Source organism: Streptomonospora salina (assembly GCF_014204715.1).
Classification (GTDB): Bacteria; Actinomycetota; Actinomycetes; order Streptosporangiales; family Streptosporangiaceae; genus Streptomonospora; species Streptomonospora salina.
The window spans coordinates 3,378,640-3,493,982 of sequence record NZ_JACHLY010000001.1; the positions used below are offsets into that span (position 1 = coordinate 3,378,640).

Here is a 115,343-nt window from a genome sequence, read left to right on the forward strand (position 1 = left end):
CGGTCACCCGACCGCCGTAGGAATCCCCGGCTTTTAGGCCGGGGAGCGGAAGCCAATGGACGGATCTGTACACGCGCATGCGCACCACCGAACCGCTGGAGGCCTACGCTCCGCTGCGGGCGGAACTGGAGCGGCAGTGGTCCCAGGCCGAATCCGAGCCGGTCGACAGCGAACCCCGGATCGCCGCCGAGGCCCTGCTCACGCTGGTCGACAACGACGACCGCCGCTGCGGCTGCTGCTCGGCAGCATGGTCTACGACCTCGCCTTCGACGTCTCCCGGCAGCGTATGGACACCTGGGCGCGGTGGGAGGAGGTGAGCCGGGCCGCCGAGCATCCGGTGCCCGCGCCCTCGGCGTAGGGTGCGGCCGCACCCGCGCCGCACCCGCGCCGCTGCCGGGCGGCCGGGCGCGGCGCGGGTGCCTCAGCCCTGGTCGCCGCGCAGGTAGGAGGCCGCGTCCCGGGCCCGTGCGAGCAGGTCCGCGGGGTCCTCGCCGGCGACGTTGACGTGGCCGATCTTGCGGCCGGGGCGGACCTGCTTGCCGTAGAAGTGGACCTTGGCCTCGGGGTCCTTGGCCATGACGTGGATGTAGCGCTCGTAGACGGCGGGGTCCTCGCCGCCGAGCACGTTGGCCATCACCGTGTAGGGCGCGGTGCTGCGCGGGGATCCCAGCGGCAGGTCCAGCACCGCGCGCAGGTGCTGCTCGAACTGCGAGGTGCGGGCGCCGTCCATGGTCCAGTGCCCGGAGTTGTGCGGGCGCATCGCGAGTTCGTTGACGACGACTCCGCGGTCGGTCTCGAACAGCTCCACGGCGAGGACGCCGGCCACGTTCAGCGCGTGGGCGAGGTCGATCGCCAGTTGCTGGGCGGCGGTGGCCTTCTCGTCGTCCAGGCCGGGGGCCGGGGCGATCACCTCGCGGCAGATGCCGTCGCGCTGGACGGTCTCGACCACCGGGTAGACGGCCAGCTGGCCGTAGGGCGAGCGCGCGACCTGCACCGCCAGCTCGCGGCGGAAGGAGACCCGCTCTTCGGCGAGCAGCTGCACACCGTTCTCCGCGGCGCGCTCCAGCACCTCCCGGGCCTGGGCGCTGTCGGCGGCGACCCACACGCCCTTGCCGTCGTAGCCGCCGCGGGCGGCCTTGAGGACCACGGGCCACCCGGTCTCACCCGCGAACGCCTCGATCTGGCCGAGGGCGGTCACCATCCGCCAGCGCGGGCACGGCACGCCCAGCTCTTCGGCGCGTGTGCGCATGCGCAGCTTGTCCTGGGCGTGCTCCAGGGCTGCGCGGCTCGGGCGCACGCGGGCGCCCGCCTCCTCGATCTCCCGCAGGACGGGTTCGGGCACGTGCTCGTGGTCGAAGGTGAGCACGTCGCAGGACTTGGCGAAGGCCAGCAGGTCGTCCCGGCCCCGGTCGTCACCGAGGTGGACGTCGCCGCAGACGCGCGCCGCGCTGTCGGAGGGCGAACCCGCCAGGACCCGGAAGTCCACGCCCAGGGCGATGCCCGCCTGGTGGGTCATGCGGGCCAGCTGCCCGCCGCCGACCATCCCCACGCGGGGGACGGGCCGATGATGCTCGCTCACAGTTCCTCAACTCGTCGACGACTTCTACGCTGGTCCGCGGTCGGGGGAGTAGGCTGGAGCGGCCCCCGGGGCGGCTCCCCCCGGGAGTCTAGTGACCACCTGGGCAAAGGAGTGGATCCCCCTGTGCGATCGGTGCTCGTGACGCCGGAGCGGCTCCCGCGGCTGTTCCGTGAGCTGGCCAAGTTCGGCACGGTCGGAGGGGCGGCCTACGTGGTCCAGCTGGCCGCGACCAACCTGTTCTGGCTCGCTCTCGACGCCCCGCCGCTGGCGGGCCAGGCCCTCGGCGTGCTGATCGCCACCGTCGTGGCCTTCCTCGGCAACCGCTTCTGGACCTTCGGCCACCGCGCCCGCACCGGCCTGGCCCGCGAGTACGTCCTGTTCTTCGTGTTCAACGCGATCGGCCTGGGCATCCAGCTGGCCTGCTTGGGGATCTCGGTCTACGCGCTGGGCTTCGACGGCCCCCTGGCGCGCAACATCGCCGGCAACGTCGTCGGCGTGGGTGCGGGATCGGTATTCCGGTTCGTGTCCTACAAGCTGTGGGTGTTCCCGCCGCGGCCCGAGGAGCGTCCCGCCGGGGCGCCGGACGCTGCCGGAACTGCCGCATCCGCGCGCCGGGCCGAGCCCTCCTGAGGCGGCCGGCGCGGCGGTAAATTCCCGGTACGGGGCCGGCAAAGAATGCGCCAACGCCAGAAAATTGTCGCCGTATGTCCGCTATGCGGTCGGTGTGTTTTCGATCGACCCGGGTCTTTACGGCGCGCATCATAGGGAAATACGTGCCGCCGCTTTACGATCGGTCGTATGACCTGCGTTTTGCTGGCCGAGGACGATACGTCGATTTCCGAGCCCCTTGCCCGCGCACTCCGCCGCGAAGGGTACTCCGTCGACGTGACAGTCAACGGCAATGAGACTCTGGAACGCGCCCGCGCCGGCGACGTCGATCTGATGGTCCTCGATCTCGGCTTGCCCGAAATGGACGGGTTGGAGGTGGCTCGCCGGCTGCGCACCGAAGGCCACGGCACACCGATCCTCATCCTCACGGCGCGCGCCGACGAGGTCGACACCGTGGTGGGGCTCGACGCGGGAGCCGACGACTACGTCACCAAGCCGTTCCGCCTGGCCGAACTGCTGGCCCGCGTCCGGGCGCTGCTGCGCAGGGGCGGTGCCGAGGTGCCCGTGGTGCACGGCGTGCGCATCGACAACGAATCCCGGCGCGCCTGGATCGGCGACCGCGAACTGCAGCTCACCACCAAAGAGTTCGACCTTCTGCGCATTCTCGTGCGCGACGCCGGAAAAGTCGTCACCCGCGAGCACATCATGCGCGAAGTGTGGGACACCAATTGGTGGGGCTCCACGAAAACACTGGACATGCATATATCGTGGCTCCGCCGCAAGCTCGGGGACGACGCGAATCAGCCGTCGTACATCACCACGGTGCGGGGTGTCGGCTTCCGGTTCGAACGCGATTAGCCGGACCCGTCCCGCCGTCGGGGACGGGAGCCGGTCCCCGGACCGAGCAGTGGGGGTGTGACATGCGCAGGCGGATGCTGTTCTCCACGCTGGTGGTGACCGTGATCGCGGTCCTGCTGCTGGGGCTGCCGCTGGGCGCGCTGACCTACAGCACCATCCACTCCCAGGCCAGGCGCCAGGTCGAGCAAGAGGCCCAGGTCATCGCGGCCGAAATCGAAGCCGAGCTCGCCGATTCCGACCGGGTCGACCTCGATCGGCTCACCGAGGTGCACCCCGAACGCCACATCGAGATCAGGCTGCAGACCGGGGAGGTCTTCAGCGCCGGAGGCTGGGGGGTCGACCCCCGCGCGGACGACTCCCCGCCGAGCGTGCACGCCACCGCGTCCTCGGGCGGGGGCACCGCCGTCACCGTCTGGCGCGACACCGCCCGGGTGCGGGAGAACATCCTCAACGCCTGGCTGGGCATCGGATCGCTGTCGCTTCTGGCCGTCGGCGTCGCCGTCGGGCTGGCGATGCTGCAGGCCCGCCGGCTGACCCTGCCCCTGGTGGACCTCGCCGCCACCGCCGAGCGCCTGGGCTCGGGCATCGTCACTCCGTGGGGCCACCGTTACGGGATCTCCGAGGCCGACCGGGTCGCCGAGGTCCTCGACCGCAGCGCCGAGCGCATCGCCAGCCTCATCGCCACCGAGCGCCACTTCGCCACCGACGCCTCCCACCAGCTGCGCACCCCGCTGACGGCGCTGTCGATGCGGCTGGAAGAGATCATCGCCGAGGCCGACAGCCCCGACGTCGTCCGCGACGAGGGCGAGGCGGCCCTGGCCCAGACCGAGCGACTCGTCGACACCGTCGAGAACCTGCTGGGGCGGGCACGCAAAAGCCAGCAGCCCCAGGCGGAGGCCATCGACATCGACAACGCCCTCGGGCGGTTCGTTTCGGAGTGGGGGCCCATCCTGCGCAAGGAGGGCCGCGACGTCCTGCGGGCGGGCGATCGCGGGCTGTCGGCCTCGATCCCCAACACCGACCTCACCCAGATCATGGCCACCCTGGTGGACAACGCGCGCCGCCACGGCGCGGGCACGGTGACGATCCGCACGGTCGGCGAGGGCGGGTCGGTGCGTATCGAGGTCGGCGACGAGGGCCCGGGCGTGCCCGAAGATATCGCCGGACGGATCTTCGAACGCGAGGTGACCGGCGGAAACGGCACCGGGCTGGGCCTGGCGCTGGCCCGCCACATCGCGGAGTCGCAGGGCGCCCGCGTCGAGCTGATCCAGTCGCGGCCCACCACGTTCGCACTGTTCCTGCCCCCGGCCGGCGGCACGCTGGCCGAGTCGGGGCCGAGCCCGGCGTGAGCCGACGCCCTCCGGTGCGCACGCAGCCGCCGGAGCGCCGCGAGGCCGGACCGGTCCGGGGAGGGGCGAGCGGGGAGGCGGGCCGCGACCGGCCCGCCTCCGGCGCCCGCGGGCGGATCACTCCTGCAGGTTCGCGGCCTCGGCGCCGATCGTGGTGGAGTCGCCGTGACCGGTGAGCACCGCGGTCTCGGGAGCCAGCGGCAGCAGGCGCGTGCGGATCGAGTCGACGATGGTGGGGTAGTCGGAGAACGACCGCCCCGTCGCGCCCGGGCCGCCCCGGAACAGGGTGTCGCCGGTGAAGACGGTGCCGATCCCCGGCGCGTGCAGGCACACCGCGCCCGGACTGTGGCCCGGGGTGTGCAGCACCTCCAGCTCGACGTCGCCGGCCTGGAGCCACTCGCCGTGCAGTAGCTGCGCGTCGGGTTCGCGGCCGGGGTAGACCATCTCCCACAGTTCCGCGTCGTCGGGATGCAGCAGGATCGGCGCGTCGCCGAAGTCGGCGAGTTCGGCCGCGGCGTTGATGTGGTCGTTGTGGGCGTGCGTGCACACGACCGCCATGAGCTCGCGCTCGCCCAGAGCCCGGGCGATCCGCTCGGCGTCGTGTGCCGCGTCGATCACGATCGCCGCGCTCTCGTTGCCGACGATCCAGACGTTGTTGTCGACCTCCCATTCGCCGCCGTCGAGGCGGAATGTGCCGGAGGTGACGACGTGGTCGACGGGCCCCTGTGCCTCGGCCATTCAGTCGGCCTCCGCATCGCGCGGGTGCTGCTGCCGGTGCATCACTGTCGGCGCCTCCTTGCCTGCTGCGGTGTCGTGCGGCGGCCGACCGGAGCCGCCGCGCCCCCGGGGCGTGCGGCCGACCGTGCCGGTGAGCCCACCGTAGCGGGCGCGCGCCCGCCCGCAGAAGTCCCGCCGCGCGCCGCGGGCGCCGCTTCACGGGCACACGCCGTGCCGTCCGGCTCCGCCGGGGCCGCCGCAGCCGTAGGATCGCTCACGTCGTGCGGGGCAGCAGGCCGCCGCAGCGCTTCGCGCCCCGGGCGCGGAGGTGTCGCCGATCAGCGAATGGAGTGCACACGTGAGCGAGGACGCCCCTGCCGTCGGCATCGTGATGGGCAGCGATTCCGACTGGCCGGTCATGGAGGAGGCGGCCAAGGCGCTGGAGGTGTTCGGCATCGGTTACGAGGCCGACGTCGTCTCCGCCCACCGCATGCCCAACCGGATGATCTCCTACGGTTCCGAGGCGGCCGAGCGCGGCCTCAAGGCGGTCATCGCCGGCGCCGGAGGCGCCGCCCACCTGCCGGGCATGCTGGCGGCCGTCACGCCGCTGCCCGTGATCGGCGTGCCCGTGCCGTTGCGCCACCTGGACGGGATGGACTCGCTGCTGTCGATCGTGCAGATGCCCGCGGGGGTGCCGGTGGCGACGGTCGCGGTCGGCGCCGCCCGCAACGCCGGGCTGCTGGCGGTGCGCATGCTCGCCGCCCACGACCCCGACTTGCGCGCGCGCATGAGCGAGTTCCAGGACGAGTTGTGCAGCCAGGCCGAGGAGAAGGGCGCGCGGCTGCGCCGCCAGGTCGCGGCCGGTACGGCCTCGACCGGCTTCGGCGCCGGGGACTGATCCGGGCGGTCAGTCCCTGCCCCAGCGTGCCCACACGTCGGCGGGGATCCGGTCGACGATGTCGGTCAGCGCTTCCAGGCGCGCCTCTGCGGGGCCGGGGCCGCCGCCGTCGCTGGTGCAGATGAGTACGTCGCGGTCCATCACCAGGTCGGTGAACCCGTAGTGGCGCAGGTCCGCGCGCACGGGTTCGGACAGCAGCTCCGTGGCGAAGCGGGCCTCCGGGCTTTCGGCGTAGACGCCGTCGCCGTCGCCGGTGCTCCCGCCGGGGTCGCGGATGTAGATGTAGGGCACCGGGGCCGGGAGCGCCACGGCGCAGACCTCGATCCGCTGCCACGGGGCGCCGGGCGCGCCGTGGTGGACGTAGTCGAAGATGCGGAACGGCCGTCCGCGGTGGCGGCCGGTCAGCTCGTGGCGCACCCGGCCCAGCGGGCCGGGCGGCAGGGCAGTGCGCGGCCAGCCCCGGATGGCGGCCTGGTGGCGCTCGGCGTAGTTCCACCCGTGGGTGTCGGCGAGCTCTCGGCGCGCCTCGGCGCGCGCCGGGTCGATCGGCGGCGGGTCGGTGCCGGCGGCGGTGCCGTTCTGAGCGTCCGGGCGGTCTCCGGCCGGGCCGCGGAGGAAGCGCGGGCGTCGCATGGTCGCTCCTTACCCGGCTCGCCGCCGGGCCAACCGGCCGCGGTCAGCGCTACACACGGCAATTCGCCCGAATTCGGGTGTTAGGCGGCGAATCCCGGTGGAAGCCGCGTCATGCCCGGAGGCGCGGGGGTGGGCGTTCATCCCAGCAGCCGCGGCCACTCGATCGCCGGGCACCGGTCCATCACCATGGTGCGCCCGGCCGCGCCGACCCGTTCGGCGGCGTCCGCGTCGACCACACCCAGCTGGAACCACACCGTGGAGATGTCGGGGCGTCCCAGAGCCTCGTCGGCGACCGCACCGGCGTCGGAGGACCGGCGGAAGACGTCGGCGACATCGACCTCGAAGGGGACGTCGGAGAGCGACGCGTATCCCTGCTCGCCGTGCACCGTGGCGGCGGAGGGGTGCACGGGCACGATCCGCTTTCCGCGCTCCTGCAGGAAGCGGGCAACGCTGTAGGCCGGCCGCTGCGGGTTGTCGCCGAGACCGACGATCGCCCACACCCGGGCCTCGTGCAGCACGCGGCGGATCGCGTCCTCGTCGGCGACTGCGCTCATCGTCATCCCCCCATGATGCCTTGCTCTGTCCGGCCGCCCGGTCAGGGCCGGCCCAGCGCCCGGTAGGTCCATCCGCAGTCGCGCCAGTGCTGCGGGTCCAGCGCGTTGCGGCCGTCCACGATCCGCGGCTGGGCCGCCACCTTGGCCAGCTCGTCGGGGTCGGCGTCGCGGAACTCCGCCCACTCCGTCAGCAGCAGTACGACCTCGGCGTCGCGCACGGCCTCCAGCATCGTGTGCGCGTAGCGCAAGTCGGGGAACTCCTGCTTGGCGCGGTCCAGCGCCTCGGGGTCGTACACGGTCACGACACCGCCCAGCTCGGCGATCGCGGTGGCCACGTGCAGCGCCGGCGAATCGCGGATGTCGTCGGAGTTGGGTTTGAACGCCGCGCCGAGCACGCCCACGGTGCGCCCGGCGAAGCTGCCGCCGATGAGCCCGCGGGCGATGTCGACGGTGCGCGCCCGCCGCCGCTGGTTGATGGCGTCCACCTCGCGCAGAAAGGACAGCGCCGGCTCCACGCCCAGCTCGTCGGCGCGGGCCATGAAGGCCCGGATGTCCTTGGGCAGGCACCCGCCGCCGAACCCGAGTCCGGGTCCCAGGAACTTGCCGCCGATGCGGTCGTCGTGGCTCAGCGCCTCCGCCAGCTTCATGACGTCGGCTCCGGCGGCCTCGGACACTTCGGCCATGGCGTTGATGAAGGAGATCTTGGTGGCGAGGAACGCGTTGGCCGACACCTTGACCAGCTCGGCCGTCGGCAGGTCGGTGACCAGGAAGGGGATGCCCTGCTCGATCTGCGGTGCGCACAGCTCGCGCATGGCGGACTCGACGGCGGGGGAGTCGGTGCCGATGACGATGCGGTTGGGCCGCAGCGTGTCCTCCACGCCGAACCCCTCCCGCAGGAACTCCGGGCTCCATCCCAGGTGCACCTCCGCACCCGGGGGTGCGCACTCCGCGATGCGCTTCGTCAGCCGCCCGGCGGTCCCCACCGGCACCGTCGACTTGCCGATGATGATCGCCGGGCCCGTCAGCCGGGCGGCCAGGGAGTCGACGGCGGCTTCGACGAACGAGAGGTCGGCGGCGTCGGAATCGTCGCGCTGCGGGGTGCCCACGCACAGGAAGTGGACGTCGGCGAAGGCGGCGGCTTCGTCGTAGTCGGAGGTGAAGCGCAGCCGGCCGTTGGCGAGGTTGCGCTGGAGGACCTCCTCCAGGCCCGGTTCGTAGAACGGCGCCCGTCCGGCGGAGAGGCTGTCGATCTTGGACCGGTCGAGATCCAGGCCCAGCACTTCGAAACCGAGCTCGGCCATGCAGGCGGCATGCGTGGCACCCAGGTAGCCGGTGCCGATGACGGAGATCCTGCTGCGCGATTCTGCGACCAATGGTCCGTCCTTCCAAGCTGAGCTGGCGTCGCTGCCGTCCGCGCCGACGCGGTTTCGCCCTGCGGCGTTGGCATGCTACCGCCGGGCCGAGCAGGGGTCGGCGCCGGTGCCGGAGCTCCTGCGGGGCTCGCGGAGCCGCACAGCGGACCCCCGCGGCCCCGGAGCCGCCGCGCGCCGCGGGTTCTGCCTGTGCCGCCCGCCGGGGACGCTCCGCGTCACCCGCCTTCCCCGAGGTGTTTCCGGGATCGTGCCCGGTGCAACGTCGATCCGCGCGTCGGCTGCCGCGGACGGCCGCGGACGGCCGCGGACGGAAGCGGCCGCCGCGGGCCGGTGCTGCCGGACCCCCGGGAACGCGATGGTGCTGCGCCGGTACGGCGATCGTCGAACGGCCGCTCGGCCGCAAGATTACCCGTGGGCGAACGATGCGGGCGCCGCCGCCGGCAGCGGCGGCGCGGCAGCGCTCAGCCGCGGTCCTGCCACCGCGGCGACGGGGAACCGCGCGGATCGCCGGCGTCCGGGCGGTGCGGATCGTTCCAGCCCGACGGTCCCGCGGCGGGCGGCGGTCCGGGCTGCTGCGGCTGCCGGTCGCGCGGATCGGACACGTGGTAGCGCGGCGGCATCCCGTCGGCGTCTGGGCTCATCGTCTGCGTGGTCCCGGTGCCCTCCGGCGGGGCGCTGTCGCCGCCGGAGCGTGCCGCTGTCGTGCTGGAGCCGTCGTAAGGATCGTCGTCGAACTCGTCCCCGTCCCGGCTGCGCCAGCGCGAGGGCGGCAGGGCGGAGACGACGAGGGCCGCGCCCACCACGGCGAACACCGGTCCCCAGGGGAACCACGGCTGCTCACCGGGCCAATCGACCGTAAGCAGGTCGGCCACCGCCGGCACCGGCCGGGGCAGGTCCGCGGTCTCGGCGAAGCCCGCTGCGCCGAGGACCAGTCCGGGCACCAGCGCCGCCAGCGGCGACAGGCGCGACCCCGTCAGCAGGCCCAGCAGCAGCCCCACCGTGGCCAGCACGGAGACCGGCACCAGCCACGACGGCCCCGGTACGACGGCGGCCAGGTCGTGGTTGAGGAGACCGGCCTCGGCGCTCCAGTGCGGCGCCCAGGCGAGTCCGACCGCCAGAACCGGGACGGCCAGGATTCCGGCGAGCAGGCCCAGGAAATGGCGCAGGCCGTTGGACATGGGGGACTCCTCAGGCGGGGACGCGCGCGGACACCACACGCTAGCCCCGACTCCCCGCCCGGTGCCAGAGGGACTGCGGGTCCGGCCCCATCCGGTACGCACCGGATACGGGCGGGATGCCGACTCGTGTCGTGCCGAGCGGTCAGTCCCGCCCGCGCTGGAACTCCAGCGTGTCGCTCTCGGGCGCGCGCGAAGACGAATTCCAGCGCGGCCGGCCTATGCGCCGGCGCCGCATCGGCGTCGTCGTCGACTCCGGATCGCCTTCCGGCGCTTCGCCGAGCCCGCCGCGTCCGTGGAGTGTGTCAGGGCCGGCGCCCGTCGGGCCGTCCGGTCGGGCGGGCTCGGGACCGTGCCCGCCGCGCGGCCCGGGCACGCCGTCGGCCGGAAGCGGGCCCGGGTCGCCGGGCCGGGGCGCGTTGCGGGCGCGCCACCGCGACGGGACCAGTCCCGAGACGAACAGCAGGGTGCCCAGCGGCAGCGCCAGCAGCAGGCCGGGGCCCAGCGGGTGCAGGACCGAGTCGTCGGGGATCCAGCCGGGCAGCGCCGCGTCCACCGTCCCCGCGGCCATGACCGGCCACAGCGCGTAGCCCAGCAGCAACCCCCCGCTGAACAGCGCCGCCAGTGGCGAGACGCGGGCGCCGGCGAGGAACCCGCAGGCGACGCCGACGAACATCAGCACGCCCACCGCGGTCAGCCCCAGCGGTGCGAAGCCCGCGCCGCCGACCGCGGCGGAGACACGCTGGGCGGACCAGCCCAGGGCGGCCCACAGGGCCGGGGCGATGGCCGCACCGGTCAGCAGACCGATCACGTGGCGCAGCATCGTGCCTCCTCAGCAGAGCGCCGTACCTCCCGGTTCGGCGTCGGGAACCCCCACGCTATCCGGTGCCGCAGCGCCCTCGGCTGCGGCCCGAACGCCGCCGCTGCGGGGCTTTCACCCTTCGCAGACCTTCTCCCGGGCGGTGGCGGGCCCGGAGCCGGTCCCGCCGCCGGACCGCTGGGACGACGTGGACGCGGCCTGCTGCGTCTCGGCCTGTTCCGGCTCGGGCGGCTGCACCTCGCGGTAGTTGAACCCGATCACGACCTGGATCCGCTCGCCGAGCTCCTCGTCCTTCTCCAGGGACGAGCCCGGGACCGCCTCGGCCACCACGGCGGCCTCCTCCTTGTTGCCCGGGCCGTAGCGCAGCACGGTCTCGGGCACCTCGGTGCTGGACCAGTTGCGCGCGGCCGAAGGCACCCGGAAGCCGGCGTCGCCGAAGGCCCGGTCGGCTTCGGCGCCGAGCCCGGTGATACCGGTACCGTTGAACACTTGCAGGTGGATGTCCCCGGGGTCGGGAGACGTGCCGGACCTCCCCGCGGACGCCGACGCGTCCCCGCCGTCGCCGCCGCCGAGCGGCTTGTCGGCGTTGATCCGGGCGAACATGTCCGAGGCCTGCCGGCGGTCCCAGGTCACCGCGACGTCGCCGTGCGGAGTCCAGAAATCGGTCCGCTCGACGGGCACCGTGGTGAAGGTGACGTCGCCCAGCCCGATGCCGCGCAGCTGGCCGGTCAACGCGTTGATGGCGCCGGTGTCCAGGCTCTCGTCCACGGTGACCGAGTTCAGCGCCCGGTCGACGAAGTCGCCGAAGCGCTGCGGGTTCGACAGGGTGTCGGTGCTCGCCGCGGTCTCCAGCATGGCCGACAGGACCTGCTGCTGGCGGTCGATCCGGTCGAGGTCGCCGCCGGCGGTGGCGCGGGTGCGGGCGAAGGCCAGCGCCTCCGTACCGTCGACCCGGTGCGTGCCCGCCGCCATGTCCAGGTGGGCTTTCTCGTCTTCGATGGGCGCGGGCAAGCAGACCTCGATACCGCCGAGGCCGTCGACCATGTCCACGAACCCGGTGAAGTCGACTTCGATGTAGTGGTCGATGCGCACACGGGTGGCCGACTCGACGGTGCGCACCGCCAGAGACGGCCCGCCCAGCGAGTAGGCGGCGTTGATCTTGTTCTCGCCGCGTCCGGGGATGTCGACCCAGGAGTCGCGCGGAATACCCACGACGGTGACGTGGTCGCGGTCGTCGTCGAGGTGCACGAGCATCATGGTGTCCGAGCGCTTGCCCTCGGCCCGTCCCACGCCCAGCTCGTTCTGCCGGTCCCGCTCCATGCCCTCGCGTGTGTCCGAACCGATGACCAGGAAGTTCAGTGCCCCCTGGGCGCCCTCCTCGGGGCGGTCGCCGTCGGCCAGCCCGCCGAAGACGTCGAAGCGGTCGAGCTGCCCGGATACCCAGCCGGTGAGCGACCACGCGGTGCCCGACGCCAGCAGGACCAGAACCGACAGCGCCCCGGCCGTCAGCAGCGCCGCGCGTTTTCGCCGGACGGGGCCGCTGGGAGGGGTGAAGCCGCGCCGGGGATCGGGAGGTGTGGGAGCGGAACGCATGCGGGCAAACCCGCCGTCGCGTCCGGCTCGCTCTCCGCTGCGCCGGTCCTCGCCCGGGCGGTCGCTCACAGCACCCTCCGTCCGCTCGCCGCTGGAAGGCCTGCGCGGGCGCAACGGGGCCGGCGGCGCGGCGGGGAGCGGCCACTGCGCACCGTCTCCCGCCGCTCCGCGGGCGCTTTCACCGCCTGCCCCCGGTCGCGTGCAGGTCCACCGGCCCTCACGTTCGTTCCTCTAGGTTGTCACCGAATCCACCGATGGGTCGCCCGCTGTCACCTCTCGGCGTGTTGCCCCCTTCCGGATGAACGGGGCCCGATGCCGCGTCTTTTCGCCCCCGGTAGGACGCGCGCGGCGGGCGCACGGTTCGGTCCGCGATGCGCACCGCGGGTTCGGGGGCGGGCGCGGTCGCGCGCGGCGAGGCGCGGCCCGCAGGGGTGTCCCGGGTCGCCCTGGCCGGGCGCCGCCGGGCAGTGCAGTACCGTATCGACTGCGAAGCCGCGACCCGGCCTCGCGCTCCCTGCCGCCCGACCGTTGGAATCGCCCGTGACCTGGCCGGCCGTATCCGTCGTCATGCCCGTGCTCAACGAGGAGCGCCACCTGGCGTCCGCTGTTAGCCACGTCCTCGCCCAGGACTACCCGGGCGAGCTCGAGATCGTGCTGGCGGTGGGCCCCTCCACCGACCGCACCCGCGAGGTCGCCGCCGAGATCGCCGCCGCGGACGGGCGGGTGAAGGTCGTGGACAACCCCACCGGCCGCACGCCGGCGGGTCTCAACGCAGCGATCGACGCGTCCTCCCACGGAATCGTCGCGCGCATCGACGGGCACTCGATGATGCCCTCCGACTACCTCGCCGTGGCCGTAGGCACCATCGGGGAGACCGGTGCCGACAACGTCGGCGGCATCATGGCCGCCGAGGGCGAGACCCCGTGGGAGAAGGCGGTGGCCGCCGCCATGACCTCCCGGGTCGGAGTCGGCAACGCCCGCTTCCACACCGGCGGCTCGGGCGGCCCCGCCGACACCGTGTACCTGGGCGTCTTCCGCCGCTCGGCTCTGGAGCGCGTGGGCGGCTACGACGTGGCGTTCCTGCGCGCCCAGGACTGGGAGATGAACCACCGCATCCGCACCACCGGAGGCACGGTCTGGTTCGAGCCGCGGATGCGGGTCTCCTACCGGCCCCGGCCCGGCGTGCGCGCGCTGGCCAAGCAGTACTTCAACTACGGGCGCTGGCGCCGCGTGGTGTCCCGACAGCACAAGGGCACCATCAACCTGCGCTACCTGGCGGCGCCGACCGCCGTCTGCGCGATCGCGCTGGGGCTGGCGGGCGGCTTCGCGTTCTGGCCCGCCTGGCTCGTGCCCGGCAGCTACGCCGCGGCGATCACCGCCGCCTCGCTCCCGCTCGGCCGAGGGCTTTCCGCCAAGGCGCGCCTGAGCATCCCGGCCGCGCTGGCCACCATGCACATGGCCTGGGGGGTGGGCTTCCTCACCAGCCCGCCCGGCCTCGGCGCCGACTCCCGCGTCGCCCGCGCGAACCGTGAGCAGCACGCCTGAGCACGGGCCGCGCGCTTCTCGGCCGGCGGAGCGGCGCGAGCGCGCGCAGCCGTCCCGGTGAGCACGGGTCGGCGGCGTTCCGCCGTCACCGCTTCTGCCGCCTGGCCTTCAACGCGGCCGCCACGCCCGGGACGTCGTCGACGACGACCGCGTCCACGCCCGCGTCGGCGAACCGGGCGGCGTCGACGGGGCCGGGGCACCAGGTGACCACGTCCAGGCCCGCGCGGTGGGCGACACCGACCGTGTAGGCGACGTCGCGGCGGCCGGGACGCTCGGGCTCGCCGGTGAGGCCGAAGGACCGGGCGTCGACCGCCACCAGGCCGCAACCGAGCCCCGCCGCCCCCGCCACAGCCTGGTCCACGGGATTGCGCACGAACGGCATCCACGCCAGCGGAATCTCCGGAGCCCCCTCCCGCACCGCCAGCAGAACGGCAGGATCGAATGAGCAGACGAACACGTGCTCGCGGCCGGCGGCGGCGCGGCGGCGCTCGGCCTCGCGGCGCAGCGCGGGCAGCAGCAGCCCGGCGGTGCGCCGCCGCGGCGGGTCGACCGCGTCCTCCATCACCGACTTGACGTCGACGTCCACCCCCGCGCACACGGGGATGGCCGCGAACGCCTCGTCCAGCCGCAGCAGCCCCGCATCGCGGCACTCCCGCGCCGGGAGGTCGGCGATCGTCCGGCCGTCCGGCAGCGCCTCGTCGTGGTGGACCACCAGCGCGTCGTCGGCGGTGCGCCGTACGTCGATCTCGACCCACTGCGCACCGGAGCCGACCGCGGCCAGGTACGACTCCGCGGAGTTCTCCCGGTAGTCCGACGCCGACGAGCGCCCCGCGCCGCGGTGCCCGATGACCTCGGGCGCGCTGAACACCGTCACCCGCGGGCCTCCTGGTGCCGCTCCCCGTCCCGGGGCGGGCCGGCGACCGGGCCGCCGCGCACCCGCATCAGGGTCTCGGCGATCTCGACGTCGCCGGGATTGGTGACTTTGATGTTGGACTCGTCGCCGGGCACGATGCGCACCTGCGCGTCGGGCAGGTAGTCCAGCACCACGCCGCAGTCGTCGGTGGCCGCCAGCCCGGGGGCGGCCAGCGCCCGGCGGTAGGCCTCGCGCACCACTCCCAGCCGGAACCCCTGCGGGGTCTGCATGCGGCGCAGCGAGGCCCGGGGCGGGACGTTGCGCAGCACCTCGGCGCCGCCGGAGTCCGGAGCGATCTCCACGACCGTGTCGCCGGCGGGCACGGCCACGCCTACCGCGTCGGCCTCGGCCAGCGCGCCCACGCACCGGCCGATGACCTCCGGGGTCACCAGCGGGCGGGCGGCGTCGTGCAGGAGGACCAGGTCGTCGTCGCCGCGGTGCTCCAGCGCGCGCAGCGCCGCCGCCGACGTCGCGGTGCGGTCCGCCCCGCCCGGCAGGACGGCCGAGACGCGGTCCGGACACGTCCGGTCGGCGATCTCCCGGGCCTCGTCCAGGTGCTCGGGCACCATCAGCACGATGACGTCGTCGACCTCGGGTGCGGCGCAGAATGCGGCCAGGGCGTGCTCCAGAACGGGGCGCCCGGCCAGCGGCAGCAGCTGCTTGGGGGAGCCCCCGCCCATGCGGGCGCCGACGCCGCCGGCCAGCACCGCCGCCGTGACGTGGGCGCGCGCGCCCGCCTGGGGACGCGTGCCCGCCTGGGGACGCGCGGGCGTGGCGGAGTCCTGCGGCATCGTCGTCCTTTCCCGCTGCGGTCGCGGCCGGTTGCGGGCTCGCCCGCCGAGCCTTCGGCCGCACCAGCCGAGATTAGCCGACCCCCGCGGTGCCGCCGGGGCCGTGCGGCCCGCACCGCCCGGTGCGCCGGGCACCCGCCGGTAGGCTGGGCTGCCGCCGCACCGCCGGATCCGGCGGTGCGGGCGGCGCCGGGCGCACGGGCGGCGCACAGCGGAGCGGGAGGGAGGCGCCGGTGGCGTCGCGGTTGCTGGCCCTCTGGCACAGCCGGCGGATCGTCGGCCTGCTCGTGCGGCGGGACCTGAAGGTCCGGTACCAGGGGTCCGTTCTGGGCTACGCCTGGTCGATGCTGGAGCCCCTGGCGATGGCGGGGATCTACTTCTTCGTCTTCGGCCTCGTCTTCGACACCGACCGCGGCGTTCCCGGCGGCGGCGACGCGCCCGGCGGCTACCTGCTGTTCCTGATCTCGGGGCTGCTGCCGTGGCTGTGGTTCTCCCAGTCGCTGAACCGGGCGCCCAACGCGATCCTCAGCCACAGCAGGCTGATCACCACGCTGCGCGTCCCCCGGGAGGTCTTCCCGGTGCAGGAGGCCGCCGCCAAGTTCGTCGACTACCTGCTGACCTGGCCGGTGCTGCTGGCCTTCGTCGCCGTGCTGGGCGGGCGCACCAGCGCCCAGGGGCTCATGGTGTGGCTGCCGCTGGCGGTCACCGCGCAGCTGGTGCTCACCGTGGGGACGACCCTGCTGCTGGCGACGGTGAACGTGCTCGTGCGCGACGTCGAACGGATCGTGCGCATCCTCAACCGGGTGCTGTTCTACGCATCGGCCATCATCATCCCCTCGGGGCTGGTGCTGGATTCCGGCCGCTTCCCCGCCTGGTTCACGACACTGTTCCAGCTCAACCCGCTGTTGGGGATCTTCAAGATGCATCACGCCGTCTGGTACCCGGCCGACGCCCCCGGGGCCCTGGCCCTGACGGCGAGCGTCGCGGGACCGGTCCTGGTCCTGGCCGCCGGCTGTGCGACGTTCCGGCGCCTGGAGGCGCCGGTACTGAAGGAGCTGTGATGGGCGATCCCGTCATCGAGGCCGAGGGCCTCGGCATCCGGTTCCGCGCCGACCGCGGGCGCCGGCGCAGCCTGCGCGACCTGGTGCTCGGCGTCCGGCGCGCCCCGGGCACCGACGGCTTCTGGCCGGTGCGCGACGTCTCCTTCCGGATCCGCCGGGGCGAGTGCGTGGGCATCGTCGGCAAGAACGGGACCGGGAAGTCCACGCTGCTCAAGCTGATCGCCGGCGTGCTCATCCCCGACGAAGGCAGGGCCGGGGCCCGCGGCCGGGTCGCTCCGCTGCTGGAGCTGCGGGCGGGGTTCAACGGGCGGCTCACCGGCCGCGAGAACATCTACCTGGTCGGTTCCCTGCACGGGATGGCCCGACGGGAGATCGACGCCCGCTTCGACGCGATCGTGGACTTCGCCGGCCTGCGCGAAAGCGACATCGACACGCCGGTGCGGCACTACTCCAGCGGAATGAAGGTCCGGCTCGGTTTCGCGCTGGTCGCCCAGTTGGACCACCCGGTGCTGTTGGTCGACGAGGTGCTGGCCGTGGGCGACCGGGAGTTCCGGGAGAAGTGCTACCGCACCATCGAGCGGATGCTGGCTCAGGACCGGACGATGGTGCTGGTCTCGCACAGCGAGGACGACCTGCGGCGCTTTTGCACCCGCGGGCTGTACCTCAAGGACGGCGGTCTGGCGCTGGACGCCGGGATCGACGCCGTGCTGGAGGCCTACCGCCGCGACCGCGCCGCCGAAGAACCGGAGGCACCGGAGAGCGGCGCGCCGGACACGGCCCGGGAAGGCACGTGAAGGGCCGCCGGGCTCATCCGGGGCCGACGGGGGACCGTGGTCCCGCACGGGCTGCGGTGGCGGGGCAGCGGCCCGCCACCGGCGCGGCTGCCGGGAAACAGCAGGCGACGCGCAGCCCCGGCCCCCGCCCTCCGGGCTTAGGGGACTTTTCGCTCTTCCTGCGCGTTCGGTGCGCCGATGGTTGCGATGTGCGCCCCTGCGGGTAGACGGTGTTTCCGAGGCTGCGGGAGAGGGGCACTGCCGTGTCAGACGTCGACGCTCACGCCGGCCGCGGAGGCGGCGGGCGCCCCGGCGCTCCCGGCGGCCGGCCGCGCCGGGGCCGGATCAGCCCGTCGGCCATGACGCGGACCGGGCTCGTGCTGGCCGTCGCGGCCGCCGTGTGGTTCACCGACGGGAGCCTGCGCGGCGCCGTGGTCGGGTCGCTCCTGCTGGGCGCCGTCATCACCACCGACCTCCTCGCCGTCCGGCTGCGCGGCGGGCGCCGCGACCGCCTGGACCTGTGGCTGGCGCTGGTGCTGGGGCGGCTGCGCGAGTACATCGTCTACGCCGGGCTCGCCGTCGGCGGCACGGCCGCCGGCGTGCCCGACGCGTGGGCCTGGGCGGCGGGCGCGCTCATCGCCCTCGCGCTTCGCGACTCCGTGGCGGCCGCCCGCGGCGCCGACGTCGGCCGTCCCGAGTGGACGCCGGAGTCCGGCCTGCCGCGGCCCATCGAGGCGGTCGACCCCAGTCGGCCCCCGGACGACGGGGCACCCGGCGACGCCTCGCTCACCGCCGAGCTCCTCGGCGACCCCGATCCCCCGTCCGCAACGGGGGGTGACGGCCGCAACGAGAGCACCGGCGGTGCCTTCTCCGGCATCCGCACCGTTCCCAAAGGCGCCCCATGGCCGGGCTGGTCCGCGGCCCGCGCCGAAACCCCGGGTGCGCCGCCCGGCCCCGGCCGCGGCGCCGACGGCTCCGCGGCCCCGCCGGGGACCGGCGCTACCGGCGGTGACGGGCCACTCGCCGGCGGTTCCGGCACCGCCGGCCGCCCCGGGGCCCGTCCGCGGGCTGCCCTTCTCGCGCGGGTCGCCGCCTTCCCCCAAGCCGCGCGCTTCGGCACGGTGGCCCTGACGATAACGATTTGGGACACCCGGGTGACGTTCATCGCACTGATCGTCGGGTGTGCCTTCGCTGCCACCGCCGAACTCACCGGCGGCCCCGACGACACCGCGAGGTGAGCCGATGGGTGCTTCCCCACCGCCCGGCACCGGCATGGATCTGCGCTATCTCCGCGGCGACGGGCACCTGAGCACGGCCCTGGGCCGGCTCGCCGCCGGCGGGTTCCCCCCGCTGCTGCCCACCCTGGCCGGGGCCCTGGTTGCGGGTGTGCTGATGGCGACGGGCCTCAACCACCTCACAGGCATTACCCTGTTCGCACCGGTGGCCGCACTGCTGCTGTCCGGCGTCGCCTCTGGGCACCCGCACGACGGCCGGTTCGACCGGCTGGTCCCGCCCCTGCTGCGTGCGACGGAGTACCTTTATCTCCTGGCGCTGGGCTACGGGTCCGGTGTCCCCGGGCCACTGGTGTTCGTACTCGTGGCCGCGGTCGCCCTGCACCACGCCGACTCCGTGCACCGCACCCGCACCGGTCTGCGCCCGCCCGCTTGGCTCATGCGGGCGATGCTCGGGTGGGACGGGCGGATGGTGGTTCTGGCCGCAGGCGGGGCACTGGGCTGGCTCCCGTTCACCTACGGTGTACTGACGGGTTACCTTGCGGTGCTGCTCGTGTGGGAGTCCACGACGAGCTGGCTCGCGGCGCCGATCGCGGAAGCACAGGCTCCGCGCAACGAATCGGGAGGCGTGGACGCCTCCACGATGTAAGGAGGAACACGCCTACATGCTCGGTATGGTTCTTGCCGCAGGAGCGGGCCGCCGACTGCGCCCCTACACCGACACCCTGCCCAAGGCCCTGGTGCCGGTCGATGGTGAGACCACCATCATGGACATTTCGTTGCGCAACCTCGCCGCAGCGGGCCTGACCGACGTGGTCGTGGTCGTGGGCTACCGCGCCGAGGCCGTCGAGCAGCGCAAGCGGGAGATGGAGCGCCGGCACGGCGTCGCGATCACCCTCGCTTACAACGACAAGGCCGAGGAGTGGAACAACGCCTACTCCTTGTGGACTGCGCGCGAGCACTTCTCCGAAGGCGTCCTCCTCGTCAACGGCGACACCGTCCACCCGGTGAGCGTGGAAAAGACGCTACTGGCCGCACGCGGACCGGAACTGCTCCTCGCGGTGGACAGCGCTAAAACTCTGGCCGACGAGGAGATGAAGGTGACCCTGGACGGGTCCGGCCACCTCAGCCGCATCACCAAGCTCATGGACCCCGCCGACGCCGCCGGCGAGTACATCGGCGCCACCCTCATCGAGGGCTCGCTGTCGGACCGCCTCGCCGACGCGCTCCGGGCGACCTGGGAGCGCGACCCGCAGCTCTACTACGAGGACGGCTTCCAGGAGCTGGTCGACCGCGGCGGCAAGGTCGGCGTCGCTCCGATCGGCGAGGTCGACTGGGTCGAGGTCGACGACCACGACGACCTGAACCGCGCCAGGGAGATCGCATGCCGCTACTAGCCCGCATGATCAACGCCCCGCTGGCGATCGACGTCCGACAGGGCGCCATCGCTTCGCTGGGCTCTCTGCTGGCCGACCGCCGCATCGCCAACGAGGGCCGCATCGCCGTGGCCGTGGGGCCCGGCCAGGGCGCCCAGATCGCCGCCGAGCTCGATCTGCCCAACTGCGAGGTCTTCAAGGTCGACGGCGGAAGCGTCGACGTGGGCACCGAGCTGGGCAAGAAGCTGCGCTCGGGGGCCTACGAGGCCGTGGCCGGCATCGGCGGCGGCAAGACCGTCGACGTCACCAAGTACGCCGCGTCCATGGCCGGAATCCCCATGGTCGCCGTGGCCACGAACCTCTCCCACGACGGCATCGCCTCGCCGGTCAGCTCGCTGGAGCACGAGAGCGGCAAGGGCTCCTACGGGGTCACCATGCCGGTCGCGGTGGTGGTCGACGTCGACTACGTGCGCGCCGCGCCCCAGCGCCTGGTGCGTTCGGGCGTCGGCGACGTGGTGAGCAACCTGTCGGCCATCGCCGACTGGGAGCTGGCCGGCCGGGAGCAGGGCGAGCCGGTCGACGGAATGGCCGTCACCTTCGCCCGCACCGCGGCCGAGGCGATCGTCAACCGCAGCGACACCGTCGATTCCCAGGAGTTTCTGACCGCCCTCGCCGAGGCGCTGGTGCTGTCCGGCATGGCGATGTCGGTGGCGGGCTCCAGCCGCCCGGCCAGCGGCGCCTGCCACGAGCTGCTGCATGCGATCGACCAGCTTTACCCGGGGACCAGCAACCACGGTGAGCTCGCCGGTATCGGCGCCCTCTACGCCTACTTCCTGCGCAGCCGGTACCAGGGGTTCGGCGAGGCGCGCATGTACGAGATCCGGGCCTGCATCCGGCGGCACGGCCTTCCCGCCCTGCCCGCCGACGTCGGTCTGGACGAAGAGCAGTTCGCGCGAGCGGTGGCCCACGCCCCCGCCACCCGGCCGGGACGCTACACCGTGCTGGAGCACCTGGCCCTTTCGGACGACGACATCAGGCGGAGTGTGGCGGAATATGTCCAAGCCATCGATCGCTGAGATCCGCTCGGGCGGGCAGCCCGAGGGAATCAAGCAGCGGCTGAACGAGGAGCACTGGGCCGGTCGGCTCTACATGCGCGACCTGTCGCCCTACTTCAGCACGGTCTTCGTGCGGTTGGGTGTGCCGCCCAACCCCATCACCTACATGATGATGGGCTCGGGCGTGCTGGCGGGCGTCGTCCTGGCGCTGGGCGGCTTCTGGGCCGCCGTGGCGGCGGTCGTCCTGGTGCAGTTGTACCTGCTGCTGGACTGCGTCGACGGCGAGGTCGCCCGGTTCACCGGGCGCACCAGCGTCGCCGGGATCTTCCTCGACCGGATCGGCCACTACCTGGCCGAGGTCGCCCTGATCATCGGGCTCGGCGTGCGCGCCCAGGGCGGGCTCGACGCCGGCGGATGGGTGGTCGCCGGCATGGCCGCCGCACTCGGCGCCGCCCTGATCAAGGCGGAGACCGACAACGTGGTGGTGGCCCGCGCCAAGGCCGGACTCTCGGAGAAGATCGCCGACGAGCAGCTCCAGCCCCGCTCGCCGCGGCTGGGCACGGCCCGCAAAGCCGCTTCGGCGCTGCGGTTCCACCGGGTCATCCAGGCCGTCGAGCTGTCGCTGCTGGTGCTGGGCGCCTCCGTGATCGACCTGGTGCGCGGCGACCTGATGGCGACCCGGGCACTCGTTGCGGTGTGCGTCGCCGTCGCCGCCGTGCAGACGATCCTGCACATGGTCAGCGTGCTGGCGTCGCGGCGCCTGGAGTAGCCCGCGCCGCCCCCGGGGTGCCCCGGCGCCGCACCGCGCCGCCGGACACCCCGGAACCCTCGGAGCGGCGGCCCGGGGACGCGCTGCTTTATCATTCCGTTAGCCGTGATGTGCAACGGTCACCTTCTATCCACCATGCGTCCACGTTTACGAACGGTTCCCATGACCAGTCCAGGCGTGCCCAGCGAAACCGGCCCCGCGGCCTCCGAGCCGTTCGCCTCCGCGCCGCAGCGCAGCGCGGACGGCGCGGAGGCGCCGTCCCGTAGCGTCGGCGGTGAGGATTCGGCCGGGCACGGAGGTGAGGTGCGCTTGAAGACCTCCTGCGTCATCCTGACGATGGGGACGCGACCGGCCGAGCTGCGTCGCGCGGTCACGAGCGTCCTGGAGCAGGAAGGCGCCGACCTGGAGCTGATCGTGGTCAGCAACGGCGCCGAGCTGCCCCCGCTGCCCGACGGCGTCATCACGGTCATGCTGGACGAGAACATCGGCATCCCCAAGGGGCGCAACGCGGGGGTCGCGGCGGCCAGCGGCGACATCGTCCTGTTCCTCGACGACGACGGCTGGTACCGCTCGCGCGACCTCGTCCGCCACGTCAGCCGCCGCTTCGAATCCGACCCCGGGCTGGGCATCGTCACGTTCCGCATCGTCGACCCCGACGGCGGCCCCGACCAGCGCCGCTACGTCCCGCGCCTGCGGGTCGGCGATCCGCTGCGCTCCAGCCGCGTCACCACGTTCCTGGGCGGCGCGGCCGCCGTGCGCAGAACCGCGTTCGACGAGGCCGGCGGGCTTCCGGACGGGTTCTTCTACGCCCACGAAGAGAGCGACCTGGCCTGGCGCGTGCTGGACGCCGGTTACGACATCGAGTACGACGCCGAGGCGGTGATGTACCACCCCTCGACCCACCCCAGCCGGCACGAAGACTTCTACCGGCTCAACGCGCGCAACCGGGTCTGGCTGGTGCGGCGCAACCTGCCGTGGCCGCTGGCGCTGGCCCATCTGGGCGTGTGGATCTCCATCACCGTGGCGCGGGAGCGCTCGCTGCCGGAGTTGCGCGCGTGGTTCCGCGGGTTCCGCGAAGGCTGGCGCGGCGATTGCGGCCCGCGCAGCCCCATGCGGTGGTCGACGGCCTGGCGCATGATGCGCATCGGCCGCCCGCCCGTCGTCTGAGAGACGGCCGGGCGTGCAGGCACCCACCGTGGCCGAGGGTGCACCCGGCGGCCGCCGGGGCCGCGGGCGGGGCCGGGGCTATAGCGCGGCATCCGCTTGGCGGGTGGGCGGCGGCACCGCGGCCGTTCAACGGCCCGTACGGGCCGTGCGTGCGGAATCGCCTTCGCGGGCGTCGCGGATCGGGGCCGACGGCTGCATCGGCAGTCGCGGACGCCCCTGGACACCGGCCCACTCCTCCAGTTGGCGCACGAACGGGTCGGCCTGCAGCGGCCAGTGGAACGCGGCGCGGGCGATGGCGTGCCCGGTGGCGGAGTAGCGGTCGCGCAGTGCGGAGTCCGAGCGCAGCTGCAGCACGGCGTCGGCCGCCGCCGCGGCGTCGCCGAAGGGCACGACGGTGCCGCAGTCGCCTTCCGCGCTGTCGTTGACCAGCGCGACCGCCGCGGGGTTGGGGGTACTGACCACCGGCAGGCCGTGCGCCATGTACTCGACCACCTTGGTGGGCAGGGAGCTGCGGTAGTTCGGGGTGTCCTGCAGCAGGCACACGCCCGCCAGCGCGCCGGAGATCATGCGCAGGGCCTGGTCGTTGGGTACGAAGCCGTACCACTCCACGGCCTCCTCGCGGTGGGCGTCGCGCAGCATCGGGCGGATACCGGGGTCGGCCGCGCCGATGATCTCGACCCGCACCCCGTGCGGGCGCAGTGTGCGGCCCATCTCCACCAGTTCGGCGGCGCCGCGCGCGGCCGAGAGGTGTCCCAGGTAGACGACCCGGTCGGTTCCGGGGCCGCGCTCGGGTCGCTCGGGCACGTACGTGGTGTTGGGCACGACGGGGTGGTCGCGGGCGAAGCGGTCGCGGTAGCCCTCTTCGGCGAGCAGCAGGTGCATACGCTGTTCGGCGCGCCGTTCGAGCCCGCGTACGACCGGGGCCAGCGGGCGCCGCAGCGGACGCGGCAGCCACGGCTTGGTCAGCAGCGCCGCCGCGGCGTCTTCGTGGACGTCCCACACCGTGGGCGGGCGGGTGCGCGGCAGCGCGAGCAGGAGCTCGGGGTCGTGGAAGAGCAGGACGTCGGCCTGCGGAGCCAGGCGGGCCAGCGCGGTGCGGGCGGCGCGCAGCGAGGCCGTGCGGCGCCGGCCGGACGCGCGCGGAACGTTCACCGGGGCCAGTTCCTGCCACGGCGTGACGCCGCAGTCGGCGAAGGGAGCCATGTAGGTGACGCGGTGCCCGGCGTCGAGCAGCGCGCGGATCTGGCGGTGCAGGATGCGCGCGTCCTCGGGATGATGCACCACGGTTGCCACGAGAACGTGCATGTGCGAGTTCACCACTTCCGAACGCCGAATCCCGGCGCTGTCCGGTCGGAGCCGTTCCGCTCTGCCTGTGACGCTACCGAGCGAAGGGAACAGCAGGTGAATGCCGGGGTTACGCCGGGACGTTGACCGGGTGAAGGCCTGTGGGCTCCGGAACCGGGCCCGGGCCGGCGGCGGTCTTAGAGGACCACCATCCCCTCGCGTTCGATCGGCGCGGTGATGTGGCCGTCCTCGTGCATCGTGCCCGAGGGCAGGCGCCGCAGTACGCCGCGGGTGTCCAGGAGCAGCCGGGCGTTCTCGGTCAGCAGCTTGGGCGTGTAGGCGCTGTGGTCGGTGAGCAGGACGGTGAGGTCGGCCTCGGCCATGGCCTGCTCCAGATCGGTGGCGCGGGGGAGCGGGGCGCCGTTGAGGCGCCACTCTTCGACGTGCGGGTCGTGGTAGGTCAACGTGGCGCCCTTCTCGGCGAGCTTGCGGGCGACGGGACTGGCCGGGGACTCGCGCTGGTCGGCGATGTCGGCCTTGTAGGTCACCCCGAGCAGCAGCACCCGCGAGCGGGAGAGCGCCAGGCCGGCGTCGTTGAGCAGCTCCAGGGAGCGCTGCAGCACGTAGCTGGGCATGCGGGCGTTGATCTCCTGGGCCAGCTCCACGAACCGGAACGGGTACCCCAGGGTCTTGACCTTGTAGGACAGGTAGTTCGGGTCGATCGGGATGCAGTGGCCGCCCACGCCGGGACCGGGGTAGAAGGCCTGGAACCCGAAGGGCTTGGTGGCGGCGCAGGAGATGGCGTCCCACAGGTCCACGCCCAGCTCCTGGCAGAAGATCGCCATCTCGTTGACCAGGGCGATGTTGACGTGGCGGTAGGTGTTCTCCAGCAGCTTGGCCATCTCGGCCTCGCGGGTGCCGCGCGCCTGGACCACGGTCTCGACGAAGCGGCCGTAGAAGGCGGCGGCGCTCTCGCCGCACCGCTCGGTCATGCCGCCGACGACCTTGGGGGTGTTGGCGACCCCGAAGGTGGCGTTGCCGGGGTCGATGCGCTCGGGCGAGAAGGCGAGGTGGAAGTCGGAGCCGGCGACCAGCCCGGACTCCTCCAGCAGCGGCCGGAGTACCTCGTAGGTCGTGCCCGGGTAGGTGGTCGACTCCAGGACCACCAGGGTTCCGGGCGCGAGGTGCCCGGCGATGGACCGGCCGGCGGCGGTCACGGCGCCGAGGTCGGGGCCGCCTTCGGCGGACAAGGGCGTGGGGACGCAGATGACGACGGTGCGGGCGCCCGCCACCACCGACGGGTCGGTGGTGGCCGTGAAGCCGTGCTCGAGCATCGCGGCGATGTCGGCGGCGCCGAGGTCGTCGATGTGGGAGCGTCCCTCGTTGAGGCCCGCTGCCACCGCCGGGCTGGCGTCCAGGCCGGCGACGGTGAGCCCGGCGGACGCGGCCTGGTGCGCCAGCGGCAGGCCCACGTAGCCCAGACCGACGACGACCAGGTCCGATGTTGGGGTTGCGACGTCCACTGGGGTCACCCTCGCCTTCGTTTCGTGGTGGGAGTACCGAAGTACGGTTCACCGCCGCTACTCCGTGTCCGTGCACAGGGACGTGCGAGTGCGGCGACCCGTTGGCACGATTCCGGAGACGGCCGAAACCGGTCATCTCCGCGAATCTCCTGCGGATTCTCCGAGTCGGTGTCTGGCGCGTGCCGAACGTCGTTGCGGTATCCAGTCGGCTGCACAGGGCGAACGCGGTCGCCTCTCCTCGTGGCCGACTCTAGAGCAGCACGCCGCGCCCAACAGGCCGAAACCCACAGTCGTGGGGAGGAATTTACGAGCCCGCTACCCAGGATTTCTTTATTGTCCTTATCGGGGCTATCGGGGCTATCGGGGCTATCGGGGCTATCGGGGCTATCGGGGCTATCGGGGCTATCGGGGCTATCGGGGCTATCGGGGCTATCGGGGCTAATGGTGCTTGGGAGTACGAAAAACCTGGGAATTTCATGATCGTCGGGATGGGCGCCGGGGCGCACACCGGAATGCGCGTCGGCGCGGGCTCTGCGCGGCGCGGTCAGGCCCGCAGGGACGCGTAGGCCTCGATGTAGCGGTGCGCCGCCGCCCGCCACGTGCGGTCGCGGCCCACGCGCTCGCCCGCCGCCCGGCCGTAGGCGCGGCGCGTGTCCGCGTCGGCGGCCAGCTTCTCCAGGCAGTCGGCCAGCTCGCGCGGGCTGTCGGGGCGGACCAGCTCGCCCGTGGCGCCCGGCTGCACGATCTCGCGCAGCGCCGCCAGATCGGAGGCCACCACCGGTAGTCCGCCGGCCATCGCCTCCACGGGCTTCAGGGGCGTCACCAGGCGGCTGACCCGCTCGTCGCGCCGCGGCACGGCGAACACGTCCAGCGCGGCGTGATGGCGGCGGACGTCCCCGGCCGGCACCCGGCCGGGGAAGGCGGCAGCCGACCCCAGTCCCGCCGCCGCGGCGCGCTCACGCAGGGCCCCCAGTTCCGGGCCGTCGCCCACGATCAGCGCATAGGCGTCGACTCCGCGGCGGCGCAGCTCGGCGACGGCGTCGATCAGCGTGTCGAGGCCCTCGTAGCCGTAGCAGCTGGTCGTCGTGCCCACCACGAACGCTTCAGGCCCCGCGCCCAGCTCACGGCGCAGGCCCGCGCCGTCGGGCAGCGGTTCCAGGAACGACTCGTCGACCGCGTTGGGCACGGTGATCACCCGGTCGGCGTCGACGCCGCGGCCCGCGATCTCGGCGCGCATGGTCTCGCCCAGCGTGACGACCAGGTCGGCGGCCCGCATGCACGCGGTCTCGCGGGCGCGTTCGACGGTGTAGAACGCGTCGCCGGTGCTGCGCGAGGGATCGCGCGAGAGCCAGGACTCCTCCAGGAACCCCCGCACCTCGTAGACCACCGGCAGCGACAGCCGCCGCCCGAGCTCCAGCGCGAGCCGGGCGTTGACGTGGTTGCTGGCCGCGTGCAGCACGCCCGGGTCCAGCCGCCGCGCCAGCGGCAGCCCCAGCCGCAGCCCGGCCCGCAGCTCCGCGGCCTCGCCGTCCGGAGCCAGCCACGGCAGCAGCCGGTGGTAGTCGACGCCGTCGACCTCCACCCGGGGGCGTGTATCCGGGATCCCCTTGGTCAGCGGATAGCCCGCCCGGGTCACCACATGGGGTTCGAGCCCGGCGGCCAGCTGTCCCTGGGAGATGCGGTGGGTCCGCTGGGTGTAGCCGGCGTTGGTGTGCGGCAGGGCGTTGGTGACCAGGTGCAGGACGCGGTGGTCGGCCCCGGGCGATTCCCGACCGTTCATCGTGTCGTGGTGCGGCGTTCTCCCCCGCAGAGCTACCGTTGAGTCGGGCCACCGGCCCGGAGGGGCTTCGCCGACCTCGCGACCCGTCGTCAGGGCACGACGGTGCTCCAGCGCACTGCGCCGCCGGCCTCGGGGAAGGCCCCCGAGGAGCTCCTCGGCGGCACCGGGCTGCTCGACGGCCAAGGCGAACGCGGTCAGACGGGCGAGGCGACGGGGGGAGGCTCCATGGGCGGCCCCGCGGACCGTGTCGAGCGAATCCGCCCGGTGGCCGGCGTCCCACAGGGCATAAGCCCGGCCGAGCGCGCCGCTGCGCCGGAGTACGGTTCGGACACCGGCGCGCGCGGGCCCCGGCAGCAGCCGCAGTCCCAGCAGCGGCAGTCGGGCGGGCTCACGCCTGAGGTGCCGCCAGGTCAGGCTCGCGGTGAAGGTGGCCGCTTTCAAGAAATTGCGCACGGTGGAGTATCCAACCACGTCGACGTGATCCGCCGGTGACGCCTGGGCGTCCGACGAGGACGAGTCCGGAGATCCGAAACGAAGGGAACACGATGTCGTCAGCACCGGCCGCCCGTTCCGGCAGCGACCGAGCCGACCGTCCCGCCGAAGGCGCGGAGGCTCCCGGGCATGCGGCCGAGGCGGTGCGCTCCGCGCCCGCCGACCGGCCGGGCTCCGCCGAGATCGTGCATATCGTCGGCGCGCGGCCGAACTTCGTCAAGGCCGCGCCGGTGGTGGCGGCCCTGGAGGCCCGCGGGCTGCGCCAGTCGGTCGTGCACACCGGCCAGCACTACGACGACCGCATGTCGGCGGTCTTCTTCCGCGAGCTGGGACTGCCCCGGCCCGACGTCGACCTCGGTGTGGGCTCGGGCTCGCACGCCGAGCAGACCGCCGCGCTGATGACCGGCCTGGAGCGGGAGTTCATCGAGCGTTCACCGGGACTCGTCGTGGTCTACGGCGACGTGAACTCCACGCTGGCCGCCGGGATGGTCGCCGCCAAGCTCCACATCCCGGTCGCCCACGTCGAAGCCGGGCTGCGCTCCTTCGACTGGTCGATGCCCGAAGAGGTCAACCGCCGCCTCACCGACCAGCTCGCCGACGTGTGCTTCGCCACCAGCCCCGAAGCCGTCGGCCACCTCGCCGCCGAGGGGGTCGCGGTGGACCGCGTGCATCTGGTCGGGAACCCGATGATCGACACGCTGCTGGCGCGCCTCGACCGCTTCGACACCGCCGCCCTGCGCGAGCGCCTGGACCTTCCCGGCTCCTACGTCGCCGCGACCCTGCACCGGCCCGCCAACGTCGACGACCCCGAAACGGTCGCGCGCCTGGTCGCCCGCCTGCACGAGGTCGCCGACCAGATCGACGTCGTGATGCCCGTGCACCCCCGGGGCCGGGCGTCCCTCGACGCCGCCGGCCTGGCCGAGCACCCGCGTATGCACCTGCTGGAACCGCTGGGCTACATCGACTTCGTGGCGCTGGTGCGCGGCGCCACCGCCGTGGTCACCGACTCCGGCGGAGTCCAGGAGGAGACCACGATGCTGGGTGTCCCCTGCCTGACCCTGCGGCCCAACACCGAACGCCCCATCACCATCACCCACGGCAGCAACCGGCTCGTCACCGACTCCGAACTCCCCGGCCTGGTCTCCAAGATCCTGGCCGGAGCGGGCACCGACACCGCGGCCCTGGCCGCCGTCCCCCCGATGTGGGACGGCGGCGCCGGCGAGCGCATCGCCACCGTCCTCGCCGACTGGACGTCCGGCGTGCCGGCGCCGGGACCCCGCCGCAGCGCCTGACCCCGTGCCCGACCGGATCCCGATCCCAAGGCAGGAAGTATCCCGTGAAACGGCGTGAACTGAGCCACACCGAACAGCTGAGGCAGGCCCTGTCCGAGCGGGAAGCCCAGCTCCAGGAGGCCAAGGCGCGACTGGCGGCGCTGGAAGGCTCCACCTCGCTGCAGGTGGGCCGCGCCCTGACCGCCGCGGCCAAACGGCCCGGGCGCGGCCTCGTGCAGCTGCCCCGCGAAATGTTCCGGCTCTGGCGCAAAGCCGGCCGGACCGGGCCCGCGACCGGTCGGGGCACCAAAGCCCAACCGGTGCGCTCCTTCGACGCCGAGCGCGAGGAGGCCCGGCTGCTCTCCGGAGGCGTGGGCGTGCGCGACAGCCGGCTCGTCGTCGCCGGCGTCCTCGCCCCCGAGATCCGCGCGGCACTGGCCCCCTACGTCCGGGTCGTGCCGCTGCGGCCCCAGGACGCGCAAGCGGCCTTCGAGTCCGTCGACGTCGACATCGTGTGCGTGTCCGCCTCGGCCGCGGCGCCCGGATCGCTGTGGGCCCACGCCGGCGACCCCGCCGTCGGAGACCGCACCCGGGTGCTCAACTGGGTGATCGACTCCGCGCAGGCGCGCGGCGTGCCCACCGTCCTGATCGCCGACGCCCCGGCACCGCCCGGGCTGGCGGCCCTGGACTTCGACCACGTCCACCGCGGCGATGCCGGCGTCCCCCTGCACTTGTTCAACCCCGTGGCCGCCGAACCCGAGCGCGCCTCCGAACCGGCCTACGTCCCCTCGCCCGCACCGGCGGGGGTCGTCGCCGACCGGCTGGTCGAGCGGCTGTCCGAGGACGGCATGCGCCGACTCGCCGGCGTCCGCGAGGACGCGCAGGAGCTGCCCGCCCGGCTGCGGGCCTGCTCCGGCGTCGTCGTCGGCGACACCGCCCTGGCCGATCGGGCCCTGGCCTGCGGCGCCCGGGCGCTGCTGCTGGGCGACACCGCACGCGGCGCGGACGAGGGGGCCGGCGAGCGCGACACGACCCTGCGCAGCGTCGCCACCGACGTCCGGGCCCTGCGCTCCGGCGCCGCGACGGACGAACTGGCCCGGCTGCGCGCAGCCGGGCCGCTCACCTCCGAGGAGCTGCGCCTGGTCCTGCGCTCGGTGTTCCTCACCGACGCGACCCCGGTACGCCTCGCCGAGATCTTCGGCCGCCTCGGATTCGCGCCCGGCTCGGGCAGCCCCTCGCTGCCGCTGAAGAACCGCCGGACCGCGCTGCTGGCCCTGCCCGGCGACGACGCCGAAAGCCTCGCCCTGGCCGGTGATGCGCTGCAGCAGTCCCACCCGCCCTTCGAGGTCGTGGTCCCCGACAGCGCGGCGGGACTGGCCGGGATCGAGCGGCTGCACGCACACGGCGTCCCCGTGCGCACGGTCCCCGGGGCCGCACCCGTCGGCGCCCCGCAGCCCGAGGACTGGGCGCGCCTCGCCCGCGCCGCCGACGTGCCGTGGACGGCGCTGTGGGACGGCCCCCGCGGGGAGCACTTCCTCGCCGACCTGCTGTGCGCCGCGGAGTGCTCCGACGCCGACGCGGTGGGTCCGGCCGTCGCCGGACCCCAGCCGCAGCCGCCCGGGGACGCGGCCGATGCGGTCGGCCACGCGGCGGCCGAGCAGGAGTATGTTTTCGTGAGTTCCGTCGCTCCGGAGCTGGCCCGCCGCGAGCTCGTCTGCCGCGCACTGCACCCGGGCGTGTGGAACAGGCACGGCGCGCGGCTGCTGGCTCTGGCACCCGTGCTCGGACCCGGCGCGTCCCGGTCCGAGCCGGAGGCCCGGACCACGCCCGGCGCCGGCTGATGCCCCGGACCGCCCCCGAGCCCACCGCAGTCAGCACGATCCGAACGTGCCGGACGCCGGCCGCCCTCCGCGACGGCCGTGCGGGCCGGACCGGCGTCCGTGCGAGCACGGCCCCCAGGATCGCAACGAAGGGAAGTACGTGACCAACCATCCTCGCGAACGCGATCCCGCGAGCGGCGGCGACGACCGGGGCTCCCGGGCCGGCGGCGCCGCCGGCCCGGGGAACGGGCCCGCCCGCGGCCTGCGCGCACTCGTCTACGGCGATGTCGACCTGAACATCATCGACGGATCGGCGATCTGGGCGCAGTCCATGACCCAGGGCCTGGCCGCCGCCGGGTGCGAGGCAACGCTGCTGCTCAAGGCGCCGGTGACCACCGACCGGCTGGTCGCGCCGCTGGCGGAGGTGCCGGGCGTGACCGTCCGCCGGCCGCACGAGGAAGGCCTGGTGCCCGAGGCGGGACGGCGCGGCCTGACACCGGACCAGGCCGTCGAGCTGATCACCCGGCTGGACGCCGAACACGGCTACGACCTCGTCGTCGTCCGCGGCAGCCGGCTCGCCGTCGCCGCCGCTCAGAACGAGCAGCTGGACGGGCGGCTGTGGACCTACCTCACCGACGTGCCGCAGAGCGTCGCCGGGATGACCGCCACCGCCGTCTCGGAGATCTCCGACATCGCCGTGGCGTCGCGGCTGCTGCTGTGCCAGACCGAGGAGCTGCGCGGGTTCCTGGAGTCCTCCGTGCCCGCCGCCTGCGGCAAGAGCGTCCTGTTCCCGCCGGTGGTGGTCACGCCGGACGACGCTCACGGCACGGGCGAACCCCACCAGCCGCTCAAGCTCGTCTACACCGGCAAGTTCGCACCTCGCTGGAACACGCTGGAGATGACGGAGCTGCCCGCCGCCCTGGCTCGCCGCGGCGTGCCCGCCGAGCTGCACATGATCGGCGACAAGGTGCACCGCGACTCGCCGGAGTGGGCGCGCTCCATGAGCCGGGCCCTGGAGTCCACCGATGGGCTGACCTGGCACGGCGGCAAGCCGCGGGCGGAAGCGCTGGCGATTTCGGCCCAGTGCGACGTCGGCCTGTCCTGGCGGTCGCCGGAGATGGACGCCAGCCTGGAGCTGTCCACCAAGGTCCTGGAGCTCGGGGCGCTGGGGCTGCCCGTCGTCGTCAACCGCACCCCGATGCACGAACGGCTGCTGGGCGCCGACTACCCGCTGTTCGCCGGTGAGGACGCCGACTCGGTCGCCGACGCGCTGACCCTGGCCGCCGACCCGGACCTGTACCGCGAAGCGGCCGAACGCTGCCGCACCGCCGCCGCGGACTTCAGCCTGGACCGCGCCGCCGAGCGGTTGCGCAGCTACCTGGACCTGGTCTTTCCGCAGGCGCCGGCGGGAACCGACCCGCAGCGGCCGGTCAAGGTGGTCATCGCCGGCCACGACCTGAAGTTCTTCACCCGGCTGTCGGAGTTCCTGACGTCGCTGCCCGGTCTGGAGGTGCGCGTGGACCAGTGGGAGTCGCTGCGCAACCACGACCAGTACCGCAGCAGGGAGCTGGCCGCCTGGGCCGATGTCGTCATCTGCGAGTGGTGCGGCCCCAACGCGCTGTTCTACGCCGAGCACAAGAGGGCCGGCCAGCGGCTGGTGGTGCGCCTGCACCGCTTCGAGCTCTACGCGGAGTGGCCGCGCAAGCTCGACATCGACAAGGTCGACGCGGTCGTGTGCGTCAGCCCGTACTACGCGTCCCTGACGCGCGAGCTCGCCGGATGGCCCGCCGACAAGGTCGTCGTGCTGCCCAACTGGGTCGACGTCGACCAGCTCGACCGGCCCAAGCTGCCCGGAGCGGAGTTCACCCTCGGCATGGTCGGGATCGCGCCGTCGCGCAAGCGGTTGGACCGCGGTATCGAGGTGCTGGGCGAGCTGCGCCGGCGCGACCCCCGCTTCACGCTCGCGGTCAAGACCAAGCAGCCCTGGGACTACTGGTGGGTGTGGAACCGGCCGGAAGAGCGCGAGTACTACGAGCGCACCTACCGCACCGTCCAGCGCGACCCGCTGCTGGCCGAGGGGGTGGTCTTCGACCCGTTCGGCCCCGACGTAGCCACGTGGCTGCGCCGGGTCGGGTTCATGCTTTCCACCAGCGACGACGAGAGCTTCCACTTGGCCCCGGCCGAATGCGCGGCCTCGGGGGGCGTTCCCGCGGTGCTGACCTGGCCGGGAGCCGACACCATCTACTCCGGTCGATGGCTGCACGACAGCCCGGCGGAGATGGCCGAGGCCATCCACGGCGTCGTCTCCGAGGGCCGCTTCGACGCCGCGCGCATGGCGGCCAGAGCCGAGATCACCGGGAACTACTCGCTGGACCGTGTCTGCGGCATGTGGACCGACCTGGTCGTGCACGGCAAGGTTCCCGCGGTGCAGGATCCCGTGGGAGCCGCGGCCGCCTGAGGAGCGGCCCGGAGCCGGGGGCATCCGGACCGCGGGGGAGCTCAGCGGGGGCGTTCGGGAGCGGGCCGGCGTCGAGGCCGGTACCGCCGCCTCGCCGATCGCGGCCGGGCGGCCCTCGGCACGGACGATCGAAGCCGCCCGGGCGCATCGAAGCCGCCCGGGCGCCCGTGCCTGTGTCGACTGCGATGACGCGGGACCGCGTCCGGGAAGCCGCGGTCGCCGATGAAGCTCATGGGGCGGCGGGTCGGTTCTCCGATGGGCGGCCCTCTGCGGGGCGCCCATCGCCGGCGCCCCGCAGAGCACACCGCCTAACTGCACTGCTGCTTGGATTCCTCCGCTGTGGTTCCGTCGACGCCGCCGGGCGAGGAGCCGCCACCGCTGCCCGCGGTGCTGGTGAAACCGTCCCAGTCCTGGGCGAGGACCAGCTGCACGGTGTCGCCGAGGCTGGTGTTCTCCACGACGGTGGCGTTGACGGCTTCGTCGGCGAGGGCCTGGGCGTGGGCCTTCTTGCCGGACCCGTAGTAGATCGTGGTCTGGGCGGGGATCTGCACCGGGTTGCCGGTGTTGGCGACCTGGAAGCCTTCCGTGGTCAGCCACTGGCCCACCTGCTCGGCCAGCCCCGGAGTGCCCTCGCCGTTGAGCACCTCCACGGAGACGTCGCCGGGTGCGACCTGCTCCTGCTGCTCCTCGTCGCCGTCGCCGTCGCCGCCGCCCCCGTCGCCGCCGTCGTCGTCGCCGGTGAGGCTCTGGTCCTTGGCGATGGCCTCGAACAGCTGCGAGGCCTGCGGCTGGGTGAGAGCCAGGCGGTTCTCGTTCTCGGGAGCCTGGCCGTTGGGGGTGGTGACGAAGTTGATGTTGCCGAGGTCGACTTCGCGCATCGCGATGGCGATGTCGGACATGACATCCAGCGTCAGCTCGTCGTCGGTGGTCATGGTCTCGGTGACCGAGCTGAGGAAGCCGGTGATGTTGCTCGGGCGGTTGAGGATCTCGCCCTGCATGACCTGGTTGAGCATCGCGCCGAGGAACTCCTGCTGGCGCTTGATGCGGCTGACGTCGCTGCCGTCGCCCTGCCCGTAGCGCGAGCGCATGTAGCCCAGCGACTCCTCGCCGTCGAGCGTCTGCTCGCCGGCGTCCAGGTGCAGCTTGGCGTCCTCGTCGTCGATGGGATCGGGGATGCACATCCGCACGCCGCCGATGGAGTCGACGATGCCTTTGAACCCGGTGAAGTCGACGCTGACGAAGTGGTCGATGCGGATGCCGGTGACGGACTCGACGGCCTTCCACTGGCACTGCACGCCGCCGAGGGACAGCGGCGAGTTGATCATGCCGCGCTGGGCGGCCATGCCGGCGGTGTCGCCCTGGCCCTCGCACGCGGGCAGGTCGACGATCAGGTCGCGGGGCAGGTTGACCAGCGTCGCGCGGCCGTTGTTGGGAGAGATGTGCGCGACGATCAGGGTGTCGGGGCGCTGTCCCTCGGCCTCGCCGTAGTCCGCGTTCTCACCGGTGCGGACGTCCGAGCCGATCACCATGATGTTCATCGCGCCCTCGACCCTGTTCGGCCGGTCGCCGAAGGAGTCGGTGTCGATGTTCTGCTGTTCGATGTTGCCGTAGATGTCGTAGTAGGCGGCGTAGGCGGTGAGGCTGGTGCCGATCACCGCCGCGGTCGTCAGAACCGCGATCCAGCCGCCCACGGACAGGCTCTTGCGCGCTGTGCGGCCCTTCGCCGAACCTCGCGATGAGCGTTTTCCGGGCATTTCGCACCAATGAGGGGAGGGGTCAGGTCAACGGCCTGCGGGGGTCGGCGTGAGCGGGGGTGCCGGGCCGCGCACCGGCTGTCGCCGTGGCGCGCTCCATGTCCAGCCGCTGTTGCAGGCTAGCCGAATCGCCGCCGGGCAGGAGCACGAGCGCGATCCCGCCCGCGAGGGGGCCCAGCAGCACGTCCAGGCGCGATCCCAGGGCAGCGGGGGAGTCCGGTGCAGAGGTGATGATAGCCACGCGGTCGGCGGCTGTCAGCCCCCACTCCTCCAGCTTCCGGCGACCGGACGCGGCCAGCTCGGTCCCGGTGCAGGTGACGGCCGTGATTGCGCCCCCCAGCAGGTCGGTGCCGCCGGCCGCCTCGGGCGGGACCTCGAACGCCGCAGCGTCGGGGGCCGCGGGATCGGCGTCGAAGCGGTCGCCGTAGCCGCGCACCTCGACGCCGTAGTCCACGGCCGCCGGAGGGCACGCGTCCAGAGGGGCGCCCAGCGGGTGCAGCGACGTGCCCACGACCTCCCGCGCCGGCGAATCCAGCGCGGCCGGCAGGCGCTCGGCGTCGGCCACCGCGATGTCGCACTCGGGAACCCGGCCCGGGGCGCCGGCCACGGCGGTCGTTCCGGTGGTGAAGCAGGCCAGCAGCCACACCAGGCTCTGCCAGTGCAGCGGCAGCGCCAGACCGACCCGGTCGCCCGGCTCGGCGCCGAGGCCGTCGACGAGCATGTTCGCCGTCTTGGACACCCAGTTGTCGACGGTGGCGAACGACAGTTCCACCCGGCCGCCGGTGGCCTCGTCGTAGGCGGTGACGAACGGGCGTGCGGGATCTGCCGCCACGGCGGAGCGCCATAGCTGCAGAGCGGTTTCTGCGGTTTCCGCGCCCACGGGGGGTCCTTTCCACGTCGCCGTCAGGGGAGTCGGCGCCCGGTGCCGCCGGAGAGCGATCGCGGGAGCGGCCCTGCGCCGAGCCACATGTTACTCGCGGGGAACCCGAGGGTGGCCCTACCCCTCGCGCCCGGGCCGTGCGCCCGGGCCCCTCCGTGCCCGCCGGCCGGGTGCGCGGAGTCCCGCACGCCGCCGGGTGCTGCGCGCGGGACGAAGGCCCGGGTGATACGCCTGCGGCGCCGAAGCTGAGAAGGTGCCTTCATGGGATCGACTTCCGCACGCCTGTTCGCGCGCGCCACCGCGGCGCCGGCAGTCGTCCTGGCGGCCTGGCTCGTCGTGGCGTTTCCGCTGCTCGTGGCGGGAGTACTGACGCCGCTCACCGGCGCGCTGCTGGGGATCCCGGCCGTGGCGGCGGGAGCGGTGCTGGTTCTCGGGCCGGTGCCCGCGCTCGCCGGGGCCGCCTCCGGCGGCGCCCGGCTGCCGTGGTGGCCGCTGGTGCTCACGGCGGCGGTCGCCGCCGCCTTCGCCGCCGTGCAGCTGGGCTACCACTCCGAGATCCTGGTCGTGCGCCGCGACCCCGCCTCCTATGCGCAGTTCACCGCCTGGATCGCCCAGAACGGCCACCTTCCGATCCCTCAGCAGCGCGGTCTCATCGCCGGCGACGACCCCTCCCTGGTCTACGGCAGTCTGGCCTACTACGAGGTCGGCGACGTCGTCTGGCCGCAGTTCCTCGCCGGGGCGCCGCTGGTCTACACCGTGGGCCACTGGCTGGGCGGACTCACCGGCATGCTGCTGGTGCCCCCGGTCGTCGGCGGCCTGGGCGTGTTCACGTTCGGCGGACTGGCCGCACGCCTCGTCGGCCCCCGCTGGGCTCCGGCCGCAGCGCTGCTGCTGGCGGTGTGCCAGACCCAGCAGTGGATCAGCCGCTCCACCTACAGCGAACCCGTCGCCCAAGTGCTGCTGCTGGGCGCCCTCGTACTGGCCTTCGACGCCCTGACACGCAGGACGGCGCTCGGCGGCGGCTGGACCCGGTGGCACACGCTGGCGGCCGCCGCCGGCCTGGTCTTCGGGTTGGGACTGGTGGTGCGCATCACCGCATTGCGCGACCTCCTTCCGCTGGTGGCCTTCGCGGGTCTGCTCCTGGTGGCCCGGCGCGGCCAGGCGCTGCCGCTCGCCGGCGGCCTCGCGGTCGGCGCCGGCTACGGGGCCGTAGCCGGATACGGCCTTTCGCGCCCCTACCTGGAGCACCTCTCGGATTCGCTCGTGCCGCTGCTGTGGATCAGCGCGGCCGTCCTCGCCGGCGTCGCGGCGGCCGTGGCGCTGCTGTGGCGGCGCGGCCTGCCGCGCGGCGACCGCCCCCGCTGGCTCCCCGCCGCCGCCGCGTGGGCCGTGGTCGCCGTACTGGCCCTGATCGCGCTGCGTCCCCTGATCTACACCGACACCGGACACGGCGACCAGGCCACCGCCGACTACATCGGCCAGGTGCAGCGGATCGAGGGCCTGGCCGTGCAACCCGACCGGACCTACTACGAGATGAGCCTGTACTGGGCGGGTTGGTACGTGGGGCTGAGCACCGTGCTGCTGGCGACCGTCGGCGCGGCGCTGATCGTGCACCGGATCATGCGCCACCGCGAGCCGCAGTGGCTGCTGCCGGCGATGGTGCTGTCGTGGACCGTGGTCACCACGCTGCTGCGCCCCGCCATCACCCCCGACCACCCGTGGGCCAGCAGGCGGCTGATCGTCCTGGTACTGCCGGCGTTCATCCTCTTCGCGGTGTGGTTCGTCGCCTGGCTGGCGCGCCGGCTCGACACCGGGCCCGGAGCGCTCCGGGCCGAGCTGCGCCGGGCCGCGGCGGCGACCGCGGCGGTCGCGGGCGTGGCGGCGATGCTGGTGCCCACGGCGCTCACCGCCGCGGGGGTGATGACCTACCGATCCGACGTCGGCAGCGTCCAGGCGACGCGACAGCTCTGCCGGGCGCTCCCCGACGACGCCAGCGTGATCGTGGTCGACGGCCTCTACGGCGGCTACCTGCAGCTCCTGCGGGGCATGTGCGGCGTGCCCGCAGCCGGCCTCGCATCATCGGAACCCGAACCCGACGTCGAGCGCATCGTCGGCGAGATCCGCCGACGCGGCCGCACTCCCGTCCTTGCGGCGTCCGAGCCGCGCCACATCCTGCCGTACGTGCCGCCGGGAACCGGCATCCGGCATCCGTTCGACGTCGACGCCGAGCGAGACGCCAGCACGCTGATGGAGCCGCCGGCCGGCGCGTGGGGATTCGACGGCGACGTGTGGGTCGCCGCCGTACCCCGGCAGTAGCGCTCGACCGCGGAGCTATCCTTGACCCCACCGTGAGTGAGATGCCCCAGAACGAAGAAGACGGCGCGCCCGAGCCGACGCCCGACGTGACCATCGTGCTGCCCTGCTACAACGAGCAGGAGCACGTGATCAAGGAAGTCGAGCGCGTCTGCGCGGCGATGGACGCCTCGGACCGCTCCTACGAGGTGCTCGCCGTCGACGACGCGTCGACCGACGACACCCTCGCGCTGCTGCGTGAAGCCGAGCCGCTGTTCGAGCACGTGCGGGTGGTGGCATTCGGGCACAACGGGGGCGCGGGCACCGTGCGCCGCCTCGGTACGCAGCGCGCCCGCGGGCGCATCGTCGTGTGGACCGACGCCGACATGACCTACCCCAACGAGCGCATCCCCGAGCTCGTGGACATGCTCGCGGCCGACCCCGGAATCGACCAGGTGGTGGGCGCCCGCAACCAGGAGTCCGGCAGCCACCGGCTGCTGCGGGTCCCTATGAAGTGGCTGATCCGCAAGATCGCCGAGCGGCTCACCAACACGCCCATCCCCGACCTCAACTCGGGGCTGCGGGCGTTCCGCCGCGACGTTTCGCTGCCCTACCTGCGCCTGCTGCCGCCGGGGTTCTCCTGCGTCACCACGCTCACGCTGGCGTTCCTGTCCAACCAGCACCCCATCCGCTACGTCCCGATCGACTACGCCAAACGGTCGGGCACCTCCAAGTTCCACTTCGTCCGCGACGCCTACCGCTACCTCCTGCAGGTACTGCGGATGGTCATGTACTTCAATCCGCTCAAGGTCCTGATGCCGCTCGCGCTGTGGCTGCTGGGCATCGGTGCGGCCAAGTTCGTCTTCGACCAGGTCCGCGAGCCGCTCTACCTCCCCAACAACACGGTCATGCTGCTGACCAGCGGGCTCATCGTGGCGGCGCTGGCCCTGCTGGCCGACCTGATCGTGCGCTCGCGCGACGGTTCCTGAGACGCCCGTGCGCATCAGCCTGGTCGGCCCCGCCCACCCCTACAAGGGCGGCGGTGCGCGCCACACCACCGAACTGGCCCACCGGTTGGCCGCGCGCGGGCACGAGACGGTCGTCGAGACGTGGCGGGCCCAGTATCCGGCGCTGCTGTATCCCGGCCGCCAGACCGTGCCCGCGCCCGAGGGCGAACCGTTCCCCGCCACCCGGCGCGACCTCGCCTGGAACCGGCCCTGGGGATGGTGGCGCGCCGGCCGCCGCATGGGCGCGGCCGCCGACCTGGTCGTGGTCACCGTGCTGATCCCCGCCCAGGCCGTGCCCTACCTGGGCGTCCTCGCCGGTGTCGGCGGGCGGGCGCGCACGCTGGCGCTGTGCCACAACGTGCTGCCGCACGAGCGCCGACCGGCCGATACCGCCCTGATGCGCACCCTGCTGCGGCGCGTGGGCGGGGTGCTGGCGCACTCGCCCGAACAGGCCCGCGCGGCCTGCGGGCTCGCCGGCGAGGACGTTCCCGTGCGCTGGGCCCCGCTGCCGCCGCACCTGCCCCGCGCCCGGGACGCGGACCGCGCCGGCGAGGGGGGCGCCTCCGGCGACGGCGGTGGGGAGAGCGGCCCGAACGGCGGCCGATCCGGCGGCCTGCGGCGCAACCTGCTGTTCTTCGGCCTCGTCCGGCACTACAAGGGCGTCGACGTCCTGCTGCGCGCCTTCGCCCGGAGCGCGCCCCCCGACGTCGGCCTCACCGTCGCCGGCGAGTTCTGGGGCACGGCCCCGGAGCTGCGCGGTCTCGCGGCCGAGCTGGGGATCGCCGACCGCGTGGACTTCCGCGAGGGCTACGTGCCCGCCGACGAGCTGCCCGCTCTGTTCGCCGGAGCCGACGCGCTGGTGCTGCCCTACCGGTCGGCGACGGCCACCCAGAACGTGCACCTGGCCCACGAGCACGGGCTGCCGGTGATCGCCACGCGCGCGGGCGCGCTGGCCGATGCGGTGGCCGACGGGAAGGACGGGCTGCTGTGCGCCCCGGACGATCCCGCCGACCTCGCCGACGCGCTGCGCCGGTTCTACGCGCCCGGTGCGGCCGAGCGCCTGCGGGCCGCCGTGCGCCCGGCCGACCCCGGCCCGCTATGGGACGGCTACATCGACGCGCTGCTCGGCGAGCGGGACTGAGCCCGGCCGCGGGACCGCAGCCGGTGCCGAGCGCGGCCGCTGGGGGCGTCGCGCGCGCCGGTCGCACCGCGTCGGCTCGTGTACCGCGCGGACCCCGCCGGACGTGCGCCCCCGGCGGATCCCGCGCGGGCGATCGCGCGGTCGACGGCGTCGTCGGGCCGCGCCGCTCCGGGGGACTGATCTAGTGTGTTGCCCATGACGTTCGACGGGTTCGACACGCAGGCCATCCACGCCGGGCAGGAGGCCGACGCCGAAACCGGCGCGGTCGCGGTCCCCATCTACCAGACGAGCACCTACGCCCAGGACGGCGTCGGCGGTCTGCGCAGCGGCTACGAGTACTCTCGCACCGCCAACCCCACCCGCGGTGCGCTGGAGGAATGCCTGGCGGCGCTGGAGTCGGGCATCCGGGGTCTGGCGTTCGCCTCGGGCATGGCCGCCGAGGACACCCTGATGCGCACGATCGCCGGGCCCGGCGACCATGTGATCATCCCCGCCGACGCGTACGGCGGCACGTTCCGGCTGTTCTCCACGGTGCTGGAGCGCTGGGGCGTGGAGTGGGAGGCGGTGCCCCAGTCGGACACCGAGGCCGTGCGCCGCGCCGTACGCCCCGAGACGGTGGCGATCTGGGCGGAGACGCCCACCAACCCGCTGCTGACCATCACCGACATCGAAGCGCTGGCCGGGGTGGCCCGCGACGGCGGCGCACTGCTCGTCGTCGACAACACGTTCGCCTCGCCCTACCTGCAGCGTCCGCTCACGCTCGGCGCCGACGTGGTCGTGCACTCCACCACCAAGTACCTGGGCGGCCACTCCGACGTCGTCGGCGGCGCGCTCGTGGTATCCGACCCCGACCTGGGCCACCGGTTGGCCTTCCACCAGAACACGATGGGCGCGATCGCCGGCCCCTTCGACGCGTGGCTGACCCTGCGCGGCATCAAGACGCTGGGTGTGCGCATGGACCGGCACTGCGCCAACGCCGAGCGTGTGGTCGACGAGCTGGGCCGCCACCCGGGCGTGACCGAGGTCTACTACCCGGGCCTGCCCGACCACGCCGGCCACGGGGTCGCGAAGCGGCAGATGCGGGCGTTCGGCGGGATGGTGTCCTTCCGCGTGCGCGGCGGCGAGGACGCCGCGCTGAAGGTGTGCGACCGCGCGCGGGTGTTCACCCTGGGCGAGTCGCTGGGCGGTGTCGAGTCCCTCATCGAGCACCCGGGGCGGATGACCCACGCCTCGGCGGCCGGTTCGCCGCTGGAGGTTCCGGCCGACCTCGTCCGCCTGTCGGTCGGCATCGAGTCCGCCGACGACCTGGTCGCCGACCTGACCGGCGCCCTGGAGCGGTAGGCGGGAGGCGGCGGAGCGGGCGGTCGGCCGCGCGCCCGGTACGCGGAACGTTTCGGGCACGCGGCGTCGAGCGGCAGACCGGCGGTCCGCCGGCCGGGTCGCTAGACCGCGCCGACGGGCGCGTAGGCGGCCAGCCGGGCGTCGAGCCCGTCGCCGTAGTCGCGGAACGACCGGAACCGGGGGTGCTCGGGGGTGCCCGCGCACGTTCCGGCGAGCACGCCGCCGACGGCGGCGGCGACCTCGGCGGGGGGCGGAAGCAGCCCTGCGGGCAGGTACCGGGTGGCCTCCAGCGGGGTCCAGCCCTCGGCGTCCATGGGGCCGTAGCGCCAGCCGCTCTCCTCGTCCCAGACGAAGCGCAGCCGGCCGCCCGCGGGTGCGCGGACGATGACGGTGGCGTCGCGGGGGTCCATCGGGTCGTTCCAATGGTCGAGTACGGAGACGCCGCCGTCGGCCAGCCGCCGGGCGACGGCGTCGACATAGGGCTGGGGGAGCCTGACCCACGCAGGGGAGTACGGGGCGGGCAGAAGGCCGTTGTCGGTCACGGCGCGGTCCTATCTAACTGAGGTGCTGCGGAACGGGTGCGTGCGGGCCCCGCTGCGCCGTGATCCGCGCAGCGGTTCGTTGGTGGAAAGCTACGGGTTCGACCGGTTCCGCGAGTGGATTGGCCCGGGCGTGTCGCACGGGTCGCACCTCTGCGACGAGGACCGCAGACGCCACCGGAGCGGGCCGGTGGCGCGCCGGGGCGAACGCGACCGCGCGCCCGGGGCGGCCGGGCACGCGGCGCTCCGCCGGAGCGGACTGCGGGTTCAGCTGTCGTGGAGGTCAGACCAGGGCGTCCCGTCGGCCGAGGGCGGAGCCGCCCTCTTCGCTGTCTCCGCCCTCGGATTCCGCCTGGGAGCCGTCCGCGTCGTCGGCGGCCGAGCGGTTACGCACGAAGCGGAGTCCGGTGAGGGTGCGGCCGGCGCCCGTGAAGGTGCGGCCGCCGCCGCGGCCGTTGCGCAGGGCGCGGTAGTGCCCGCGGTCGCTGCGCTTGATGCCGATGGTCGCTGCGACCAGCATCCCGAGTAGCACGCTGAAGAAGGCGACCAGCAGCAGTACGACCGTCCCGATTGCCAGGGGCAACATGTTTCCCCTCCTCTCGTCCTGCGCGGGCGCCCGTCCAGCGTCCGCGCCCTCCGGGCGGGTGGCTCCGGAGAGGAATGAACCCAATCCGGCGGACTGACCGGTCAATCGTTCTGGCTTAGACTTCTTCGTCTCCTGTTCGGCTTCATTGGATTCATTCCTACAAGTACAACGATGCGTTTCATCAGATGGTGAGTCAAGGCTTTTGGGTAGACTCATTGGCACCAATCGGTCGATCGGCGGGAGAGGCAGTCCATGGAGCCCCGGCACATCGAGATCGCGCACGAGCTCATGGAGGAGATCGATCAGGGGCGCTATGTCCCCGGCCAACCCCTGCCCACCGAGGACCGGCTGATCGAGACCTACCGCACCTCGCGCAACACCGTCCGGCGGGCGCTGCACGAGCTGGCCAGCCGCGGCCGCATCGACACCAAGCAGGGCAGCGGGAGCCGGGTGCGCGACTACCGCCCCACCGTCCACCTGGCATCGCCGCTGCAGGGCCACTCCGACGACGAGCGCTACGCCAACTACCTCGACCGCATGCGCCGCGAGCACGGTGTCGATCCGCGCGAGGACCTGAAGGTCGGACGGGAACCCGCCACCGGGACACTCGCCCACCTGCTGGACCTCGACCCCGCCGAGGACCGGGGCTTCGCCGTCATCCGCCGCTGCGACCGCTACGTCGGCACGCGGCTGTGGGAGCGCCAGGAGTCCTACTACCCCGACTTCATCGCCGAGGGCACCGACCTGGACCGCCCGGCCAACGTCCCCGAGGGGACCAAAAAGCTGCTGGCCGAACTCGGCTATCCGCAGACCGGCTCATGGGACGTCATCGGCGCCAAGATGCCCTCGCTCAAGGAGTCCTCCCGGTTCGCGCTCGGCCCCGGCGTTCCGCTGCTCGTCCACGAACGGGTGGCCTACTCCGACACGACACCGATCCGGTTCACCCGGACCTACCTGCCGGCCGACCGCCACCAACTGCTCTACGCCGAGGGGGCGATCGAGCCGGATCTGCTGCACACAGCCACCGACGTCAACGTCTACGACCGCTGACCGGCAGGCCGCCCGGCCCGGTCCGCCCGGTTCCGCGAACGAGGGGAGGCACGAACACCGACCGCTAACCGCACAGCCGGCGCCTCAGGTCCGCGCAGTGATGACCGCATCCGGCCGCCCGGGCCCGACGACCAGCGCCCGGGCACCGGTAAGGCAACAGTGCGGGCAAAGGTCGGTCATGCCCTACCGGAAGGGGGTATACCTCCAGGCGATTGCGACCCTTTCGGGAGAGGTGTATCGGTGAAAGAGGAATCCCCCGGTTTCCATTATCCGGCCAGCCGGGAGCGGGTCCGCGACGCCGCCGGCGGGCACGACGCCTTCGACCGGTTCGTCGTGGACTCCGGTCGGCGGCCGAGTAAGGAACTCCAGGTCGAGCGGACGGACCAGGCGCCGCCCTCCGTCGCTTCCCGGCTGGGCACCTCCGCCGCACTCGTCAGGCGGGCCGTGCGTGCCGTCGACGGGCGCACCGTCGCGCTCGAAACCTCCTACTACCCCGGCGACCTGGCGTCCGGCACGGAGCTGGAAGGCCCTGACGACATCGCCGTCGGCACCATCCACGTGCTCGCCGCGAACGGCCACCCCCAGACCGGCTACCGCGACGAGGTCGCGGCCCACGCCGCCTCCGCCGACGACGCGGCAGCGCTGGGCGTCGAGGCCGGAACGCCCGCGGTGCGCACCCTGCGCACCGCGTGGTCCCACCGGCGCGTGCTGCGGGTGACCGACACGGTGACACCGGTGGGATCCGGGATGGTGCTGTGCTTCGAGACCGGCGCGCCCGCCCCCGAGGCGACCGGGGAATGACCCGCCGGCGCCGCGCGGCCTCACGCCGCGCGGCGCCGGCGGGTGAGGAAGTCGCGGACCACGTAGCCGCCGAGGCGGTCGGTGTCGGGGCGGACGACGCGGCCGCCGTTGCGGCGTGCCACCTCGTCCACGAACCGCTCCAGGCGCGGGTCGTCGGCCAGGAGGAACACGTTGAGGCCGGCGCCGCGGCGGGTCATGCGGTCGACCTCGGCCAACGTCGCCGCGGTGGTCTCCGACGACGGCGGCCAGGCGAAATCCGCCGAGCCGTCGCGGCGCAGGTGCGCGGTGGGTTCGCCGTCGGTCACCACCAGCACGATCGGCTCGAAGTCGGCGTGGCGGTCCAGGTGCCGCCCCGCCAGCAGTAGGGCGTGCTGGAGGTTGGTGCCCTGCACCGGCTCCCAGCTCAGCTCGGCCAGCCCTTCGGGCGGCAACTCGCGCGCGTAGTCGCTGAACCCGACGATCTGCACGGCATCCTGCGGGAACCGGGTGGTCACCAGTGCGTGCAGCGCCATCGCGGTCTGCTTCGCGGTGCCCCACAGGTCGCGCAGCGCCATCGAGTAGGACAGGTCGACCAGCAGGCACACCGCGGCCGCGTCGCGGCGCTCGGTCTCGGCGACCTCGAAGTCGTCGGGCCGCATCCGGACCCGGCCCCCGGGTTCGGCGCCGCTCCGGGCGATCGCGTTCTGCAGGGTGCGCACCACATCCAGCGGCTCCTCGTCGCCGAACACCCACGGGCGCGTGGCCCCGGTCGCTTCGCCGGAGTGCCCGGCGGCGTCGTCGGAGTGCCCGCCGGGGCGGGGACTGTTCGCGGGGTCGGCGAACACCTCGCGCAGCGCGGTCTCGCCGAGCCGGCGCACCGCCTTGGGCGTCAGCCGCAGCCGGTTGCGCGCCCCCTCGACATAGCCCTGCTCGCGCAGTTCGCGCTCGACCGCGCGCAGCCGCTCCAGGTCGTCGACCGCCCGGCGGCCCAGTGCCCGCCGCACCGCGTCCTCGTCGACGTCGTCCACCCCGGCCCCGGCGTAGTGCTGGTTCAGCGAGGTGTCGAGATCGGCGAGGTCGGCCAGCTCCTGCAACGCGGTGGTGGCGTCGCCCATGCCGAGCCCCTGCTCGCCTTCCATCCGTTCGCCGCCGCTCCAGCCGAGGTCGGGGCGGCGGGCGCGCAACGCGCCGGAGAGCCGGTCCAAAGCCCGGCTCATTCCCGACTGCGCGTCGGCCTCGTCCATCAGCCCCTGCAGCTGCGACCGCTGCTCAGGCGTCAGCGAGTCCATCATGCGCCGGGCCGCGGCGGCGCGCCGCGCCAGGGAGTCGACGAGTTCCTCCAGGTTCCGCGGCCGGGGCTCTTCCGGGAACATGTCGCCGTAGGAGTCCATGAAGCGGTCGAAGCCGGCCTGGGTGTGCTCGCCGCGCTCGTCGGCGTCCAGCATGTCGTTGAGGGCGTCGACCATCTCCCGTACCCGCCGCATGTCGTCGGGCGTACTGTCGGCCAGCGCCTCCTTCATCCCCTGGAAGCGGGTGTCGAGCACTTCGCGGCGCAGCAGGTCGCGCAGCTCCGCGAAGCTGTCCGCGGCCGCCTGCGAGCGCCACCGGTAGTCCGACAGCCGCCGCACCGCCGACGAGGTGTCGTCGGGAAGGGAATCCAGTTCGGCCTCGCGGATCCGCGCTTCGTCGGAGGGATCGGGGAACAGTTCGGCGCGCTCCTGGCCCAGGGCGCGGTCCAGCAGGGCGCGCGCCTGCTCCAGCGTTCCGTCCAGGCGCCCGCGCGAGCGGAGCTGCTCACGGCGCCGCCGGACCTCGCCCAGCAGGTCGTCGAGTCCGCGCGCGCTCTGGGTGCCGCGCCGCAGCAGGTCGCGCAGCGCCCGCTTCGGGTCGGTGCCGGCCATGACGTCGCGGCCCATCTCGTCGACCGCGGAACGCACGTCGTACGGCGGGGCCAGGGGGTCGGGTCCGTCGTCGTATTCGCCGTAGCGGAAGCGGTTCACGGTCGGTCTCCCCTACTCCGGCGGAGGTGCGGCGGTGTGTCCGGGTCAGGTCCGGTAGACGGTGCGGTCGTCCACGGTGTCTTTGGACAGCCGCCGGTTCAGGTACAGCCCTTCCAGCGCGAACTCCACGGCCGCGGCGGCGAAGCCAGGGGTCTCGCCGGTGTCCTCGTCGGGGGACAGGCGGGCGATCAACTCGGCCAGGCCGGGCAGCGGGCCCAGGCCGCGCAGCAGCGCGGCGCCGCTGACCAGCTCCCCGGACTCCACCGTGCCGCCGTCGGCGAACAGGTCGGTGAGCGCCGTCAGGTCGGCGCCGCCCAGCGTCCGGCGGAACGACTCGGCGGTGGCCCGGCGCAGCAGGTGCGCCAGCACCTCGCGTTCGCGGCCCTCCTCGCCGACTTCGAACTCGACCTTGCCCTGCAGCGTGTCGACGATCGGCGCGAGGTCGCAGACGCGGGCGACCGGGCGGTCTTCGCCGGTGAGCGCGCCGCGCCGCTGCGCCGAAGCGGCGACGGTCTCGACGCCGGCGACCGCGAAGCGCGCCGAGACGCCCGAGCGGTCGTCCACCGACGAGGACGCGCGCACCAGGCGGGTGAACCGCGCCACGGTCTCGACCAGGTGCCGGGGCACGACGACGTCGGAGACGAGGTCGGCCTCCTGGTGCACCAAGCCGACCTCGTCGTCCAGCTCGTGCGGGTAGTGGGTGCGGATCTCGGCGCCGAACCGGTCCTTGAGCGGAGTGATGATGCGGCCCCGGTTCGTGTAGTCCTCGGGGTTGGCGCTGGCGACCAGCAGCACGTCCAGCGGCAGGCGCAGTGCGTACCCGCGGATCTGGATGTCGCGCTCCTCCAGCACGTTCAGCAGCGCCACCTGGATGCGCGCGGCCAGATCGGGCAGCTCGTTGATGCAGAAAAGCCCGCGGTTGGTGCGCGGGACGAGCCCGTAGTGCACGGTCTCGGGGTCGCCGAGGCTGCGGCCCTCGGCGAGCTTGACCGGGTCGACGTCGCCGACGAGGTCGCCCACGGCGGTGTCGGGAGTGGCCAGCTTCTCGCCGTAGCGGCCGTCGCGGTGCCACCACGCCACCGGCAGGTCGTCGCCGGCCTCGGCGGCCAGTGTCCGGCACCGTGAGCACACCGGTTCGTAGGGATGGTCGTTGACGGGGCAGCCCGGCACGACCGGCGTCCATTCGTCCAGCAGCAGGGGCAGGGTGCGGATCAGCCGGGTCTTTCCCTGGCCGCGCTCGCCCAGCAGGACCAGGTCGTGGCCGGCGAGCAGGGCGCGCTCCACCTGCGGCAGCACCGTGGCGCCGAAGCCCACGATGCCGGGGAAGCGTTCCCGTCCGGCCCGCATGCGCGCCAGGAGGTTGTCGCGCACCTCGTGCTTGACCGGGCGGTGCACGTGCCCGGAAGCCCGCAGGGCGCCGAGCGTGGTAGGGGCGGTGTGGCCGTTGGTCGAGGCAGACACGGTGCCGAGTCTATGCGCGCGTGCCGATTCCGCCAGTGGTCCGGGCCCTGCCGTGCGGCTCGGTCGGCTCTGCGGCCGGATGTGGTGAAATACGCCGGGCGCCGAACGGGTTTGACCGCGTGTGGCTGGGAGTATGGTCCGGTTGGAGACGTCGGGTCCGATGAGCGAGGTGGCGGTCGATGGCCAGGTTCGGTGACGCGTTGGCGACGGGCGCCGACCTTGTGAGCGCCGCCGAGCGGGCGGTGCTGGAGGCGACGCGTTCGCTCGACGCCCCTGCCGACCTCGTCTGCTTCTTCGTGTGCGGCGCCGACCCCGACGAGGTGACCCTGGCGGGTCGGCGTGTCATGGAGCTGGCCGGCGACGCGGTCACCCTCGGATGCAGCGCCACGGGTGTGGTCGGGGCCGGCCGGGGCATGGAGGAGCAGGGCGGGGTGAGCGTGTGGGCGGCGCAGTTGCCCGATGTGACGCTGGCGCCCTTCCGGCTCGACGTCATCCCCGAGGGCGACCACTTGGCCGTCGTGGGCATGCACGAGCCCGACTCCCACGACCGCGCCGCGCTTCTGCTGGTCAACCCCTACGAGTTCCCGGCGCAGTCGTTCGTGGAGCGCTCGACCGACGCGTTGAGCGGGCTGCCGATCGTGGGCGGGCTCGCCGACGGCATGCGCGGCCAGGATTCGGTGCGGCTGTTCTGCGGCGGCGAGGTCGTCGACGCGGGCGCGGTCGGGCTGATGCTGGGCGGCGCCGGTGTCGTTGGCACCATGGTCAGCCAGGGGTGCCGACCGGTCGGCCGCGCCATGGTCGTCACGAAGGCCGAGGGCAACGTCATCCTGGAGCTGGCCGGGGATTCCGCCTACGAGCGGCTGGAGAACCTGGTCAACTCGCTTCCGCCGGAAGAGCAGGAGCTGGCGGCCAACGGCCTGCACATCGGTATCGCCATGGACGAGTACGCCGACAGCCATGAGCACGGCGACTTCCTGGTGCGGTCGGTGGTGGGCGCCGACCCGGAGGAGGGCTCGCTCACCATCGGCGACATGGTCGAGGTCGGGCAGACGGTGCGTTTCCAGGTCCGCGACTACGACAGCGCCACCGCCGATCTGGTCGACCGCTTGCAGGTGTTCGACGAGGAGACCGGCGGGCGCAGCTCGGCCGCGCTGCTGTTCTCGTGCAACAGCCGCGGTACGGCGATGTTCTCGACCTCCGACCACGACGTCCGGGCGGTGCAGCAGAACCTCGGTGTCCAGAGCGTGGGCGGTTTCTTCGCCGCCGGCGAGATCGGCCCGGTCGCGGGGCGCAACCATGTGCACAGCCTGACCGCCTGCCTGCTGGCTTTCGAGAACTGACGCGGCCCGGTGCGCCCGGCGCACCCGTCCCGATCGGGGGATCTTCATCCTGCCCTGTTCCGGTGCGCCCGGCGCGTCGCGATTGCCGCTTTTCGTGTTTTCCCTCTTACTGAGAGTGACTCAGTGAGGGGGCAAGATGTCGGTTTCCTGGGGACAGGCCGCGTGTGCCGCAGTGTCGGGTGTTCTGCTGTCCGTTCCGCCGCTGGCTCTGGGGCATGCGCATCCCGCGGCGGCGGAGGCGCCCGCCGGGCCGCCGGGCACGGGGTGGATCGAGCGGGATCCGTCGGCCGCCGACCGGGTCGGCGCCGAGCTGACCGGCGACGGCGACCTCCGGCTGCCCGTGCCGGAGGCGCCCGCTTCCGCCCAGCGCACCACCGGGCCCCCGGGCACCTCGGCCACCTTCCCCGCCTACGCCCTGGAGGAGTCCGCGCACGCCGTCGACGTGTGGGTGGACCTCGCCGGCACCGCTGAAGGGATGGTCGTCGAGGCGCGCGGTGTACGCGTCGACGGCATGTGGACCGAGTGGCGCACGCGACGGCCCGAGATCACCCGGGACGAGGGCGGGGAGCAGGCGGAAGGGGAAACCGAGGGGCAGGCGCTCGGCCGAATCGGGCTGCCCGGCCCCGTGGCGCGGCTGCAGGTGCGCCTTGCGGTCAGCGGCGCGCAGCGGGACGGTTCCGCCGGTTCCGAGCAGCGCCCGGATCCCTCGGCCGTGGTCTCCGACGTGCGGCTGCGTCCGGTGGGGGCCGACGACGCGGACGCCGCCGGCGGAGAGCCGGAGGGGGAGGGGGCGGAAGGCGGCGGGTCCGCGTCGGGCGCGTCGGACGAGGACGGGCCGGACGAGGCGCCCGGCGGGGGCGGCTCCGGTGACGGCGCCGCCGAAGAGCAGGACGACGAGGGCGGCGCCGACGGCGGCGGGGCGGACGAGGAACCGGGGGAGGACGCCGGTTCCGGGACCTCCGGCGACGCCGACCAGGACGAGGGCGGCGACGGTCAGGACGCCGAACACGCGCTGCCGGAGCGGCCCCGCCCCTACTCCGCGCGGGTGTTCGCGACGCGTATCGGCCAGGTCGGCCAGCTGACCGCCAACGGGCACCGCATCGGCGAGAGCGAGCATTTCGTCGCCCTGCCGTCGCGCCGCGGCCTGTCGGAGCGCGGCGCCGGGGACTACACGGTGCGGGTGTGTACCGAACCCGACGGCGGGGACGGCGGCCGCTGCGCCTACGCGCCGGTCTGGGACGTGGGCCCGTGGAACATCACCGACGACTACTGGAACCCCGACCGCCAGGACTGGACGGATCTCCCGCGCGGCCTGCCGCAGGCCCAGGCCGCGAAGCAGGACGGCTACAACGGCGGCCTCGACGGCTTCGGCCGGCGCGTACGCAACCCCGCCGGGATCGACCTCGCCGACGGCACGTTCCGCGAAGGGCTGGAGCTGCCCACCAACGCCTGGGTCGACGTCGACTACCTGTGGACCGCCGAGTACGCCCACCGCGGGGAGATCTCGGGTACCGCCGTCCGGGAGACGGTGCCGGTGCGGTCGGGTCCGGGCACCTCCTACCCCGAGCGCGGACTCGCCTCAGCGGGGGCATCGGTCGACGTGGTCTGCCACGTGCAGGGAACGGAGGCCACCGGGCCGCAGGGGCGCAGTGGCATGTGGTTCCGGATCTCCGAGCGCGACCACGTCCCCGCCGCCCACGTCCGCGGCGGCGACGGCGCACCGGCCTGCCCGGACGCCGATGCCGGCTGACGGCGGCGCCGCCGGGTGCCCGGGGGTTCGGCCTCCGGCACCCGGTACCGGGCGGGGTGACCGGCCGGTCAGCCGCGGACGACGACCGTTCCGCCGGCGCGATCGTGCACGGACCGCGCGTGCTCGGAGTCGGCCAGTCCGGCCAGGCAGTCGATCACCGTGAACAGGTGGCCCAGGCACGGCAGGGTCTGCGGGAGCCCGAACACGGCCGCGCGGCCCGCCGACTGCCCCTGGCGCAGGGGCCCGCCGTCGGCGCGGACGACCCGGATACCCAGCGTCGCCTTGCCCAGCGTGCGGCCGCCGGCGGCGTTGCACAGCCAGTCGTGCAGGAATACGACGGGTCCGGCGCCGAACACGAACAGGAAGGCCCACGCTTCGAAATAGGGGTCGGCGATGTCCTGCCGACCGGTGGAGACCTCGGCCAGCGCCGAGATCAGGACGAACGCCACGACGACGACCACGCTGATCACCGTGTAGTCGACGACGCGCGCGGTGAAGCGCCGGCCGAACGAGGCCGCCGGCCGCTGTCGGCCGCCCTGCGGCGCAGGACCGTAGTGGGCGGGAGCGCCGTACGGGCCGTGCGGGCCGTAGGGCCCCGCCGGAGGGCCGTGCGGCCCGTGCGGAACGCTGTTCCAGGAATACGGGGAAGAGGCCACCGGCACATAGTGCCACCGCAGGCGGCTGGTCGACCACCGGGCTGCGGCGTCGGACGCCCGGCCCTCGCCGGGCCCGGCCCGCGCGCCGGAGCGGCGGATCACGGACGCAGCACGGCGCGGATCCGCGCACGTCCGGTCGCCCCCGACGCGGCCGAGGGGCGGCCGGCCGGGGCCGCCCCTACTCGTGCGTTTCGCGCGCTCAGGTGATCCGTCAGGGGGACTCGGAGCCGTAGGGGACGGCGTCGATGATCTCGACGGAGGCGCTGCGGCCGTTGGGCAGCGTGTACGAGACGGATTCGCCGATCTTCTGGCCGTTGATGGCGCTGCCCAGCGGCGACTTCGGCGAGTACACGTCGATCGGCGCGCCGCTCTCCTCCCGGGAGGCGAGGAGGAAGGTGACCTCTTCGTCGTCGCCTTCGAACTTGATGGTGACCGTCATGCCGGGAGCCACGGTGCCGGCCTTCTGGGGCGCACCGCCGACGCGCGCGTTGCGGAGGATCTCCTGGAGCTGGATGATGCGGGCCTCGATCTTGCCCTGCTCTTCCTTGGCGGCGTGGTAGCCGCCGTTCTCCTTGAGGTCGCCCTCTTCGCGAGCGGCTTCGATCTTGTCGGCGATCTCGATACGACCAGTGCCCGTCAGGTGCTCCAGCTCCGTGTTGAGCCGGTCATACGCCTCCTGCGTCAGCCAGGTGACGTTGTCATCGCGGGTCTCGGTCACGGGAACTCCCTTGGTGCTACTAGTGACTGCGGCCGTATCGGCCGTAGATGAACTTACGAGATTATCACCGCGCCATTCGGACGACAGGGTGATAAACGCTGGTCCGCGCGGCGTGGCTGGAGGAGCGGCGTGGTCGGAGGCGGCGGGTAGCCGTAGGGCGGCGCGCCCCGACTACCTTGTGGGACTCTGTTCCCTGCACGAGCCCACTTCTACCGCGGAAGCCTCACGAATCGTGTCAACAGTCGCGGTGACATCGCGGATTCCCGACTCGACGTCGACGCTTTTCTGTCCCACTACCACGTGCTTGTCGTCGCGCGCGGTGATCACGCATTCCGCCGGGCCGTCGCTGTTGACCTGGAAACTCACACTGGCCTCGGCGGGCTCGGTCTGCCAGGCCACCACCTGGACCGAGGCCCCGGCGGATCCGCCGTAGCTCATTAGGGCGTATCCCCACCCGATGGTGAAGACCACGGCCGCGAGCAGCCCCACCACGAAGAAGACAGGCGTGTTGCCCAGACGGCGCCGCGTCCACGAGGCGGCGGACTCTTCGGCGCCGGACGCGGGCTCGGGCTCGCCGGCGGAGCCGGCAGGGCGGTCGGGCATACGGGAATCTCCGAACGTGGGGTCTACGTTGTCTAAGATAGCCCCGTCCCGGGTCGCCCCCGTCCCACCCCTGCCTTGCGGGTCCGCAAGGCCGGCGGCGCGGGACGATCCCGCGGGCGGACGCCTTTCCCGCCCGTACATTCGTCTCACGCGACTACCCAAGGGGACCGTTCCGTTGTCCGAGCGTTTGCGGCTGATGGCCGTTCATGCCCATCCCGATGACGAGTCCAGCAAAGGCGCGGCCAGCATGGCCCGCTATGTGCACGAGGGCGCCGAAGTGCTCGTCGTCACGCTGACCGGCGGTGAGGCCGGATCCATCCTGAACCCGGCGATGGACCGCCCCGAAATCCGCGACGACATCGCCGAGGTGCGCCGGAAGGAGATGGCCGAGGCCCGCGAGATCCTCGGCGTCCACCAGGAGTTCTCCGGTTTCGTCGACTCCGGCCTTCCCGAAGGCGACCCGCCTCCGCCGCTGCCCGACGGCTGCTTCGCTGTGCAGCCGCTGGAGACCGCCGCCGAGCCGCTCGTGCGCTCGATGCGGTCGTTCCGCCCGCACGTGGTCACCACCTACGACGAGCAGGGCGGATACCCCCACCCCGACCACATCATGACCAACAAGGTGTCGGTCGAGGCCTTCGACGCCGCGGGCGACCCCGAGCGCTACCCCGGTACCGGCGACCCGTGGCAGCCGCTCAAGCTCTACTACCACGTGTCCTTCCCCCGGGCGCGGTTCGAGCGGGTGGCCGAACTCCTCGACGCGCGCGGCCTGGAGAACCCCCTCACCGAGTGGCTGGAGCGGATGCGCAAGCGCGAATTCCCCGAGTGGGACATCACCACCCAGGTCGAGTGCGACGAGTTCTTCGAGACCCGCGACCGGGCGCTGATCGCCCACGCCACCCAGATCGACCCCAACGGCTTCTGGTTCGCGGTGCCGATGGACGTCCAGCGCGAGGCCTGGCCGTATGAGGATTACCACCTCGCGCGCTCGCTGGTGGACACCGACGTCCCCGAGGACGACCTCTTCGTGGGCGTGCGCGAGACGGTGCGAGTATGAGCGGCATGAACGCCCTTCTTACGCTCGCCGGCGAGGGACCCGCCGCCGAGACCGTCACGCCCGGCGTGCTCGGGTTCATCGCCATCGCCTCCATCGGCGTCGCGCTGTACTTCCTGATGAAGTCCATGCGCGAGCGCCTCGACGGCATCCAGGTCGAGCGCGACGACACCGGCGACGCCCGCGCGGATTCCGACTCCGCGGAGGCCGCCGACGAGGGCTCCGACTCCGCCGCCGACACGACGGGCACCGCCTCCCCGTCGTCGTAGGCGTCTGCGCCGCCTCCGCCGACCGCCCTGCGGCGAGGGCTGGGGCGGCGCTCAGCCGGTCGGGCAACGCGACCGCAGGGTCGCGACTCCGTCGCCGGTGAGGTCGTCGCAGTAGGCGGAGCGCCCGGCCATCGCCATGGTCAGCGCCAGCGTGCCGCCGCGCACCACGGGACCGGAGCCGACGGCGAACGGGCCGTCGTCGGCCTCCAGACGCAGCCCTGCGGCCGCTTTGCGGCTGTCGACGGTGAAATCGCGCACGGCGAAGAACCGTGCGACCTCGGTCACCGCGTCGCTCTCCGGGGTCGTCTCCAAGCCCAGCGGGTGCCGGATGTCCTGGCCGTGGACCACGACCTCGCCCAGCCACGCAGCCGTGTCGCGCGTGGGTGCCACCGTGCTGCGGATCACATCGCGGAAGCGGTCGAGCGTATCGGCGGGCGTGGCACCCCGGTACTCCTCCAGCCGTCGGCGATTGTGCACGTCGGGGTCGAACCGCGCGCCGGCGATGCTGCGCAGCCAGCGCAGCCTGCCCACGCTCGCGGTCGCCGTCAGGTGGGCCACGACCTCTTCCACGGTCCATCGCCCGCACAGCGACGGCGCGGCCCATTGCTCAGCGCGCAGACCGGAGAGGTCGTCGGCCAGTCTCGCGCGCTCCGCGTGGACGGACTCCCACAGCCGCTCGCGCCCAGTCTCCGCCATGACGCCATCCAAGCAGAACCCGGGAGGCGGCGCCGGCACCGCCGCGCCGCTTCCGCGGTGGCGTCCGCGGCGGATGCGTGGGCAGAGTGGGGGTATGCCGAACCGTCTCGCCGAAGCGACAAGTCCCTACCTGCTCCAGCACGCGGGCAACCCCGTCGACTGGCACCCCTGGGGTGAAGAGGCGTTCGCCGAGGCCCGGCGCCGACAGGTGCCCATCCTGCTCTCCGTGGGGTACTCCGCCTGCCACTGGTGCCACGTCATGGCCCACGAATCCTTCGAAGACCCCACCACCGCGCAGATGATGAACGCCGGGTTCGTCAACATCAAGGTCGACCGCGAGGAGCGCCCCGATGTCGACGCGGTCCACATGGAGGCGACCCAGGCCATGACCGGCCAGGGCGGCTGGCCGATGACCGTGTTCCTCACGCCCGACGGCGCCCCCTTCTACTGCGGCACCTACTTCCCCCGGGAGCAGTTCCAGCGCCTGCTCATGGGCGTGCAGCGCGCGTGGTCGGACGAGCACGAAGGCGTGGTGGAGCAGGGGCGGCGCGTCGTCGAGGCGCTGAGCGGCCCCCGCTCGGTGGGCCGCGGCGACGCCCCCGGTCCCGAGGTACTCGACGAAGCGGTCGAGGCGCTCGCCCGCGACTACGACGACGCCAACGGCGGTTTCAGCGGCGCCCCCAAGTTCCCGCCGTCCATGGTGCTGTCGTTCCTGCTGGCCCACCACGCGCGCACCGGCGCCGAGCGCAGCCGCGCCATGGCCGAGCACACCGCCGAGGCGATGGCCCGCGGCGGCATGTACGACCAGCTCGGCGGCGGGTTCGCCCGCTACTCCGTCGACGCCGGCTGGGTCGTGCCCCACTTCGAGAAGATGCTCTACGACAACGCGCTGCTGCTGCGGGCCTACACCCGCCTGTGGCGCACGACCGGCGACGCGCTGGCGCGCCGGGTGGCGCTGGAGACCGCCGACTGGATGGTCGCCGACCTGCGCACCGCTGAGGGCGGCTTCGCTTCGGCGCTGGACGCCGACACCGAGGGCGAGGAAGGGCGCTACTACGTGTGGACGCCCGCCGAGCTGCGCAACGCCCTCGGCGATGAGGACGGCGCCTGGGCCGCCGACCTGTTCGGCGTCACCGAGGAGGGCACGTTCGAGCACGGGTACTCCGTGCTGCAGTTGCGCGCGGACTCCGCCGATCCCGACCGCTACGAGCGGGTGCGCGCCGCGCTGCTGGACGCGCGCGCCAAGCGGGTGCGGCCCGACCGCGACGACAAGATCGTGGCCGCCTGGAACGGGCTGGCGATCGCCGGGCTGGCCGAGGCCGGAGCGCTGTTCGACCGGCCCGACCTGGTGGAGCGCGCCCGGGAGGCGGCCGACCTGATCGCGCGCGTGCACGTCGCCGGCGGCCGGCTGGTGCGCACCTCGCGCGACGGCAAGGCCGGGGCGAGCGCGGGCGTGCTGGAGGACTACGCCGACACCGCCGAAGGCCTGCTCGCGCTGCACGCGGTCACCGGTGAACCCGAGCGGGTGGAACTGGCCGGCCGGCTGCTCGACACTGTTCTGGAGCACTTCGGCGACGACGAAGGCGGCTTCTACGACACCGCCGACGACAGCGAGGCCCTGTTCAACCGCCCGCAGGACCCCACCGACGCGTCGACGCCCTCGGGCCGGTTCGCCGCGGCGGGCGCGCTGCTGTCGTATTCCGCACTGACCGGGTCGGCCCGCCACCGCCAGGCCGCCGACGGCGCACTGGCCGTGGCCGCTCCGCTGGCGCGCAAGGCGCCGCGTGCGGCGGGCTGGGGGCTGTCGGTCGCCGAGACGCTGCTGTCGGGTCCGCTGGAGATCGCGGTGGTCGGGCCCGGAGACTCCCCGGCGACCGCGGAGCTGCTGCGCACCGCGCTGGTGGAGGCGCCTGCGGGCAGCGCGGTCACCCGCGGTCCCGGCGACGGATCCGGTGCGGAGCAGGTGCCGCTGCTGGAGGGCCGCGGGCTGATCGGCGGCGCTCCGGCGGCCTACGTCTGCCAGGGCTTCACCTGCCGGCTCCCGGTGACCGATGCCGACGCGCTGCGCGAGCAGATCGTCCTGGCCAGGGCATGACGCCGGGCCCGCCGCCGCGTGTCCGCCTGCGGACCCGGGGCGGCGGGCGGGTCAGTGCGTCAACCGGGTGGCGGCGATGATGCGGTCGACCGTGTCCAGGCGCCGTCCGGTCTGGCGGACCTCCAGGTACAGCGTCTTCTCGCCGTGCGCGCCGGCCAGCGACGCCACGGTGACAGCGCCCGGCCGGCCGGGGCACGACGGCCACTGGCGGATCTGGCCCGACCAGTCCGGCCCGGCGAACGTCCGCTGTTCCACCGGGCTCGGGCAGGGCGCTCCGTCGAGCAGGGAGTCGAGGTCGTGACCGGTGCCCGGAAGCAGCGCCGCGAACACGCCGGCCACGGCGGCCCGGGGTTCGTCCCATGCTTCGAGGTCGGTCGCCACCAGGACCCCTGAGGTGCGGTCGGACTCCACGGCGCTGGGTACGGCGCGTCCGTTGTGGAACTGGCGGGCCCAGGTCTGGGGCACCGCCAGGCGCAGTTCGTCGCCGGCGTAGCGCACTTCGGTGAGCGCCCCGACCGGCGGCGATGCCGCGGCACCGGTGGTACCGGCCAGCACCAGCACCAGCGCGGCGGCCGCGGCCGCGGCCCGCCGCCACACGGAGCGGTAGCGCACCCACCACGGAAGTTCCGAACGCAGGTCGGGCACCATACGGATGGCCCGGATACGGTCGGTGAAGGCCTTGGCGTCGGACGGCCGGGCGGTGCGGTCCTCGGCCAGAGCGGACATGATCAGCTCGTCGAGTGCCGCCGGCACCCCCGGGCGCAGCCGCCGCGGCGGCAACCGAACGGGCGGCTGCGGCGGGCGGTGGCCGGTGATCAGCTCGTAGGCGACCGCGCCCAGCGAGTAGACGTCGGCGCGCACGTCCAGATCGCCGCCGGGCCCGTGCTGCTCGGGCGACATGTAGCCGGGGGTGCCCGCGGCCGCGGTGAACCCGGACGCGCCGTCGATGCTCTTGGCGAAGCCGAGGTCGGCCACCAGGACCCGTTGGCCGACGGGGGACGATTGCAGGAGTACGTTGGAGGGCTTGATGTCGCGGTGGATGGTGCCGTGACGGTGGAGGACGGTGACGCCTTGGCCGATTTCGGTCAGCAGCCGCAGGGCCTCGTCCAAGGGGAGAGGGCCTTTGGCGATGAGGTCGGCGACGCTGCCCTGGTCGGCGTAGGGCATGACGAAGTAGGGGCGCTCGTCGGAGAGCGTCCCGATGTCGTGCACCCGCACCAGCCACGCGGAGTCGGCTTGGCGCAGGATCCGGGCCTCGGCCATGAAGCGGTGGTGGACGTCGAGCTGGTGCGCCCAGTTCTCGGCGAGGACCTTGACGGCCACGGGGGTGTCGAGCTGGTCGTCGTGCGCGAGCCATACGGTCGCGAACGAGCCCGAGCCGAGATGCCGGATGACGCGGTATCGGCCGAAAGTGTCCGGTTGTGCCACAGGAACTGCCTTACCAGTGCCGCGGGGGTCAAACGTGGGTAATCGCGTGCGCAGCGCGGGGGCCTGGCGGCTGCGGAGCCGTCGGGGATTCCTACGCGTCCAATACGGATGTGAACCTCATGATGGGGGATGGACGTGTAACACAGGTAGACGGCGAACGGTAGCGCAGGGAGCTGGCAGTCGTGGACAACAGTGACAAAGGCCCCGGATCCCGGCGGTCGGCCGCCAAGGTCGACGACTCCCTTGAGGAGCTGGCCCGGAAGGCGCGCGACGGCGACTCCGCGGCGCTGGACGATCTGCTGCGCAGGGTCCAGCCGGAGGTGCTGCGGCGGTGCGCGCGGTTCCTGCCGTACCGCCAGGACGCCGAGGAGGCCTGCCAGGACGCGCTGCTGCGCGTCGCGCGCAACATCGGCGGGTTCAAGGGCGACTCGCTCTTCACCACATGGCTCTATACGGTGGTGTCGAATTCGGCGCGGCAGACCTACCGGTCGATGAAGCGGCGCGCTGCGGAGATGCCCACGGAGTCCGACCGGATTCCGAACCAGCGCGACCCCCGCACCACGAGCGTGATCGCCGGTTCGCGGATCGACCTGCTGGAAGCGCTCGACCAGCTCGAACGCGACCGGCCCAATCTGGTCGCCCCGCTGGTACTGCGCGATCTGTGCCAGATGGACTACAAGGAGATCGCCTCCGAGCTCGGCCTCGCCCTGGGCACGGTGAAGTCCCGTATCCACGAGGGCCGCAAGCACGTACGCGCGTCACTGCAGTAACGCGAACCGGGCGAATCGCTCTACGCTGGACCTGGTGGCACGCATGCTCGCGGTCGCCGCGCCGGGGCGCGGCGAACCGGACGGGTGCGTCGGCGCCTGTCCCCCCGAACGCGGCGAAAGGTAGCGTCCCATGGGGCTTCGTAACCCCTTGTACTGGCTGTACGAGCGCCGGCTGGAGCGGTCGCTCGGCAGCTTCGAGATCCCCCGCCACGTCGGCGTCATTCTGGACGGCAACCGCAGGTGGGCCCGGATCAGCGGACTCTCCAGCGTCGAGGCGGGCCACCAGGCCGGAGCCGAGAAGATCTTCGACCTGCTCGGCTGGTGCGACGAAGTCGGTGTGCAGGTGGTCACGTTGTGGCTGCTGTCCACCGACAACCTCACGCGCAAGCGCGAGGAGCTCGAACCGCTGCTGAAGATCATCGAGGACACGGTGACCCGCCTTCGCCGCGAAGGCTGGAACGTCAACCCCATGGGCGCCCTCGACCTGCTGCCCGACTCCACCGCACGGGTGGTGAAAGAGGCGCAGGCGGCCACATCCGGAAACTCCGGCCCGATTGTGAATGTCGCGGTCGGGTATGGAGGAAGGCGTGAGATCGCTGATGCGGTGCGGTCGCTCCTCGTCGCCGAGGCGGCCAAAGGCACCGGTATCGAGGAGCTCGCCGAGCGACTCGATCTGGACCACATCGCCGAGCATCTCTACACGCGTGGCCAGCCCGATCCCGATCTCCTCATCCGCACCTCGGGTGAGCAGCGGCTTTCCGGGTTCATGCTCTGGCAGAGCGCGCAGGCGGAGTTCTACTTCTGCGAAGTCTTCTGGCCGGCTTTCCGGAAGGTGGACTTCCTGCGGGCGCTTCGCGCCTATGGTGCACGCAACCGGCGTTTCGGCTCCTGAACCGCCCCCGCGCCGGACCGGCCGCACCGCCCCGCTGTCGGAACGGAGGAGTCGCGGCGTAACGGGGTGTTCATGTGCAGTGCGGCCCGGGGGCCTTGCTGTATTGCCGGAGCCGGGTACCGTCGAATCCAGTGAGCGGTGCCCATCCGCTTACTCGGGAGGCCCCGAGCGTTTGAGGTCCTGGCCAGTCGAGGAGCTCATGGTGACGAGGGCCGGTCCCGGCCCTCGCGGGGCCGGTCCCGGTCCTTGGTATCCCGTGAGACCAGGGCGCCGCGGCGCGCCCAAAGGGGAGAACGAGTGGCTAGTTCCTCGATCCACCTCAGTGCCGACGACACTCCCGACCTAGCCGAGCGAGGAGGCGAGCGCCGCACGTACGTGCTGGACACGAGCGTGCTGCTGGCCGATCCCGCCTCGATCGGCCGGTTCGCCGAGCACGCGGTGGTTCTGCCGATCGTGGTCATCACCGAGCTGGAGAGTAAGCGACACCACCCCGAACTGGGATATTTCGCCCGCGAGGCGTTGCGCCGGCTGGACGGCCTGCGGATCGACAACGGCGGCCTCGACGCCGACATCCCGGTGAACGAGGAGGGCGGCACGCTGCGGGTGGAGCTCAACCACAGCGACCAGTCCGTCCTTCCGGCGGGGTTCCGGCTCGGCGACAACGACGCCCGAATCCTCACTGTCGCCTCCAACCTGCGGGCCGAGGGCGCCGACGTCGTCCTCGTCAGCAAGGATCTGCCGATGCGGATCAAGGCGTCCTCGATCGGGCTCACGGCCGACGAATACCGTGCCGAACTCCCGATCGAGCACGGGTGGACCGGCATGGCCGAACTGGAGGTCCCCGCCCACGAAGTCTCTGCACTGTTCGAAGGAGACGGCACCGCCGACATCGAGGCGGCACGCGACCTGCCCTGCCACACCGGGCTCGTTCTGGTGTCCGAGCGCGGCAAGGCCCTGGGCCGCGTCCTGCCGGACAAGTCCGTCAAGGTCGTCAAGGGCGACCGCGACGTCTTCGGCCTCCACGGGCGCAGCGCCGAGCAGCGCATCGCCCTCGACCTGCTCTGCGACCCCGACGTCGGCATCGTCTCCATGGGCGGCCGCGCCGGCACGGGCAAGTCCGCACTCGCGCTGTGCGCGGGCCTGGAGGCCGTTCTGGAGCGCGGCCGACACCGGAAGGTCATGGTCTTCCGGCCGCTGTACGCCGTGGGCGGCCAAGATCTGGGCTATCTGCCCGGCAGCGAGAACGAGAAGATGTCGCCCTGGTCGCAGGCGGTGCACGACACCCTGTCCGCTGTCACCACGCAGGACGTCATCGACGAAGTGGTCGACCGCGGGATGCTGGAGGTCCTGCCGCTGACCCACATCCGCGGCCGCTCGCTGCACGACGCCTTCGTCATCGTCGACGAGGCGCAGTCGCTGGAGCGCGGCGTGCTGCTGACCGTGCTGTCGCGGCTGGGCGAGAACTCCCGGGTGGTGCTCACCCACGACGTCGCCCAGAGCGACAACCTGCGGGTGGGCCGCTACGACGGCATCGTCGCGGTGATCGAGAAGCTCAAGGGGCACCCGCTGTTCTCCCACACCACCCTCACCCGGTCCGAGCGGTCCCCGATCGCCGCCCTGGTGACCGAGATGCTGGAGGGCTGAGCCGGGCACACTCCGCCGGCCGCGCCGCCCCGGGAAGGCCCGGGGCGGCGCGGCCGCGTGTGTTCGCGGCCGCCGTACCGCTATTGCGGCCGCAGGGACCGGTTCACGTCGGCGATGATCCGGCCGTGGCGGGAGCGGCAGCGCCCGCCGCACCGGTCGCCTGGCCCCGGCCGGAGGGGCGGCAACAGGGGAGGTGGCGGGTGCCCGCCGCGGGTTCCGGAGAGGACTCGTCGTCGATCGGCGTCGTTAATCCGGCATTACCCCTACCCGAACAACGGTGCGGTAGAACCACGAGGGAGCGCTCCACAGCCCCGCGCCCCGTTCCCGCAGGAGGCATCCCGTGCCGTCGTCCCCCGATTCCTCGCGCACCCCCGGCACCCCCGGCGACGCACCCTCGCCCGCACGTCCCGACCGCCGCCGGGTGCTGCGCTACGGCGCCGCCGGCCTGGGCGCCGCCGCGATGGGTGCGGTGCCCGCCGCCCCCGCGCTCGCCCAGGGCCGCAACCGGCCGCGGCTCACCCACGGTCTGCAGTTCGGCGACCCCCGGCGCGACGGCGCCGTGGTGTGGACCCGCGCGGACCGGCCCGCGCGCATGGTCGTCGAAGTCTCCGGCCGCCCCGACTTCGCCGACGCGCGGACGCTGCGCGGTCCACGGCTCACCCCCGGGGCGGACGGCACCGGCCGGGTCCGTATCCGCGGGCTCGATCCGGGAAGCGAGACCTACGTGCGGGTGCACGCCGAATCCGGCAGCCACACCAGCGAGGTGCTGGAGGGCTCCTTCCGCACACCCGGGGGCGACCGTCCGATCCGGTTCGTGTGGTCGGGCGACGTCGTCGGGCAGGGATGGGGCATCAACCCCGACATCGGCGGCATGCCGGTCTTCTCCGCCATGGCCGATCGGGACCCCGACTTCTTCCTGCACAGTGGCGACACCTGCTACGCCGACGGGCCGCTGGAGGAGCGGGTGGAGCTGTCCGACGGGCGGATCTGGCGCAACGTGGTCACCGAGGCCAAGTCCAAGGTGGCGGAGAGCCTGGACGAATTCCGCGGGCAGTACGCCTACAACCTGCTCGACGACGCGCTGCGCGGATTCGCCTCCGGCGTCCCGCAGATCGTGCAGTGGGACGATCACGAAGTCGTCAACAACTGGTACCCGGGCGAGGTCCTCGACGACGACCGCTACCGGGTGCGCGAGGTGGACGTGCTGGCCCGCCGGGCGCACCGGGCCTTCCACGAGTGGCAGCCCATCGTCGCCGCCGAGGCGGTCGACGGCCGCATCTACCGCAGGATCGGCTACGGTCCCGATCTGGACGTGTTCGTCGTCGACATGCGCCCCTACCGGGACGCCAACACCGCTCATGCCGACGGTTTCGAACGCATTCTCGGACGGCGCCAGGCCGCCTGGCTCCAGGACGAGCTGGCACGCTCCCGGGCCACCTGGAAGGTCGTCGCCGCCGATATGCCGGTCGGGCTGGTCGTGCCCGACGGTGAAGCGGTCGAAGGCGTGGCCGACGGCGCCGCGGGCCGCCCGCGCGGGCGCGAGTCGGAGCTGGAGCGCGTGCTGCACGGCCTGCACCGCCGCGGTGTGCGCGACGTCGTGTGGCTGACCGCCGACGTGCACTACACGGCCGCCCATCACTACTCGCCCGAACGCGCCACCGCGCGCGAGTTCTCCCCGTTCTGGGAGTTCGTGTCCGGCCCGCTGCACGCCGGCGGGTTCGGCCCCAACGAACTCGACCCCACATTCGGCCCTGAGGCCGCCTTCGTGCACGCGCCGCCGACGGCCAACGCCTCGCCGATGGAGGGATTCCAGCACTTCGGCGAGGTCGAGATCGACCCGGTCGGCAAGGAACTGACCGTGACCCTGCGCGACGCCCGGGGCGGCGCCCTCTGGGCGACGACCCTCACTCCCGAGGCCGGCGGCGTGTAGGCCGCGGCCTTCCGGCGGAGCCGGTTCCGCCGGGTGCGCGCCGGTGCTGCGCGCGCCCCATCCCCCCGTGCGCCCCGGAAGCCGAGGTGGCAGGGGTGGACGCTGTTGCGGGCCTGTGGGAAGCTACAGCCGTTTCGGGAGGGGGAGTCCCATGGACACACAGACGCGGGAATGCTGTGCGCTTACCGACTGCCCGTGGTGCGGCCGCACCGACCTCGCCTGCCACTACTGCGACGGCGCAGGGCGGTGGGTCCCCGAGCGCCCGGTCGCCGACGGCAACGGCGTGATCACGTGGGAGCGGGTCGAGGAGCCGTGCCGCATGTGCGCGGGTACCGGCAAGGAGCACCGGCACCTGCCGCTCGACTAGACCCCGCGGGCCGCGCGCGCCGAGGGCGGCCGGGGTGGGCGTGACCATCCCGGCCACCCTCGGTGATGGTCCGCTCTTCGCTTTCCTTCGACCCGGTTCCTCCTCGGTACGCGGTCGAGTTCAGGAGCGCTATGTCCCGACAAGCCGTGATTTCCGGCGACGACCCTGCGTACTGTGAATCACGTCATAGCGAAATCGGTGTTACGCAGTCGTGACCATGCGGCAGGGTGGTCACAGTTGTATTAGGGAGCCTTTGGGGCGCGTGTGACGGGTCTTTGACCCCCGATCCCCACGCGGTTTTCTCCTCGGGGCGGGGCCGACCGGCGGTCGACGTGAAGCGCACCCCGCCCCGCATCTTCTTTCTGTCCAGCGGAGACCCAGGGCACAAGCTTGCTCGCGCATGCATCGCCGGGTGCGCGACCGGCGGAAAGGCGATTGTTGCTACTCAACCGGATCTCGCTGCGGGTGGCCTCGGCGGTCGGCTCGGCAGCGGTGGTCGCAGGTACGGCGTTCGCCGTCACCGCATTCGCCGACAAGGGAGGCGACCCGGGCCAAAGCGCTGCGGTGGTGGTACCGGACGCGGCCAGTGGCACACAGCGGTTCTTCGGTAAGCCGGAGCAGGTTTCCGACCAGGAGCTGGAGCAGCAGCGCGACAAGGTGCGCGACCGCCTCGGCGACGTCACCGGCGCAGCCAACGGGTCGGCCACGGTCGAGGAGGAGAAGAAGGAGGAACCCGAGGATCCGGAAGACACCGGTTCCGACGACGACTCCGGTTCCGGCTCCTCCGGAGGCGGATCGGCCGACACCGGCGACCCCAAGTCCATCGCCCGCTCGATGCTCTCCGACTACGGGTGGGGAGCGGACCAGTTCTCCTGCCTGGAACCCCTGTGGGAGAAGGAGAGCAACTGGGACCACACCGCGCAGAACCCCAGCTCGGGCGCGTACGGCATCCCGCAGTCCCTGCCGGGCAGCAAGATGGCCGACGCCGGCGCGGACTGGCAGACCAACCCCGCCACCCAGATCGAGTGGGGACTCGGCTACATCGAGCGGGAGTACGGATCCCCGTGCGGCGCCTGGGAACACTCCCAGGCCAACAACTGGTACTAGAGCCCGAGCGCTCCGAACGGGCAGTGCGGCTCCCGTATCCGAAAAGCCGCCGACAAGCGTCGAGCCGGTCCGCCGGCTCGTCCCCGCGGCCCCGGGCACCCCTCTCGTCCGGGGCCGCACCCCTGTCCGGTCCCGCGCGTCCGGCGCCGCGGCACCTGCCGGGTGCCGCGGCGCCGGACGGCGGACTCAGCGCGAGTTGGTCATCCGCAGCGTGTCGAGCGCTTCGTCGAGCTGGTCCTCGGTGAGGTCGCCCGCACCGATGTAGCCGCGCTCCAGCACCACCTCGCGGATGGTCTTGCGCTCGGCCAGGGACTGCTTGGCGACCTTGGCCGCCTCCTCGTAGCCGATGTAGCGGTTCAGCGGCGTCACGATCGACGGAGAGGACTCGGCGAACGTGCTGCAGCGCTCTTCGTCGGCCTCGATGCCGGACACGCACCGGTCGGCGAAGACCCGCGAGACGTTGGCCAGCAGCCGGATCGACTCCAGCACGTTGCGCCCGATCACCGGCAGCTGCACGTTCAGTTCGAAGTTGCCCGACGCCCCGCCGAACGACACGGCCGCGTCGTTACCCACCACCTGCGAGGACACCTGCAGCATGGCCTCGCACAGCACCGGGTTGACCTTGCCGGGCATGATCGAGGAGCCGGGTTGCAGGTCCGGCAGCCGGATCTCGGCCAGGCCGGTGCTCGGCCCCGAGCCCATCCACCGGATGTCGTTGGCGAGCTTGGCGTAGCCCACCGCGACGGTCCGCAGCTGGCCCGACAGCTCCACCAGGCCGTCGCGCGCGCCCTGGGCCTCGAAGTGGTCGCGGGCCTCGGTCAGCGGCAGGCCGGTAGCCGAAGCGATCTCGGCGATCACCTTGGCGGCGAAGCCCTCGGGGGTGTTGATGCCGGTGCCCACCGCGGTTCCGCCCAGCGGCAGCTCCGCGACGCGCGGCAGGGTCGCCTCCAGCCGCTCCACACCGTTGCGGACCTGGGCCGCATAGCCGGCGAACTCCTGGCCCAGCGTGACCGGAGTGGCGTCCATCAGGTGGGTGCGCCCGCTCTTGACGACGGTGGAGAACTCGTCTGCCTTGGCGCGCAGCGCGCCCTCCAAGTGCCGCAGCGCCGGAACCAGATCGTCCACCACGGCCGCGACGGCGGCGATGTGCAGCGACGACGGGTACACGTCGTTGGAGGACTGCGAAGCGTTGACGTGGTCGTTGGGGTGGACCGCGGCGCCCGACCGCTCAGCGGCGACGGACGCGACCACCTCGTTGGCGTTCATGTTGCTCGACGTGCCCGAGCCGGTCTGGAACACGTCGATGGGGAACTCGTCGTTCCACTCGCCCTCGGCGACCTCCAGGGCCGCATCGCGGATCGCGGTGCCGAACTCCGCGGGGATCACCCCCAGTTCCGCGTTCACCTTGGCCGCGGCGGCCTTGATGTGCCCGAGGGCACGGATATTGGCGTGCTCGATCCCCTGCCCGGAGATCGGGAAGTTCTCCACGGCACGCTGCGTCTGCGCGCGCCACTTGGCTTCGGCGGGGACCCTGACCTCGCCCATCGAGTCGTGCTCGACGCGGAAACCGCTCATCGTTGGATCACACCTCATGACACCTCGCGGGAAAGCCTGGATCCAAGAGTGCCAGATCGCCGCGCCGCACCCGTCGGCAACCCCGCACCGCCTGGAGCGATGCGCGTGCACGGGCCCCTCGGCCGCCGGCGCGCGACCGGGCGTCCACAGCGCTGAAAAACTGTGGCCGAGGGGCACCGCCTGCTTCTACGGTTGTCCCATGTCGCTATCGGGACACCGCTCTCACGTGGGCTCATCCGAACCGTCCTACCCCGACGATTCGGCGGCCCCCTCCGACCGCACCCGGCCCGCCGAACCCGACGGGCCCGACGGCCCCGTCGCGGGCGCCGCGCCGGCACGCGGCGCCGGATCCCACTCCGGCTCCGCGCCCGCCATCGCGCTGCGCGACGTCGTCAAACGCTTCGGCTCCTTCACCGCCGTCGACGGCCTCGACCTCGACGTCCCCAGCGGCACCGTCTTCGGACTGCTCGGCCCCAACGGCGCCGGCAAGTCCACCACCATGAAGATGCTCACCGCGCAGAGCCGCGCCGACTCCGGTGAGATCACCGTGCTCGGCCACGCCGTCCCCCGCGCCTCCAAGCGCGCCCGCGCCCGGATGGGGGTCGTGCCCCAGCACGACAACCTCGACGAGGAACTGACGGTGCGGGAGAACTTGGAGGTCTTCACGCACCTGTACCGGGTGCCGCGGGCACACCGCGCCGAGGCCGTCGACCGCGGGCTGCGCCTGGCCCATCTCGAAGACCGCCCCCACCTGCGCGCCGACAAGCTCTCCGGCGGCATGCGCCGCCGCCTGCTGATCGTGCGCGGGCTGGTGCACCGCCCGCACCTGGTGCTGCTGGACGAACCCACCGTCGGACTCGACCCCCAGGTGCGCCAGGAACTGTGGGGACTGATCACCGACCTGCGCGCCGAGGGCGTCACCGTGCTGATGTCCACCCACTACATCGAGGAGGCCGAACGCCTCGCCGACGTCGTGGCCCTGATGGCCGGGGGCCGGGTCGTGTCCGAGGGGGTTCCCGCCGACCTCATCGCCCGCCACGCGGGATCGACCGTCGAGGAGTTCCCGCTGGAAGCGGGTGCGCGGGCCGACGAGATCGAGGAGCGCGTCGCCGCCGCCGGCCTCGCCACCCGCCGCACCGGCGCCACCCTGTCGGTGCTGCGCGCCGACCGGATCCCCGAGTCCCTGCGCGAATCGCTGGGCCGCGGCAACGCCCGCGCGGGCAACCTCGAAGACGTATTCGTCACCTTGACCGGGGAGAGAGTCGAATGAGCACGGATGCGAGCACGGATGCGAGCGCGGAAGGCCGACCGGCAGGCGCGGCCCCCGTCGCCCAGGCGCCGCCGGGACGGTTCGAACTCGCGCCGATCGCGGGCGTGCTGGCCCGCGAGTGGGCCCTGTACCGGCGCAGCTGGAAGCCCACGACCTTCGCCGCGGTCGTCGAGCCGGTCATCATGCTGCTGGCCTTCGGCGTCGGCCTCGGCTCTCTGGTGGGCGCGATCGGCGGCTACGACTACATCCACTTCCTGGGCACCGGGATCGTGGCGACCTCGGTGCTGTTCACGTCGATGTTCCCCGGGCTGATCGACACCTACGTGCGGCGGGTCTTCCAGCACACCTACGACGGCATGCTGGCCGCCCCCGTCGACGTGCGCGAGCTGGTCACCGGCGAGGCCTGCTGGATCGCCTGCAAGGCGGGCGTCTACGGCTGCGCCCCGCTGCTGGTGGCGATCGGCTTCGGGCTTCCGGCGTCGTGGGCGATGCTGCTCGTGCCGGTCGTGGCGTTCGTCACCGGGTTCGGGTTCGCGCTGACCGGTATCTGGATGTCGGCGGCGGTGCCGTCCATCAAGACGATGGACTACATCATCTCCGGGATCATCACGCCGCTGTTCCTCATCGCGGGCACCTTCTTCCCGATCGACACGCTGCCGGGATGGGCCCAGGCCGTCGCGAAGGTCAATCCGCTTTACCACTGCGTCGAGCTGGTGCGCGGCACCGCGTTCGGCATCGGCATCGGCGAAGCCGCCCTCCACTTCGCCGCTCTCGCGGCGTTCGTGGTGGTCGCGTGGTGCTTCGCGGTGTTCCAGATGCGCCGCAAGCTCATCGACTGACGGCGCTCCTACGGGTGCGGCCCCGAGCGCCGGGCCGGGCCCCTCGGCGCATCACGCCGAGGGGCCCGGCCGGAGTGCGCGTCGTGTTCCGTCAGCCGCCGTCGGGCGCCCAACGGGCCTGAAGCGATATCGCCTCCTGGGTGTAGCCCACCGAGGCCCCGACCGCGCCCCACTGGTCGGGCGCGTCCTCGTCGGTGCTCTCGGCGACGGGCCGCAGGTCCAGGTACACCCCCAGGTGGGCGGATCCGGTGTCGGCCATCGTCTTCTCGAAGACGGGATCGTCGCCTAGCCGGCCGGTGCCGGTGGTGCCCGAGGTCGCGATGGTCGTCGACCCCTCGGACGTGACGCCGGGCGGCGAGTTGTAGGAGCCCTCCCACATCCGCTCGACCACGTCCTCCACGGCGCCGGAGTCGGCGCCCTCGGCACGGTACTGCAGCGACGGCATGCTCGACGTCCCGTTGAAGAACTGGTCGAGCGACCCGCCGAGGTCGGTGATCCCCACCGCGGTGCTGTCGCCCAGCAGGCTGCCGATCCCGTCGGGCATCGTCAGCCCGAGTTCGGACATCATCCCTTCGAGGTCGGCGAATTCGTCGGGATCGTCCTCGTAGGCCTGTGCGGCGAAGTCGGATATCCCGGTGCCGCCGAACGCGGCCTTCGTATCGTCGGGCAGGTCTGCCATCACCGGCAGGCCGGGCTCGGGAACGTCGTAGTCGGCCAGACTGACCCCGTCGACGCCGAGGTCGAACGCGTCGCCGCGCAGCTCCAGGTACTCGGGACGGATGCGCAGCCCCACGGCCATGCGGCCGCGGACCTCCTCGTAATCCTCCAGCGACTCCAGCGGGCCGGGCTGGCCGTACCCGTCGTAGGTCGCGGCCTCCGAGTCCCCGCCGCCCAGGGCGGCGATCCGCTCCAGGTCCATCCAGGCCGACGCGACGTTGTCGGCCCCGATCGCGTCCATGTCCGCGGTGTAGACCTCGTTCTCGGCCAGGGTTCCGCCCGAGGCGACCTGGGAGTCCAAGTGGTCGAGAGCGGCGGAGTCCTCCGTGATGACGGCGAAGCCGCCGTCCACGTCGATGGCCGGTTCGGTGTCCACCTGGCTGCGGATCTTCTCCAGGGTCTCTTCGGCGGCGGTCTCGTCCTCGGCCTCGATGGCCACGGCCAAGGCTTCGCCCGACTCGCCGGAGCCGGCGTCGCCGGCGTTCCAGACCGCCGCGCCGAAGCGCCCGCCCAGCCACGGCTCGAAGTCCTGCTCGTAGGTGACACCGTCGAGCTCGGCTTCCTCGATGTAGGCGTCGACGACCTCCTTGGCCGGGTCGGCCTCCGGGTCGACCTCGTCGCGCAGGGAGGCGGGCAGCCGATTCACGAAGCGGGCGTAGTCGGTCAGCTGACTGCCGTCGGGCTTCAGGTCGAGCTTGACGAAGGCCATGGAGGAAGCGGGCATCACCTCTTCGGGCTGGGCGCCCACGAAGACGTTCTGGGCGACGCTGGTCGTCGCCCACACGGTGCCGGCCATCATGACCACACCCAGCCCCGCTGCCACCGGGATCATCCACACGCGGTTCGACCGCCGCGGCGGGCCCGGCGCCGGCGCGTAACCCGCGCTCGGGTGGGGCGGCGGGTACTGGCCGCCGGGCGGTCCCGGCGGCGCTCCCCACGGCGGCTGATTGGGGGGATCAGGGTAGGACATCGAACCTCCGCAGCGACGCACGTAATCCGCTTCGAAGGTACCAATGCGCAAACGTCCCATTGCAGATGATGGGTGCGGTTACGGGTCAGTGCGCGGTTGCGGGGGACGCGAAGTCCACGCCGCTGAACGCGGCGAGCTTCGCCAGCCGGTGTTCGCTGCGCACCTGGCGCACGGTCCCCGTCCGACCCCGCATGACCAGGGAGTCGGTGAGCGCACCCCCGGCCTCGTAGCGCACGCCGCCGACGAGCTCCCCGTCGGTGATGCCGGTGGCGGCGAAGAACACGTCTTCCGCGGAGACCAGGTCGTCGGTGCTCAGCACCTGCTGCGGATCGAGCCCGGCAGCGCGCGCACGCGCGCGCTCGGCGTCGTCGGTTGGCCACAACCGGCCTTGGATCACGCCGCCGAGGCACTTCATCGCGCAGGCCGCGATGATGCCTTCGGGGGTGCCGCCGATTCCCAGGAGCAGGTCGACGCCGGTGTCGGCGCGCGCCGCCATGATCGCCCCGGCCACGTCGCCGTCGGTGATGAACCTGATCCGGGCGCCGGCGCCGCGCACCTCGCGCACGATGTCCTGGTGGCGGGGCCGGTCGAGGATGACGACCGTCACGTCCTGAGGCGTGATTCCCTTGGCGCGCGCCACGGCGCGCACGTTGTCGGCGATGGGAGCGTCGATGTCGACGGCGTCCGCCGCATCGGGGCCGGTGGCCAGCTTCTCCATGTAGAACACGGCCGAAGGGTCGAACATCGAGTTGCGCGGGGCCACCGCCAGTACGGAGACGGCGTTGGGCATGCCCATCGCGGTCAGGCGCGTGCCGTCGATGGGGTCGACCGCCACGTCGCACTCGGGGCCGGCGCCGTCGCCGACGGACTCGCCGTTGTACAGCATGGGGGCGTCGTCCTTCTCGCCCTCACCGATCACCACGGTGCCGGTCATCGACACGGTGCTGATCATGTGCCGCATCCCGCGCACCGCGACGCCGTCGGCGCCGTTCTTGTCGCCGCGGCCGACCCAGCGGGCGGCGGCGAGGGCTGCGGACTCGGTGACCCGGGCCAGCTCCAGCGCCAGGTTTCGGTCGGGGGCACCCGGGGACTCCGGCGGGGTGGTGGGAACGCTCATCGCTCAACCCTTCCAAGCCGGCGCTGCGTGCCGGGCGGGACGTGGTCGGTGGTTTGGGGCAAGCGTAATCACTTGTCGTAATCTCGACCTAGGCGGGCCGACGGCACGCCGCCGCGGAAAGGAACGGTACGTCGACGTTGACTGTGGACAAAGCGCCCAAACCCGTACGGACCTCGCAGCGGGGTGCGGCTACGCGCAGCGCGCTGCTCGACGCCGCCGCGCACGTGTTCCGCACCGTGGGCTTCGCGCGGGCCGGAGTCAGCGAGGTCGTCGAATACGCGGGAGCCAGCGTCGGCAGCCTCTACCACCACTTCACCGGCAAGGCCGACCTGTACACCGCGCTGTACGAGGAGTTCCAGCAGCGCCAGCAGGAGCGCACCCACCAGGCGGTGACCCGCGCCCGAACCCGGGGCGAGACCGATCCCACACGGCTGATGTACATCGCCGCGCGCGCCTACCTCGACGGCGCGATCGACGAGCGCGACACCACCGTGCTGTTCTTCTCCGGCGACGGCCCGCCCGGATTCGAGTCCAAGCTGCGCGACCGCCTGCGGGAGTGGACCGACCGGAACGTGGCGCTGTTCCGCAAGGCCGACGAGCCGGTGGACGAGGCGCTGCTCATGGTGGTCAGCGGCGCGATGCTGGTCGCCGTCAACGAGGTCGTGCGCCGCGACGACGCCGACGCCCGGCGCCTGGCCGACGACATCACCTCGCTGCTGTCGCGCCTGGAGCCGCGCGAACGCCGGTAGCCGCAGGGGCCGTCGCCCGGCGCGCCCGCCGCCGACCGGGGCCGGGCAGGCGCGCCGGGCGAGGCGGTGCCGGGCGGCACCGCCGCCGCGGGAATCAGTTCGCGGTCTCGGCCCGCAGGTCGCGGCGCAGCTCCTTGGGCAGCGAGAACGTGAGGCTCTCCTGCGCGGTCTCGACCTCGTGCACGTCCTCGTAACCCGAGCGCGCGAGGCGGTCCAGCAGGTCCTGGACCAGCAGGTCGGGGACCGAGGCGCCGCTGGTGACGCCGACCGTCTCGACGCCCTCCAGCCAGGACTCGTCCATCAGGTCGGCGGTGTCGATGAGGTGGGAGCTGGTCGCACCGGCGTCCAGGGCGACCTCGACGAGCCGCACCGAGTTGGAGGAGTTGTCCGAGCCGACGACGATCACCAGGTCGCACTGGGCCGCCATCTCCTTGACGGCGTCCTGCCGGTTGGAGGTGGCGTAGCAGATGTCGTCGCTGGGCGGGTCGAGCAGATTGGGGAAGCGCTCACGCAGCGCCTCGACGGTGGCGTTGGTCTCGTCGACCGACAGCGTGGTCTGCGACAGCCACGAGACGTTGTCGGGGTTGCGGACCTCGACCTTGTCCACCTCGTCGGGGCTGTCGACGACCTGGATGTGCTCGGGCGCCTCCCCGCTGGTGCCTTCGACCTCCTCGTGGCCGGTGTGGCCGATGAGGATGATGTCGCGGTCCTCGTCCGCGAACCGCTTCGCCTCCTTGTGGACCTTGGTCACCAGAGGGCAGGTGGCGTCGATGGTCTTCAGCTCGCGCCGCTGGGCCTCCTCGTGGACCTGCGGCGAGACGCCGTGGGCGGAGAACACCACGATGGCCTCTTCGGGGACCTCGGTGGTGTCTTCGACGAAGATCGCGCCGCGCTTCTCCAGCGAGCTGACGACGTGGGTGTTGTGCACGATCTGCTTGCGCACGTAGACGGGAGCGCCGTACTGCTCCAGGGCCTTCTCGACCGTGATGACGGCGCGGTCCACGCCGGCGCAGTAGCCGCGGGGCTTGGCGAGCAGGACTCGGCGGCGGTTCGTCGCAGTCATGCTCCCCATCCTAAGGGCCGCTTTCCGCGGCGGGTTCTGGGAAGGGGAGCGGGGCGGGCCGTACCGCCCGCAGGCGACCCGCGGTGCGGGGGCCGGGACCCGGCGCCGCCTGAGGTGACCCGGCGATAACGGTCGGCGCTCGTTTGCGTCGCGACGGGGCGAAAGCATTCACATCGGGCGCACTTCCGGCGACGCTTGCTCCCCTATTCTTGACTCATCGGTGAACGAACAGGCCGCTCCGGCGGTGTCAGATCGCGCGGGACGGGACAGACGTGCGTGTGCTACGTGTACCGTCCGAGCCGAGTCCGCGGGGCCGCGCGCAGCCCCGTCCTATGACGAGAGCATCAGGAGCCCCCAGTCCCATGTCGAATCCGTCCATCGCCAGCAAGTTGATGTCCATGGTCAAGGGCATCTTCGGACAGAAGGAAGATGCGGCCGAGCCGAGCCCGGCGTCCGCCCCCGCTGAGAAGAAGGCGCAGACGGGAACGGCCGAGAGCACCACCGCCGCGGCCAACGGCACGGCGACCGCCGCGCCGGCCGAGGAGGAGGCCCCCGCCGAGAAGCCGGTGTCCGCCCCCGCCGGCGGGACCGAGGAGAAGGCCGCGCACAGCGCCGAGACCGGGGCCTCCGCCCCGGACGCTTCCACCGGGGAGACCTCCGGCGAGGGCTCCCATGCCGTCACTCCCGAGGAGCGCGCCGCCGTCGCCGACGAGCTCGCCACCGCCGAGGCCACCACCCAGGAGGCCGACGACTCCGTCCTGGAGGGCGTCCGCCGCCAGGCCGCCCCTGCGGCCGACGACCTGCCGGTGCCCGGCTACGACGACCTCACCCTCCCCTCCATCCGCGCCCGCCTGCGCAAGCTCACCATCGACCAGGTGCGCGAGCTGCGCGCCTACGAGGTCGCCCACGGCGAGCGCCCGGAGTTCATCAAGATGTACGACAACCGCATCGCCAAGCTGCAGAGCGAGGACCAGGAGTAGCCGAACCCCGGCCGTACGCCGCCCGGGCCTGCCATGGCGACGGCGGTCGCCGGCCGCCGGGGCGGGGCCGGTGCCCGACCGGTGCACACCCGCATCCGCGGTAGGGCCACAATTTCGTTTCCCGACATCCGGAACCGGGCGGTGCCGTCCTGCCGCCGCGGCCGCCGCTCCGGCACCGCAGCGGTCCGCGCCGGGGGCGGCCGGTGCGCCGGGCCGGGAGCTCCGCGGCTGCTGTCTCCGGACCGTCGGCCGAGCGTTTTCCCGGCGCCCAGCGCCGCGCTCGGCTCAGGTAACCGCCGATCCGGTCGCCGAACCCCCGATCTTCACGGGGCCGCGGAACGCGGGGCCCTGCACGGCGTAGCTGCCGGAGCCGCGGTATTCGCAGGCCTCGGCGAGCAGATTCTGCAGCTCCTCGGCCAGACCGGGATCCTCTTCGAGACGCCGGCGCAGCCGCTCCCGCCACAGCGCCTGGGCTCCGGCGCGCACCGCCGGCAGACCGGTGCCGGACGCCGCCGCGATGTCGCCGCTGGACCGTTCCAGATCAGCGAGGGCGCGCATTTCGCCGTCGTGGTCCCCGCGTCCCAGCAGCGGTGCCAACCGGTCGCGCAGCGCGGTCCATCCGTCGGCGGTCATGGCCTCGACCAGGGCGGTAGAGGCCGAGGCGGCCAATGCGGCGATCTGCTCGTGCACTCACGACTCCTCGGTTCCGGGCGGTTCCTGACCGCACCCTAGGCGACCTTCTGCAGAGCCGGAAAGCCCGCGCAGACGGGGGAACGGCTCCTCCTGAGGGCCGTGGGGCGGGCCCGCCGCCGCGCACCCGACGGGGCCGGTGACTAAACCCCGCACGCTGGCCGCACCCGGCCACCGATCGGCCGCCACCCTGCCGCCCGCGGCCCCGCGTCCGTCCCGGCGCCGGAGCGCGGAGCCCTGAACCGCAGGCCGCTGACCGGCAGCGCGCCGTGCCCGAGGACGTGTTCTGTCGGCGGGCTGCTCTAGGCTCGCAGCCATGGGTATGGAGAGCTCGGCCGAGTCCCCGCAGCCCGTTCGCGTCGTGATGCAGGCGGTCGGCGGCTGGATCGGGCGGTTGGGCAAGATCTGGGTCGAGGGACAGGTCGCCGAGATGAGCCGCCGGGGCGGCACGGTATTCATGACCCTGCGCGATCCCGTGTCCAACGTTTCGGCGCGCGTGGTGTGCCCGGTGCGGGTGCTGGAGGCGGTCGCTCCGGTCCCCGAGGCCGGTGCCCGGCTCGTCGTGCACGCCAGACCCGACTTCTACGTCGCCCGCGGCACGTTCTCGCTGCTCGCGCTGGAGATCCGGCACGTCGGGATCGGCGAGCTGCTGGCGCGGCTGGAGCGCCTGCGGGCGACCCTGGCTTCCGAAGGCCTGTTCGCCGACAACCGCAAGCGCCCGCTGCCGTTCCTGCCGGGCACGGTCGGGCTGGTGTGCGGTCGCGAGTCGGCCGCCGAGCGCGACGTCCTGGAGAACGGCCGCCGCCGGTGGCCCGCCGTGCGCTTCGAGGTGCGCGAAGTCGCCGTCCAGGGCGACCGCGCCGTCGGCGAGGTTCTGGAGGCGCTCACGGAGCTCGACGACGACCCCGAGGTCGAGGTCGTCGTCGTCGCACGCGGCGGCGGATCCTTGGAGGACCTGCTGCCCTTCTCCGACGAAGCGCTGGTGCGCGCCGTGGCCGCCACCCGCACCCCCGTGGTCAGCGCGATCGGCCACGAGCAGGACAGCCCGCTGCTCGACCTGGTCGCCGACCTGCGTGCCTCCACGCCCACCGACGCCGCCAAGAAGACGATTCCCGATGTCGGCGAGCAGCTCCAGTTCGTCCGGCAGCTGCGCGACCGCGGCAGGCGCGTGCTGACGGGCGGCATCGAGCGGGAGCGGTCGTGGCTGGCCGGCATGCGGTCGCGGCCCGTACTGGCCAGCCCGCTGCGGGAGATGGACCGGCTGACCGAGCAGGTGAACGGGCTGCGCGACCGTGCGCGGCGGTGCATGAGCGCGGCGCTGGACCGATCCGGCGACGACCTCTCCCACACCCGCGCCCGCCTGCACGCGCTTTCGCCCGCCACCACGCTGGCGCGCGGCTACGCGATCGTGCAGCGGTCGGACGGATCCGTGGTGCGCTCGGCCGACGACGTCGAGCGCGGCGATCCGTTGCGGGTCCGCTTCGCCGAGGACAGCATCACCGCGACCGTCGACGGGACCGATCCCGGCGGCGGCGACAGCGACAGCGACGAGTAGGAGGGGGAAGCGCAGTGGCCGCCGAGAAGAGCACCGGCACGGACAGCGCCGGCCAGGGCGCCGGCGACGGCGCGGGACAGGAGGCCGCGGACGCCGCCGGAACCGGCGCCGGGACCGAGGGCGCCGCCCCCGAGATGAGCTACGAGGAGGCGCGCGACGAACTCGATTCCGTCGTGCGCAAGCTCGAAGCCGGCGGTTTGACGCTGAAGGAGTCGCTGGCGCTGTGGGAGCGCGGCGAGAGCCTCGCCGCCACCTGCGAACGGTGGCTCGAAGGTGCCCGCGCCAAGCTCGCCGTGGCGATGGAGGAGCGCGGCCGGGGCGGGGATTCCGACGAGGACGCCCCGTTCTGACCCGACCCGCGCTGGTCGTGTAGCTACCGAGAGTGAAAGCGATTTCCCGTGACGGTGGCTACGCGATCAGCGGGGGCGGCGGCCGTTGACCTGGTCGCTGAACTCGCGGATGTTGCTGGGCAGGCCGCGGAAGACGGCGATCACCAGGACCAGTGCGGTGCCCAGGAAGAGTGACGGCGCGACGTCGGCGAGCCGGGTGGCCATGCCGATGGCGACCGCCCGGGAGAAGCCCTCCTCGCCCAGTGTCACTGCGATCTCGGCGATGAGCGCGGCGACGAAGTAGGCCAGCGGCGGGCTCACGGTCAGCGACAGCAGGTCGGTGGGCCGCACCAGCAATGCCGCCACCACGCAGGCGGCGGTGAACGCGATCCCGCTGACCAGGGGCGAACCGGCCAGATGGCCGATCAGGGCGAAGGCCAGGCTGACGGCGGTGATCAGCAGGATGCCGCCGCGCCCGGTGAGGCGGATGCCGCCGACCGGTCCTCCGGCCGGGGCGCCGCCCGCGGGGCTCGCGGGTTCGGTGCGGGGGGTGGCGCGGTGGGGCGTCCGCGGTCCGGCGGACGGCGCCGTGTCCGTGCGCTGCGGTTTGCGCGTCACCATATCGGCACGCTCCCTTGTGTTGCCCACGGTGTTCAGTATGTCACTCCCGGTGAAGAGTGTGTCTCCTCTCTCCACGCCGTGTCCCCACTGCGGTGCCCGCCGGATTCCGCGGCGGAGCCGCCGTCCGGACCGTCGGCCCCCGCGTCGTTCTCCGTCGCGGGGCCGCCGGACACGGGCGCCGCCGCGAACGGCGCTCCGTACAGCTCGGTGCGGGGATCGGCGGCGGGGGGCTCGGCGGTCGCATCCGGTCCGGAGCCTTCCCCGCGCGCGGTGTCCGCATCCGCGAGTTCCGCCGAGGCGAGCGGTCGCGCCTGTTCCTCGACTCCGCCGGGGCGCCCGAGGTCGCCCTCGACCAGCCCCAGCTCCTCGAACCTGCGCGCCGTCACCAGCACGCGGCTCTCCAGCGACCCCACCGTCTGGTTGTACGCCGTGACGGTACGCGAGAGCGCCTTGCCCAGCCCCTCCATGTGGCCGCCGAGTGTCGACAGCCGCGAGTACAGCTGCTTGCCCAGGTCGAAGACCGCCCGGGCGTTCTCGCTGAGGGCTTCCTGCTGCCAGGCGTACTGCGCGGTGCGCAGCAGCGAGACCAGTGTGGTGGGGGTGGCGATGTGCACCTTGCGGCCCATCGCGTGCTCCAGCAGCTGCGGGTCGTACTCCAGCGCCGGCGCCAGGAACGCCTCGCCGGGCACGAACAGCACGACGAACTCCGGCGCGGGCGTGAACGCCGCCCAGTAGGACTTGGCGGCGAGCTGGTCGACGTGGGAGCGCAGCTGCTTGCTGTGGGCGCGCAGGCGATCGGCGCGCGTGTCGGCGTCGTCGGTCTCGACGGCTTCCAGGTAGGCGGACAGCGACACCTTGGAGTCGACGACGATGTTCTTGCCGCCGGCGAGCCGCACCACCATGTCCGGCCGCAACCGCCCGTTGTCGGTATCCGCCCCGGCCTGCTCCTCGAAGTCGCAGTAGGAGCTCATTCCCGCCAGCTCGGCCACGCGCCGCAGCTGCAGCTCGCCCCACCGGCCGCGGGCCTCGGGCCGCCGCAGCGCGCTCACCAGCGACTGGGTCTGGTCGCGCAGCCGCTCCGACCCCTGGCGGACCTGGTCGACCTGCTGGGCCAGCTCCGCGTGCGCGGCCCGCCGCCCCGCGTCGACCTCGCGCAGCTGGGTCTCGACCCGGCCGAGGGTGTCCTTGAGCGGTGTCACGAGCTGTTCGACGGCCGCGCGGCGCTCCTCCATGTCCTTGCCGGTCTCGGCGCCGACGGCGCGCAGCCGCCCTTCGGCCATTTCCATGAACCGGCGGTTGGTCTCGTCCAGGGCCTCGGCCGACAGCGACCGGAAGCGCTCGCCGAGCCGGTCCTCGATGTAGGCGGCGCGCTCGTCGGCGGCGCTAGCCTGCGCCCGCGCCTCGGCGAGGCGGCTGCGCGCCAGCATCCACCCCAGTGCCGTGCCGATCGCGAGTCCCACCAGAAGCACCAGGATCAAGTCAAGACCGTCCATAGCCGCCCATCGTCTCAACCCGCCCGGCCCCGCAACCGCGCGCCACGCGCGGGCAAGAGAAGGCAAAAGACGTGCCGGGCGGCTGGCGCGCACCGTCGGCGGCCCCCGCGGGGGTGTCAGAGCCGCGGCGCGGGCCGGCCCAGGGCGCGGTACCAGTCGCGGACGGTGTCCCAGACCCGGTCGGGCACCGGCTCGGGCGCGAACAGCCACATCCGCTGGGCGGGGTCGGGCCCGCGGCCGGCGATGACCGCGCGCAGCGGGTAGGGGGGCTCGCCGCACAGGTGGTACCAGCAGTAGCCGAAGGGCTCCAGCAGCGCCATCAGCCGCTCTTCGGCGCCGTGCTCGGGGTGCACCTCGCAGAAGATCCACGGGCGGAAGCGCCGCAGCACCTCGAAGGCGCCGGAGACGACGTCGGGCTCGGTGCCCGCGGTGTCGATCTTGACGATCGCGGGGGCCGCGCAGGCGCGCTCGCGCCAGTGGGAGAGGGTCTCCACGCCGACGACGACCCGCCCGAGCTGGGATCCCGCGTCGGGGAGCAGCATGTTGGCGGTGTCGGCGACCGGGGACATCCGCAGCGCCGCCGTTCCGCTGTGGTTGCTCAGCGCGAGCCGGACGACCTCGACGTCGAGCCCGTTGTCGCGGGCGATGGCCTCGGCGGTGTCGGCGATGCGGGGCGCCGGTTCGAAGGCGTAGACGCGGCGGCGGCTGCGGGCGGCGGCGAGCGCGGCGTAGAGGCCGATGTTGGCGCCGACGTCGAGCACGGCTCCGGGGCGGGCGTGCTCCAGCGCAGCGAGGTAGCAGGCCAGCGTCTCGGGTTCGTAGGAGGCCAGGCCCCCGTAGTGCAGGCGCCGCGGCACCCGGTAGTAGCCGGGGGCGGTGACGGTCACCGAGGAGCGGCCGGTTTCGGCCCTGCCGGTGCGGCGCGGCAGCGGAAGCTCGAACCGGCGCTGCCACGGCGGGACGTGTTCCGGGTTCAGCCCGCCCAGGCGCTGGGGCAGCCGGATCCGGATCTGGCGGGTCGCGTAATGCACCGCCGGGTATCGGTGCACGAAGGCGCGCATCTGGCCGTGTACCACGAACGGTCCCCCCACTCTGTGCCTCGCATGCTGCGGCGGCCCGTACGCACCCGTCCCCCCGACGGCGCGTCCGGATGCCTCCGCCGTCCCCGCCCGTCGAACCGGATCCCCTCCCGGGCCGGGCGGCCCCGTGGGGGCGCCCTCGTGCATACGTGACCGGTTCAACATGAAACTACTCCGAAACGGGGCAGCTCGCAGGGCGTTTCATCCGAAGATGGCATGCGTGTCCCAGAAAAGTCCGCGTCTGCGCCCGACGGTGAGTCCGCCCCTCGTGACGGCCTAGACTCGGTACCCGTGAGTCTGTCAATTGGGATCGTCGGCCTGCCGAACGTCGGCAAGTCCACACTGTTCAACGCACTGACCAAAAACGAAGCTCTGTCGGCGAACTACCCGTTCGCCACCATCGAGCCCAACGTCGGGGTCGTGGGGGTGCCCGACTCCCGGCTCGGCACCCTGGCCGAGATGTTCGCCTCGGCCAAGACCATCCCGGCGACGGTCGACTTCGTGGACATCGCCGGCATCGTCCGCGGCGCCTCCGAAGGCGAGGGGCTGGGCAACCAGTTCCTGGCGAACATCCGCGAGAGCGATGCGATCTGCCAGGTCATCCGTGTCTTCAATGACGACGATGTCACCCACGTCGAGGGCGACATCCAGCCGTCGCGCGACATCGACACCATCAACACCGAGCTGATCCTCGCCGATCTGCAGACTCTGGAGAAGGCGGTCCCGCGGCTCGAAAAGGACGCGAAGCGCAACGCCAAGGACAAGACCGCCCAGGAGACGCTGGCCGCCGCACAGGAGGCCCGCAAGGTTCTGGAGGAAGGCGTCGGGCTTTCGGCCGGCGCCGCGCCGGCGGGCGTCGACGTGTCCCTGCTGCGTGAGCTGAACCTGCTCACGGTCAAGCCGTTCATCTACGTGTTCAACCTCGACACCGACGAGCTGGGCGACGACGCCCTGCGCGCCAAGCTCTCGGAGCTGGTGGCCCCGGCCGAGGCGATCTTCCTCGACGCCAAGATCGAGGCGGAGCTGGCCGAGCTCGACGAGGAGGAAGCGGCCGAGCTGCTGGAGTCGATGGACCAGACCGAATCCGGGCTGGCCAAGCTGGCCCGCGTCGGATTCTCCACCCTCGGCCTGCAGACCTATCTCACCGCCGGGCCCAAGGAGGCCCGCGCCTGGACGATCCGCAAGAGGGCCACGGCCCCCGAGGCGGCCGGCGCCATCCACTCCGACTTCCAGCGCGGCTTCATCAAGGCCGAGATCGTCTCCTACGACGACCTGATGGCGGCCGGCTCCATGCAGGCGGCCCGATCGGCGGGCAAGGTCCGCATGGAGGGCAAGGAGTACGTGATGGCCGACGGCGACGTGGTGGAGTTCCGGTTCAACGTGTAGTCGCGTTCCGGTTCGACCTCGAGCATGAGCTGCGGGTCTGGCTGTCTCTCCGACAGAGATTTCCCCGTGCGGCTACGTGATGGGGTTCCGCTTCAGCGTGTGAGGTCGGAGTACGACCCGCGTTCCCGGGCGGGCCGTACTCCCGTGTCGCACTTCTACGTCGTGGGCGGCTCGCGGCGGTCGGCGAACCATTGCGCGGACAGCGCGGACAGCAGGGAGCGACGGCCCGCCCGAGCGGGCGGATCCGCGGATGCTCCACCGGTGTCGGTAGCGGGCCTTCAGCATGTCCAGGAGACCCCGGGGCGGGTCGGCGGTGTCCTCGCGCGCGTCGGTCATCAGCCGTCCGCCGTGCAGTGCGGCTGCATGGGCCTGACCCGAGCTTCAGCGCGGCGACCGCCGCCGCGCACGGATTGACCGTCGTCACCCGCACCATCGCCGACGTCGCCCCGACCGGTGTGGCGATCGTCGACCCGTGGCAATCGTGGGCGGCTGCCGCTCGGGTGCTGTAGGCGCCTGTTTCGGACAGCTTGTTACGACGTTCACGCCGTGTCCGGTTGTCCGACCGGTTTTACACGTTGGGTAGTGATTCCAGTTCAGACGTTTTCGGTCGCTTTGATGCGAACCGATTAGGAAACTCCGGGTGAAAGGCGACACATGCCCGGCCGCCCGTACCGTGCCCGTCCCGCTCGCCCGCCGGCGGGCGGTCTCCCTTCTGCGGTATGGATTCGCAGGTGAAAGCCCGTCCAGAGTTCCCGTGGCGCCCCTTTCCCGAGACACCGCCGACACAGAAACCTTCCTGTAGAGCGATAGCTTCCTTTCCGGCCGGACCGCAATCGGTGCGTTGACCGTGCCTGATTCAGGGGCTTTGCTGGTATCGCCCGGTGTGTACTGAACGCTCCCTTGCTCCTGAGGCATGCCGGTAGGTACACCGTGCGGGTCAGACACGAAACACGGAGAGGTAGACGCGGCCGAGATGCGTAACAATGGCGCACCATAGGTGTGGGATAGACAGGGCACCGGGAATCCGGCCGGTGGACCGCGTCCACGAGGGGATGGGGAGGCGTAGATGGCTCGCAAGCCGACCGCGCGGCGCGGCGGCGGACCCGTCGAGGATCCCGCCGAGGCGGGCGGCCCCGACGAGTTCGGCGACTCCCCGCGGCGCAGTCGCCGCCCCCGCGCCGGCGCCGGCGGGCGCTGGTGGATCGGGGTCGGACGCGCGGTGCTGTGGGCGTTCATCATCGTCGTGATCTTCAACGGCGTCTGGATGCCGCTGCGCGGCGGACTGGCCGAACCCGCGACCGACGACGAATCCGACGCCCAGCAGGAGCCCGACTTCCCCGAGACGGCCGCCTCCGGCTTCGCCGCGCGCTTCGCCGGCGTCTACCTCGACGCCGACGGCCTGGAGGACGAGGAGCGCGCCGACGCCCTGGCCGCCTTCGTCCCCGAAGGCCGGGCCGCCTCCTTCGCCGCCGAGGGCCAGTCGGTCAGCGGCGACGGCATCGGCGTCGTCGGGGTGGACGTCCGCGACGAGGAGAACGCCGTCGTCACGCTCAGCGCCGACGTCGACGGCGCCCCGATGAGTCTGGACGTGCCGATCTACGCCGCCGGCCCCGACAGCTTCGTCGTCTCGGGTCCGCCCGCCCTGCTGGCCGCTCCCGGCCGGGCCGAGCTGCCCGCCCCCGAGACCGCCGACACCGACGCAGCGGCGCGTGACGAACTGCTTCCGCGGCTGGAGCGCTTCTTCGGCGCCTACGCCGAAGACCCCGACTACCTGTCCGACTTCGTCGAGCCCGGCGCGCGCATCGACCGGCTGCCTCCCGACACGCTCGAATTCGTCGAACTTGTGGACATCGTCGTGCCCGCATCCGGTTCGGGGGACAATGATGGGCGGCAGGTCACGGCCGAGGTCGTATGGACCCCGGCCGGGGCCGGAGAGGACGCTTCCAGCGAACTCACCCAGAGTTACGAACTCACCGTCGTCAAGGACGGAGAGAGCTGGTATGTGCGAGAGATCCATGGAGCCCCGCAGTCGTTCGGCGAATAGCCGCAGCGACACCCCGCAGGGCCGCGATGCCGAGGAGACGAGCAACCATGCAACCCAGATGTGAGACGCGAGGGGACGGCGACTGACATGCACCCCCTGCTTACGGGTCTCACCCCCGCGGTCGCCGACGCCGCGGGCCCCATCGCCCTCGCCGCGACCGAGAACGCCCCGGACACCTCCGGGCTCGCCGACTTCCTGCGCGGGTTCTTCGGCCCCCTGTTCCTGGTCATCGTCTCCGTCGTCGCCATCTTCTTCCTGTTCACCAGGGAGATCACCCGATTCGCTCAATTCATCATTCTGGCGATCTTCATCGGGATCGTGTTCTACGTGCCGGGGATCATCGAGGTGACCGCGCGGGCAATCGCCCAAGCGATGGGCGTGTCGACCGAGTAGGAGGCCACAGACGTGGACCTGCCCACGTACACCAACATCTGGCGGATCGAGAAGAAGCTCTACAAGCTGTATGACTTCCGGCTTCCCCAGCCGGTCTCGGTCGTCTTCATCGGTGTCGTCGTGGGCGTGGCCTTCGTCTGGGTGATGCTGCTGCGCCTGGTCGGCGTCCCGCTTGAGATGCCGCTGCACGTCGTCTACATCGTTCCCCCTTTCGTCATCGCCTTCCTGGCCACCCGTCCCGTCATCGAAGGCAAGCGGCTCAGCGAGCTCATCTCCTCCCAGACCCGCTACCTCGCCGAGCCCCGGACGTTCACGCGGCTGCGCCCTGAGCGCGAATCCGGCCGAGCCGCGGTCATCGTGCGCGTCTGGCACCGCGATCCCCGGGCCGGACCGCTGCCCGAGGCCGCCGTACCGGCACCCGCACGCGGGCGCGCCCGCTCGGGTGAGGGCGAGCCGGAACCGGCCGTGGAGGAAGAGCAGCAGCCGGTCCGGGCGGCCGCAGCGCCGCACCGCACGGCCGATCAGGCGCCTCCGCTCGCCGATGCGCTGCCGTTCGCGTCGCCGCTGGACGAGCCCGCGCCGGCGGAGCGGGAGCACACCGCCGACCCGCTGGGGGAGGGCGAGGAGCCGGTGCCGGCGGCCGCGCCGTCCGGCCGCGGGCCCGCGGATCCCGCGAGCGGGTCCGGGCCCGAGCTTGAGCACGAACCCGAACCGGACGCTGTTCCGGAACCGGGCGCGGGCACGTCCGGGCATATCCCCGAGTTCGCGCGCCCCGCCACCGGGCCCGAGCCTGCGGCTGCCGCCGAGCCGGTCGCCGAGCCGGTCGCCGAGCCGGTCGCCGAGCCGGTCGCCGAGCCGGTCGCCGAGCCGGTCGCCGAGCCGGTCGCCGAGGAGGCGCCGGCCGACGGGCACGCCGTTGCCGCCGCTTCGTCGGCCGCCGAATCCGCACCGCCCGACCTGCGGCGGGAATGGGAGTACGACCGCGAGACCGCCCAGTCGGCACCCGAGCGCGGTCTGGGCGTGCGGATCCTGAACTACTTCGGGTTCGCCCTCCACAAGGCGCCCCCGGCCGGTGCCGATCCCGACACCCGGAACCGCGGCCCCGCTCCGGGCACCCGCGGCCCCGTGACCGGGCCGATCCCCGGTGCGGCCCGTACCCCCGCCGAACTCGCCGAGCGCTTGGCCGCGGCCGAGAGCCCGGCACTGAGCGAGGACGAGCACTCCCGCGCGGCAGCCGACGCCGAGCGCGCGGCCGCCGGGGCCGAACCGCCCGCGGCCGTCGACCGCCCCGCCGCGGGCGACGCCGCGGCCCGCCGGCCCACCGAGGAGATGATGGCGGCGCCGGTGCCCGCCGAGCCCGAGCCGGAGCGCGAGCACGCCGCAGCGTCCGAGCACGACGAATCGGCCGCACCCGCGCTCGGGCCGCAGCGCCGGCTGCGCGGGCGCGCCCAAGGAATGGAGGTCGCCCGCCGCCTGGAACACGCACGCTCCGACGAACGCGCCCCGGGGCAGGCCGCCCGGTCCGCCGCCTCCGCCCCCGCGGACCCGCCCGTCCGGACCGAGCCCGTCCGCGAACGCGCCCTCCCTCCCGAACCCGCCGAACCCGGACGCGGCGCGGGAGAGGCCGCGCCGACCGGCCGCCCCTCTCTGCGCGAGCGCCGCGCCCAGCGCCGCCCGCACGCCGCGCCGTGGGACCTGCCCGTCCCGCTGGACGGGGGCTCCGACGAGCACGCCGACGCCCCCGACCCGCAGCGGCGCGGAGAGGACACGGCGCCGGCAGCGGAGACCGCGGGGCCGGATTACGCGGACGCGCGGGATGGGCAGGACGCGCTGGGCGGATCCGCGGGTGCCCCGGCCGCGCGGGAGGCTTCGGGCAAGCCGTCCCTGCAGCTCGACCACGGGACCGACGAGCACAACAGCCTCTCCGGACTCGTGCGCGTGTCGGCGGCCTCCGCCGAGCGGGGGCGGACCGGTACCGGCACCGAGTCCGCCGGTGAGGGCATCCGTCCCGGGACCGGTACCGGCACCGAGCCCGCCCGCCCCGAAGCCGATGCCGACCGGGACGCCGCGAGTGGCGGCGACGAGCAGCGGCCTTCGGACGCCGACCAGGCGGACCAGGTCGACCAGGCGGCCCCGGCGGACCGGGAGGCTTCCGGAAAGCCGCCGCTGCAACTCGACCACGGCACGGACGCACACGAGAACCTGGCCCAGGTGGTACGGGCCTCTACCGCGGTGCCCGGTAGCGCAGACCGGTGGACCGGGAACGCCGCCCGGGGCGGGTGGGACGGCGCCGACGACGCCGCGCCCGGCCGCCGGCCGGACGAGGACGCGGAACCGGTCGCGGCCCCCGGATCCGCGGCGGAATCCGAGGCGGAATCCGCGCCGGAGGAGACCCGGGCGGCGGACCACGGCGTCCGCGAGGAGCCCGACGGGGAGCCCGCCGCGCCGGGCGGCGAGCGGCAGAACGGGCCGCCGCGCACCGCAGACGACCGGGACGATCACGCCGACCAGTTGGCGGTCCTGGACCGCTACCTCGGCCACACCGACACCCCGCCGCCGCCTCGCCCCCGCTTCCAGGAAGCCGGCGGCCCCGAGCCCCGCCGACCGGTGGCCTGGTTCACCGACACCCCGGAATCCCGCGGTACCGACCGCGAGGACGGAACGAACGCCGACGGCGAGCGCAGCGGCCGGCTCTCCGACGGCGGGGGCCACGGGCCCGCGCCCGCCGCCGAGCACCCGGCCGACGACGACCGGCCGGGTGCACCCCGGCAGGAGCGCACCGCCGAGAGCGCCGAGCCGGCCGCAGAGGACGGCGGCCGCGCCGCCGGCGGCCACCATGCCCTTCCGCCGCTGGCGGGCCCTCCGGTCGAAACCGGCGCCGCCCCGTCGCTGCGCGTCGCCGCCACCACCGGTGACAGCGACCGCCCCGACGGCATCGAACCGTCGGCCCCCGCCGAACCGTCCGCCCCCGCCCCCGCCACCGCTGACGGAGGGGACGCCCGGGATGCGGCGGACCAGCCGCCCCTTCCGCCGCTGGCCGGGCCTCCGGACGGAACCGACCGCAGAGCGCAGCCCGGAAGCGGAGCGGGCGCCGGCCGCAGCGCCGAACCCGACCGTGGTACCGACGTCGACCGTGCGGTCGACGGCACGGACCGCGCGGCGCCGGCTGCCATGACCGGCAAACCCTCGCTCGAACTCGACCACGGCACCGGTGAGCACGCCTCCTTCGGCCGCGTCGACACCCCGCACCGCCCGGCCCCGGCATCGGCCCCGGACACCCGCGCGGACGCGGCCGGACGGCCGCGCCCCAGCGGCGCGGAGCCCGACCAGGCCGCCCGCCGCGCGGACACCGCCGACCCCCCCGAGCCCGCCGCGGCCGCCCCAGTCGGCGACGACGCGGGCACCGGCGCCGACGCCGGTACCGATACCGCCGACGCCGGTCCCGATGCCGTCGGCGGCGACCGGCACGGCGACCGGTCGGACCGGCTCTCGCGCACCATCCGGTCCAGCCCCACCGGCGGCTCGCCCGCGATGTCCGCCGACACCGCCGACACCGACACCGGCGGCGCCGATGCGCCGTCCCCGGCGGTCGGCGACCGCCCCGTCCGCAACGCCCCATCCGCCGACATCGACGACGGCGTGTTCGCGCGGGTCGCCCACAACGCCCGCCGGCTCAGCCACCTGTTCGGCCAGACCCCGCCCGGTACCCCGCCGGTCCCCCGGACGGACGCCGACCCCGCGCCCGGCACCGCCGCCCAGCCCGACGGCGGCGGCTCCACCGGCAGCCGGAGCGACGACGAAGCCGACAAACCCGAACTGCAGCTCGACCACGGCACCGGCGAGCAGCAGCGGATGAGCGCGCCCTCCGACGGCGACCCCGCGGCCCAGGCCCCCTCGGCCGACTCCGACCGGTCGGCGTCCGGCGACCCCAGCGGCACCCGCGGCTGGCGCCGCCTGGCCCGCGTCGTCACCGGCGGTTCCCCGGCGGCAGCCAAGTCCGACCTGCCCGACGGCGACATCGGCCGGCTGCGCACTCCCCTGCCGGCCGCGCGCAATGTCGTCGTGCTCGGCTGCACCGGGGGAGCGGGCCAGACCGCCACCACCCTCATGCTCGGCCACACCCTCGCCGCTTACCGCGACGAGCGCGTCGCCGCCGTCGACGTCAACCCCGGCAGCGGCGGCCTGTCGCGGCGCATCCGCTCCGAGACCCCCGAGACGGTCACCTCGCTGCTGGCCAACGCCGACTCCGTGCACACCTACGCGGGCATGCGCCGCTACACCTCCCGCCTGCAGTCCACCGGCCTGGAGATCGTGGCCACCCTCGACGACCCGTACGTGCAGACCCTCGACGACCGCGACTACGCGGGCCTGGCGGGGCTGCTGGAACGGTTCTACGAGGTCACCGTGCTCGACCCCGCCGCCACCGGCGTCGCGCGGGCCCTGCCCGCCGCCGACGGCATGGTGCTGGTGGCGCCCGCCAGCGAGGACGCCGCGCGGGCCGTCGCCATGACATTCGAATGGCTCGACGGCCACGGATACGCCGCGCTGCGTTCCACCGCGGTGGTCGTCATCAACGGGGTGAGCAAACGCAGCCTCGCCGACGTCGACGCCGCGGAGCAGGTGGCGCGCGGCCGCTGCCGCGCCATCGTCCGGGTGCCGTGGGACGACCACCTGGCCGCGGGCAAGGTCGTCGACGTCGGCGCGCTGCGCTCCACCACGCGGCGCGCCCACGGCGCCCTCGGCGGGGTCCTGGTGCGCGGGCTGGAAGGCTCCGCGCCCCCCGGAGGGCCCCACCCGGGCGGCCCCCGGCGCCGAACGTCGGAGGCCCGCCGATGACCCGCGGCGGCGCCCCGCCCCTACGCCGGGGAGCGCGCCACCGGACCACCACGCCCACGATCGGGGAGGATCAGCGATGAACGGCAGCAGGAGCGGTACCCGCCTCTCCGTCCGCTACTTCGACGACCGCATCCTGCTCAGCGATGCCGAGGCCTGGGCCTACTTCCGCCTGCCCACCGTGTCGTACGAGTTCGCCACCCCCGACGAACGCGAAGCCCTGGCCACCAACATCACCATCGCGCTGGCGGCCATCCGGATGAACGACGCCGAAGTGCACCTGCGCGTCGCCCACCGCACCTACCCCGCCGCCGAATGGGCCACCCGGCTCGACGCCACATCCGACTCCGGGCCCGGCTGGTTCGACTACCTCGACGAGATGTACCGGCACGTGTGGGCCAAGGACTTCTGGACCAAGGAGGTCTACCTGGGTGTGCGCCTGGGCCAGCGCGGCGGTGTGCGCGGCCAGCTCTCCCAGGGGGTGTTCGCCCAGTTCATCAGCGCCTACCAGCGCACCGAGCAGGTGCTGGGCCTGGAGGACGACGCCATCGACGCCAAGGAGCTGGCCAACTGGACCGACCAGGCCGAGCGCCTCGGCCGGGCGCTGGCCGCCAGCTCGCTGCACGCCCGCCACGCCACCTCCGACGAGATCGCGTGGCTGATCCGGCACGCGGTCACCGGCACCATCGAGGAGTCCCGCCGCTCCGCCGCGGGCCGCCGCACCTGGGGCAAGGGCGAAATCGAGCAGCTGGTCGAAGGCGTCGTCCACAACGGCCGGTCCATGCTGCGGCTGGACCAGCCCACCGGCTCCACCTACGTCGCCTACCTGTCCTTCTCCCGGTTCCCCGACCTGATGCCCTTCCCCGACGGGGAGCCGTGGCTGCACTACGCCGACGCGCTGCCGTTCCCCGTGGAGCTGTCGCTGCGGATGAAGCTCGTTCCGCCGGCGAAAGCCAGCAAGGACGTCGGCCGCAAGCTCGCCCATGCACGCGACATGGACGCCCACATCCGCGAAGCCGGGGCGGACGCCCCGATCGCGCTCGCCGAGCAGATCGACGCCGCGCGCATGCTGGAGCACGGCATCACCAAGGAGCGGCTGCCCTTCGTCTACGGCTGGCACCGCCTGATGGTGTCGGCCCCCACCGAGAACCTGCTGGTGCAGCGGGTGGAGGCGGTCGTCGAGCACTACCGCGACATCGGCATCGACGTCGTCAACTCCACCGGCGACCAGTTCTCGCTGTTCTCGGAGTCGCTTCCGGGCGACCGGATCCGGCTCAACGCCTACGCCCAGCGCCAGCCGCTGCGCACCATCGCCGGCGGTATGCCCACCGCCACCATCGACTTGGGCGACCGCCGCGACTCGGCTGGCGCGGGCTGGACCGGTCCCTACATCGGCGAGACCATCGGCCGGGCGCGCTCGGTCGTGCATTTCGACCCGATGGTGGCGGCGGCACGCAACCGCCCCACGGCCATCGCGATCACCGGCGAGCCCGGTGGCGGAAAAACCACGCTGGCGCTGCTGCTGATCCACCAGCTCGCGCTGCGCGGCGTCACCGTCGCCGCCATCGACCCCAAGGGCGATGCGGAGTCGCTGGTCCGGCTGCTGCAGCGGCGCGGCCGCAAGGCCCGGATCATGTCCATGGCCTCGGCCGAACCGGGGTTGCTGGACCCGTTCGCCTTCGGCGACGACCTGTCCGCGCAGAAGACCATGGCCACCGAGACGCTGCGGCTGCTCCTGCCCAGAATGAGCGAGGAACGGGAATCGGCGATGATCCAGGCGGTGGCCGCCGTCGCCAACCAGCCCCGCCCCAGTCTCGCCAAAGTCGTCGAGCACCTGGAGGACTCCGACGACCCCGCCTCCCGCAACCTCGGTGCCGTGCTGCGGTCCATGTCGGAGATGCGGCTGGCGGGCCTGTGCTTCGATCCGCAGGGCGAAACCCAGATCGACACCGAAGGCTGGACCACCGTCTTCACGCTCGGCGGACTCACCCTGCCCGACTCCGCCGTCCAGCGTGACGACTACTCCTACGAGCAGCGGCTCAGCGTCGCCCTGCTCTACCTGGTCAGCCAGTTCGCCCGGAGGCTGATGAACGGCCTCGACCGCCACCTGCCCAAAGCCATCTTCCTGGACGAGGCCTGGGCCGTCACCTCCACGCCCGAAGGCGCCAAACTCGTGCCCGAAGTGTCTCGGATGGGGCGTTCCCGCAACACCGCCCTGATCCTGGTCAGCCAGAACGCCGGCGACCTCCTCAACGAGCAAGTCACCAACTGCCTGTCCAGTGTGTTCGCCTTCCGCTCCAGCGAGCGCCACGAGGTCGAAAGCGTCATGTCGCTGCTGGGGGTCGATTCCTCGGAGGAGCACCAGGCGATGCTGCGCAACCTCGGCAACGGCGAAAGCATCTTCCGCGACCTCGACGGCCGCGCTGGACGGGTCGCCGTGGACCTGGTGTCCGAAGAACTCCTGGAGTGGCTGGACACCAACCCCACACGGAACCGGCCGGACGACATCCCCGACGACGACGGCGCAGGCGCCGGGCCCCTGGTTGCGACAGGCGGCACCGGCGGTACCAGGAGGATGGGGCAGGACCAGTGACCGACACCGCGACGCCGACCGCCGCGTACGCCTCCGAGGACGACGCACAACCTCCGTCAGCCGCACCGCCCCGCCGGCGGCGGCGCCGGGGCCCGAGGCGCTTCAAGCGCAACCTGGTGATGGCTGCGCTCATGCTGGCCTTCCTGATGACACCGATCGGCAGCGCCCAGGCCGCCCCGGTCTGCGAAGGGGAACCCGCCCCCCAGCCGGAGGCCGCAGGCAGCGGAGCGGACGGCCTGCTGGTGCCGCCGCAGGCCGCCGAAACCGCCGCGCAGTCCCCTGACGGCCTGCCCCCGGACTCCAGTCTGTACGGGCAGTACGGGACCGCCGGGCAGCAATGGCACGTGGTCCGGGAATCCTGCGTCGACAAAATGGGCTCGGCGGCCGTCGCGACGCTGAGCAACACGGCGTGGAACCTCTCGAAGACCATCAACCAGTCGACGATCACGGTTTATCAGGCGGCGACCTCAGACGGACTCCTCGCCAGTTTCAACACGCTGGTCGAAGACGTCGTCATGCAGCTCCGAGAAGGAATCTGGCGCCCGCTGCTGCCGACGGTGATCATCCTCGGTGCCGTCTGGCTCGGGTGGTACGGACTCATCCGAAAGCGCGTCACCCTCACCATCGAGAGTGCGGTCTGGATGGTGCTGGCAACCACGCTCGGAATGTGGATCCTCGTCAATCCGGGACAGATCCTGGGCTACGCGGGAACTATAGTGAACTCGGGCGGCCAGCTGGTGAATTCGGCGATTTCGAGGGTTGCGACGCCGAGTGGCGGAGCCACGTGTCCAACTTCTGCGCCGGAGATTGAAAAGGCCAACTGGGAGAGCGAAAGTGACTTCGCTGTCCGAAAAAATGCTCAGATGTTGTGGTCCGGACTTGTCTGCCGCCCTTGGGTGTCTGGAGAATTCGGGAGTGGTGTGGCTGCAAACTCCGCTTCCGAGCGTTACGCAATGCCCTTACTTGAGGCGCAAGGGATCAGTCGTGCTGAGCAGCAGCAAATCGCCAATGGTGAGACGGATCCCACGGAGCTCGTGGAGCAAAAACAGGAAGACTATCAGGAAATCGCTAGTGGAATCGAGCGGACTTACCCAGAGGTCTACCCGCTATTCGAAGGCGAACAGCAAGGGAGTCGTCTGGGTGTTGCTACACTTGCATTGTTTGCGGCAGTTTTTGCTGGCGGGCTAATACTTGCTGCGTCAGTGGCACTGATTGTCTTGAAAATCGGATTTCTACTCTTGCTTTTGCTTTCTCCGATATTCTTGCTCATTGGGATTCACCCTGGATATGGCCGGACGGTGCTGCTGCGCTGGTTCGAGATGTTGCTTGGATTGCTTCTCAAGCAGATATTCATCATGCTTCTCGTATCGCTTTTGGTTGTTTGTTACGGTATGGTAATGGCTACGAATCTGGGATGGGGGCTGCAGATGATCCTGCTTGCCCTCTTTACCCTCGCTCTGTTCATATACCGACGGCCGTTCGCTCATCTCTTTCAATCCGTGAATGCGAATACCTTCACGTCGCGGATGGTGAGTGACGCTGCATCGAGCAGCGCCTTGAGCAAGAGCTCGAACGTGCTGCCTCCCGTGGCCTACATGCGGGCTCAGAAGTGGGGCCTCAAGCGGAGCCCTCAGCTTGCCGGAGCGGCGGCCGCGGTTCCGGCCGGTGGAGGCGGAGCGGCGGCCGGTGCCGGGGAAGCGGCCGAGGCGCCCCGTGGCGGCGGAGTCCCGCAGCAGGAAGCGGCCGAAGCAGAGGTCGGCCGCGCCCGCGGCGACGCCGGGCGCGGGCGTGCCGGCGGCGGCTACGGCAGGGTGCGCGGCAATTCGGCCCCCCCGCCCCTCAACCTCGGGCAGGACGGAGAACGGGGCCAGCAGCGGGCCGCCGCGGCCGGCCGCTCGACGTCGGAAGCGCCACGACTCAGCGAGGCCGCGTCCGGAGGAGCGGGCAACGGCAGCGCCCGCGCCGCTTCCTCCGGATCGGGAAGCATCCCGCCGCGCCCCGCCGGCGGTTACACCGGAAGCGGCGATACCGGCTGGTCTTCGGTGTTCGGCAGCGGAGGCGGCGGCGACCAGCGGTCGGCTCCGCAGCGGTCCTCGGGCGACGAGGCGCCGTCGGGCGACGGGGGAGCGCGCCGTGCCGATCCGAACTCCGGCGCCGGCATCTTCCGCGGCCGCGAGGCCACACCGCCGCAAGGAAACGTCAATCGCGGCTCCCGGTGGGGCGGTCCCCGATCCAAGCAGGGCCGCAGCGCGCCGCCCCCGCGCGAACCGCGCCAGCCCCGCCCCGCACCGTCGAAGGGGTCCGGTGAGGGCGGAAGCTGGATCAGCGGATCCGGCGACAAGAACAACGACGCCCCGAGCAGCCCCTTCTGGACCGGTACTGAATCCCAGCGCCGCCGCGACGTCCGGCGCGACCGGCCGTTCTGGTTGCGGGACGAAGACTGAACGACCGTCCTCCACTAGGAAACCCCCGATATGCCCAGATCTCTCAGTGAAGGTCAGCAGCGCCTCGTGTTCGGCGCTCTCGTCGTCGTGCTCGTGGCATTCGGCATCTACCTGAGCCTGGGCGGGTGGAGCGACGGCTCCGGCGACGACGCGGCGTCCTCCGGGGCCGCCTCCGAGCCGCCCGCCGTGGGCGGCGAGCAGGCGAGCGGTACCGGGGACGTCGCGCCGCCGAGCCCGATCCCCACCACGGCCGCCCAGGACATGCCGGTGATGGAGTGGTTCCCCTTCAGCGAGGAGGAGTTCAAGGCCGCGGCGGCGACAGCGCAGGAATTCGGCCGGTCATACGGGACCATCGACTATTCGGGGTCCCCCGAGGATTACTACGCCGGCATGCAGGAGCTCGCGACGGACGACTACGCCCAGACCCTCGCCGAAAGCTCCGGCGCCAGCGCCCTCTGGCAGGACATGGCCGATCAGGAGGCCGTCTCCGAGGGACGGGCGAACGTCGAATCCGTCCGCACGTTCGGCGACGATTCCGTGACGTTCGTGGTGCAGGTGCAGTCGATCACCGAAGGCGAGGACGGAACTACCGACGACCTGGGCGAGTTCGCCGTCACCGTCGCGGATCAAGGCGGCGAGTGGCGGGTCTACGACTTCCAGCCCTCCGATGCCGGGAACCTCGGCGACGTCCCCGATCAGCCGGGAGATTCGGCAGGTGACTGAATGATCTCTTTGTTCGCCGGACCGGCCGCCCGGAATGCGGACACCGGGGCCGCCGTCACGCGGTTGGCGATCGCCGTCGGCCTGTTCCTGCTCGGCGCGATCGTGGTCGGCGTCGTCATCGTTCCGCTGACAGCGCTGAACCCGGGGATCATCAGCTCGGTCGGAGCGTTGCAATGCACCTCCGATGGAGCGACTGACCAGGCGGAGAGCAGCGGCTATGCCGAGGACTCCATCCCGGAGGACTATCTGGACCTCTACCGTTCGGTCGGGGAGGAGAAGGACGTTCCCTGGAACGTCCTTGCCAGCGTCGGACAGGCCGAGAGCGACCACGGCCGCTGGCCGGGGGCGGGTATCACCGAGGGCCACAACGATGCCGGCGCTGCGGGCCCCATGCAGTTCGGCGCTCTCGACGGCTCGGCCGCGGGTAACAGCTGGGGAGGCGAGCCGGTCATGGACGCCGACGACCGGCCCGAGGAGGGCTACGGCCAGGACGGCAACGGCGACGGAACCGTGAGCGTCTACGATCCCGCCGATGCGATCCCCGCGGCGGCCGACTACCTCCTCGCCCACGGTGCGCAGGAAGACATGGACGAGGCGATTTTCGCCTATAACCATTCGTGGGGGTACGTCGACGAGGTCACGAGCTGGGCCGACCGCTACGCTGAGGGCGACTTCGAGACCAGCGGATCCGTCCAGCGGGCCGTCAACTGCGAACTCGACGACGAAGGCGAGCCGATCAGTCTGCTGGCGTCGAGCGATCTGGCGCAGGACGTCGTGGAATGGGCGATGGACCAGCGCGGAAAGCCGTACGTGTGGAGCGCTACCGGCCCGGACGCATTCGACTGCTCGGGGCTGACACAGGGCGCGTACGGGAGCATCGGTGTTTCCATTCCGCGGGTGTCCCAAGACCAGTGGGCCTTCGGCCCGAAGATTCCGGAGGGCGAGGAACAGCCCGGAGACTTGGTCTTCTTCGATGTGAACGGCCCCGGCGGAACGCCCGGGCACGTCGGCATGGTCGTCGGGGACGGGCTCATGGTCGAGGCATGGTGCACCGACTGCGGGCCGATCGCGACGCGCGAGTACGATGCTCCCGGCCGGTCTGCCATCCTCGGGTTCACCCGCCCTTTGGAGCATCCCGACGTGAAGGCTCAACTGGGTGACCGGGCACAGTAGTCTGCGACCGCTTCCCTCGTCACTGCTGAGGATCGGAAAATGACTGAAGAGAAGGCCGCGCCGCGCAAAAGGCAGGGAGTCCGCGGGTGGCGTGCTTTCTTCCTGGTGTTCGGATGTGGAACTACAGCGGCGTTGCTCGTAGTCGGTACGTTTGTCGGAGCCGTCCGGATGCTCGGATCGGCAGTCACGCAAGACTCGGAATCTCCTGGGGGCGGTGTCGCCGAGGGAAGCTGGGAGCCACCGTCTGCGATGCCAGCGGATGCTCTAAAACTGTGTAGGCATATCGAGCGGTCTCCTGAAACTGCAGCGTTTACCTCCATGTTTCCAGAGCGAATAGACGATGATGATGACTATAAGGATCCAGGCCCCGGGGCGAACCCTCGGTTGGTATTCGATGATTGTGAATGGTCGCTTCAGTCTCCGGAAAACGGGGAATGGAGATTTGTTCTTTCGTATTATGCTTGGGCATCCCAGGATTCAAACGAAGTTCGCACGGGCAGGGCGGAAGATCGTTTTTCCGGGTTGAGTTCGAAGTCTCAGCAGCGACTGTCCGAGGTGTCAGGTTCGGGTGAGGTTGGTGGAATAGTAAATAAATCTCGTTTTTGGTACGGGAGTCCTCAGGGGGAGGGGTACTCGCGTTACGTATTTCTTGGGCAGGCTCGTAGTAGTATCTTGCAAATTGAAGTGTCAAGTATTTCGCAAGAGGTTTCTTCCATGGAATTCGAAGCATTGGTTGAGGGGGTTTCTCCAGCGTTGGTGGACCTATTGAGGCGGAATATCCCTGCCTGATATTCGAGTGAGATGTTGATCGAATCCAGTGGTGGTGACACGACGGCCGCCGTCCACAACCCCACGATCCGTCTGGCGCTCGCCCCTCCGGTCCCGCGACTGTTGAAGCATGGTCTTCACGAAGTCGCTTCCCTGCCGCGGCGACGACGCCGTGGTGCTCTTCGCCGCCGCCCAGTTCGGACTTGTCAGCCGTGAGCAGGCCCGGCGGGCCGGGCTCTCCTTCGCGGATATCTCCGCGCGCCTGCGCCGGGGAGCGTGGGCGCGGACGCTGCATCGGGGTGTGTTCCGGGTGCTGGACTACGGCACGTTGGCCTCGCCTCTGAAGCAGGCCGTCGTCGCGGCGCAGTTGGCGCTGCCTACCGGCGCGTTCGCCTGCCGGGCCACCGCCGCGCGGCTGTGGCGGTTGGACGGGCTTGCGCCGTGGGACGGCCACACGGTCGATATGGCTGTTCCGGGCCGGCGGACGTCCGCACCGCCTCCGCCCTCCACACCTTCCCGGGCGGTGCCGCCCGCCGTCCGGATCCATGCGCTGCGCGTGTGCGACAGCGACATCGCCGTCCGGGCGCCGATCCGCCTGACCGGGGTGGGGCGGACGCTGCGCGACATGGCGGCGTGCAGCCCGGCACGCACGCGCACGCGCCTGCGCGGTTCCGCGGTCGGGCGCGGGCTCGTCGTCTCCGGTAGGCCCGACGGGCGGTCGCGGTGTCGTGGGCGGCCGCCGCCGGTGTCATCCCCGTGACCGCGCCCATGGCCACACCGCCGGGCGCTGCCGGGGTGGCGAAGGTAGTCGTGCCGTGACCTCGGTCCAGTGCGTGGCCAGCAGGTTGCGGACGGCCGGAGGCAGCGCGGCGGCGGTTGCGGGCGGTTCGCCGCCGTCCGCGGCGATCACGTCGCGGAGCAGCCGGGTGGAGTCCGGTCGCTGTGCGGGGTCCTTGGACAGCGCGGAGACCACCAGGGGTTCCAGCTCGGCGGGCAGCCCGTCGAGGTCGGGTTCCTCGCGCAGCACCCGGCGGGCGAGCTCTGCGGGGTGGCCGTGGCCGAACGGGTTGCGGGCTGCCGCCGCGAACGCCACGAGGCATCCCCACAGGAACACGTCGGAACGGTCGGTGGCGGGTTCGCCCCGGTACTGCTCGGGGCTGATCCACCCGGGTGTGCCTACACGGCCGCGCGGCCCGGACGCCCGGTGGTCGTCGTCGGGCAGGCCCTCCGGTTCCGGAAGCCCCATGCGCCGCAGCCCCGCGCGGAAGCGGCGCAGCCGTATCCACCGGGTGGGGTCCTCGCGCCTGGTGGGGCGGGCGATCCCGAAATCGAGGATCTTGGGTCCCGAGGGCGCGATGACCACATTGCTGGGTTCGAGGTCGCGGTGGACGACCTCCACCGAGTGCACGCCCCGGATCGCTTCCGCCGCCCCCGCGGCGAGCCCGGTCAGCATGCCGCCGCGCAGCGGGCCGTGCCGCTCGACGTGGTGGCGCACGGTCGGCCCGGGCACGTACTCCGTCGCCAGCCACGGAGGTTCGGCCTCCACGTCGGCCTGCACGAACCGGGCCACGCACGGGCTGTTCACCCGCGCCAGCAGCCGCGCCTCGTGGGCGAACTGCCGCCGGAAATCCGCGCTCGCGGCGTGCTCGCCGTTGATCACCTTGACCGCCAGGTACCCGCGTATGCCCGGGGCGGTCCCGGCGTAGACGGTTCCCATGCCGCCGGTGCCGACACGGCCCACCAGCTCGTAGCCGCCGACCTGTGCCGGGTCGTCGGGGAGCAGCCGACCCAGGCGGCGCGTCCCCCGGGCCTTCATGGCGCCTCCCAAGCGGTTCGCAGCGGTGGCCGCGCTCGTTCCGCCCGTCGTTCTCCGCTCCCACCCGCCTACCCGGCAGCGCTCGGAGGAGCGGGCCGAACCGGGGGAGCGGGGGATACGGGGCGGCGGCGTGCGCGCTTCAGGACCGCGAGTCTAGCGCCGCACACCCCGGTCCGGCTCTGCACCGGCGTTCGCGCCGTCGCCGGGCCCGGAGCGTCACCGGTCCCCGTGCAGGTCCGCCGCCGTATTCAGGCGCGCCAGGATGTCTTCGCTGAGCTTCTTGAAGTCCGATCTGCACGTCCCCACGTACTGCTGGGTGCTCCCGATGGCCCCGTCAGCGGGTTTGAGGTCGAACATCGGCTTGTGGGCGTCGTGGGCCAGCGGCATGAGGCTCCGGTAGTTCCGGATCGTCGCGATCTCGTGCGGGGTGAGTACCTCTTCGCTCGCCATCCCCTGCACGACGTGCTGCTGGAATTCGACGGGGATCCGTTCGAGCCACCGCTGGTAGGCCTTCACCGGGCGGTCCAGGCGTACCCCGGGTTGCATGATTACGTAGCCGAGCGGTGTCATGTCCCCGCGGGGATGCTCGATGTTGGGCGGCATATTGTCCATGACGGTGCCCCGCCAGGTCGCGCGCCAGTCGCGGACGTCCGAAGCGGTTGACGTAACCGAGGTTCTTCATGGCTCCCGCCAGCGAAGGGTTCCGGTAGTCGTTGACCCTGTCGTAGTTGTCCGCCCGGACCTGACCGTACGGGCCGCCGGGGTTGGAGACCTCGACCCTGTCGTCGAACCACTGGATTCGCACGGGAGCGTTCGACGACTCGTAGTTGCGGTGCATCAGGGCGTTCATACAGGCCTCGCGCAGGGCGGGAAACGGGAAGTCGGCGACTTCGCGCTCCCGGAAGCCGCCGTCGTCGGTAAGCTTCGTGTGGACCACCGGCTCTCCTCGATAGCCGCCGACAGCGACTGTCATGGACGGACGATCGAGGATCTTGCCGTCATCGCGGATATCGGTCAGTTGCCGGAGCGCGGCGTCCGTAGTATCGACGGATCCGTATGGGGTGCCGTCGTTCTGCACGCCGATGAGGAGGTCTCCTCCGTCGTTTCCGCCGAGGTCGTTGGCGAGTGCGCATATCGCCTTGCGGATCGCATAGCGGTCCTTCGCTTCGCGCTTGAACTCCAGGGTGCTGGACTTTCGTGTCCCCAGCGCTTCGGCGAGATCGTTCTCCATGGGGATCCATTCTCCGGGCCATGCATGTGTACCCGCCACCGTAGACACCTGTCGGCGCGCCCCGCGCCCCGCGCCGTGCGTCTGCGCGGGGCGCGGGGCCGCGGGGCGGTTACCGGTCGGCGTCGTCGAGCAGGGCGCCGAGGCGGCGCCTGATCTCAAGTGCGGCTTCGCGGGCGCGGCCGAACCAGAAGACGTGGTCCTCGGTCGCTTCGACCATCTCGTCCAGCAGGTCGCGCAGCGCGATCCGTTCGGCGTCGGTCAGGGCGCTGTCGGCGGGCGGAGGCGGCTCCTGGGGCGGGTCGTCGGTGTTCATGCGACCACACCCGTCGCGGCGGGGCGGAGCGCCGGTTGCAGCCCGACGAATTGCAGCGTTCCGGCGAAGGCGCGCAGGTTGGTGAACCGGTGGTTGCGCCGGAGTGCGGCGAGTGCGTAGGGGCGCACGGACGGCGTGCGGGTGCGGCCTGCGTGAGGCGGCGCTACGGCGGTTGCGGAGGTGGCGGCCGGCGCGGGGGCGTAGGGGCGGATCCGTGCTGCTCGGCGGTTGCGTGGGCGGGCGGAGGGGGCAGGTACGGGCTCGGGTGTGCACGTGCGGGCGGGCGTGACGTTTCGGCCGTGCAACCCACGGCCGATAAGGTCGGTCATGTCATCAGCTCCTAGATAGCTGGTGGCCGTGCCCCGGGCCGTTGCAGCGGCCGCGGGGTCTATTCGATCAATTCAGAGTAAGGGAACTCCTATACCCTCGTCTACCAACGTGGGTATTCGCTAGCCGACAGATGCCTTCTTCTACCTTCGTTGCATGCCCGACGAGGAGATCGACTATGACTCGCCCCTACCGCCGTACCGGCAGATCGCGGCCGTCATCATCGGTGAGATCGAACGCGGGGAACTTCGTCCGAACCGGCCGATCCCTTCGGAGGCGACGATGATTCAGCGATGGGGCGTCGCGCGGGATACCGTCCGCCGCGCCGTGCGGTATCTCCGCGATGAGGGCTATGCCTACACGGTTGCCCAGCGCGGAACATTCGTGGCCGAGAACGGTCACTGAAACCCGGAACCATGCCACCGTGTCCTTCGCTGGTGCAGTCTGTCCGCATGGACTTGCCGACCGGGTACGGGCCCGATACCGAGATCGATCACGACGGCATGGACCCCGTGTGGCTGCAGCTGGCGGCGATCCTCGCCGCACGCATCGAATCCGGTCGCTATGTGCCCGGGCGGCCCATCCCGTCGTTGAATCAGCTCCGCCAGGAGTTCGAGGTGGCCCGGGGAACCGCGGTCAAGGCCACGGACTACCTCGTGGAGGGCGGGCTCGTCCGGGCCGTGCACGGGAGAGGTGTGTACGTACTCCCGCGGTGACCGCGCAATAGGGTCGGTCATGTCATCAGCTCCTGTTTAGCTGGTGGCCACGCCCCCGGACCGTTGGCGCGGCCGCGGAGTCTCTCACTTTGCGAAGTCTATGTCATACGTATAGCTCTGCATAGCCTTCCAAGCGTTTTCGTGGGACACGGGGGCCATACATTGCTCCCGTGAGTGAGGACAGTGAGATCCCGGAGTTCGATCCGCAGGGCCCGGACCTCGTCTACGCCGCCCTCGCGGACCACGTCGTGGCACGCGTGGCGGCCGGCGATCTGGTGCCCGGTGCTCGTCTGCCGGCCGAGCGTGATCTGGCCGAGGAGTACGGCGTCGCCTACATGACTGTGCGCCGGGCTATGCAGGTGCTACGCGAGCGCGGTGTGATCGTCACGGTCCACGGCAAGGGAACGTTCATCGCCCAGGACGCTGCTCAGAACGTCGCCGAGAACGACGGCGAGTAGCACGTGGGAGGTACCCGCCGGGAACCGCCGGGGCCGGTGATCACCGGCCGGGACACGCATCCACCGCGCGGATATCACCAAGTGTGAGCGATCACAGTGGCGAAAACCTCGCGGTCGATGACGTGGAACGTGGGTGACACTCCACCCCCTCCCCGGAGGTTCTTGGCCAGGGCCGACCGCCTCTACCGGCCCCGCGCCCCGCCCTGCGCCGTGCGTCTGCGCGGGGCGCGAGGCGGGGGCCGGTAGAGGCGGTCGGTGTCGTCGAGCAGGGCGCCGAGGCGGCGCCGGATCTCAAGTGCGGCCGATAGCGGGCGCTACGCGCGCGGTCGTCGGGGGTGTCATAGGGGACACTCTCGGCGCCGAGAGTGTCCCCTATGACACCCCCGAGGCGGCCGGATCGCCCACAGCAGCGGCGGTGTGGCCGCCCCCGGCGGCCCTTGTCCGCCCCACCCTCCCCGCTGCCCCGATTGCCGGATCCGTCGGACGCGGTGCCCGCCCATCGGGTACCAATGAGGGTGATGTCTGCCGACCGCGCCCCCTCTGCGGCTCCGGAATCCGCATCGGGTTCCGCGTCTGTCGATTACCAGCCCTTCGCCCACCTCACCGCGCCCAACGCGGAGCTGTACCGGGCGATCATGGGCGTGTTCGTCGCGGAGAAGGAACGCTTCACCGTCCACCTGCGGCCCGAGGACGTGCACCGGCTGCTGCCCGCGGACCCGGGCGTCGACGCCGACGACACCGTCAAGGCGCTCGACCGGCTCGCCGAGTGGGGCAACCTGCGCCCCGACCCCGACACCGGGCGGGTCACCGCCGTCGAGGACTTCTACCGGCGCCGCTACATCTACCAGCTCACCCGCGCGGGCGAAGCCGCTGAGGAGGCGCTCGCCGCCTACGACTCCGGGCTCGGCCGGCGCGGCTCCCTGCAGTCGGTGGCCCTGGCCGACATCGCGGCGCGCCTGCGCGAGCTCCTCGCCTGGGCCGACCCTGCCTCCGACGCCGCCGAACCCGACCCCGCCCTGGTCCACCGCGCGCTGCGCGACCTGGCCGGACGGTTCGGCGAGCTCGCCGACAACGCCCGCGCGTTCATGGGTTCGCTCCAGCGCACCATCGATCTGCACGACGCCGAGGTCGAGGCGTTCCTCGCCTACAAGGACCGGCTGATCGACTACCTGGAACGGTTCATCGCCGACCTCATCACCACCGGCTCCGAGATCGCCCGGCTGCTGTCCGACCTGGAGCGCACCGGCCCTTCCGGCGCGCGCGCCGTCGATCCGCTGCTGACCGCGGCCGCCGACCGCGAAGCCGCCGACACCCTCCCGGGCGAGGAGCAGGGCGCCGACGACGCGGCGCGCGCGGCGGCGCTGGCCGAATGGCACCGCCGCTGGGACGGGCTGCGCGGCTGGTTCCTGTCCGCGCCCGACCACGAGCCGCAGGCCAAACTGCTGCGGTCGGCCGCCCGCAGCGCCATCCCGCAGCTGCTGGCGGTGGTCGCCGCGCTGAACGAGCGCCGCTCGGGCCGCTCCGACCGGTCGGCCGACTTCCGGGTGCTGGCGCGGTGGTTCGCCGAAGCGCCCGACGACGCCTCGCGCCACCGGCTGTGGCGCAGCGCGTTCGGGCTGCACCCGGCCCGCCACCTCACCGTCGACTCCGAAACCCTGCAAGCCCGCGAGGACGAACCCGAGACCGCCACGACGCCCTGGGACCGGGCCCGCCCCGTGCACATCAGCCCGCAGCTGCGCCGCACCGGCCAGTACGAGCGGCGGGGCCGCCCCCGCAAGGTCGCCGACCGCAGCGCCGAACGCCGCCGGCTCGCCGAGCACGCCCGCAAACAGGCCGAAGAGACCGCGGCCGCACGCGCGCGTCTGGACACCGGCGGTCGGATCCGGCTGTCCGACGTCGCCGAGCTCGACCCCGCCGCCTTCGGCCTGTTCCTCGGGCTGCTCGGCGACGCCCTGGCGCACTGGGCCTACGACTCCCGGGAAACCTCCACCACCAGCAACGACGGCGGCCTGCGGATCCGGATGCGCGCGCTCGGCGACGGCGCCACCGCCGAGATCGCCACCCCCGACGGCGTTTTCCGCGGCCCCGACCACATCGTGGAGATCACCGACCTGGAAGGGCGGGCGGCCACACCGTGACCACAGGCACCCGTACCGAGGACCAGACCCGCGCGGAGGTCCGCCGGGCCGCGCGGGCGCTGCTGCGCGAACCCCTGCTGCGCGGGGGCGGCCGCACCGCCGACGACTTCCGGCTGGTCCGCCAGCACGCCCGGGAGCTGCGCGAATGGTTCGACCGCAACACCGGCTGGGGGCTGCACGTCGACAGCGAGACCGCCCGGCTGCGCAAGACCCCGGGGGCCCCGGACGACGCCACCCACCCCGCGCGCGAGACCGGCGGCGCCCGGCTGCCGTTCACCCGCCGCCGCTACGTCCTGCTGTGCCTGGCCCTGGCGGTGCTGGAGCGCTCGGAGAACCAGATCGCGCTGGGGCGGCTGGCCGAACAGGTGGTGCTGGAGGCGGCCGACCCCGCCCTGGCCGAAGCCGGGATCTCCTTCACCCTTGAGGAGCGCAGCGAACGGGGGGATCTGGTCGCGGTGGTGCGGCTGCTCACCCGGCTGGGCGTCATCGCGCTGGTGGCGGGCGACGACGAGGACTACCTGCGCTCCACCGGCGACGCGCTCTACGACGTGCGCCGCCGCGTCCTGGCCGGGCTGCTCGCCGGCGGGGTGGGCCCGTCGACGGTGGCGGCCGGGACCGACGGCGACCGCCTCGCGGCCCTGACCGCCGACCCCGTCCTGGAGTCGATGGACAGCGCCGATCTGCGCAACCGGCGGTTGCGCCACACCCTCACCCGCCGACTGATCGACGACCCGGTGCTGTACTACGGCACCCTCACCGAGGAGGAGTCGGCGTACCTCGCCAGCCAGCGCACCGCCATCACCAGCCGGATCACGGAGCTGACCGGGCTGGTCGCCGAGGCGCGCGCCGAAGGCATCGCCATGGTCGATCCCGACGACGACCTCACCGACGTGCGCATGCCGGAGAAGGGCACGCACGGCCACGTCACCCTGCTGCTGGCCGAGTACCTCGCCTCCGGCCCGCCGCGCCCGGTGCCGCGCGCCGAACTGGAGGAACAGGTGCGCGGGTTCGCCCGCCAGTACGGCGGCCACTGGTCCAAAACCGCCAAGGAGCCCGGTGCCGAGGCCGAGCTGGTGCACCGGGCCGTGGAGAAGCTGGAGGCGCTCGCGCTGGTGCGCACGGCGACGGAGGCCGACGGCACCCGGTCGGTGCGCGCCCTGCCGGCGCTGGCGCGCTTCGCCGTCGGCGCGGCCGTCGTGCGCGGCGGCTCGGCCACCGACCCCACCGACGAACAGGAGCCCAGGCGATGACCGATCCGCTGCCCGTTGCCGCCGACGACCCGCCGGCGGCCCCGCCCGCTGCCCGCGCGGACTCCGGCGGCGCGTACGCGGAGCCGGACACCGCGGGCTCTCCGCCGTTGCCGCACCCCGCGCAGGGCCGCTGGCAGCCGCTGCGGCTGGGGCTGGTCGACCTGTTCTACTACGAGGACGAGGAGTTCCGCTTCCGCGACGGCCGGCTGCTGCTGCGCGGCAACAACGGCACCGGCAAGTCCAAAGTCCTCGCGCTGTCCCTGCCGTTCCTGCTGGACGGCAACCTGTCCGCGAGCCGCGTCGAGCCCGACGGCGACCCCAAGAAGCGCATGGACTGGAACCTGCTGCTGGGCGGTGAGCACGACAACCCCGAACGGCTCGGCTACACCTGGATCGAGTTCGGCCGCGTCGACGCGGCCGGCACCGCGCACTTCCGGACCCTGGGCTGCGGCCTCAAGGCGGTGACCGGCCGCGGGATCGCCCGGCACTGGTTCTTCACCACCTCCCAGCGCATCGGCGACGACACCGGCGACGGGCTGCGGCTGCTCGACAACACCCGCACCGCGCTCACCCGCGACCGGCTGGCCGAAGCGGTCGGCGGGCACGGCCGGGTCTACGACAACGCCCGCGACTACCGCCGCGCCGTCGACGAGGAACTGTTCGGGCTCGGCGAGGAGCGCTACCGCGCACTGGTCGACCTGCTCATCCAGCTGCGCCAGCCCCAACTGTCCAAGCGGCCCGACGAGGCCGCGCTCTCGCGGGCCCTCACCCAGGCGCTGCCGCCGCTGGACGAGGCGGTGGTCGCCGACGCCGCCGAGGCGTTCCGCAGCCTCGATGAGGACCGGGCCGAGCTGGACGCGATGAAGGAGGCCCACGGCGCCGCCGAGCGGTTCCTCGGCCACTACCGCTCCTACGCCCGCGTGGCCGCGCTGCGCCGGTCGCGGCCACCGCGCGACCGCAACGCCGAGTACGAGCGGCTGCGCGAGCGGCTGCGCGAAGCCGAGGCGCAGCGGGACGCGGCCCAAGCGCGGGTCTCCGAAGCCGAGGAGTCCCGGCGCAGCCAGCGCGAGCGGGCGGCCCGCCTGGAAGCCGAGGAGAAGGCGCTGCGGGCCGGACCCGAGATGCGCAGCGCCCACGAGCTGGAGCGCGCCGCCGAGGAGGCCCGCAGCGCCGAGGAGCGGTTCCGCGGCCACAGCGGCGACGCCGAGCGGGCCTCCGGCGACCACGCACGCGCCCGCACGCGGCTGGCCGACGCCGCCGAACGCGGCCGCGCCGCCGCCGACCGGGTGGAGGCGGCGCTGGCGCGTGCTGCCGACGGCGCCGCCGACGCCGGCATCGGCGACGTCCACCGCAGCGAGGTCGCCGCCCCGCTGGACCGGGCCGATCCCGCGGACTCGGGCGGCGAAGCGCCGCAGCGCACCGCCGGCGCCGGCGACGACACCGCCCGCGCGGCGGCCGACGCCCTCACCGGCCGCAGGGACCGGAGCCTGGACCACGTCGAGCGGCTGTCGGCGGCCGCGGCGGAAGCCGAGACCGCCCGGGCGGCGGCGGAGAGCCGGCTGTCCGAAGCCGAGGACGAGCTGGCCGCCTGCGAGCAGCGCCGCTCCGAGGCCGAAACCGCGGTCGGTTCCGCCGCGGCCGCCCTGGTCGAGGCGGTGCGCGTGCACCTGTCGGGCTGTTCGCAGCTGCGTCCCGACGATCCGGAAGGGCTCCTCGACCGGCTCCAGGCGTGGGCCGGCGACCTGGAGGGGGCCAATCCCGCCCGGGCCGAGAGCGACGAGGCGGCGCGCCGCGCCGGGGAGGACCTGGCCGACGCGGCGGCCAGGCTCAAGCAGGAGCGCGCGACCCGCACCGGGCGCCGCGGCGAGCTGCAGGAGGAACTGGACCGGCTGCGCGAAGGCGGCCAGTCCGCACCGCCGGTGCCCTACACCCGTGCCGACGGCGCCCGCGCGCAGCGGCCCGGCGCCCCGCTGTGGCGGCTCGTCGACTTCCGCGACACGGTCCCCGACGGCGACCGCGCCGGTCTGGAAGCCGCGCTGGAGGCGGCCGGCCTGCTCGACGCCTGGGTCGCGCCCGACGGCGACGTGTCCTCGGCCCAAACCCACGACGTCGTGCTGCGCCCCGCCGACCCCGTGGACGGGCCGTCGCTGGCCGACGCCCTCGTCCCCGCCGTGGACACCGGCGACCCGCAGGCGTGTGCCGTCGCACCCGCCGTCGTCGCCCGGCTGCTGGGCGGCGTCGCTCTGCACACACCCGCCCCCGGAACGGGCGCCACCCCCGACGCCGGCGGCCCCGCTCCGGCCGGCGCCGCGGGCGTGGACACCCACGGGCGCTTCCGGCTGGGTGTGCTGCGCGGGCGCTGGAGCAAGGAGCGCGCCGAATACCTCGGCGAGGGCGCCCGCGAAGCCGCCCGCCGCGCCCGCATCGACGAACTCGGCGCCGAAATCGCCGAGCTGGACGCCGCTGTCGCCGAGCTCGACTCCCGCGCCGCCGAACTCGATCGGCGCCGTACCGCCCTCCAGGCCGAACTGGCCGCCCTTCCGGGCGACGACACGCTGGTGGCCGCCCACGCCGCCCACACCGAAGCGGCCAACGCCTGCCGGCGCGCCCGCGACGTGCGCGACGAGCGGGACACGGCCGCGAGCGCCGCAGCCGAGCGGGCGGCCGCCGCCTCCAGCGAGCTGCACGCGGCAGCGGCCGACCTGGGGCTTCCCACCGACACGGGGGAACTGCGCAGCCTGCGGCGGGCGCTGGACGCCTACCGGGTGGCGCTGGCCGACGTGTGGCCGGCCCTGCGCGAACGCAGGGGTGCGGCCGAGGACGAACGCGTGCGCGGCGAGGAGACCGAGCGCCTGCGCGCCTACGCCGAGGAGATGGCCGAACGCTCCGCCCGCGCCGAGGACGAGTGGGCCGCCGCGCACGAACGCCACACCACCCTGAAGGACACGGTCGGGGCCGCCGTGGAGGAGCTGCAGCGCCGCCTCGCCGAGAACGGCCAGGCCCAGCGCGACTGCGAACAGCTGCGCGAGGCCGCCGAGCAGGAGCTGATCGAAGCGTCCAAGCTGCTCGGCAGTGAGCAGACCCGCATCGACGACCTGCAGTCCGGAATCGAGACCGCCGCCCAGGCCCGCGCCGACGCCGTCGCCGCGCTGCGGCGCTTCTCCGCCACCGGCCTGCTCGGCGTCGCCCTGCCCGACGCCGAAACGCCCCCGCCCGGCGAGGAGTGGGCCGTGCGCCCGGCCGTGGACCTGGCGCGCACGATCGGGGCGCGTCTGGCCGAGGCCGACGACTCCGACGCGGCGTGGGAGCGGGTGCAGAAACGCCTCTCGGCGGAGCTGGCGCCCCTGGGCGAAACGCTGTCGGCGCGCGGGCACCAGGCCAGCACCCAGTCCCTGGAGGAGGGGGTCGTGGTGCGGGTGGTGTTCAACGGCCGCGAGCGCGAGGTGCCCGAACTCGTCGGCGCCCTGGACGCCGAGGTCGAGGAGCGCGAGCGCCTGCTCACCGCGCGCCAGCGCGAACTGCTGGAGAACCACCTGATCACCGAGGTCGCCGGGTCGCTGCAGGAGCTGATCGTGGCCGCCGAACGGCGGGTGACCCAGATGAACGAGGAGCTGGAGGAGCGCCCCACCAGCACCGGTATGCGGCTGCGGCTGGTGTGGCGGCCGTCGCGGCGGGACGCGCCGCCGGGGCTGGAGGACGCGCGGCGCCGCCTGCGCCAGGACAGCGACGCCTGGTCCCCCGAGGACCGGTCGGTGCTGGGCGGTTTCCTGCAGGGCCAGATCGACCGGGTGCGCGCCGCCGACCAGAGCGGCGGGACCTGGTACGAGCACCTCAAGCAGGCGCTGGATTACCGGACCTGGCACGAGTTCGGGGTGGAGCGCCACCAGAACGGCCGGTGGCAGCCGGCCACCGGGCCCGCTTCGGGCGGCGAGCGGGTGCTGTCCATGTCGATCCCGCTGTTCGCCGCCGCGTCGGGGCATTACGCCAGCGCCGGCGATCCGCACGTTCCGCGGCTGATCACGCTGGACGAGGCCTTCGCCGGGGTCGACGACGACTCGCGGGCCAAGTGCCTGGGGCTGCTGGCCTCCTTCGATCTCGACGTCGTCATGACCAGCGAGCGCGAGTGGGGGTGCTACCCGCAGGTGCCCGGTCTGGCGATCTGCCAGCTGTCGAGGATCGAAGGGGTTCCGGCGGTACTGGTGACACGCTGGGAGTGGGACGGCTACCGCCGGATCCGCGTGCCCGACGAGCCGGAGGACGCCCCGGCTCCTGCGGCCGCACCCGCCGACGCCGGTATCGGCGGCCAGGACGCGCTCTGGCCGTGACCGCGGCGGCGCCGGACGGTACGTGGACGACGACGGGAAGAGGAGTGGCGTGCGGGGCCGGGACGAGACCGATGCGGCGCCGGACGCCGGCGGGCGGGAGCGGCCCGGCGGGGTCGACCGCCTCCGCCTGGACCGGCTGCTGGGCGGCGACGACACGGAATGGCTCGTGGAACGGGTGCGCACCCGCATCGCGCGCGGCCGCGACCTCACGGCAACGGTGACGCTGTCCCGTGCCACCGACGGGCAGCGCATGGCGGTGCAGCGGCTGCTGGGCCGGCGCCCCGCAGCCGGGCGGTCGCTGACGGTTCCGCTGGACGCGGTCGACGACGTGCTGCGCCGGTCGGGGGTGAGCCCGCACGGCCTGCGGGCGGCGGTCGAGGAGCTGCGCGGCCCGGTCCCGGTGCACGCGGACACGGCGGCGGTCGAGGCCCGGGCGTGGGACCGGGCGTTCGCCCCGCTGGAGCGGGCGTGCGCGCCGCGCGGGGAACTCGCCGCCTGGTGCGAACGCGTGCGCGGTTCGGGGCTGGTGCGCCGGCTGCTGGGCGGGCCCGACGCCGCCGCCCCGGAGCTGGCGACACTGTCCGCGGTGGTGGAGCACCTGCCGGCGGCGGGCGAGGGCGTGCCCGTGTTCGCCGCCCGGGTCTGCGGCGACGCCCATGCGCTCGACCACGGGCGGCCGTTGGGGACGCTGGCGCTGGGTGCCGCCCGGGCGCTGTCGGGGCTGGATCCCGCCGACGGGGGAACCGGCGGCACGGGGGCGGAGGCCCGGCGGGAACTGTGGGCGGCGGTGGGGCTGCTGCAGGACGACCTGTCGGCGACGGCCCTGGCCGCCGGGCTGGGCGGCGACTCGGCCACCGCCACCGGACGCGCCCTGGCGGAGCTGCGGGCGGCGGGCCAGCCGGCGGTGCTGACGCTGCGCCAGCTGGTGCGGGATCCGCCGCGGCGGCCCGGCGGCGCGGCGCCCGTCCACGTCTGCGAGAACCCGGCTGTGGTCGCCGCGGCGGCCGACCGGTTGGGGCCGTCCTGCCCGCCGCTGGTGTGCACGCGCGGCCAGCCCAACGCGGCCGTGCTCACACTGCTGCGGCTGCTGGCCGGGGGCGGCGCGGTGCCGCGCTACCACGGCGACTTCGACTGGGGCGGTGTGCGTATCGCCAACGCCCTGCTGCGGCGCCTGGCGTGGCGCCCGTGGCGCTACACCGCCGCCGACTACCGGGCCGCCGCGGATGCGGGCGGCGGTGCGCAGCTGGGCGGGACCCCGGTGGACGCGGACTGGGACGAGGACCTGGCGCCGGCGATGGCCGAATCGGGGCGGCGGGTGGAGGAAGAGGCGGTGCTGCCCGGGCTGCTGGCCGACTTGGAGGAGGCCGCCGACCCGCCGAGGTCCCGGTGATCGTGCAGCTACAGCGAGTGAAAACGTTTTCCAGTGGCAGTGGCTACAGGATCGACGGTGCCATCATGGGTGTCGGCGCTGGTGCGGAAATTGGGGAGTACTGATGTCCCGAGGATCGGGCGGGGGCGGTTCCGGTGAGCGCGGCGGGTTCCGGCCGACGGTGCTCGAAGGGGTCCTGGAGCGCATCACCTACGCCAACGAGGAGACCGGCTACACCGTCGCCAAGATCGACAACGGCCGCGGCGGCGGCGGGGGAGACGACCTGACCACGGTGGTCGGCGCGCTGCTGGGCGCCAACCCCGGGGAGTCGCTGCGGCTGGAGGGCCGCTGGGGATCCCACCCCACGTACGGGCGCCAGTTCATGGTCGACGACTACACCACCGTCCTGCCCGCCACCGTCCAGGGCGTGCGCCGCTACCTGGGATCGGGACTGGTCAAAGGGATCGGCCCGAAGCTGGCCGAGCGGATCGTGGGCCACTTCGGCGTGGACGCCCTCGACGTCATCGAGGAGACTCCCGAGCGCCTCATCGAGGTCCCCAAACTGGGCCCCAAGCGCACCAAGCTGATCGCCGACGCCTGGGAGGAGCAGAAGGCCATCAAGGAGGTGATGGTCTTCCTGCAGGGGATCGGGGTCACCACCTCGCTGGCTGTGCGGATCTACAAGAAGTACGGCGACTCCTCGATCTCCGTGGTGCGCAACGAGCCCTACCGGCTGGCCACCGACGTGTGGGGGATCGGTTTCAAAACGGCCGACACCATCGCCCAAGCCGTCGGCATTCCGCACGACAGCCCGGAGCGGGTGATGGCCGGGATCCAGTTCACGTTGTCGGAGTCCACCGACGACGGGCACTGCTACCTGCCCGAAGAGCGGCTGATCACCCAGGCGGTGAAGATCCTGCAGGTCGACTCCGGCCTGGTGATCGAGTGCCTGGCCCGGCTGGTGGCGGAGGAGGGCGTCGTGTCGGAGAAGGTGGCCGGGCCCGACGGAGAGGAGGCCACCGCCGTCTACCTGGTGCCGTTCCAGCGTGCCGAGGACGCCCTGGCCGGGCAGCTGCGGGGGCTGCTGAACGCGTCGGCGGACCGTATGCCCGCCTTCGCCGACGTCGATTGGGACGTGGCGCTGAACTGGCTGAGCCGGCGTACCGGGGCCGACCTGGCACAGGAGCAGCAGAACGCGGTCAAGCTGGCGCTGAGCCGCAAGGTGGCGGTGCTCACCGGCGGACCCGGATGCGGCAAGTCCTTCACCGTCGCCTCGATCATCACCCTGGCCGCCGCGAAGAAGGCCAGGATCACCCTGGCGGCGCCCACCGGGCGGGCCGCGAAGCGGCTGACCGAGTTGACCGGCCACGAAGCCTCCACCGTGCACCGGCTGCTGGAGCTCAAACCCGGCGGCGACGCCTCCTACGATCGCGACAACCCGCTGGACTGCGACCTGCTCGTGGTGGACGAGGCGTCCATGCTCGACCTGCTGCTGGCCAACAAGCTGGCCAAGGCGGTGCCGCCGGGTGCGCACCTGCTGCTGGTGGGCGATGTGGACCAGTTGCCGTCGGTGGGGGCCGGGCAGGTCCTGCGCGACCTGTTGGACGAGCGCTCCCCGCTGCCGCGGGTCCGGCTGACGCACGTGTTCCGCCAGGCGCAGGAGTCGGGCGTGGTGACCAACGCCCACCGGGTCAACACCGGCACCGCGCCGCAGTTCGCGGGGATGTCGGACTTCTTCCTGTTCCCCAGCGAGGAGACCGAGGCCGCGGCCGAGTTGACCGTGGACGTGGTCGCCAACCGCATCCCGCGCACGTTCGGCCTCGATCCGCGCCGCGACATCCAGGTGCTGGCCCCCATGCGCCGCGGCCCGGCCGGGTCCGGAAACCTCAACGGACTGCTGCAGCAGGCGCTGACTCCCGCGCGCGAGGGTGTGGCCGAGCGGCGGTTCGGCGGCCGGATCTTCCGCGTCGGCGACAAAGTCACGCAGATCCGCAACAACTATGACAAAGGCGAGAACGGTGTCTTCAACGGCACCCTCGGCGTCATCGCCGGCATCGACGGCGTGGAGCAGTCGGTGACGGTGCGGACCGACGAAGACGAGGACATCGCCTACGACTTCGCGGAGCTCGACGAGCTGGTGCACGCCTACGCCGTGACGGTCCACCGCTCGCAGGGCAGCGAATACCCGGCCGTGGTCGTGCCCGTCACGACCAGCGCGTGGATGATGCTGCAGCGCAACCTGCTCTATACGGCGATCACGCGGGCCAAGAGCCTGGTCGTGCTGGTGGGGTCGCGCCGCGCGCTCGCCCAGGCGGTGCGCAACGCGGGCGCCGGGCGGCGGTTCACCGCTCTCGCCGAGCGGCTGGCCGATTCCCGACCGTAGTCCCGCCCCGCTGATTCGGTGCGCTGTTGCGCGAAACCCGGTAAGCGGCGGTGAATGTCCCCGATGTCGAAAAACAGGGAGCACGGGGCAGCATTCTTTCGTCTCTATTGCGGCATACAAGACGATTCGGGCGTCTTTCGAGGGAGCTGTGTCGAACTCCCCAATGGATTCGTATAACCGGACAACTGAAATATCCGGGACCGTCCAGTACCGTGATCCGGGTCGGGCAGCGGTACCGCCCCCCTCTCCCCGTGCCGCCGCCCGCAGGCCGGATCCGCCTCCGATCCCTCCCGGACGGCGGTCCGGCCGGCCGGGGCCGCCGCCTTCTCCGCAGCGGGTGCACACGTGCAGCCGTCCGGGTGTCGCGAAACGGAGTTCGGCGGCGGCGCCCGGCCTTCGTCCCGTTCGCGTGAACCTTTTTCCGGGTTCCGCCCCCGAGCGCCGAAGCCGTTGAATAGGCTTGCCTTATGAAGCGGAAACCGGACGGGAATCCGCGGTTCGGCGCAGAGGTCGTGCCCGCATCCGGTGCCGGAACCGGCGTTGGACGCCGACCGGCCCCGGCCGCTGGTACGCGCCGCCGTGGTGCAGCGGGAGGGGCGGTATCGGCACACCGCCCCGCTTACCGCAGCGCTCCCTGCTCCCTCCGGCCCCTCTTCTGGCCGCCGCACCGCAGCACCCTCCCCGGTCGGCCGTCGGCGCGGCAGCCGACCGGCGGTGCAGGCGCGCCGCGATGCAGCCGCACCGGACACGACGCTGCCAGCACTCCCCCCGGACAGCGTCGGTCCGCCTCGGGCGCCGGCCCCACCGGCGCCCGAGGGCTGCGTCAGTAAAGGCGTCCCGCCGGGGAGGCCGTTCCTCCCCGTGCCCCGGCGTCCCGGCGGATACCCGCCCGCCGCTAACCTTGGCGCGTGCCACACACCCAGATCGTCGTCGGTGCCGCGATCGTCCGCGGCGGCGCCGTGCTCGCCGCGCAGCGGGCCCACCCCCAGGCGATGCGCGGGCGCTGGGAACTGCCCGGCGGAAAAGTCGACCCCGGCGAATCCGACACCGACGCCCTCGTGCGCGAGTGCGACGAAGAGTTGGGCGTGCGGATCGCGCCGGTGCACCGGATCGGCGGCGACGTCGCCTTTCCCGAACGCGGCGACGGCTCGACCGCCGTGCTGCGGGTGTGGCTGGCCGAGCTGCCCGCGGACGAGTCCGAGCCCCGTGCACTGGAGCACCTCGCGCTGCGCTGGCTGGACGCCGAATCGCTCGGCGGCGTCGACTGGCTGCCCGCCGACCTCCCGTTCCTCACCGAGATCCGGCCGCGGCTGCTCGGCTGAGGCCGCCGCGGCACCCCGTCGGCCGGGACGTCCCGGCCGACGGAACATCCCTGCCATCCGCTGACCTGGCCGTTTTTCGGCGTACTCGGCAGCGGCCCATAAACTGGGAGAGCGCCGCGGGAGTCGCGGCATTCCCACCACATGAGATCGAGACACTCGCATGTCCAGCGACACGCCTGTCGAAGGCTCCGCCCGTAGGACTGACATCCGCAACGTCGCCATCGTCGCCCACGTCGACCACGGCAAGACCACCCTCGTCGACGCCATGCTCTGGCAGTCCGGTGTCTTCCGTGAGAACCAGGACGTCGACGAGCGCGTGATGGACTCCGCCGACCTGGAGCGCGAGAAGGGCATCACCATTCTCGCCAAGAACACGGCGGTCCACTACACCACGCCCCAGGGCGAAGACGTCGTCATCAACATCATCGACACCCCCGGCCACGCCGACTTCGGCGGCGAGGTCGAGCGCGGCCTGTCCATGGTCGACGGCGTGGTGCTGCTGGTCGACGCCAGTGAGGGCCCCCTGCCCCAGACCCGGTTCGTGCTGCGCAAGGCGCTGGCGGCCAAGCTCCCGGTGATCCTGGTGATCAACAAGGTCGACCGGCCCGACAGCCGCATCGCCGAGGTCGTCGACGACGCCTACGAGCTGTTTTTGGATCTGGACGCCGACGAGTCC

At 72.7% G+C, this 115,343-nt stretch carries 95 protein-coding genes and 1 pseudogene (1 of these 96 running past the window's edge); 59 read left to right on the plus strand and 37 right to left on the minus strand.

The annotated features are described in order from the left end of the window. The first annotated feature begins 77 nt into the window (after positions 1–77). Entirely contained in the window at positions 78–317 is a 240-nt protein-coding gene (locus tag HNR25_RS15390) for a hypothetical protein (protein WP_221457603.1), read from the plus strand. Between the two features lie 104 nt (positions 318–421). Here the strand turns inward: HNR25_RS15390 and HNR25_RS15395 are convergent, their stop codons facing one another. Beyond that, entirely contained in the window at positions 422–1,579 is a 1,158-nt protein-coding gene (locus HNR25_RS15395) for a 5-(carboxyamino)imidazole ribonucleotide synthase (protein WP_184636135.1), read from the minus strand. A 123-nt stretch (positions 1,580–1,702) separates the two neighbouring features. Between HNR25_RS15395 and HNR25_RS15400 the strand changes: the two genes are divergently transcribed. The 3 genes from HNR25_RS15400 to HNR25_RS15410 all read left to right on the plus strand — a co-directional run bounded on the left by HNR25_RS15400 (position 1,703) and on the right by HNR25_RS15410 (position 4,395). Then, on the plus strand, positions 1,703–2,209 hold the full coding sequence (locus HNR25_RS15400; protein ID WP_312862561.1) for a GtrA family protein: 507 nt from the start codon (positions 1,703–1,705) through the stop codon (positions 2,207–2,209). A 168-nt stretch (positions 2,210–2,377) separates the two neighbouring features. Beyond that, entirely contained in the window at positions 2,378–3,046 is a 669-nt protein-coding gene (locus HNR25_RS15405; RefSeq protein WP_184636137.1) for a response regulator transcription factor, read from the plus strand. 62 nt (positions 3,047–3,108) lie between these two features. Next, the gene (locus tag HNR25_RS15410) at positions 3,109–4,395 is read left to right on the plus strand and encodes a sensor histidine kinase (protein ID WP_184636139.1); all 1,287 of its coding nucleotides are present in this window, start codon (positions 3,109–3,111) and stop codon (positions 4,393–4,395) included. Between the two features lie 117 nt (positions 4,396–4,512). Here HNR25_RS15410 and HNR25_RS15415 read toward each other — a convergent pair whose 3' ends face one another. Then, positions 4,513–5,133, minus strand: a complete 621-nt coding sequence (locus HNR25_RS15415) for an MBL fold metallo-hydrolase (RefSeq protein WP_184636141.1) — start codon at positions 5,131–5,133, stop codon at positions 4,513–4,515. Positions 5,134–5,470: 337 nt separating this feature from the next. Here HNR25_RS15415 and purE point away from each other — a divergent pair, with 337 nt between their 5' ends. Then, positions 5,471–6,010, plus strand: a complete 540-nt coding sequence (gene purE, locus HNR25_RS15420) for a 5-(carboxyamino)imidazole ribonucleotide mutase (protein WP_312862562.1) — start codon at positions 5,471–5,473, stop codon at positions 6,008–6,010. 9 nt (positions 6,011–6,019) lie between these two features. Here purE and HNR25_RS15425 read toward each other — a convergent pair whose 3' ends face one another. The 6 genes from HNR25_RS15425 to HNR25_RS15450 form a co-directional block, all read right to left on the minus strand. Continuing rightward, entirely contained in the window at positions 6,020–6,643 is a 624-nt protein-coding gene (locus tag HNR25_RS15425) for a hypothetical protein (RefSeq protein WP_221457605.1), read from the minus strand. Positions 6,644–6,780: 137 nt separating this feature from the next. Then, on the minus strand, positions 6,781–7,197 hold the full coding sequence (locus tag HNR25_RS15430; protein ID WP_184639357.1) for a CoA-binding protein: 417 nt from the start codon (positions 7,195–7,197) through the stop codon (positions 6,781–6,783). A gap of 41 nt (positions 7,198–7,238) precedes the next feature. Further along, the gene (locus tag HNR25_RS15435) at positions 7,239–8,570 is read right to left on the minus strand and encodes a UDP-glucose dehydrogenase family protein (protein WP_184636143.1); all 1,332 of its coding nucleotides are present in this window, start codon (positions 8,568–8,570) and stop codon (positions 7,239–7,241) included. Positions 8,571–9,031: 461 nt separating this feature from the next. Continuing rightward, complete coding sequence (locus HNR25_RS15440) at positions 9,032–9,748, minus strand: hypothetical protein (protein ID WP_184636144.1); 717 nt, start codon at positions 9,746–9,748, stop codon at positions 9,032–9,034. Positions 9,749–9,890: 142 nt separating this feature from the next. Then, entirely contained in the window at positions 9,891–10,568 is a 678-nt protein-coding gene (locus HNR25_RS15445; protein ID WP_184636145.1) for a hypothetical protein, read from the minus strand. A gap of 111 nt (positions 10,569–10,679) precedes the next feature. After that, entirely contained in the window at positions 10,680–12,158 is a 1,479-nt protein-coding gene (locus tag HNR25_RS15450) for an LCP family protein (RefSeq protein WP_184639359.1), read from the minus strand. Between the two features lie 528 nt (positions 12,159–12,686). On the opposite strand from HNR25_RS15450, the gene HNR25_RS15455 reads away from it, so the two are divergent. Further along, complete coding sequence (locus HNR25_RS15455) at positions 12,687–13,703, plus strand: glycosyltransferase family 2 protein (RefSeq protein WP_221457607.1); 1,017 nt, start codon at positions 12,687–12,689, stop codon at positions 13,701–13,703. Positions 13,704–13,788: 85 nt separating this feature from the next. Here the strand turns inward: HNR25_RS15455 and HNR25_RS15460 are convergent, their stop codons facing one another. Beyond that, entirely contained in the window at positions 13,789–14,577 is a 789-nt protein-coding gene (locus tag HNR25_RS15460; RefSeq protein WP_184636147.1) for a glycerophosphodiester phosphodiesterase, read from the minus strand. Next, positions 14,574–15,407, minus strand: a complete 834-nt coding sequence (locus tag HNR25_RS15465; RefSeq protein ID WP_184636148.1) for an IspD/TarI family cytidylyltransferase — start codon at positions 15,405–15,407, stop codon at positions 14,574–14,576. Before HNR25_RS15465 ends, HNR25_RS15460 begins: the two co-directional genes overlap by 4 nt. Positions 15,408–15,640: 233 nt before the next feature. Between HNR25_RS15465 and HNR25_RS15470 the strand changes: the two genes are divergently transcribed. The 8 genes from HNR25_RS15470 (at position 15,641) to HNR25_RS15505 (ending at position 22,840) form a co-directional block, all read left to right on the plus strand. Next, the gene (locus HNR25_RS15470; protein WP_184636149.1) at positions 15,641–16,468 is read left to right on the plus strand and encodes an ABC transporter permease; all 828 of its coding nucleotides are present in this window, start codon (positions 15,641–15,643) and stop codon (positions 16,466–16,468) included. Further along, positions 16,468–17,262 carry an ABC transporter ATP-binding protein gene (locus HNR25_RS15475; protein ID WP_184636150.1) on the plus strand — a complete coding sequence of 265 codons (795 nt, stop codon included), beginning with the start codon at positions 16,468–16,470 and terminating at the stop codon, positions 17,260–17,262. Before HNR25_RS15470 ends, HNR25_RS15475 begins: the two co-directional genes overlap by 1 nt. 338 nt (positions 17,263–17,600) lie before the next feature. Beyond that, positions 17,601–18,479 (plus strand): hypothetical protein, encoded by an 879-nt coding sequence (locus HNR25_RS15480; RefSeq protein ID WP_184636151.1) that lies wholly within the window; start codon positions 17,601–17,603, stop codon positions 18,477–18,479. A 4-nt stretch (positions 18,480–18,483) separates the two neighbouring features. Next, on the plus strand, positions 18,484–19,122 hold the full coding sequence (locus HNR25_RS15485) for a DUF5941 domain-containing protein (RefSeq protein ID WP_184636152.1): 639 nt from the start codon (positions 18,484–18,486) through the stop codon (positions 19,120–19,122). A 16-nt stretch (positions 19,123–19,138) separates the two neighbouring features. Further along, on the plus strand, positions 19,139–19,870 hold the full coding sequence (locus HNR25_RS15490) for a phosphocholine cytidylyltransferase family protein (RefSeq protein ID WP_184636153.1): 732 nt from the start codon (positions 19,139–19,141) through the stop codon (positions 19,868–19,870). Between the two features lie 5 nt (positions 19,871–19,875). After that, complete coding sequence (locus HNR25_RS15495; protein WP_184639361.1) at positions 19,876–20,925, plus strand: iron-containing alcohol dehydrogenase family protein; 1,050 nt, start codon at positions 19,876–19,878, stop codon at positions 20,923–20,925. Beyond that, positions 20,903–21,673 carry a CDP-alcohol phosphatidyltransferase family protein gene (locus tag HNR25_RS15500; protein WP_184636154.1) on the plus strand — a complete coding sequence of 257 codons (771 nt, stop codon included), beginning with the start codon at positions 20,903–20,905 and terminating at the stop codon, positions 21,671–21,673. Before HNR25_RS15495 ends, HNR25_RS15500 begins: the two co-directional genes overlap by 23 nt. A gap of 162 nt (positions 21,674–21,835) precedes the next feature. Further along, on the plus strand, positions 21,836–22,840 hold the full coding sequence (locus HNR25_RS15505) for a glycosyltransferase family 2 protein (protein ID WP_184636155.1): 1,005 nt from the start codon (positions 21,836–21,838) through the stop codon (positions 22,838–22,840). Positions 22,841–22,966: 126 nt separating this feature from the next. Here HNR25_RS15505 and HNR25_RS15510 read toward each other — a convergent pair whose 3' ends face one another. The 3 genes from HNR25_RS15510 to HNR25_RS15520 form a co-directional block, all read right to left on the minus strand. Beyond that, entirely contained in the window at positions 22,967–24,145 is a 1,179-nt protein-coding gene (locus HNR25_RS15510) for a glycosyltransferase family 4 protein (RefSeq protein WP_184636156.1), read from the minus strand. Between the two features lie 176 nt (positions 24,146–24,321). Further along, positions 24,322–25,647 carry a nucleotide sugar dehydrogenase gene (locus tag HNR25_RS15515; protein ID WP_184636157.1) on the minus strand — a complete coding sequence of 442 codons (1,326 nt, stop codon included), beginning with the start codon at positions 25,645–25,647 and terminating at the stop codon, positions 24,322–24,324. Between the two features lie 544 nt (positions 25,648–26,191). Then, positions 26,192–27,880: a glycosyltransferase family 4 protein gene (locus HNR25_RS15520; RefSeq protein WP_312862564.1), complete on the minus strand. Its 1,689-nt coding sequence runs from the start codon at positions 27,878–27,880 to the stop codon at positions 26,192–26,194. Positions 27,881–28,104: 224 nt separating this feature from the next. On the opposite strand from HNR25_RS15520, the gene wecB reads away from it, so the two are divergent. The 3 genes from wecB (at position 28,105) to HNR25_RS15535 (ending at position 33,468) form a co-directional block, all read left to right on the plus strand. Then, a complete protein-coding gene (gene wecB, locus HNR25_RS15525; RefSeq protein ID WP_312862729.1) occupies positions 28,105–29,211 on the plus strand; it encodes a non-hydrolyzing UDP-N-acetylglucosamine 2-epimerase in 1,107 nt (368 codons plus the stop codon). A 44-nt stretch (positions 29,212–29,255) separates the two neighbouring features. Then, positions 29,256–31,031, plus strand: coding sequence for an amino acid adenylation domain-containing protein (locus tag HNR25_RS15530; RefSeq protein WP_184636161.1), 1,776 nt, complete (start codon positions 29,256–29,258; stop codon positions 31,029–31,031). 310 nt (positions 31,032–31,341) lie between these two features. Next, complete coding sequence (locus tag HNR25_RS15535) at positions 31,342–33,468, plus strand: glycosyltransferase family 4 protein (RefSeq protein ID WP_184639365.1); 2,127 nt, start codon at positions 31,342–31,344, stop codon at positions 33,466–33,468. Between the two features lie 308 nt (positions 33,469–33,776). On the opposite strand, the gene HNR25_RS15540 is transcribed toward HNR25_RS15535, so the two are convergent. Both HNR25_RS15540 and HNR25_RS15545 read right to left on the minus strand, forming a co-directional pair. Continuing rightward, the gene (locus HNR25_RS15540) at positions 33,777–35,159 is read right to left on the minus strand and encodes an LCP family protein (protein ID WP_312862565.1); all 1,383 of its coding nucleotides are present in this window, start codon (positions 35,157–35,159) and stop codon (positions 33,777–33,779) included. 85 nt (positions 35,160–35,244) lie between these two features. Next, positions 35,245–36,102: a TIGR03089 family protein gene (locus tag HNR25_RS15545; RefSeq protein WP_184636165.1), complete on the minus strand. Its 858-nt coding sequence runs from the start codon at positions 36,100–36,102 to the stop codon at positions 35,245–35,247. 261 nt (positions 36,103–36,363) lie between these two features. Between HNR25_RS15545 and HNR25_RS15550 the strand changes: the two genes are divergently transcribed. From HNR25_RS15550 to HNR25_RS15565, 4 genes are all read left to right on the plus strand, one after another. Next, complete coding sequence (locus tag HNR25_RS15550; protein WP_184636167.1) at positions 36,364–38,418, plus strand: hypothetical protein; 2,055 nt, start codon at positions 36,364–36,366, stop codon at positions 38,416–38,418. 41 nt (positions 38,419–38,459) lie between these two features. Beyond that, positions 38,460–39,383: a glycosyltransferase family 2 protein gene (locus HNR25_RS15555; protein ID WP_184639366.1), complete on the plus strand. Its 924-nt coding sequence runs from the start codon at positions 38,460–38,462 to the stop codon at positions 39,381–39,383. A gap of 7 nt (positions 39,384–39,390) precedes the next feature. Then, complete coding sequence (locus HNR25_RS15560) at positions 39,391–40,542, plus strand: glycosyltransferase family 4 protein (RefSeq protein ID WP_184636169.1); 1,152 nt, start codon at positions 39,391–39,393, stop codon at positions 40,540–40,542. A 195-nt stretch (positions 40,543–40,737) separates the two neighbouring features. Next, a complete protein-coding gene (locus HNR25_RS15565; protein WP_184636171.1) occupies positions 40,738–41,883 on the plus strand; it encodes a cystathionine gamma-synthase in 1,146 nt (381 codons plus the stop codon). 101 nt (positions 41,884–41,984) lie between these two features. Here the strand turns inward: HNR25_RS15565 and HNR25_RS15570 are convergent, their stop codons facing one another. Continuing rightward, positions 41,985–42,425: a DUF6292 family protein gene (locus tag HNR25_RS15570; protein ID WP_184636173.1), complete on the minus strand. Its 441-nt coding sequence runs from the start codon at positions 42,423–42,425 to the stop codon at positions 41,985–41,987. A gap of 280 nt (positions 42,426–42,705) precedes the next feature. Further along, complete coding sequence (locus HNR25_RS15575) at positions 42,706–43,008, minus strand: hypothetical protein (protein WP_246463678.1); 303 nt, start codon at positions 43,006–43,008, stop codon at positions 42,706–42,708. Positions 43,009–43,260: 252 nt separating this feature from the next. Between HNR25_RS15575 and HNR25_RS15580 the strand changes: the two genes are divergently transcribed. After that, the gene (locus tag HNR25_RS15580; RefSeq protein ID WP_184636175.1) at positions 43,261–44,058 is read left to right on the plus strand and encodes a GntR family transcriptional regulator; all 798 of its coding nucleotides are present in this window, start codon (positions 43,261–43,263) and stop codon (positions 44,056–44,058) included. Positions 44,059–44,298: 240 nt separating this feature from the next. Further along, the gene (locus HNR25_RS15585) at positions 44,299–44,859 is read left to right on the plus strand and encodes a UTRA domain-containing protein (RefSeq protein WP_184636177.1); all 561 of its coding nucleotides are present in this window, start codon (positions 44,299–44,301) and stop codon (positions 44,857–44,859) included. Between the two features lie 20 nt (positions 44,860–44,879). Here the strand turns inward: HNR25_RS15585 and HNR25_RS15590 are convergent, their stop codons facing one another. Beyond that, positions 44,880–46,838 carry a vWA domain-containing protein gene (locus tag HNR25_RS15590; RefSeq protein WP_184636179.1) on the minus strand — a complete coding sequence of 653 codons (1,959 nt, stop codon included), beginning with the start codon at positions 46,836–46,838 and terminating at the stop codon, positions 44,880–44,882. A gap of 45 nt (positions 46,839–46,883) precedes the next feature. Next, positions 46,884–48,299, minus strand: a complete 1,416-nt coding sequence (locus HNR25_RS15595) for a sigma 54-interacting transcriptional regulator (protein WP_312862566.1) — start codon at positions 48,297–48,299, stop codon at positions 46,884–46,886. A 179-nt stretch (positions 48,300–48,478) separates the two neighbouring features. Here HNR25_RS15595 and HNR25_RS15600 point away from each other — a divergent pair, with 179 nt between their 5' ends. Then, the gene (locus HNR25_RS15600) at positions 48,479–49,639 is read left to right on the plus strand and encodes an FIST signal transduction protein (protein ID WP_184636181.1); all 1,161 of its coding nucleotides are present in this window, start codon (positions 48,479–48,481) and stop codon (positions 49,637–49,639) included. Between the two features lie 136 nt (positions 49,640–49,775). Beyond that, the gene (locus tag HNR25_RS15605; RefSeq protein ID WP_246463680.1) at positions 49,776–51,389 is read left to right on the plus strand and encodes a DUF8814 domain-containing protein; all 1,614 of its coding nucleotides are present in this window, start codon (positions 49,776–49,778) and stop codon (positions 51,387–51,389) included. A gap of 68 nt (positions 51,390–51,457) precedes the next feature. On the opposite strand, the gene HNR25_RS15610 is transcribed toward HNR25_RS15605, so the two are convergent. The 3 genes from HNR25_RS15610 to HNR25_RS15620 form a co-directional block, all read right to left on the minus strand. Continuing rightward, positions 51,458–52,045 (minus strand): RDD family protein, encoded by a 588-nt coding sequence (locus HNR25_RS15610; RefSeq protein ID WP_184636183.1) that lies wholly within the window; start codon positions 52,043–52,045, stop codon positions 51,458–51,460. 211 nt (positions 52,046–52,256) lie between these two features. Then, a complete protein-coding gene (gene greA, locus HNR25_RS15615) occupies positions 52,257–52,763 on the minus strand; it encodes a transcription elongation factor GreA (RefSeq protein WP_184636186.1) in 507 nt (168 codons plus the stop codon). Between the two features lie 171 nt (positions 52,764–52,934). Then, positions 52,935–53,366 carry a DUF4307 domain-containing protein gene (locus tag HNR25_RS15620; RefSeq protein ID WP_184636188.1) on the minus strand — a complete coding sequence of 144 codons (432 nt, stop codon included), beginning with the start codon at positions 53,364–53,366 and terminating at the stop codon, positions 52,935–52,937. Between the two features lie 175 nt (positions 53,367–53,541). Between HNR25_RS15620 and mca the strand changes: the two genes are divergently transcribed. Continuing rightward, on the plus strand, positions 53,542–54,420 hold the full coding sequence (gene mca / locus HNR25_RS15625) for a mycothiol conjugate amidase Mca (protein ID WP_184636190.1): 879 nt from the start codon (positions 53,542–53,544) through the stop codon (positions 54,418–54,420). 5 nt (positions 54,421–54,425) lie between these two features. Continuing rightward, entirely contained in the window at positions 54,426–54,686 is a 261-nt protein-coding gene (locus HNR25_RS15630; protein WP_246463683.1) for a hypothetical protein, read from the plus strand. Between the two features lie 51 nt (positions 54,687–54,737). Here the strand turns inward: HNR25_RS15630 and HNR25_RS15635 are convergent, their stop codons facing one another. Further along, positions 54,738–55,382: a maleylpyruvate isomerase family mycothiol-dependent enzyme gene (locus tag HNR25_RS15635; RefSeq protein ID WP_184636194.1), complete on the minus strand. Its 645-nt coding sequence runs from the start codon at positions 55,380–55,382 to the stop codon at positions 54,738–54,740. Between the two features lie 94 nt (positions 55,383–55,476). On the opposite strand from HNR25_RS15635, the gene HNR25_RS15640 reads away from it, so the two are divergent. Beyond that, positions 55,477–57,477, plus strand: coding sequence for a thioredoxin domain-containing protein (locus HNR25_RS15640; protein ID WP_184636196.1), 2,001 nt, complete (start codon positions 55,477–55,479; stop codon positions 57,475–57,477). 51 nt (positions 57,478–57,528) lie between these two features. Here HNR25_RS15640 and HNR25_RS15645 read toward each other — a convergent pair whose 3' ends face one another. Further along, the gene (locus tag HNR25_RS15645) at positions 57,529–58,905 is read right to left on the minus strand and encodes a serine/threonine-protein kinase (protein WP_184636198.1); all 1,377 of its coding nucleotides are present in this window, start codon (positions 58,903–58,905) and stop codon (positions 57,529–57,531) included. Between the two features lie 182 nt (positions 58,906–59,087). On the opposite strand from HNR25_RS15645, the gene HNR25_RS15650 reads away from it, so the two are divergent. The 6 genes from HNR25_RS15650 to HNR25_RS15675 all read left to right on the plus strand — a co-directional run bounded on the left by HNR25_RS15650 (position 59,088) and on the right by HNR25_RS15675 (position 65,615). Beyond that, on the plus strand, positions 59,088–59,675 hold the full coding sequence (locus HNR25_RS15650) for an RNA polymerase sigma factor (protein ID WP_184636199.1): 588 nt from the start codon (positions 59,088–59,090) through the stop codon (positions 59,673–59,675). Between the two features lie 130 nt (positions 59,676–59,805). Continuing rightward, entirely contained in the window at positions 59,806–60,567 is a 762-nt protein-coding gene (locus HNR25_RS15655) for an isoprenyl transferase (RefSeq protein WP_184636201.1), read from the plus strand. Positions 60,568–60,879: 312 nt separating this feature from the next. Then, positions 60,880–62,211, plus strand: coding sequence for an RNA 5'-3' helicase PhoH2 (gene phoH2 / locus HNR25_RS15660; RefSeq protein WP_312862730.1), 1,332 nt, complete (start codon positions 60,880–60,882; stop codon positions 62,209–62,211). Positions 62,212–62,671: 460 nt separating this feature from the next. Beyond that, the gene (locus HNR25_RS15665; RefSeq protein WP_184639376.1) at positions 62,672–64,141 is read left to right on the plus strand and encodes an alkaline phosphatase D family protein; all 1,470 of its coding nucleotides are present in this window, start codon (positions 62,672–62,674) and stop codon (positions 64,139–64,141) included. A 151-nt stretch (positions 64,142–64,292) separates the two neighbouring features. After that, positions 64,293–64,508, plus strand: coding sequence for a hypothetical protein (locus HNR25_RS15670; RefSeq protein WP_184636203.1), 216 nt, complete (start codon positions 64,293–64,295; stop codon positions 64,506–64,508). Positions 64,509–64,946: 438 nt separating this feature from the next. Next, the gene (locus HNR25_RS15675; RefSeq protein ID WP_184639378.1) at positions 64,947–65,615 is read left to right on the plus strand and encodes an aggregation-promoting factor C-terminal-like domain-containing protein; all 669 of its coding nucleotides are present in this window, start codon (positions 64,947–64,949) and stop codon (positions 65,613–65,615) included. 186 nt (positions 65,616–65,801) lie between these two features. Here the strand turns inward: HNR25_RS15675 and HNR25_RS15680 are convergent, their stop codons facing one another. After that, positions 65,802–67,190 (minus strand): class II fumarate hydratase, encoded by a 1,389-nt coding sequence (locus tag HNR25_RS15680; RefSeq protein WP_184636205.1) that lies wholly within the window; start codon positions 67,188–67,190, stop codon positions 65,802–65,804. Between the two features lie 199 nt (positions 67,191–67,389). On the opposite strand from HNR25_RS15680, the gene HNR25_RS15685 reads away from it, so the two are divergent. Further along, on the plus strand, positions 67,390–68,460 hold the full coding sequence (locus tag HNR25_RS15685) for an ABC transporter ATP-binding protein (protein WP_184636207.1): 1,071 nt from the start codon (positions 67,390–67,392) through the stop codon (positions 68,458–68,460). After that, a complete protein-coding gene (locus HNR25_RS15690) occupies positions 68,457–69,299 on the plus strand; it encodes an ABC transporter permease (protein WP_184636209.1) in 843 nt (280 codons plus the stop codon). The genes HNR25_RS15685 and HNR25_RS15690 overlap by 4 nt, the downstream gene beginning before the upstream one ends. A 91-nt stretch (positions 69,300–69,390) precedes the next feature. Here the strand turns inward: HNR25_RS15690 and HNR25_RS15695 are convergent, their stop codons facing one another. Both HNR25_RS15695 and glpX read right to left on the minus strand, forming a co-directional pair. Then, the gene (locus HNR25_RS15695) at positions 69,391–70,848 is read right to left on the minus strand and encodes a DUF3352 domain-containing protein (protein WP_184636211.1); all 1,458 of its coding nucleotides are present in this window, start codon (positions 70,846–70,848) and stop codon (positions 69,391–69,393) included. Between the two features lie 223 nt (positions 70,849–71,071). Further along, a complete protein-coding gene (gene glpX, locus HNR25_RS15700) occupies positions 71,072–72,103 on the minus strand; it encodes a class II fructose-bisphosphatase (protein WP_184636213.1) in 1,032 nt (343 codons plus the stop codon). A 143-nt stretch (positions 72,104–72,246) separates the two neighbouring features. Between glpX and HNR25_RS15705 the strand changes: the two genes are divergently transcribed. Beyond that, a complete protein-coding gene (locus tag HNR25_RS15705) occupies positions 72,247–72,852 on the plus strand; it encodes a TetR/AcrR family transcriptional regulator (protein WP_184639380.1) in 606 nt (201 codons plus the stop codon). Between the two features lie 94 nt (positions 72,853–72,946). Here the strand turns inward: HNR25_RS15705 and HNR25_RS15710 are convergent, their stop codons facing one another. Further along, on the minus strand, positions 72,947–73,915 hold the full coding sequence (locus HNR25_RS15710; protein WP_184636215.1) for a 4-hydroxy-3-methylbut-2-enyl diphosphate reductase: 969 nt from the start codon (positions 73,913–73,915) through the stop codon (positions 72,947–72,949). A gap of 362 nt (positions 73,916–74,277) precedes the next feature. Between HNR25_RS15710 and HNR25_RS15715 the strand changes: the two genes are divergently transcribed. Next, entirely contained in the window at positions 74,278–74,895 is a 618-nt protein-coding gene (locus tag HNR25_RS15715; protein WP_184636217.1) for a DUF8129 domain-containing protein, read from the plus strand. Positions 74,896–75,180: 285 nt separating this feature from the next. On the opposite strand, the gene HNR25_RS15720 is transcribed toward HNR25_RS15715, so the two are convergent. Then, positions 75,181–75,585, minus strand: coding sequence for a hypothetical protein (locus tag HNR25_RS15720; protein ID WP_184636219.1), 405 nt, complete (start codon positions 75,583–75,585; stop codon positions 75,181–75,183). Between the two features lie 316 nt (positions 75,586–75,901). Here HNR25_RS15720 and xseA point away from each other — a divergent pair, with 316 nt between their 5' ends. Both xseA and HNR25_RS15730 read left to right on the plus strand, forming a co-directional pair. Beyond that, a complete protein-coding gene (xseA, locus tag HNR25_RS15725) occupies positions 75,902–77,140 on the plus strand; it encodes an exodeoxyribonuclease VII large subunit (RefSeq protein ID WP_184636221.1) in 1,239 nt (412 codons plus the stop codon). Between the two features lie 134 nt (positions 77,141–77,274). After that, positions 77,275–77,490, plus strand: a complete 216-nt coding sequence (locus tag HNR25_RS15730; protein ID WP_184639382.1) for an exodeoxyribonuclease VII small subunit — start codon at positions 77,275–77,277, stop codon at positions 77,488–77,490. Between the two features lie 66 nt (positions 77,491–77,556). Here HNR25_RS15730 and HNR25_RS15735 read toward each other — a convergent pair whose 3' ends face one another. The 3 genes from HNR25_RS15735 to HNR25_RS15745 form a co-directional block, all read right to left on the minus strand. Continuing rightward, the gene (locus HNR25_RS15735) at positions 77,557–78,090 is read right to left on the minus strand and encodes a DUF6542 domain-containing protein (protein WP_246463686.1); all 534 of its coding nucleotides are present in this window, start codon (positions 78,088–78,090) and stop codon (positions 77,557–77,559) included. A gap of 32 nt (positions 78,091–78,122) precedes the next feature. Beyond that, complete coding sequence (locus tag HNR25_RS15740; protein WP_184636223.1) at positions 78,123–79,583, minus strand: DNA recombination protein RmuC; 1,461 nt, start codon at positions 79,581–79,583, stop codon at positions 78,123–78,125. A gap of 116 nt (positions 79,584–79,699) precedes the next feature. Next, positions 79,700–80,659, minus strand: coding sequence for an FkbM family methyltransferase (locus tag HNR25_RS15745; RefSeq protein WP_184636224.1), 960 nt, complete (start codon positions 80,657–80,659; stop codon positions 79,700–79,702). A gap of 294 nt (positions 80,660–80,953) precedes the next feature. On the opposite strand from HNR25_RS15745, the gene ychF reads away from it, so the two are divergent. The 9 genes from ychF to HNR25_RS15795 all read left to right on the plus strand — a co-directional run bounded on the left by ychF (position 80,954) and on the right by HNR25_RS15795 (position 97,779). Continuing rightward, positions 80,954–82,048, plus strand: a complete 1,095-nt coding sequence (gene ychF, locus HNR25_RS15750; RefSeq protein WP_184636226.1) for a redox-regulated ATPase YchF — start codon at positions 80,954–80,956, stop codon at positions 82,046–82,048. Between the two features lie 1,066 nt (positions 82,049–83,114). Continuing rightward, positions 83,115–84,092, plus strand: a complete 978-nt coding sequence (locus HNR25_RS15760; protein WP_184636230.1) for a conjugal transfer protein — start codon at positions 83,115–83,117, stop codon at positions 84,090–84,092. An 87-nt stretch (positions 84,093–84,179) separates the two neighbouring features. Next, positions 84,180–84,485 carry a hypothetical protein gene (locus tag HNR25_RS15765; RefSeq protein ID WP_184636232.1) on the plus strand — a complete coding sequence of 102 codons (306 nt, stop codon included), beginning with the start codon at positions 84,180–84,182 and terminating at the stop codon, positions 84,483–84,485. 12 nt (positions 84,486–84,497) lie between these two features. After that, complete coding sequence (locus HNR25_RS15770; RefSeq protein WP_184636234.1) at positions 84,498–89,321, plus strand: conjugal transfer protein; 4,824 nt, start codon at positions 84,498–84,500, stop codon at positions 89,319–89,321. A 76-nt stretch (positions 89,322–89,397) separates the two neighbouring features. Beyond that, entirely contained in the window at positions 89,398–91,911 is a 2,514-nt protein-coding gene (locus HNR25_RS15775; RefSeq protein WP_184636236.1) for an ATP-binding protein, read from the plus strand. Between the two features lie 119 nt (positions 91,912–92,030). Beyond that, a complete protein-coding gene (locus tag HNR25_RS15780) occupies positions 92,031–94,355 on the plus strand; it encodes a type IV secretion system protein (protein ID WP_184639386.1) in 2,325 nt (774 codons plus the stop codon). Between the two features lie 30 nt (positions 94,356–94,385). After that, complete coding sequence (locus HNR25_RS15785; RefSeq protein ID WP_184636237.1) at positions 94,386–95,078, plus strand: hypothetical protein; 693 nt, start codon at positions 94,386–94,388, stop codon at positions 95,076–95,078. Next, positions 95,079–96,251 carry a C40 family peptidase gene (locus HNR25_RS15790; RefSeq protein ID WP_184636239.1) on the plus strand — a complete coding sequence of 391 codons (1,173 nt, stop codon included), beginning with the start codon at positions 95,079–95,081 and terminating at the stop codon, positions 96,249–96,251. 898 nt (positions 96,252–97,149) lie between these two features. Next, positions 97,150–97,779, plus strand: coding sequence for a type IV toxin-antitoxin system AbiEi family antitoxin domain-containing protein (locus HNR25_RS15795; protein WP_184636241.1), 630 nt, complete (start codon positions 97,150–97,152; stop codon positions 97,777–97,779). On the opposite strand, the gene HNR25_RS15800 is transcribed toward HNR25_RS15795, so the two are convergent. The 5 genes and pseudogenes from HNR25_RS15800 to HNR25_RS26570 form a co-directional block, all read right to left on the minus strand. Continuing rightward, positions 97,768–98,835 carry a serine/threonine-protein kinase gene (locus tag HNR25_RS15800; protein WP_184636243.1) on the minus strand — a complete coding sequence of 356 codons (1,068 nt, stop codon included), beginning with the start codon at positions 98,833–98,835 and terminating at the stop codon, positions 97,768–97,770. The two genes, HNR25_RS15795 and HNR25_RS15800, sit on opposite strands and share 12 nt — an antisense overlap. Positions 98,836–99,051: 216 nt before the next feature. Next, positions 99,052–99,447 (minus strand): hypothetical protein, encoded by a 396-nt coding sequence (locus HNR25_RS15805; RefSeq protein WP_184639735.1) that lies wholly within the window; start codon positions 99,445–99,447, stop codon positions 99,052–99,054. A 49-nt stretch (positions 99,448–99,496) separates the two neighbouring features. After that, positions 99,497–100,066, minus strand: a pseudogene (locus tag HNR25_RS15810) (RNA/DNA-binding domain-containing protein); the annotation flags it as partial. Between the two features lie 109 nt (positions 100,067–100,175). Further along, on the minus strand, positions 100,176–100,379 hold the full coding sequence (locus HNR25_RS15815) for a hypothetical protein (RefSeq protein ID WP_184636245.1): 204 nt from the start codon (positions 100,377–100,379) through the stop codon (positions 100,176–100,178). Then, a complete protein-coding gene (locus HNR25_RS26570) occupies positions 100,376–100,507 on the minus strand; it encodes a hypothetical protein (RefSeq protein WP_281387545.1) in 132 nt (43 codons plus the stop codon). The genes HNR25_RS15815 and HNR25_RS26570 overlap by 4 nt, the downstream gene beginning before the upstream one ends. A 355-nt stretch (positions 100,508–100,862) precedes the next feature. Here HNR25_RS26570 and HNR25_RS15820 point away from each other — a divergent pair, with 355 nt between their 5' ends. The 10 genes from HNR25_RS15820 to typA all read left to right on the plus strand — a co-directional run. Further along, complete coding sequence (locus tag HNR25_RS15820; RefSeq protein ID WP_184636247.1) at positions 100,863–101,111, plus strand: GntR family transcriptional regulator; 249 nt, start codon at positions 100,863–100,865, stop codon at positions 101,109–101,111. A 47-nt stretch (positions 101,112–101,158) separates the two neighbouring features. Then, complete coding sequence (locus tag HNR25_RS15825; RefSeq protein WP_184636249.1) at positions 101,159–101,422, plus strand: GntR family transcriptional regulator; 264 nt, start codon at positions 101,159–101,161, stop codon at positions 101,420–101,422. Between the two features lie 170 nt (positions 101,423–101,592). Beyond that, positions 101,593–101,880, plus strand: coding sequence for a winged helix-turn-helix domain-containing protein (locus HNR25_RS15830; RefSeq protein ID WP_184636251.1), 288 nt, complete (start codon positions 101,593–101,595; stop codon positions 101,878–101,880). 518 nt (positions 101,881–102,398) lie between these two features. Next, complete coding sequence (locus HNR25_RS15835) at positions 102,399–104,018, plus strand: TIGR02677 family protein (RefSeq protein ID WP_184636254.1); 1,620 nt, start codon at positions 102,399–102,401, stop codon at positions 104,016–104,018. Further along, positions 104,015–105,268 (plus strand): TIGR02678 family protein, encoded by a 1,254-nt coding sequence (locus tag HNR25_RS15840; RefSeq protein WP_184636256.1) that lies wholly within the window; start codon positions 104,015–104,017, stop codon positions 105,266–105,268. The genes HNR25_RS15835 and HNR25_RS15840 overlap by 4 nt, the downstream gene beginning before the upstream one ends. After that, positions 105,265–109,593 (plus strand): TIGR02680 family protein, encoded by a 4,329-nt coding sequence (locus HNR25_RS15845; RefSeq protein WP_184636258.1) that lies wholly within the window; start codon positions 105,265–105,267, stop codon positions 109,591–109,593. The genes HNR25_RS15840 and HNR25_RS15845 overlap by 4 nt, the downstream gene beginning before the upstream one ends. A 49-nt stretch (positions 109,594–109,642) precedes the next feature. Then, positions 109,643–110,983: a TIGR02679 family protein gene (locus HNR25_RS15850; protein ID WP_184636260.1), complete on the plus strand. Its 1,341-nt coding sequence runs from the start codon at positions 109,643–109,645 to the stop codon at positions 110,981–110,983. A gap of 103 nt (positions 110,984–111,086) precedes the next feature. Beyond that, positions 111,087–113,345, plus strand: a complete 2,259-nt coding sequence (recD2, locus tag HNR25_RS15855; RefSeq protein ID WP_184636262.1) for an SF1B family DNA helicase RecD2 — start codon at positions 111,087–111,089, stop codon at positions 113,343–113,345. Between the two features lie 908 nt (positions 113,346–114,253). Beyond that, positions 114,254–114,667 carry a (deoxy)nucleoside triphosphate pyrophosphohydrolase gene (locus HNR25_RS15860; RefSeq protein WP_184636264.1) on the plus strand — a complete coding sequence of 138 codons (414 nt, stop codon included), beginning with the start codon at positions 114,254–114,256 and terminating at the stop codon, positions 114,665–114,667. Positions 114,668–114,827: 160 nt separating this feature from the next. Next, on the plus strand, positions 114,828–115,343 hold the 5' end (the start) of the coding sequence (typA, locus tag HNR25_RS15865) for a translational GTPase TypA (RefSeq protein WP_184636266.1). 1,368 nt of this gene lie beyond the right edge of the window; the window shows 516 of its 1,884 coding nt (coding positions 1–516); the start codon lies at positions 114,828–114,830; its stop codon lies beyond the right edge, outside the window.

What these genes read in the sequence shown, in the direction of transcription:
- HNR25_RS15690 (WP_184636209.1), top strand. Translation starts at nt 68,457, where the DNA reads ATGAGCACGGATGCGAGCACGGATGCGAGCGCGGAAGGCCGACCGGCA.
- HNR25_RS15565 (WP_184636171.1), top strand. Translation starts at nt 40,738, where the DNA reads ATGACGTTCGACGGGTTCGACACGCAGGCCATCCACGCCGGGCAGGAG.
- HNR25_RS15600 (WP_184636181.1), top strand. Translation starts at nt 48,479, where the DNA reads ATGGCCAGGTTCGGTGACGCGTTGGCGACGGGCGCCGACCTTGTGAGC.
- HNR25_RS15555 (WP_184639366.1), top strand. Translation starts at nt 38,460, where the DNA reads ATGCCCCAGAACGAAGAAGACGGCGCGCCCGAGCCGACGCCCGACGTG.
- recD2 (WP_184636262.1), top strand. Translation starts at nt 111,087, where the DNA reads ATGTCCCGAGGATCGGGCGGGGGCGGTTCCGGTGAGCGCGGCGGGTTC.
- HNR25_RS15480 (WP_184636151.1), top strand. Translation starts at nt 17,601, where the DNA reads ATGACGCGGACCGGGCTCGTGCTGGCCGTCGCGGCCGCCGTGTGGTTC.
- HNR25_RS15695 (WP_184636211.1), bottom strand. Translation starts at nt 70,848, where the DNA reads ATGATCCCGGTGGCAGCGGGGCTGGGTGTGGTCATGATGGCCGGCACC.
- HNR25_RS15790 (WP_184636239.1), top strand. Translation starts at nt 95,079, where the DNA reads ATGATCTCTTTGTTCGCCGGACCGGCCGCCCGGAATGCGGACACCGGG.
- HNR25_RS15535 (WP_184639365.1), top strand. Translation starts at nt 31,342, where the DNA reads ATGACCCAGGGCCTGGCCGCCGCCGGGTGCGAGGCAACGCTGCTGCTC.
- HNR25_RS15805 (WP_184639735.1), bottom strand. Translation starts at nt 99,447, where the DNA reads ATGGACAATATGCCGCCCAACATCGAGCATCCCCGCGGGGACATGACA.
- HNR25_RS15390 (WP_221457603.1), top strand. Translation starts at nt 78, where the DNA reads ATGCGCACCACCGAACCGCTGGAGGCCTACGCTCCGCTGCGGGCGGAA.
- HNR25_RS15785 (WP_184636237.1), top strand. Translation starts at nt 94,386, where the DNA reads ATGCCCAGATCTCTCAGTGAAGGTCAGCAGCGCCTCGTGTTCGGCGCT.
- HNR25_RS15485 (WP_184636152.1), top strand. Translation starts at nt 18,484, where the DNA reads ATGGGTGCTTCCCCACCGCCCGGCACCGGCATGGATCTGCGCTATCTC.
- HNR25_RS15430 (WP_184639357.1), bottom strand. Translation starts at nt 7,197, where the DNA reads ATGAGCGCAGTCGCCGACGAGGACGCGATCCGCCGCGTGCTGCACGAG.
- HNR25_RS15575 (WP_246463678.1), bottom strand. Translation starts at nt 43,008, where the DNA reads ATGTTGCCCCTGGCAATCGGGACGGTCGTACTGCTGCTGGTCGCCTTC.
- HNR25_RS15775 (WP_184636236.1), top strand. Translation starts at nt 89,398, where the DNA reads ATGAACGGCAGCAGGAGCGGTACCCGCCTCTCCGTCCGCTACTTCGAC.
- HNR25_RS15710 (WP_184636215.1), bottom strand. Translation starts at nt 73,915, where the DNA reads ATGACTGCGACGAACCGCCGCCGAGTCCTGCTCGCCAAGCCCCGCGGC.
- HNR25_RS15680 (WP_184636205.1), bottom strand. Translation starts at nt 67,190, where the DNA reads ATGAGCGGTTTCCGCGTCGAGCACGACTCGATGGGCGAGGTCAGGGTC.
- glpX (WP_184636213.1), bottom strand. Translation starts at nt 72,103, where the DNA reads ATGAGCGTTCCCACCACCCCGCCGGAGTCCCCGGGTGCCCCCGACCGA.
- HNR25_RS15450 (WP_184639359.1), bottom strand. Translation starts at nt 12,158, where the DNA reads ATGCGTTCCGCTCCCACACCTCCCGATCCCCGGCGCGGCTTCACCCCT.
- HNR25_RS15445 (WP_184636145.1), bottom strand. Translation starts at nt 10,568, where the DNA reads ATGCTGCGCCACGTGATCGGTCTGCTGACCGGTGCGGCCATCGCCCCG.
- HNR25_RS15815 (WP_184636245.1), bottom strand. Translation starts at nt 100,379, where the DNA reads ATGAACACCGACGACCCGCCCCAGGAGCCGCCTCCGCCCGCCGACAGC.
- HNR25_RS15425 (WP_221457605.1), bottom strand. Translation starts at nt 6,643, where the DNA reads ATGCGACGCCCGCGCTTCCTCCGCGGCCCGGCCGGAGACCGCCCGGAC.
- HNR25_RS15440 (WP_184636144.1), bottom strand. Translation starts at nt 9,748, where the DNA reads ATGTCCAACGGCCTGCGCCATTTCCTGGGCCTGCTCGCCGGAATCCTG.
- HNR25_RS15475 (WP_184636150.1), top strand. Translation starts at nt 16,468, where the DNA reads ATGGGCGATCCCGTCATCGAGGCCGAGGGCCTCGGCATCCGGTTCCGC.
- HNR25_RS15795 (WP_184636241.1), top strand. Translation starts at nt 97,150, where the DNA reads ATGGTCTTCACGAAGTCGCTTCCCTGCCGCGGCGACGACGCCGTGGTG.
- HNR25_RS15800 (WP_184636243.1), bottom strand. Translation starts at nt 98,835, where the DNA reads ATGAAGGCCCGGGGGACGCGCCGCCTGGGTCGGCTGCTCCCCGACGAC.
- HNR25_RS15505 (WP_184636155.1), top strand. Translation starts at nt 21,836, where the DNA reads ATGACCAGTCCAGGCGTGCCCAGCGAAACCGGCCCCGCGGCCTCCGAG.
- HNR25_RS15510 (WP_184636156.1), bottom strand. Translation starts at nt 24,145, where the DNA reads ATGCACGTTCTCGTGGCAACCGTGGTGCATCATCCCGAGGACGCGCGC.
- HNR25_RS15620 (WP_184636188.1), bottom strand. Translation starts at nt 53,366, where the DNA reads ATGCCCGACCGCCCTGCCGGCTCCGCCGGCGAGCCCGAGCCCGCGTCC.
- HNR25_RS15580 (WP_184636175.1), top strand. Translation starts at nt 43,261, where the DNA reads ATGGAGCCCCGGCACATCGAGATCGCGCACGAGCTCATGGAGGAGATC.
- HNR25_RS15500 (WP_184636154.1), top strand. Translation starts at nt 20,903, where the DNA reads ATGTCCAAGCCATCGATCGCTGAGATCCGCTCGGGCGGGCAGCCCGAG.
- HNR25_RS15670 (WP_184636203.1), top strand. Translation starts at nt 64,293, where the DNA reads ATGGACACACAGACGCGGGAATGCTGTGCGCTTACCGACTGCCCGTGG.
- HNR25_RS15825 (WP_184636249.1), top strand. Translation starts at nt 101,159, where the DNA reads ATGGACTTGCCGACCGGGTACGGGCCCGATACCGAGATCGATCACGAC.
- HNR25_RS15780 (WP_184639386.1), top strand. Translation starts at nt 92,031, where the DNA reads ATGGCTGCGCTCATGCTGGCCTTCCTGATGACACCGATCGGCAGCGCC.
- HNR25_RS15490 (WP_184636153.1), top strand. Translation starts at nt 19,139, where the DNA reads ATGCTCGGTATGGTTCTTGCCGCAGGAGCGGGCCGCCGACTGCGCCCC.
- HNR25_RS15655 (WP_184636201.1), top strand. Translation starts at nt 59,806, where the DNA reads ATGGGGCTTCGTAACCCCTTGTACTGGCTGTACGAGCGCCGGCTGGAG.
- HNR25_RS15765 (WP_184636232.1), top strand. Translation starts at nt 84,180, where the DNA reads ATGCACCCCCTGCTTACGGGTCTCACCCCCGCGGTCGCCGACGCCGCG.
- HNR25_RS15405 (WP_184636137.1), top strand. Translation starts at nt 2,378, where the DNA reads ATGACCTGCGTTTTGCTGGCCGAGGACGATACGTCGATTTCCGAGCCC.
- HNR25_RS15730 (WP_184639382.1), top strand. Translation starts at nt 77,275, where the DNA reads ATGAGCTACGAGGAGGCGCGCGACGAACTCGATTCCGTCGTGCGCAAG.
- HNR25_RS15410 (WP_184636139.1), top strand. Translation starts at nt 3,109, where the DNA reads ATGCGCAGGCGGATGCTGTTCTCCACGCTGGTGGTGACCGTGATCGCG.
- HNR25_RS15550 (WP_184636167.1), top strand. Translation starts at nt 36,364, where the DNA reads ATGGGATCGACTTCCGCACGCCTGTTCGCGCGCGCCACCGCGGCGCCG.
- HNR25_RS15415 (WP_184636141.1), bottom strand. Translation starts at nt 5,133, where the DNA reads ATGGCCGAGGCACAGGGGCCCGTCGACCACGTCGTCACCTCCGGCACA.
- HNR25_RS15820 (WP_184636247.1), top strand. Translation starts at nt 100,863, where the DNA reads ATGCCCGACGAGGAGATCGACTATGACTCGCCCCTACCGCCGTACCGG.
- HNR25_RS15735 (WP_246463686.1), bottom strand. Translation starts at nt 78,090, where the DNA reads ATGGTGACGCGCAAACCGCAGCGCACGGACACGGCGCCGTCCGCCGGA.
- HNR25_RS15635 (WP_184636194.1), bottom strand. Translation starts at nt 55,382, where the DNA reads ATGGCGGAGACTGGGCGCGAGCGGCTGTGGGAGTCCGTCCACGCGGAG.
- HNR25_RS15495 (WP_184639361.1), top strand. Translation starts at nt 19,876, where the DNA reads ATGATCAACGCCCCGCTGGCGATCGACGTCCGACAGGGCGCCATCGCT.
- HNR25_RS15640 (WP_184636196.1), top strand. Translation starts at nt 55,477, where the DNA reads ATGCCGAACCGTCTCGCCGAAGCGACAAGTCCCTACCTGCTCCAGCAC.
- HNR25_RS15845 (WP_184636258.1), top strand. Translation starts at nt 105,265, where the DNA reads ATGACCGATCCGCTGCCCGTTGCCGCCGACGACCCGCCGGCGGCCCCG.
- HNR25_RS15760 (WP_184636230.1), top strand. Translation starts at nt 83,115, where the DNA reads ATGGCTCGCAAGCCGACCGCGCGGCGCGGCGGCGGACCCGTCGAGGAT.
- HNR25_RS15835 (WP_184636254.1), top strand. Translation starts at nt 102,399, where the DNA reads ATGTCTGCCGACCGCGCCCCCTCTGCGGCTCCGGAATCCGCATCGGGT.
- HNR25_RS15685 (WP_184636207.1), top strand. Translation starts at nt 67,390, where the DNA reads ATGTCGCTATCGGGACACCGCTCTCACGTGGGCTCATCCGAACCGTCC.
- HNR25_RS15605 (WP_246463680.1), top strand. Translation starts at nt 49,776, where the DNA reads ATGTCGGTTTCCTGGGGACAGGCCGCGTGTGCCGCAGTGTCGGGTGTT.
- xseA (WP_184636221.1), top strand. Translation starts at nt 75,902, where the DNA reads ATGGGTATGGAGAGCTCGGCCGAGTCCCCGCAGCCCGTTCGCGTCGTG.
- HNR25_RS15740 (WP_184636223.1), bottom strand. Translation starts at nt 79,583, where the DNA reads ATGGACGGTCTTGACTTGATCCTGGTGCTTCTGGTGGGACTCGCGATC.
- HNR25_RS15715 (WP_184636217.1), top strand. Translation starts at nt 74,278, where the DNA reads ATGTCGAATCCGTCCATCGCCAGCAAGTTGATGTCCATGGTCAAGGGC.
- HNR25_RS15665 (WP_184639376.1), top strand. Translation starts at nt 62,672, where the DNA reads ATGGGTGCGGTGCCCGCCGCCCCCGCGCTCGCCCAGGGCCGCAACCGG.
- HNR25_RS15465 (WP_184636148.1), bottom strand. Translation starts at nt 15,407, where the DNA reads ATGCCGCAGGACTCCGCCACGCCCGCGCGTCCCCAGGCGGGCACGCGT.
- HNR25_RS15630 (WP_246463683.1), top strand. Translation starts at nt 54,426, where the DNA reads ATGAACGCCCTTCTTACGCTCGCCGGCGAGGGACCCGCCGCCGAGACC.